Origin of the sequence: Pseudomonas triticicola (assembly GCF_019145375.1) — a bacterium.
GTDB lineage: Bacteria > Pseudomonadota > Gammaproteobacteria > Pseudomonadales > Pseudomonadaceae > Aquipseudomonas > Aquipseudomonas triticicola.
Window position 1 is genome coordinate 4325668 of sequence record NZ_JAHSTX010000001.1, and the last position, 115343, is coordinate 4441010.

The 115343-nt window shown below is 60.7% G+C and carries 98 protein-coding genes, 1 tRNA gene and 1 pseudogene (2 of these 100 only partly in view); 34 read left to right on the top strand and 66 right to left on the bottom strand.

Annotated elements, in window-relative coordinates; all coding sequences use genetic code 11:
* The 4 genes from tauA to tauD form a co-directional block, all read left to right on the top strand.
* Nucleotides 1–2, top strand: a 2-nt sliver of a protein-coding gene (gene tauA / locus KVG85_RS19070) for a taurine ABC transporter substrate-binding protein (protein ID WP_217864654.1). The gene continues 976 nt to the left of window position 1, outside the view; just 2 of its 978 coding nucleotides fall inside the window; its start codon lies off the left edge, out of view; the stop codon is cut by the window's left edge — 2 of its three bases fall inside, at nt 1–2.
* A 15-nt stretch (nt 3–17) separates the two neighbouring features.
* Nucleotides 18–812 (top strand): taurine ABC transporter ATP-binding subunit, encoded by a 795-nt coding sequence (tauB, locus tag KVG85_RS19075; RefSeq protein ID WP_217864655.1) that lies wholly within the window; start codon nt 18–20, stop codon nt 810–812.
* Entirely contained in the window at nt 809–1642 is an 834-nt protein-coding gene (gene tauC / locus KVG85_RS19080) for a taurine ABC transporter permease TauC (protein ID WP_217864656.1), read from the top strand. The genes tauB and tauC overlap by 4 nt, the downstream gene beginning before the upstream one ends.
* Before the next feature lie 141 nt (nt 1643–1783).
* Nucleotides 1784–2626 (top strand): taurine dioxygenase, encoded by an 843-nt coding sequence (tauD, locus tag KVG85_RS19085; protein ID WP_217864657.1) that lies wholly within the window; start codon nt 1784–1786, stop codon nt 2624–2626.
* 209 nt (nt 2627–2835) lie between these two features.
* Here tauD and mgrA read toward each other — a convergent pair whose 3' ends face one another.
* Nucleotides 2836–3873, bottom strand: coding sequence for an L-glyceraldehyde 3-phosphate reductase (gene mgrA, locus KVG85_RS19090; RefSeq protein ID WP_217864658.1), 1038 nt, complete (start codon nt 3871–3873; stop codon nt 2836–2838).
* 363 nt (nt 3874–4236) lie between these two features.
* On the opposite strand from mgrA, the pseudogene KVG85_RS19095 reads away from it, so the two are divergent.
* A pseudogene (locus KVG85_RS19095) lies at nt 4237–4359 on the top strand (LacI family transcriptional regulator); the annotation flags it as partial.
* A 38-nt stretch (nt 4360–4397) separates the two neighbouring features.
* Here the strand turns inward: KVG85_RS19095 and KVG85_RS19100 are convergent.
* The 4 genes from KVG85_RS19100 to epsC all read right to left on the bottom strand — a co-directional run bounded on the left by KVG85_RS19100 (nt 4398) and on the right by epsC (nt 8568).
* Nucleotides 4398–4799 carry a type II toxin-antitoxin system HicB family antitoxin gene (locus KVG85_RS19100; RefSeq protein WP_039756416.1) on the bottom strand — a complete coding sequence of 134 codons (402 nt, stop codon included), beginning with the start codon at nt 4797–4799 and terminating at the stop codon, nt 4398–4400.
* 59 nt (nt 4800–4858) lie between these two features.
* Nucleotides 4859–5041, bottom strand: a complete 183-nt coding sequence (locus tag KVG85_RS19105; RefSeq protein WP_125925828.1) for a type II toxin-antitoxin system HicA family toxin — start codon at nt 5039–5041, stop codon at nt 4859–4861.
* 238 nt (nt 5042–5279) lie between these two features.
* Nucleotides 5280–7241 carry a choline transporter BetT gene (gene betT, locus KVG85_RS19110; protein ID WP_160768576.1) on the bottom strand — a complete coding sequence of 654 codons (1962 nt, stop codon included), beginning with the start codon at nt 7239–7241 and terminating at the stop codon, nt 5280–5282.
* Between the two features lie 400 nt (nt 7242–7641).
* On the bottom strand, nt 7642–8568 hold the full coding sequence (gene epsC, locus KVG85_RS19115; RefSeq protein WP_217864659.1) for a serine O-acetyltransferase EpsC: 927 nt from the start codon (nt 8566–8568) through the stop codon (nt 7642–7644).
* Between the two features lie 190 nt (nt 8569–8758).
* Between epsC and KVG85_RS19120 the strand changes: the two genes are divergently transcribed.
* The 11 genes from KVG85_RS19120 (at nt 8759) to KVG85_RS19170 (ending at nt 20320) form a co-directional block, all read left to right on the top strand.
* The gene (locus KVG85_RS19120; protein ID WP_217864660.1) at nt 8759–9757 is read left to right on the top strand and encodes a D-cysteine desulfhydrase; all 999 of its coding nucleotides are present in this window, start codon (nt 8759–8761) and stop codon (nt 9755–9757) included.
* A 346-nt stretch (nt 9758–10103) separates the two neighbouring features.
* On the top strand, nt 10104–10904 hold the full coding sequence (gene tcyJ / locus KVG85_RS19125; RefSeq protein WP_016772199.1) for a cystine ABC transporter substrate-binding protein: 801 nt from the start codon (nt 10104–10106) through the stop codon (nt 10902–10904).
* A complete protein-coding gene (tcyL, locus tag KVG85_RS19130) occupies nt 10904–11569 on the top strand; it encodes a cystine ABC transporter permease (protein ID WP_016772200.1) in 666 nt (221 codons plus the stop codon). Before tcyJ ends, tcyL begins: the two co-directional genes overlap by 1 nt.
* 4 nt (nt 11570–11573) lie before the next feature.
* Nucleotides 11574–12323 carry an L-cystine ABC transporter ATP-binding protein TcyN gene (tcyN, locus tag KVG85_RS19135; RefSeq protein WP_217864661.1) on the top strand — a complete coding sequence of 250 codons (750 nt, stop codon included), beginning with the start codon at nt 11574–11576 and terminating at the stop codon, nt 12321–12323.
* A gap of 461 nt (nt 12324–12784) precedes the next feature.
* Nucleotides 12785–13549, top strand: coding sequence for a hypothetical protein (locus KVG85_RS19140; protein ID WP_217864662.1), 765 nt, complete (start codon nt 12785–12787; stop codon nt 13547–13549).
* A gap of 263 nt (nt 13550–13812) precedes the next feature.
* Complete coding sequence (locus tag KVG85_RS19145; protein WP_217864663.1) at nt 13813–15054, top strand: SfnB family sulfur acquisition oxidoreductase; 1242 nt, start codon at nt 13813–13815, stop codon at nt 15052–15054.
* Between the two features lie 27 nt (nt 15055–15081).
* A complete protein-coding gene (locus KVG85_RS19150; protein ID WP_217864664.1) occupies nt 15082–16275 on the top strand; it encodes an SfnB family sulfur acquisition oxidoreductase in 1194 nt (397 codons plus the stop codon).
* Complete coding sequence (locus KVG85_RS19155; protein WP_217864665.1) at nt 16275–17666, top strand: LLM class flavin-dependent oxidoreductase; 1392 nt, start codon at nt 16275–16277, stop codon at nt 17664–17666. The genes KVG85_RS19150 and KVG85_RS19155 overlap by 1 nt, the downstream gene beginning before the upstream one ends.
* An 86-nt stretch (nt 17667–17752) precedes the next feature.
* Entirely contained in the window at nt 17753–18562 is an 810-nt protein-coding gene (locus tag KVG85_RS19160; RefSeq protein WP_217864666.1) for a MetQ/NlpA family ABC transporter substrate-binding protein, read from the top strand.
* A gap of 2 nt (nt 18563–18564) precedes the next feature.
* Nucleotides 18565–19686: a methionine ABC transporter ATP-binding protein gene (locus KVG85_RS19165; protein WP_217864667.1), complete on the top strand. Its 1122-nt coding sequence runs from the start codon at nt 18565–18567 to the stop codon at nt 19684–19686.
* The gene (locus KVG85_RS19170; RefSeq protein WP_039756400.1) at nt 19676–20320 is read left to right on the top strand and encodes a methionine ABC transporter permease; all 645 of its coding nucleotides are present in this window, start codon (nt 19676–19678) and stop codon (nt 20318–20320) included. Before KVG85_RS19165 ends, KVG85_RS19170 begins: the two co-directional genes overlap by 11 nt.
* 54 nt (nt 20321–20374) lie before the next feature.
* On the opposite strand, the gene KVG85_RS19175 is transcribed toward KVG85_RS19170, so the two are convergent.
* The gene (locus KVG85_RS19175) at nt 20375–23152 is read right to left on the bottom strand and encodes an RHS repeat domain-containing protein (protein WP_217864668.1); all 2778 of its coding nucleotides are present in this window, start codon (nt 23150–23152) and stop codon (nt 20375–20377) included.
* 456 nt (nt 23153–23608) lie between these two features.
* Here KVG85_RS19175 and KVG85_RS19180 point away from each other — a divergent pair, with 456 nt between their 5' ends.
* Together KVG85_RS19180 and KVG85_RS19185 are read left to right on the top strand one after the other, a co-directional pair.
* Nucleotides 23609–23965 (top strand): DUF6124 family protein, encoded by a 357-nt coding sequence (locus tag KVG85_RS19180; RefSeq protein WP_016772210.1) that lies wholly within the window; start codon nt 23609–23611, stop codon nt 23963–23965.
* A 105-nt stretch (nt 23966–24070) separates the two neighbouring features.
* Complete coding sequence (locus KVG85_RS19185; RefSeq protein WP_217864669.1) at nt 24071–24697, top strand: class I SAM-dependent methyltransferase; 627 nt, start codon at nt 24071–24073, stop codon at nt 24695–24697.
* A gap of 1 nt (nt 24698) precedes the next feature.
* Here KVG85_RS19185 and KVG85_RS19190 read toward each other — a convergent pair whose 3' ends face one another.
* From KVG85_RS19190 to KVG85_RS19205, 4 genes are all read right to left on the bottom strand, one after another.
* Nucleotides 24699–26951, bottom strand: a complete 2253-nt coding sequence (locus KVG85_RS19190) for a glycoside hydrolase (protein ID WP_217864670.1) — start codon at nt 26949–26951, stop codon at nt 24699–24701.
* Nucleotides 26952–27040: 89 nt separating this feature from the next.
* The gene (locus KVG85_RS19195; RefSeq protein ID WP_024011164.1) at nt 27041–30103 is read right to left on the bottom strand and encodes an efflux RND transporter permease subunit; all 3063 of its coding nucleotides are present in this window, start codon (nt 30101–30103) and stop codon (nt 27041–27043) included.
* Nucleotides 30100–31164: an efflux RND transporter periplasmic adaptor subunit gene (locus KVG85_RS19200; protein ID WP_024011163.1), complete on the bottom strand. Its 1065-nt coding sequence runs from the start codon at nt 31162–31164 to the stop codon at nt 30100–30102. The genes KVG85_RS19195 and KVG85_RS19200 overlap by 4 nt, the downstream gene beginning before the upstream one ends.
* A complete protein-coding gene (locus KVG85_RS19205; RefSeq protein ID WP_217864671.1) occupies nt 31161–32264 on the bottom strand; it encodes an efflux RND transporter periplasmic adaptor subunit in 1104 nt (367 codons plus the stop codon). The genes KVG85_RS19200 and KVG85_RS19205 overlap by 4 nt, the downstream gene beginning before the upstream one ends.
* 146 nt (nt 32265–32410) lie before the next feature.
* Here KVG85_RS19205 and KVG85_RS19210 point away from each other — a divergent pair, with 146 nt between their 5' ends.
* Entirely contained in the window at nt 32411–33571 is a 1161-nt protein-coding gene (locus tag KVG85_RS19210; RefSeq protein ID WP_217864672.1) for an AAA family ATPase, read from the top strand.
* A gap of 221 nt (nt 33572–33792) precedes the next feature.
* Here KVG85_RS19210 and KVG85_RS19215 read toward each other — a convergent pair whose 3' ends face one another.
* The 13 genes from KVG85_RS19215 to KVG85_RS19275 all read right to left on the bottom strand — a co-directional run bounded on the left by KVG85_RS19215 (nt 33793) and on the right by KVG85_RS19275 (nt 46917).
* Entirely contained in the window at nt 33793–34665 is an 873-nt protein-coding gene (locus KVG85_RS19215) for a transporter substrate-binding domain-containing protein (RefSeq protein WP_217864673.1), read from the bottom strand.
* Nucleotides 34662–35444, bottom strand: coding sequence for an amino acid ABC transporter ATP-binding protein (locus KVG85_RS19220; protein ID WP_217864674.1), 783 nt, complete (start codon nt 35442–35444; stop codon nt 34662–34664). Before KVG85_RS19220 ends, KVG85_RS19215 begins: the two co-directional genes overlap by 4 nt.
* Nucleotides 35441–36100: an amino acid ABC transporter permease gene (locus tag KVG85_RS19225; protein WP_217864675.1), complete on the bottom strand. Its 660-nt coding sequence runs from the start codon at nt 36098–36100 to the stop codon at nt 35441–35443. Before KVG85_RS19225 ends, KVG85_RS19220 begins: the two co-directional genes overlap by 4 nt.
* Complete coding sequence (locus tag KVG85_RS19230) at nt 36081–36746, bottom strand: amino acid ABC transporter permease (protein WP_217864676.1); 666 nt, start codon at nt 36744–36746, stop codon at nt 36081–36083. The genes KVG85_RS19225 and KVG85_RS19230 overlap by 20 nt, the downstream gene beginning before the upstream one ends.
* A 664-nt stretch (nt 36747–37410) precedes the next feature.
* Complete coding sequence (locus KVG85_RS19235; protein WP_016772222.1) at nt 37411–38208, bottom strand: MetQ/NlpA family ABC transporter substrate-binding protein; 798 nt, start codon at nt 38206–38208, stop codon at nt 37411–37413.
* 167 nt (nt 38209–38375) lie between these two features.
* Nucleotides 38376–39308 carry a sigma 54-interacting transcriptional regulator gene (locus KVG85_RS19240; RefSeq protein ID WP_217864677.1) on the bottom strand — a complete coding sequence of 311 codons (933 nt, stop codon included), beginning with the start codon at nt 39306–39308 and terminating at the stop codon, nt 38376–38378.
* A 51-nt stretch (nt 39309–39359) separates the two neighbouring features.
* The gene (locus KVG85_RS19245) at nt 39360–39941 is read right to left on the bottom strand and encodes an alpha/beta hydrolase (RefSeq protein ID WP_122611161.1); all 582 of its coding nucleotides are present in this window, start codon (nt 39939–39941) and stop codon (nt 39360–39362) included.
* Between the two features lie 367 nt (nt 39942–40308).
* Nucleotides 40309–40710, bottom strand: coding sequence for an ExbD/TolR family protein (locus KVG85_RS19250; RefSeq protein ID WP_024011153.1), 402 nt, complete (start codon nt 40708–40710; stop codon nt 40309–40311).
* Nucleotide 40711: 1 nt separating this feature from the next.
* Complete coding sequence (locus tag KVG85_RS19255; RefSeq protein WP_041477454.1) at nt 40712–41437, bottom strand: MotA/TolQ/ExbB proton channel family protein; 726 nt, start codon at nt 41435–41437, stop codon at nt 40712–40714.
* 45 nt (nt 41438–41482) lie between these two features.
* Nucleotides 41483–42292, bottom strand: a complete 810-nt coding sequence (locus KVG85_RS19260; protein WP_217864678.1) for an energy transducer TonB — start codon at nt 42290–42292, stop codon at nt 41483–41485.
* A 381-nt stretch (nt 42293–42673) separates the two neighbouring features.
* Entirely contained in the window at nt 42674–43000 is a 327-nt protein-coding gene (locus tag KVG85_RS19265) for a hypothetical protein (RefSeq protein ID WP_122605710.1), read from the bottom strand.
* A 189-nt stretch (nt 43001–43189) separates the two neighbouring features.
* Nucleotides 43190–44533: an aryl-sulfate sulfotransferase gene (locus tag KVG85_RS19270; protein ID WP_217864679.1), complete on the bottom strand. Its 1344-nt coding sequence runs from the start codon at nt 44531–44533 to the stop codon at nt 43190–43192.
* Nucleotides 44534–44556: 23 nt separating this feature from the next.
* On the bottom strand, nt 44557–46917 hold the full coding sequence (locus KVG85_RS19275) for a TonB-dependent receptor (RefSeq protein WP_217864680.1): 2361 nt from the start codon (nt 46915–46917) through the stop codon (nt 44557–44559).
* Between the two features lie 165 nt (nt 46918–47082).
* Here KVG85_RS19275 and KVG85_RS19280 point away from each other — a divergent pair, with 165 nt between their 5' ends.
* Entirely contained in the window at nt 47083–48027 is a 945-nt protein-coding gene (locus tag KVG85_RS19280) for a LysR family transcriptional regulator (protein ID WP_217864681.1), read from the top strand.
* Nucleotides 48028–48205: 178 nt separating this feature from the next.
* Complete coding sequence (locus tag KVG85_RS19285; protein ID WP_217864682.1) at nt 48206–49822, top strand: alkaline phosphatase family protein; 1617 nt, start codon at nt 48206–48208, stop codon at nt 49820–49822.
* 105 nt (nt 49823–49927) lie between these two features.
* Here KVG85_RS19285 and KVG85_RS19290 read toward each other — a convergent pair whose 3' ends face one another.
* Nucleotides 49928–50848, bottom strand: coding sequence for a TauD/TfdA dioxygenase family protein (locus tag KVG85_RS19290; RefSeq protein ID WP_122508386.1), 921 nt, complete (start codon nt 50846–50848; stop codon nt 49928–49930).
* Nucleotides 50849–51030: 182 nt separating this feature from the next.
* On the opposite strand from KVG85_RS19290, the gene KVG85_RS19295 reads away from it, so the two are divergent.
* Nucleotides 51031–51951 carry a LysR family transcriptional regulator gene (locus tag KVG85_RS19295; RefSeq protein WP_217864683.1) on the top strand — a complete coding sequence of 307 codons (921 nt, stop codon included), beginning with the start codon at nt 51031–51033 and terminating at the stop codon, nt 51949–51951.
* Nucleotides 51952–52037: 86 nt separating this feature from the next.
* Here the strand turns inward: KVG85_RS19295 and KVG85_RS19300 are convergent, their stop codons facing one another.
* Nucleotides 52038–53051 (bottom strand): ABC transporter substrate-binding protein, encoded by a 1014-nt coding sequence (locus KVG85_RS19300; protein ID WP_217864684.1) that lies wholly within the window; start codon nt 53049–53051, stop codon nt 52038–52040.
* A 397-nt stretch (nt 53052–53448) separates the two neighbouring features.
* Between KVG85_RS19300 and KVG85_RS19305 the strand changes: the two genes are divergently transcribed.
* Genes KVG85_RS19305 through KVG85_RS19315 form a run of 3 tightly spaced genes read left to right on the top strand, consistent with a single transcriptional unit; the run spans nt 53449 to nt 57487 of the window.
* Nucleotides 53449–55047: an ABC transporter permease gene (locus KVG85_RS19305; RefSeq protein WP_122601366.1), complete on the top strand. Its 1599-nt coding sequence runs from the start codon at nt 53449–53451 to the stop codon at nt 55045–55047.
* Entirely contained in the window at nt 55044–55859 is an 816-nt protein-coding gene (locus tag KVG85_RS19310) for an ABC transporter ATP-binding protein (protein WP_071174032.1), read from the top strand. The genes KVG85_RS19305 and KVG85_RS19310 overlap by 4 nt, the downstream gene beginning before the upstream one ends.
* Nucleotides 55860–55873: 14 nt before the next feature.
* On the top strand, nt 55874–57487 hold the full coding sequence (locus tag KVG85_RS19315) for an arylsulfatase (protein WP_217864685.1): 1614 nt from the start codon (nt 55874–55876) through the stop codon (nt 57485–57487).
* Between the two features lie 102 nt (nt 57488–57589).
* Here KVG85_RS19315 and KVG85_RS19320 read toward each other — a convergent pair whose 3' ends face one another.
* Nucleotides 57590–58663 (bottom strand): fatty acid desaturase, encoded by a 1074-nt coding sequence (locus tag KVG85_RS19320; protein WP_217864686.1) that lies wholly within the window; start codon nt 58661–58663, stop codon nt 57590–57592.
* A gap of 100 nt (nt 58664–58763) precedes the next feature.
* Here KVG85_RS19320 and KVG85_RS19325 point away from each other — a divergent pair, with 100 nt between their 5' ends.
* On the top strand, nt 58764–59768 hold the full coding sequence (locus KVG85_RS19325; protein ID WP_217864687.1) for an AraC family transcriptional regulator: 1005 nt from the start codon (nt 58764–58766) through the stop codon (nt 59766–59768).
* 102 nt (nt 59769–59870) lie between these two features.
* Here the strand turns inward: KVG85_RS19325 and KVG85_RS19330 are convergent, their stop codons facing one another.
* Nucleotides 59871–61256 carry a heavy metal sensor histidine kinase gene (locus KVG85_RS19330; RefSeq protein ID WP_217864688.1) on the bottom strand — a complete coding sequence of 462 codons (1386 nt, stop codon included), beginning with the start codon at nt 61254–61256 and terminating at the stop codon, nt 59871–59873.
* Nucleotides 61246–61926: a heavy metal response regulator transcription factor gene (locus KVG85_RS19335; RefSeq protein ID WP_041477440.1), complete on the bottom strand. Its 681-nt coding sequence runs from the start codon at nt 61924–61926 to the stop codon at nt 61246–61248. Before KVG85_RS19335 ends, KVG85_RS19330 begins: the two co-directional genes overlap by 11 nt.
* A gap of 136 nt (nt 61927–62062) precedes the next feature.
* Here KVG85_RS19335 and KVG85_RS19340 point away from each other — a divergent pair, with 136 nt between their 5' ends.
* The gene (locus tag KVG85_RS19340) at nt 62063–62548 is read left to right on the top strand and encodes a GlcG/HbpS family heme-binding protein (RefSeq protein WP_217864689.1); all 486 of its coding nucleotides are present in this window, start codon (nt 62063–62065) and stop codon (nt 62546–62548) included.
* Between the two features lie 11 nt (nt 62549–62559).
* Nucleotides 62560–62970, top strand: a complete 411-nt coding sequence (uraH, locus tag KVG85_RS19345) for a hydroxyisourate hydrolase (protein ID WP_042610175.1) — start codon at nt 62560–62562, stop codon at nt 62968–62970.
* Between the two features lie 160 nt (nt 62971–63130).
* Here the strand turns inward: uraH and KVG85_RS19350 are convergent, their stop codons facing one another.
* A complete protein-coding gene (locus KVG85_RS19350) occupies nt 63131–63808 on the bottom strand; it encodes a Crp/Fnr family transcriptional regulator (RefSeq protein WP_217864690.1) in 678 nt (225 codons plus the stop codon).
* Between the two features lie 84 nt (nt 63809–63892).
* On the opposite strand from KVG85_RS19350, the gene KVG85_RS19355 reads away from it, so the two are divergent.
* Nucleotides 63893–64417 carry an Mpo1 family 2-hydroxy fatty acid dioxygenase gene (locus KVG85_RS19355; RefSeq protein WP_217864691.1) on the top strand — a complete coding sequence of 175 codons (525 nt, stop codon included), beginning with the start codon at nt 63893–63895 and terminating at the stop codon, nt 64415–64417.
* Nucleotides 64418–64499: 82 nt separating this feature from the next.
* On the opposite strand, the gene KVG85_RS19360 is transcribed toward KVG85_RS19355, so the two are convergent.
* From KVG85_RS19360 to dibA, 6 genes are all read right to left on the bottom strand, one after another.
* Nucleotides 64500–65489, bottom strand: a complete 990-nt coding sequence (locus KVG85_RS19360; RefSeq protein ID WP_217864692.1) for a sulfate/molybdate ABC transporter ATP-binding protein — start codon at nt 65487–65489, stop codon at nt 64500–64502.
* 3 nt (nt 65490–65492) lie between these two features.
* A complete protein-coding gene (cysW, locus tag KVG85_RS19365; protein ID WP_041477435.1) occupies nt 65493–66365 on the bottom strand; it encodes a sulfate ABC transporter permease subunit CysW in 873 nt (290 codons plus the stop codon).
* Between the two features lie 12 nt (nt 66366–66377).
* On the bottom strand, nt 66378–67196 hold the full coding sequence (cysT, locus tag KVG85_RS19370; protein ID WP_016772245.1) for a sulfate ABC transporter permease subunit CysT: 819 nt from the start codon (nt 67194–67196) through the stop codon (nt 66378–66380).
* Nucleotides 67197–67322: 126 nt separating this feature from the next.
* Entirely contained in the window at nt 67323–68336 is a 1014-nt protein-coding gene (locus tag KVG85_RS19375; RefSeq protein WP_024011134.1) for a sulfate ABC transporter substrate-binding protein, read from the bottom strand.
* Between the two features lie 138 nt (nt 68337–68474).
* Entirely contained in the window at nt 68475–68657 is a 183-nt protein-coding gene (oscA, locus tag KVG85_RS19380; protein WP_007917682.1) for a sulfur starvation response protein OscA, read from the bottom strand.
* A 298-nt stretch (nt 68658–68955) separates the two neighbouring features.
* Complete coding sequence (gene dibA / locus KVG85_RS19385) at nt 68956–70875, bottom strand: phosphodiesterase DibA (protein ID WP_217864693.1); 1920 nt, start codon at nt 70873–70875, stop codon at nt 68956–68958.
* 147 nt (nt 70876–71022) lie between these two features.
* Here dibA and desA point away from each other — a divergent pair, with 147 nt between their 5' ends.
* Together desA and KVG85_RS19395 are read left to right on the top strand one after the other, a co-directional pair.
* Nucleotides 71023–72207 carry a delta-9 fatty acid desaturase DesA gene (desA, locus tag KVG85_RS19390; protein WP_217864694.1) on the top strand — a complete coding sequence of 395 codons (1185 nt, stop codon included), beginning with the start codon at nt 71023–71025 and terminating at the stop codon, nt 72205–72207.
* Nucleotides 72208–72417: 210 nt separating this feature from the next.
* Nucleotides 72418–73407 carry a GGDEF domain-containing protein gene (locus KVG85_RS19395; protein ID WP_217865003.1) on the top strand — a complete coding sequence of 330 codons (990 nt, stop codon included), beginning with the start codon at nt 72418–72420 and terminating at the stop codon, nt 73405–73407.
* A 134-nt stretch (nt 73408–73541) separates the two neighbouring features.
* Here the strand turns inward: KVG85_RS19395 and KVG85_RS19400 are convergent, their stop codons facing one another.
* From KVG85_RS19400 to gabD, 3 genes are all read right to left on the bottom strand, one after another.
* Nucleotides 73542–74753: a response regulator gene (locus KVG85_RS19400; RefSeq protein ID WP_217864695.1), complete on the bottom strand. Its 1212-nt coding sequence runs from the start codon at nt 74751–74753 to the stop codon at nt 73542–73544.
* A gap of 135 nt (nt 74754–74888) precedes the next feature.
* The gene (gene gabT, locus KVG85_RS19405) at nt 74889–76166 is read right to left on the bottom strand and encodes a 4-aminobutyrate--2-oxoglutarate transaminase (protein WP_003220503.1); all 1278 of its coding nucleotides are present in this window, start codon (nt 76164–76166) and stop codon (nt 74889–74891) included.
* Between the two features lie 184 nt (nt 76167–76350).
* Nucleotides 76351–77793 (bottom strand): NADP-dependent succinate-semialdehyde dehydrogenase, encoded by a 1443-nt coding sequence (gene gabD / locus KVG85_RS19410; RefSeq protein WP_024011131.1) that lies wholly within the window; start codon nt 77791–77793, stop codon nt 76351–76353.
* A 432-nt stretch (nt 77794–78225) separates the two neighbouring features.
* Between gabD and KVG85_RS19415 the strand changes: the two genes are divergently transcribed.
* Nucleotides 78226–78302, top strand: a tRNA-Arg gene (locus KVG85_RS19415).
* Between the two features lie 68 nt (nt 78303–78370).
* Here KVG85_RS19415 and KVG85_RS19420 read toward each other — a convergent pair.
* The 4 genes from KVG85_RS19420 to KVG85_RS19435 all read right to left on the bottom strand — a co-directional run bounded on the left by KVG85_RS19420 (nt 78371) and on the right by KVG85_RS19435 (nt 80009).
* Nucleotides 78371–78685: a type II toxin-antitoxin system RelE/ParE family toxin gene (locus KVG85_RS19420; RefSeq protein ID WP_217864696.1), complete on the bottom strand. Its 315-nt coding sequence runs from the start codon at nt 78683–78685 to the stop codon at nt 78371–78373.
* Nucleotides 78682–78981, bottom strand: coding sequence for a type II toxin-antitoxin system Phd/YefM family antitoxin (locus KVG85_RS19425; protein ID WP_133337568.1), 300 nt, complete (start codon nt 78979–78981; stop codon nt 78682–78684). Before KVG85_RS19425 ends, KVG85_RS19420 begins: the two co-directional genes overlap by 4 nt.
* A 154-nt stretch (nt 78982–79135) precedes the next feature.
* Entirely contained in the window at nt 79136–79402 is a 267-nt protein-coding gene (locus tag KVG85_RS19430; RefSeq protein WP_217864697.1) for a hypothetical protein, read from the bottom strand.
* Nucleotides 79403–79448: 46 nt separating this feature from the next.
* On the bottom strand, nt 79449–80009 hold the full coding sequence (locus tag KVG85_RS19435; RefSeq protein ID WP_217864698.1) for a YbhB/YbcL family Raf kinase inhibitor-like protein: 561 nt from the start codon (nt 80007–80009) through the stop codon (nt 79449–79451).
* Between the two features lie 139 nt (nt 80010–80148).
* On the opposite strand from KVG85_RS19435, the gene KVG85_RS19440 reads away from it, so the two are divergent.
* Nucleotides 80149–81672, top strand: coding sequence for an FAD-dependent oxidoreductase (locus KVG85_RS19440; RefSeq protein ID WP_217864699.1), 1524 nt, complete (start codon nt 80149–80151; stop codon nt 81670–81672).
* A 39-nt stretch (nt 81673–81711) separates the two neighbouring features.
* On the opposite strand, the gene pgaD is transcribed toward KVG85_RS19440, so the two are convergent.
* From pgaD to KVG85_RS19560, 24 genes are all read right to left on the bottom strand, one after another.
* Nucleotides 81712–82242 (bottom strand): poly-beta-1,6-N-acetyl-D-glucosamine biosynthesis protein PgaD, encoded by a 531-nt coding sequence (gene pgaD / locus KVG85_RS19445; RefSeq protein ID WP_016772255.1) that lies wholly within the window; start codon nt 82240–82242, stop codon nt 81712–81714.
* Entirely contained in the window at nt 82239–83594 is a 1356-nt protein-coding gene (pgaC, locus tag KVG85_RS19450; RefSeq protein WP_122698860.1) for a poly-beta-1,6-N-acetyl-D-glucosamine synthase, read from the bottom strand. The genes pgaD and pgaC overlap by 4 nt, the downstream gene beginning before the upstream one ends.
* Nucleotide 83595: 1 nt before the next feature.
* Nucleotides 83596–85593 (bottom strand): poly-beta-1,6-N-acetyl-D-glucosamine N-deacetylase PgaB, encoded by a 1998-nt coding sequence (pgaB, locus tag KVG85_RS19455; protein ID WP_217864700.1) that lies wholly within the window; start codon nt 85591–85593, stop codon nt 83596–83598.
* A gap of 12 nt (nt 85594–85605) precedes the next feature.
* A complete protein-coding gene (gene pgaA / locus KVG85_RS19460) occupies nt 85606–88086 on the bottom strand; it encodes a poly-beta-1,6 N-acetyl-D-glucosamine export porin PgaA (RefSeq protein WP_217864701.1) in 2481 nt (826 codons plus the stop codon).
* Nucleotides 88087–88322: 236 nt separating this feature from the next.
* Entirely contained in the window at nt 88323–89828 is a 1506-nt protein-coding gene (locus KVG85_RS19465) for a YdgA family protein (RefSeq protein ID WP_217864702.1), read from the bottom strand.
* Between the two features lie 291 nt (nt 89829–90119).
* Nucleotides 90120–90755, bottom strand: a complete 636-nt coding sequence (locus KVG85_RS19470) for an NADH:ubiquinone oxidoreductase subunit N (protein WP_071174014.1) — start codon at nt 90753–90755, stop codon at nt 90120–90122.
* 93 nt (nt 90756–90848) lie between these two features.
* The gene (locus KVG85_RS19475) at nt 90849–92291 is read right to left on the bottom strand and encodes an efflux transporter outer membrane subunit (RefSeq protein ID WP_217864703.1); all 1443 of its coding nucleotides are present in this window, start codon (nt 92289–92291) and stop codon (nt 90849–90851) included.
* Nucleotides 92288–93175, bottom strand: a complete 888-nt coding sequence (locus KVG85_RS19480) for an efflux RND transporter periplasmic adaptor subunit (RefSeq protein WP_217864704.1) — start codon at nt 93173–93175, stop codon at nt 92288–92290. The genes KVG85_RS19475 and KVG85_RS19480 overlap by 4 nt, the downstream gene beginning before the upstream one ends.
* Nucleotides 93172–93381: a DUF1656 domain-containing protein gene (locus KVG85_RS19485; RefSeq protein ID WP_016772264.1), complete on the bottom strand. Its 210-nt coding sequence runs from the start codon at nt 93379–93381 to the stop codon at nt 93172–93174. The genes KVG85_RS19480 and KVG85_RS19485 overlap by 4 nt, the downstream gene beginning before the upstream one ends.
* Complete coding sequence (locus KVG85_RS19490) at nt 93378–95441, bottom strand: FUSC family protein (protein WP_122508368.1); 2064 nt, start codon at nt 95439–95441, stop codon at nt 93378–93380. The genes KVG85_RS19485 and KVG85_RS19490 overlap by 4 nt, the downstream gene beginning before the upstream one ends.
* Nucleotides 95438–95866, bottom strand: coding sequence for a MarR family winged helix-turn-helix transcriptional regulator (locus tag KVG85_RS19495; RefSeq protein ID WP_016772266.1), 429 nt, complete (start codon nt 95864–95866; stop codon nt 95438–95440). Before KVG85_RS19495 ends, KVG85_RS19490 begins: the two co-directional genes overlap by 4 nt.
* Before the next feature lie 363 nt (nt 95867–96229).
* A complete protein-coding gene (locus tag KVG85_RS19500; protein WP_130912319.1) occupies nt 96230–96511 on the bottom strand; it encodes a type II toxin-antitoxin system RelE family toxin in 282 nt (93 codons plus the stop codon).
* On the bottom strand, nt 96501–96746 hold the full coding sequence (locus tag KVG85_RS19505) for a type II toxin-antitoxin system Phd/YefM family antitoxin (RefSeq protein ID WP_041477418.1): 246 nt from the start codon (nt 96744–96746) through the stop codon (nt 96501–96503). The genes KVG85_RS19500 and KVG85_RS19505 overlap by 11 nt, the downstream gene beginning before the upstream one ends.
* A gap of 89 nt (nt 96747–96835) precedes the next feature.
* Nucleotides 96836–97081, bottom strand: coding sequence for a DUF2789 domain-containing protein (locus KVG85_RS19510; RefSeq protein WP_130912318.1), 246 nt, complete (start codon nt 97079–97081; stop codon nt 96836–96838).
* A 78-nt stretch (nt 97082–97159) separates the two neighbouring features.
* Nucleotides 97160–98728, bottom strand: coding sequence for an efflux transporter outer membrane subunit (locus tag KVG85_RS19515; protein WP_217864705.1), 1569 nt, complete (start codon nt 98726–98728; stop codon nt 97160–97162).
* Entirely contained in the window at nt 98725–99792 is a 1068-nt protein-coding gene (locus tag KVG85_RS19520; protein ID WP_186568443.1) for an HlyD family secretion protein, read from the bottom strand. Before KVG85_RS19520 ends, KVG85_RS19515 begins: the two co-directional genes overlap by 4 nt.
* 27 nt (nt 99793–99819) lie before the next feature.
* The gene (locus KVG85_RS19525) at nt 99820–101358 is read right to left on the bottom strand and encodes an MFS transporter (RefSeq protein WP_217864706.1); all 1539 of its coding nucleotides are present in this window, start codon (nt 101356–101358) and stop codon (nt 99820–99822) included.
* A gap of 223 nt (nt 101359–101581) precedes the next feature.
* Nucleotides 101582–102499 carry a LysR family transcriptional regulator gene (locus KVG85_RS19530; RefSeq protein ID WP_016772273.1) on the bottom strand — a complete coding sequence of 306 codons (918 nt, stop codon included), beginning with the start codon at nt 102497–102499 and terminating at the stop codon, nt 101582–101584.
* 92 nt (nt 102500–102591) lie between these two features.
* Nucleotides 102592–103458 (bottom strand): ABC transporter permease, encoded by an 867-nt coding sequence (locus tag KVG85_RS19535; protein WP_122698867.1) that lies wholly within the window; start codon nt 103456–103458, stop codon nt 102592–102594.
* Nucleotides 103459–103478: 20 nt separating this feature from the next.
* Entirely contained in the window at nt 103479–104339 is an 861-nt protein-coding gene (locus KVG85_RS19540; protein WP_217864707.1) for an ABC transporter ATP-binding protein, read from the bottom strand.
* Between the two features lie 17 nt (nt 104340–104356).
* On the bottom strand, nt 104357–105253 hold the full coding sequence (locus tag KVG85_RS19545; RefSeq protein WP_217864708.1) for a TauD/TfdA dioxygenase family protein: 897 nt from the start codon (nt 105251–105253) through the stop codon (nt 104357–104359).
* 334 nt (nt 105254–105587) lie between these two features.
* Nucleotides 105588–106955 (bottom strand): HlyD family type I secretion periplasmic adaptor subunit, encoded by a 1368-nt coding sequence (locus KVG85_RS19550; RefSeq protein ID WP_024011116.1) that lies wholly within the window; start codon nt 106953–106955, stop codon nt 105588–105590.
* Nucleotides 106945–109101, bottom strand: coding sequence for a type I secretion system permease/ATPase (locus tag KVG85_RS19555; RefSeq protein ID WP_217864709.1), 2157 nt, complete (start codon nt 109099–109101; stop codon nt 106945–106947). The genes KVG85_RS19550 and KVG85_RS19555 overlap by 11 nt, the downstream gene beginning before the upstream one ends.
* A 33-nt stretch (nt 109102–109134) precedes the next feature.
* Nucleotides 109135–110487, bottom strand: a complete 1353-nt coding sequence (locus tag KVG85_RS19560) for a TolC family outer membrane protein (protein ID WP_217864710.1) — start codon at nt 110485–110487, stop codon at nt 109135–109137.
* 361 nt (nt 110488–110848) lie between these two features.
* On the opposite strand from KVG85_RS19560, the gene KVG85_RS19565 reads away from it, so the two are divergent.
* Nucleotides 110849–115343: the start of a LapA family giant adhesin gene (locus tag KVG85_RS19565; RefSeq protein ID WP_217864711.1), read on the top strand. Its footprint extends 11744 nt past the window's final position; the window shows 4495 of its 16239 coding nt (coding positions 1–4495); its start codon is at nt 110849–110851; the stop codon falls past the right edge of the window.

The following is a 115343-nucleotide window of genomic DNA, read 5'->3' on the forward strand; positions in this document are numbered from 1 at the left end:
GATCGGGAGATACAGCGATGGCCTTGCTACAGCTGGAGCGCATCAGCGCACAGTACCCGGGCAGCCCGGAGCCGGTGCTGGCGGATATTTCTCTGACCTTGGGGCCGCAGCAATTGCTGGTCGCCCTCGGCCCGTCCGGCAGTGGCAAGACTTCGCTGTTGAACCTGATTGCCGGCTTCGTCGAGCCGAGTGCCGGGCGCATCACCCTTGACGGCGTGCCGGTCAAAGGCCCGAGCGCCGAACGTGGCGTGGTGTTTCAGGACGACGCCTTGCTGCCTTGGCAGGATGTGTTGGCCAACGTCGCCTTCGGCCTCGAACTGGCCGGTGTCGGCAAGGACAAACGCGAACAACGCGCCCGGGAAATGCTCGCACTGGTCGATCTCGCCGGTTTCGAAGACCGACGCATCTGGCAATTGTCCGGTGGCCAGAAACAACGCGTCGGCCTCGCTCGCGCCCTCGCCGCCGACCCGCGCGTGTTGCTGATGGACGAGCCGTTCGGTGCGCTTGATGCATTCACTCGCGAGCAGATGCAGGAACTGTTGCTGCAAGTCTGGCAACGCACCGCCAAGCCGGTTTTTCTGATTACCCACGACATTGAAGAAGCGGTGTTCCTCGCCACGGACCTGATTCTGCTGGCGCCGAATCCAGGGCAGATCGTCGAGCGCCTGCCATTGGATTTTGGTCAGCGTTATGCCGCTGGCGAGTCGGCCCGCGCGATCAAATCCGATCCGCGTTTTATCGAAACCCGCGAGCACGTGCTGAGCAAAGTCTTCTCGCAACGCAGCGCCGTACCCCGGCAGGAGCGCGCATGAGCAGTTACGACGTTTCCGCTGCGGCGGTGAAAACACCTTCGGTGAGCATCCCGGTGCGTCGCAGCCTCAGCACTCGCTGGATCAGCCTGCTGACCCTGTTCGGCCTGCTGGCGATCTGGTGGGCGGTGACCGCTACCGGCCTGATCGAGCCGCTGTTCCTGCCGCCACCCTCCGCCGTCCTGCAAAAGGGCTGGTTGCTGGCGACATCCGGATACATGGATTCGACTTTGTGGCAGCACCTCGGTGCCAGCCTCAGCCGCATCGGTCTGGGTCTCGCTTTTGCCATTCTGACCGCCGTGCCGGTGGGCATTGCCATTGGTGCAAACCGCATCGCCCGTGGTGTGCTCGATCCGCTGATCGAGTTCTACCGCCCGATCCCGCCGCTGGCGTATCTGCCGCTGATCGTGATCTGGTGCGGCATCGGCGAGTTGTCGAAAGTGCTGCTGATCTATCTGGCGATTTTTGCGCCGATTGCCATCGCCACCGCGACGGGTGTGCGCACGGTTGATCCAGCAAAACTGCGCGCGGCGCAGTCATTGGGCGCGACGCGCGCGCAGTTGATTCGCCATGTGATTCTGCCCAGCGCCCTGCCGGACATTCTCACTGGCGTGCGCATTGGCCTGGGGGTTGGCTGGTCGACGTTGGTCGCCGCTGAACTGATCGCGGCCACCAGTGGCCTCGGCTTCATGGTGCAGTCGGCCGCGCAATTCCTGGTCACCGATGTGGTGGTGCTGGGGATTCTGGTCATCGCCCTGATCGCCTTTGCCATGGAAATGGGCCTGCGCGCATTGCAGCGCAGAATAGTGCCGTGGCACGGCCAGGCGCACTGACAGATTTTTGAATCACCCATGTAGGAGCTGCCGAAGGCTGCGATCTTTTGATCTTGATCTTCTTAAAAAGCAAGATCAAAAGATCGCAGCCTTCGGCAGCTCCTACAAAGGGTGGTCTCACCGAATTCGAAGAGAAAGACCATGAGCACCCTCGACATCACCCCGTTAAGCTCGGCCCTCGGTGCGCAGATCAGCGGCGTCGACATCAGCCAGCCGCTGAGCCTGGAACACCGCGACGCCATCGAACAGGCGCTGCTCAAGTATCAGGTGCTGTTCTTCCGCAACCAGCCGATCGAGCCGGCACAGCAGGCACGTTTCGCGCATTATTTCGGCGACCTGCACATTCATCCGATCTACCCGAACGTGCCGGAACAACCGGAAGTGCTGATTCTTGATACCGCCGTCACCGACGTGCGCGATAACGCGATTTGGCACACCGACGTGACCTTCCTGCCGACGCCGGCGATGGGCGCAGTGCTCAGCGCCAAGTTGCTGCCGGAGTTCGGTGGCGACACGTTGTGGGCCAGCGGCATCGCGGCATATGAAGCGTTGTCGGCGCCGATCAAAACCCTGCTCGAAGGCCTGACCGCGACTCACGATTTCACCCGTTCGTTCCCACTCGAGCGCTACGGCAACACGCCTGAAGCGCTGGCGCAGTGGGAAGAAGCACGGCGCAAGAATCCCCCGCTGTCGCACCCGGTGATTCGCACCCATCCGGTCAGTGGGCGGCGCTCGCTGTTCGTCAATGAAGGGTTCACTTCGAAGATCAACGAACTGACGGAAACCGAGAGCGAGGCGATTCTGAAGTTTCTGTTCGCCCACGCGACACGGCCGGAATTCACCATTCGCTGGCGCTGGCAGAAAGACGACATCGCCTTCTGGGATAACCGCGTGACGCAGCATTACGCGGTGGATGATTACCGACCGGCGCGGCGGGTGATGCAGCGGGCGACGGTGTTGGGGGATGTGCCGTTTTTTCGCTGAGCCTGATCAAGATCAAAAGCCCCTCACCCTAGCCCTCTCCCAGAGGGAGAGGGGACTGACCGAGCTGATTGCGCGAACTATATCGACCTGAAATATCGGGTTGAACTCAATTCTTGAAAAGCACGAAGATCGGCTCCCTTTCCCCCTCGCCCCTTGGGGAGAGGGCTGGGGTGAGGGGGTTGGATCTTGCAGACCCAACCTAATCGCCATTACTCCGCCGTAGAAGGCTTCTCCCAAAGATTGATCCCGCCCTCCTGGGCAAACCGATCAATCTCCGCCAGCTCTTCAGCACTGAAATTCAGATTCTTCAGCGCCCCGACGTTCTCGATGATCTGCTCCGGCCGGCTCGCGCCGATCAGTGCCGAGGTCACTCGTGGATCACGCAAAGTCCACGCAAGTGCCAGTTGCGCCAGGCTCTGCCCGCGACGCTGGGCGATTTCGTTCAACGCTCGCACGTGGGCGATGTTGGCCTCGGACAAGTGCGAAGCCTGCAGCGAACCACCGCCCGGACGATTGACCCGCGCATCCGCCGGCACGCCGTTGAGGTATTTGTCGGTGAGCAAGCCCTGCGCCAGCGGCGTAAACGCGATGACGCCCGTGCCGAGTTCATCGGTGGTATCGAGCAGGTCCTTTTCCACCCAGCGATTGAGCAGGTTGTACGCCGGCTGATGAATCAGCAGCGGCACTTTCCACTCTTTCAGCAGCGCGGCCATCTCGCGGGTTTTCACCCCGGAATAGGACGAGATGCCGATGTACAAAGCCTTGCCCTGCTGCACGGCGGTGGCGAGGGCGCTGGCGGTTTCTTCCAGTGGAGTGTCCGGGTCGAAGCGGTGCGAGTAGAAGATGTCCACATAGTCCAGGCCGAGGCGTTGCAGGCTCTGGTCGAGGCTGGCCAGTACGTATTTGCGCGAACCGCCGCCCTGGCCGTACGGGCCGGGCCACATGTCCCAACCGGCCTTGCTGGAGATGATCAACTCGTCGCGATATTGCTTGAAGTCTTCGCGCAGCAGGCGACCGAAATTGATCTCGGCGCTGCCGTATGGCGGGCCGTAGTTGTTGGCCAGATCGAAATGGTTGATGCCCAGATCGAACGCGGTGCGCAGCAAGGCACGCTGGGTTTCGATCGGAGTGCTGTCGCCAAAGTTGTGCCAGAGGCCCAGCGACAATGCCGGCAGCACCAGACCGCTGCGGCCGACGCGGCGGTAAGGAATGGAGTCGTAGCGGTGTTCGGCAGCGGTGTAAGTCATCGAATCCTCTCTTGTTTGATTAACAGCAGATTGAGGGTGAAACCAAACTCTGTGGCGAGGGGATTTATCCCCGATGGGTGGCGAAGCCGCCCCAAAACCTGAAACCTCGGCGAATCAGGTGTACCGAGTGCGCTGGTTTTACGACTGCTTCGCAGCCGAACGGGGATAAATCCCCTCACCACAAAAGCTCTACCAATCATGCGAAGCGGTTTACAGGTCGGGCGAGCCCCAGGTTCTGCCGCAACGTCCGGCCTTCATATCCAGTTCTGAACAACCCGTCCAGCATACGCCCAAGCGGCGCGACGCCGACCTCGGGTTCGACCAATTGCTGAAACGTTTCACATTTTTTCCTGCGCTTCAGCCTCGCTGGAGATTGGCGTGCTGGCGGCAACGCGGGTGCTGGAAAGCCCTGAGGTAATGCCGAGCGACGAAGTGCAACGACTGAACCTGCTGCGATACCAAGTGATCGAACGCGAAAGCACCTGACTGCGGGAGCGAGCAGGCTCGTTCCCGCAGAATCTGCGTCATACCGACAATTCGCGCAGCGCAGCGGCCGCCAGAAATCCGGACCGGGAACGGTAGCGCCGGTCTCGACGGACAGTCTGGTCAATACGTTCCAGCAACTGCTCGGGCAATGTGGCATTGAAGCGCACTGATTTGCCGAAGTATGGCGTGATGTCAAAGTCGACCACGCCCCAGATACCGCCCGCGTAATCCGGGTTATCAAGATGAGCATCAATGTCGCGCACTTGCGGCAGTGGCGCGCCATCGGCGACCAGCCCCTCGTAGTGCAGCGCCAGCGCTTCCTGCGTGTTTTCGAAAGCTTCGGCTACCGTGGCGCCTGCGGAATAGCACCCCGGTACGTCCGGAATGATCACGCCGTAGTCCGAGTCGGCATCCTTGTGCAGAACGACCGGGAATTTCATAAAGGTGAACCCTTCCTCTGGCAAGTCCATGATGGGCGTTTCGTCTTCGAATACGGGCCTCATTTCAAACCCGCCTGTTTCAAAATGCTGTTGATCGTACCCTTGGGCAGATCCGAATCAGGGTGTTTGATCGTCACCCTTCCCTGCTTGGACGAATGCTTGTACTGGTGGTGACTGCCTTTTACCGCGACCAGGTACCAACCATCGTCCTCGATCATCCTGATCATTTCCCGACTGCGCATGTCCTTCGCCCTTATCTACAGCAACAGCTACAACTCTAGGGCACAAAGCGCGCAGCGATACACACCATACACACTTGGATAAATAATAGTCTGTTTCGTGATGATCACAGATGGACGGATCAACGGCGGGGCCCAAGATTGCGATGGGCAGTGCGATATTCGGTGTGCCGGCGGCGGCGGTGCTGTTCATAGTGCTGAGCGCCGAGGCGTAAAAAACTCTCGGCGCTCAGCCGTTGGATCAACGCACCAGATGCAGGAACTGCATGTGCCGTTCGTACTGGTCGAGGATGTCGTTGATGATCTGCTCTTTGGTGTAGCCGACCAGATCGTAGTCCTGACTGCCCTCGCTCAAATGCACTTCGGCGCGGTAGTAGCGGCGATTGTTGAGTTGCTTGGAACCCATGCCGCCGCGCGCGAACGATGGCGTGAAGTAGCCGCGCATCTGCACCTGATAGATGAACGGATGCTGCTCGCCATGGCCGATTTCCAGGCTGACGTTGTCATGCGCCGGATCCGGCTGGGTGACCACGTGCAGGCCTTTTTCGACGAACACGGCGGTCACTTCCTCGATCGCCGGGCGCACCGTGCTTTCCATGAAGCGGTATACCTCGTCGCGGGACGGGAAGTGCACGGCCTGGCTCAGGCGCTGACGCCAGCCACCGGTGCCACGCCGCGAACCGGAGACCGGCGCCAGCGAATGCAGCTGCGCGATCTGCTTCTGCGATTCCAGATAGAACGCCTTGTGCAGGCCCCACATCATCAGCAGCAGAATCAACGAGAACGGCAATGAGGTCAGCACCACCGCTGACTTCAACGCATCGATGCTGCCGGAAAACAGCAGTGCGCTGGTGATCAGCGCGGTCATCGCGCCCCAGAACACCCGCAGCCATTTCGGCCCGTCTTCATCCGGGTTGCCACCCTTGGCCGACAGGGTCGAGAGGACCACGGTGCCAGAGTCCGCCGAGGTCACGAAGAACACGAAGCTGATGAACACCGTCACGGCGATGACGGTCTTGCTCCACGGGTAGGTTTCCAGCAGCAGATAAATGCTCATCGACGGGTTGTCGATGGCCGACATGCCCAGCGCACTCATGCCGTGATTGAGCACCTGATCCAGGGCGCTGTTGCCGAAAATCGACATCCAAGCGAGGGTGAACCCGAGCGGGATCAACAGCACGCCGAAGACGAATTCACGGATGGTGCGGCCACGGGAAATCCGCGCGATGAACAGGCCCACGAACGGCGACCAGGCGATCCACCAGGCCCAGTAGAACACGGTCCAGCCACCCAGCCAGTCACTTGGTTTGTCGTAAGCGTAGAGATCGAAACTCTTCATCGGCAACGCGCCGAGGTAGTCGCCGACGTTCTGGATCAGCGTGTTAAGCAGGTGCTGCGTCGGTCCAGCGAACAGCACGAACAGCAGCAGTCCGCAGGCAAGCAGCATGTTGATGTCGGACATTACCCGCACGCCTTTGTCGACGCCGGAGACCGCAACGATGATCGCCGCGCCCATCATCAGCGTGATCAGGCCGACCTGAATCCACTGGGTATGGGCGATGCCGAACAGATAATCCAGGCCCGAGTTGAGGTGCAGCACACCGAAGCCCATGTCGGCACCGAGGCCGAATACCGTAGCGATGATGCCGAAGCCGTCCACTGCGTAACCGATGGGGCCGTTGATGCGTTTACCAATCAGCGGATACAGCGCCGAACGCAGGGCCAGCGGCAGATTGTGGCGGTAAGCGAAATAGGCCAGCGCCATGCCGACGAAAGCGAACACGCCCCAGCCATGCAGGCCCCAGTGCAGAAACAGAATTTGCATCGCCTGGCGAGCCGCATCGGCGGTACCGGCCTCGCCTTGCGGCGGCTGGAGCATGTGCGTCAGCGGTTCGGAGACACAGAAGAAGAACAGCGTGATGCTGATCCCGGCGGCGAACAGCATGCCCGCCCAGGACAGGTAACTGAATTCGGGCTCGTCGTGGTCGGCACCGAGTTTTATCTTGCCGTAGCCGGATAACGCGGTGACCACCACGAAGACCAGATACAGGGTCATCGCGAGCATGTAGTACCAGCCGACCGTATTGGCCGCCCAGTTTTGCGCTTCCAGCAACCAGGCGCCGGCCTGCTCGGGGATGGCGATGACGACAAGACCAAACAGCAGAATGACCGTCGCGGCGAAGTAGAACACCGGCGGATTCATGCGTACCAGACCGCTGGCGGGGGTAGACGATGCACTCATGAAACGTGCACCTCGAAGGGTTGAAACGTGGCTGAAATGATCGGACTCAGCAAAGGCAAGCCTCCTGTTGTGAGCGGGCAGCGAACCACCGGTTTAACTTGAATGAACGTTCAAGTTAAACATGAATGGGGTGGTAAGGACTAATCGCAGGGCTGGGCGGTAGGTTTCCTACAGCGCCCAAAGAGGGGTATGACGCGGGTTGGGAGGGATTCGTTCACTGATGAATGGGCTGAAGGCCAGTATCTTGATCCGGCCTGGAAATCTTTCGCGAGCAGGCTCGCTCCCACATTTGCAACGCATTCCAATTGTGGGAGCGAGCCTGCTCGCGAAGAGGCCCGATACAACAACACAGATTCAAGACCTACTTCTGCGTCCCGTCATCATGCTGCAGATTCGCCTGCGTCAGATTCGCCCCCGCCGGCACACTGCGCGTCAGCCAGACGTTGCCGCCAATGGTCGAACCCTTGCCGATGGTGATCCGCCCGAGAATCGTCGCCCCGGCATAAATCACAACGTCATCCTCAACGATCGGGTGACGCGGATGGCCCTTCTGCAACTGGCCGTCCTCATCCGCCGGAAAGCGCTTGGCGCCCAAAGTGACTGCCTGATAAATGCGCACACGCTCGCCGATGATCGCGGTCTCGCCAATCACCACGCCTGTGCCGTGATCGATAAAGAAGCTGCGGCCGATCTGCGCGCCCGGGTGGATATCGATGCCCGTCGCCGAATGCGCGATCTCCGCGCTGATCCGCGCCAGCAGCGGCAGCCCGGCACGGTATAAATGGTGCGCGAGGCGATGGTGAATCACCGCAAGAATGCCCGGATAGCACAGCAGCACTTCATCAACGCTGCGTGCCGCCGGGTCGCCGTGATAGGCCGCCAGCACATCGGTGTCGAGCAGCGTGCGCAGGCCCGGCAACGCGAGAGCAAAATCCTGCACGATCTGAATCGCCCGAGCCTCGACTTCACTGTCATCCTGCGCGCTGTGACGGGCGACGTAACGCAACTCCAGCCGTGTCTGTGCCAGCAATGCATTCAGCGCTACATCAAGCGTGTGGCCGACGTAGAAATCTTCACTTTCTTCACGTAGATCGACCGGCCCCAGACGCATCGGGAACAGCGCGCCACATAGCGCCTCGAGGATTTCCGCCATCGCCGCTCGCGATGGCAATTCGCGGCCGCCCTGCTCCCCTGAAGCCCGGCCATTCTTTGCGCGCCACTGATCCCGCGCGCTGCGCAGCTGGCTGACGATGGTGTGCAATTGCCAATGGCTGGAACGCTCGCTCACGGTAAAGACTCCTCACGGGCGGCCGGACTGTCTGGCCGCGTCATCGGCGCCTACTTTACGGCATGCCTTTGCCGACGAATTAAGAACCGATAGTGCTGCCATCAGTCCATTTGGCTATAAGCGATTGGCGGTTGCCCGGGCAAAAACGGGTGCCTATAGTCCATCCATTCTTCTGCGCCAGTACGGACCCATGATCAAACAACAGCTGCAACGCTTCCCCCGTCTCGAACTGCTGAGCCACCCCACGCCGCTGGAAAAACTCGAACGCCTGTCCACCTGGCTCGGTCGCGAGGTGTATATCAAGCGCGATGACCTGACGCCGCTGGCAATGGGTGGCAACAAGCTGCGCAAACTCGAATACCTCGCCGCCGACGCGCTCGCGCAAGGTGCTGACACGCTGATCACGGCCGGTGCGCTGCAATCGAACCACGTGCGCCAGACCGCCGCACTGGCGGCGAAACTCGGCCTCGGTTGTGTGGCGCTGCTGGAAAATCCGCTGGGCACTGATGAGGGCAATTACACCGGCAACGGCAACCGCTTGCTGCTCGATCTGTTCGACACCAGGGTCGAGCTGGTCGACAACCTCGACAATGCCGACGAACAACTCGCCGCCCTCGCCGTGCGCCTGCGCAGCAACGGCAAGAAGCCGTATCTGGTGCCAATCGGCGGCTCCAACGCCCTTGGTGCTCTGGGTTACGTGCGCGCCGGGCTGGAACTGGCCGAGCAGATCAAGGACAGCGGCCTGGATTTCGCCGCAGTGGTGCTGGCCTCCGGCAGTGCCGGTACTCACAGTGGTCTCGGATTGGCGCTGAGTGAGGCGCTGCCGCAATTGCCGGTGATTGGCGTGACCGTTTCGCGCAGTGAAGAAGATCAGCGCCCGAAGGTTCAGGGTTTGGCCGAACGCACCGCTGAGCTGCTGGGCGTCGAGTTGCCGACCAGCTTCAAGGTCGAGCTGTGGGACGAATATTTCGGCCCGCGTTACGGCGAACCGAATGCCGGTACTTTGGCGGCGGTGAAACTGTTGGCGGCTCAGGAAGGTCTGTTGCTTGACCCGGTCTACACCGGCAAGGCCATGGCCGGTCTGCTCGACGGGATTGGCCGGCAGCGCTTCGATGACGGCCCGATCATCTTCCTGCACACCGGCGGCGCGCCGGCGTTGTTTGCCTACAAGGATTTTCTGACAAGATGATCACTGCAGATTGCAGATACCTGTGGCGAGGGGATTTATCCCCGTTGGGTCGCGGAGCGGCCCCTTGCCTTCGCAAGTGAGTACACGTCGCAGGACTTGCAACTGTTGCGCAGCAGAACGGGGATAAATTCCCTCGCCACAACTGAATTGGCACATATTCCAAAAAACTCTAAAAGAAACACAATCTAGTATTTTCAAGTCTAAAACAGACATCTTATAGTCTCGCCGCAGGCGAATTTCGGGCGAGACGCTTAAGCTGCTTTAAGGCAGGATAGCGCTGTCGTTCAAATCACCCATTTGCCTACATTCCTTAAGCGTCTTCCATAAGAAAACACAGGGGCTTGTCATGAATTTTTCCGCACTACGTCGCACTCTGCTGGTCGGTTCGCTGGGTCTTGCGCTCAGCGCTGGCCTGATCGGTCAGGCAGTGGCCGGTGAGCAGTTGCAACAGATCAAGGACAAAGGCGTTCTCAACGTCGGCCTGGAAGGCACTTACCCACCGTTCAGCTACGTCGACGAGAACGGCAAGCTGTCCGGTTTCGAAGTCGAGCTGTCCGAAGCCCTGGCGCAAAAGCTCGGCGTCAAGGCCAAGATTCAGCCGACCAAATGGGACGGCATCCTCGCCGCACTGGAATCCAAGCGTCTGGATCTGGTGGTCAACCAAGTGACCATCTCCGACGAGCGCAAAAAGAAGTATGACTTCTCCGAACCCTACACCGTGTCCGGCATCCAGGCCCTCGTGCTGAAAAGCAAAGAGTCGGCGCTGAACATCAAGACTGCCGCTGACCTGTCCGGCAAGAAAGTCGGTGTCGGCCTGGGCACCAACTACGAGCAGTGGGTTCGCGCCAACGTGCCGGGTGCTGACGTGCGCACCTACGATGATGATCCGACCAAGTTCGCCGACCTCAACAACGGTCGTACCGATGCCATCCTGATCGACCGTCTGGCTGCCCTCGAATACGCCAAGAAAGCCCCGAAAACCGTCGCAGCCGGTGAGGCCTTCTCGCGTCAGGAATCCGGTATCGCCCTGCGCAAAGGCGAGCCTGAACTGCTGGCTGCGGTGAACAAAGCGCTCGACGAACTGCGTGCTGACGGCACTCTCGAGAAACTGTCGAAGAAATACTTCAACGCAGACGTCACTAAATAATGGAAGAGGCTTTCCAACTCGCGCTGGATTCCGCGCCCTTTCTGTTGAAGGGCGCGTACTACACGGTAGTCCTCAGCCTCGGCGGGATGTTCTTCGGTCTGCTGCTGGGCTTCGGCCTCGCGCTGATGCGCCTGTCGCGCTTCAAATCGGTCAGTTGGCTGGCCCGCATCTACGTGTCGTTCTTTCGCGGCACGCCGTTGCTGGTGCAGCTGTTTGTGATCTATTACGGCTTGCCGCAACTGGGCATGGAGCTTGATCCGCTGCCGGCAGCGCTGATCGGTTTCTCGCTGAACATGGCCGCCTACGCCTGTGAAATCCTCCGTGCCGCGATCGGTTCGATCGAACGCGGTCAGTGGGAAGCTGCTGCGAGTATCGGCATGACCCGCGCGCAGACCCTGCGCCGGGCCATCCTGCCGCAAGCGATGCGCACGGCCTTGCCGCCGCTGGGCAATAGCTTCATTTCGCTGGTCAAGGACACGGCGCTGGCCGCGACCATTCAGGTGCCGGAGCTGTTCCGTCAGGCGCAGCTGATTACCGCCCGGACTTTCGAAGTCTTCACCATGTATCTTGCCGCCGCGCTGATCTACTGGATTCTGGCCACGGTGCTTTCGCACTTGCAGAACAAGTTGGAAGAGCGGGTCAATCGGCACGACCAGGAGTCCTGACGCGATGATTGTCGTGGAAAAACTGACCAAGCAATTCAAGGGTCAGGTCGTGCTCAACGGCATCGACCTTGAGGTAAAGGAAGGCGAAGTCGTCGCGATCATCGGCCCCAGTGGCTCGGGGAAAACGACGTTCCTGCGTTGCCTGAATTTCCTCGAAGAACCCACCAGCGGCCGGATCAAGGTCGGCGATATCGAAATCGATACCAGCCGCCCGCTGAACCAGCAGCAAAGTCTGGTGCGCAACCTGCGCCAGCACGTCGGCTTCGTGTTCCAGAACTTCAACCTGTTCCCCCATCGCACCGCCTTGGAAAACGTCATCGAAGGCCCGATCGTGGTCAAGAAAATGCCGCGCGACCAAGCGATTGCCCTGGGTAAAAAGCTGCTGACCAAAGTGGGGCTTGCCGGCAAGGAGGACGCTTATCCGCGCCGACTCTCCGGTGGCCAGCAACAGCGCGTCGCGATTGCCCGGGCGCTGGCGATGGAACCGGAAGTGATTCTGTTCGACGAACCGACCTCGGCGCTCGATCCGGAACTGGTCGGCGAAGTACTGGCGACCATTCGCGGTCTTGCCGAAGAAAATCGCACCATGGTGATTGTCACCCATGAAATGGGCTTCGCCCGTGACGTGGCCAATCGCGTGGTGTTTTTCGACAAGGGCGTAATTGTTGAACAGGGTGAAGCCAAGGCACTGTTTGCCAACCCGAAAGAAGAACGCACCAAACAGTTTCTCAGCAAGTTTCTGAATCACGCCTGAGAACTTTCTCAGCAATACCCCTCCACTTCCACGGATGGAAGTTACCTCTCCCCCGGCATTTCAATCTTTTCTACATTTGTTACTAGCGAGCGCAGATATATATTGCGCAACGGTTACGCGCACCTCCGAATCGTCATATTTTCATACGTTTGCCTGCGAACAAACCCGCACAAAACCCTGCGCAATTGCCGTTTATCTGTAGCTGGTTTCGCGCGTACCACTAGGCATATTGCCTAGGTGACGTAGGAGCTTTCTGATTAACTTGTAATTCACGCATTAACTAAGCCGCTCTATTGACACCCCTCTCCGCAGACTTTTATCTAGTCGGCAACCGGCGCCAATTAGTTCAAACAACTCGCGCTAAAACCGAACAAATAGTTTTTGCTTTATTGCCAGTTGATTCGCGCCTTTTTTGTTTCCCAGAAACGGATTTCGCTGCAAGACTTCAAGGAGAGAAACCGATGACCCGCACTTCGCACAGCCCCGAACTTGCAGCGCCAACGCTGGCATGCGCACAAAAAACCGGCATTAACCTGGCAACAGCAGCGCACCTGCTGGTCAATGTACCGCCCTACTGCGGCATGGACGATGGCGATCTGATCGAACTGTTCTGGAACAAATGCTATGTCGCGTCAAAAGTCCTCAGCGCAGACGATGTGGGTGAGTCAGTGGGCCTGCGGGTGCCGGAGAGTTTCATCACCAATGGCTCCGCGCGCATTCACTACCGCGTGATGCAGGTCGGCCAGGGCCCGGCGCTGTCTGCGGCGACCCGGGTACAGGTCAAACTCGATTGCCCCGGTGGCCAGCCCACTGGGCAGTGCGATGACGAAAACCAGCAACTGGCAGCGGTAATCATCCCTGAAGCGATTCGCCGTCAGGGCGTGAACCCCAGCCAGATCAAACGCGGCGTGCCGCTGACTATCGAGCCTTACCTGAACATGGCCGAAGACGACGCCATCACCCTGCGCTGGGGCGACGTGCGCATGGACCTGGCGCCTGTCACGGCGGCCGACGTCGGGCTGCCGATTCAGGTCTGGGTGCCACCGGCGGTGATTGTCGAAGCGGGCGAAGACCTGCGACTGGACGTGACGTACTGCATCCTCGACCGGGTCGGTAACAACTCGCGCTGGGCACCGCCGCGCACGTTGAAAATCGGTTGCGTAAATCCGTACGTGAAAGTCCCGTTGAAACCCGAATTCAAGGCCGCCGAATCACGCACTAAGTGAGACCTGCCCAAGGTGGGAGGTCAGTGACCTCCCACCTGAAAGTCGTTAACCAAGCCGAACATCCCCCCTTCTATGCATATTCCTAAAAGTTAGTTTATTTAATTTTTATACGCGCTTAGGGTATATGCACCGGACCACCGGACATTCTTTCAATCGTCGCACTTCGCGGCGTTTTTCATGAGATGTGAGGTAGGTATGGTCCGGAACACAATCACCCCAGTGCAGATCGCCAGGGCATTGCGTGCAGCCAGGGAGCGGCACTGATGTCCAGTCTTGCAGATGCCAACGTGCAGTCCGATCTGGACATCGCCCCGCTGTTGTTGCCCGCGCAAGTACTGCGCAACGACGCTCAAGCCATCAAGGCCGCACACGAACTGGCGCAAGCCGCCCGAGTGCAGGCGGCCAAACGCGACCGTCAGCGTAAGCTGCCGTGGTCGGAAATCGAACAGTTCACCCGCAGCGGTCTGGGCAGCATTGCCATCCCGCGCGAATATGGTGGCCCGCAGGTTTCCTTCGTCACATTGGCTGAAGTCTTTGCGATCATTTCCGCCTCCGACCCGGCGCTCGGACAGATCCCGCAGAACCAGTTCGGCATCATCCATCTGCTGCTCGGCACCGCTACCCAAGCGCAGAAAAAGCAGCTGTTCCAGAGTGTTCTGGAAGGCTGGCGCATCGGCAACGCCGGCCCGGAACGCGGCACGAAAAACACCCTGGAACTGAAGGCGCGAATCAGCGCCGATGGCGACGATTACGTGATCAACGGCCAGAAGTTCTACTCCACCGGCGCGCTGTTTGCGCATTGGGTCGCGGTGAAAGCGCTCAACGATGACGGTAAACAGGTGCTGGCCTTCGTCCGGCGCGGCACGCCGGGTCTGCGCATCGTCGATGACTGGTCGGGCTTCGGCCAGCGCACCACGGCGAGCGGCACGATTCTGCTGAACAACGTGCGCGTCGAGTCGAGCCTGGTCATCGACAACTGGAAGATCAACGACAAGCCGAACACCCAAGGCGCAGTGTCGCAGCTGATTCAAGCAGCCATTGACGCCGGCATCGCCCGTGGCGCCATCGACGACGCCATCGACTTCGTCAAAACCCGCGCACGGCCATGGATCGACGCCAAGGTCGAGCGCGCCAGCGATGACCTCTACGTGATCGCCGATATCGGCAAACTGAAAATCGAACTGCACGCCGCCGAAGCGCTGCTGCGCAAGGCCGGCAAAGTGCTCGATGACGTCCACGCCGCGCCGCTGACTGCCGAATCCGCCGCACGCGCTTCGATCGCCGTGGCCGAAGCAAAAGTGCTGACCACCGAGATTTCGCTGCTGGCCAGCGAAAAGCTGTTCGAACTGGCCGGCAGCCGCGCGACCCTTGCCGAATTCAATCTCGACCGCCACTGGCGCAACGCCCGCGTGCACACCCTGCACGACCCGGTGCGCTGGAAATATCACGCGGTCGGCGCCTATCGCCTGAACGGCACTTTGCCGGCTCGCCATTCCTGGATCTGAGACGACCAGTCATCTGGAGAACCCCCTATGACGCTTTCCCATCACGTCGCGCTCATCACCAGCGATGAGCAAGCCCTGATCGTCGCCAGCGACCTGGCCGAAGATTTCAAACGCGACAGCGCCCTGCGCGACCGCGAACGCCGCCTGCCATTGGCCGAGCTGGAAGTGTTTTCCCGCTCCGGCCTGTGGGGCATCAGCGTGCCGAAAGAATATGGCGGCGCGGGCGTATCCAACGTCACCCTGGCCAAAGTCATCGCACTCATCGCTCAGGCCGACGGCTCGCTCGGGCAGATTCCGCAGAACCATTTCTACGCACTGGAAGTGCTGCGCGTGAATGGCAGCGATGAACAGAAACAGCGCCTGTACGCCGAGGTCCTCGCCGGCCAGCGCTTTGGCAATGCTTTGGCGGAACTGGGCACCAGAACCGCTCACGACCGTATCACCAGTCTCAAACGCGACGGCGCTGGTTATCGCATCAACGGTCGCAAGTTCTACTCGACCGGGGCGATTTACGCGCAGCGCATCCCGACGTCGGTGGTCGATGAAAACGGCGTACAGCAACTGGCCTTCGTCCCGCGCGAGAGCAAAGGCCTGACGGTGATCGACGACTGGAGCGGCTTCGGCCAGCGCACCACCGGCAGCGGTTCGGTGGTGTTCGAAGATGTGTATGTGGCGGCTGAAGACGTGCTGCCGTTCCAGAGCGCTTTCGAACGGCCGACCACGGTTGGGCCGCTGGCGCAGATTCTCCACGCCGCCATCGACACCGGCATTGCCCGCGCCGCTTACGAAGATGCCTTGCACTTCGTGCGCAGCAAGACCCGTCCGTGGATCGATTCCGGCAACGACAAGGCCACCGAAGATCCGCTGACGCTGAAGAGCTTCGGCCACTTGAGCATTCGTCTGCACGCCACCGAAGCCTTGCTCGAACGCGCCGGCGAATTCCTTGATGCCGCGCAAGCTGAAACCAATGCTGACACTGTCGCTGCCGCATCGATCGCGGTGGCCGAAGCACGCGCAATCAGCACGGAAATTTCCCTCGCCGCTGGCAGTACGTTGTTCGAACTCGCCGGCAGTCAGGCGACGCTGAGTGAGCACGGCCTCGACCGGCACTGGCGCAACGCTCGCGTGCACACTCTGCATGACCCCGTGCGCTGGAAATATCACGCGGTGGGCAACTACTACCTCAACGATGAAAAGCCGCCGCTGCGGGGGACCATCTGATGGTCGCCGCGAAAAAGAAGATCCTGCTCAACGCGTTCAACATGAACTGCATCGGCCATATCAATCACGGCCTGTGGACGCATCCGCGCGACAACTCGACCCGCTACAACACGATTGAATACTGGACCGAACTGGCGCAGTTGCTTGAGCGTGGATTGTTCGATGGCTTGTTCATCGCTGACATCGTCGGCGTCTACGACGTCTACCAGAACTCGGTGGACGTCACGCTGAAAGAGTCGATCCAGTTGCCGGTCAACGATCCGCTGCTACTGGTTTCAGCGATGGCTGCTGTAACCAGAAACCTCGGCTTCGGCCTGACCGCCAATCTCACTTACGAGCCGCCGTATCTGTTCGCCCGGCGCATGTCGACGCTCGATCATCTGAGTCGCGGCCGGGTCGGCTGGAACATCGTCACCGGTTACCTGGACAGCGCGGCCAAAGCCATGGGTCTGCGCGAACAGGTCGAACATGACCGGCGCTACGACCAGGCCGAAGAGTATCTGCAGGTTTTGTACAAGCTCTGGGAAGGCAGCTGGGAGAACGGCGCGGTGCTCAACGACCGCGAAGAGCGCATCTACGCCAATCCGGAAAAAGTGCACAAGGTCGAGCACCAGGGCGAGTTCTATCAGGTCGAGGGTTATCACCTCTGCGAGCCGTCACCGCAGCGCACGCCGGTACTGTTTCAGGCCGGCAGCTCCGATCGCGGCTTGCTGTTTGCCGGGCGTCACGCCGAGTGCGTGTTCATCAGCGGCCAGAACAAACCGTCGACCAAGGTGCAGGTCGACAAAGTCCTCGCCAGTGCCGTCGAAGCCGGGCGCAATCCTGAAGACATCAAGGTGTTCATGGGCCTCAATGTGATCGTTGGCGCCACCGAAGAAGCGGCGTGGGCCAAGCATGCCGAGTACCTCAGCTATGCCAGCGCCGAGGCCGGCGTGGCGCACTTTTCCGCGTCTACCGGCATCGACTTTGCCCAGTACGAAATCGACGAACCGATCCAGTACGTGAAGAGCAACGCGATTCAGTCGGCGACAAAAAACCTGCAGAACAACGATTGGACGCGACGCAAATTGCTCGACCAGCACGCCCTCGGTGGTCGTTACATCACCGTGGTCGGTTCGCCCGAGCAAGTGGCGGATGAACTCGAATCGTGGATCGCCGAGACCGGTCTGGACGGCTTCAACCTGACCCGTATCGTCACCCCGGAAAGCTATGTCGACTTCATCGAACTGGTGATTCCCGAGTTGCAGCGGCGCGGCTCGTACAAGACTGCGTATGACAGCGGCAGCTTGCGCGAGAAATTGTTTCACGGCGAGGCGCAGTTGCCTGAGCAACATACCGGCTCTTCGTACCGGCATCAGAAGCTTCGCGAGCAGGCTCGCTCCCACAGTTGAAACGCGTAGCCCCTGTGGGAGCGAGCCTGCTCGCGAAGAGGCCCTCCCCGGCACAACAAATTCATGCACAGACTGGAAAAACCACCATGACCAAAAAAACCCTGTCCCACCCAGTCAAAGCACTGGCCCTGGCCTTCGGCCTGTTCAGCTCGGCTATCTTCGCCGCCGACGCCCCGTTGAAAATCGGCACCACCGCCGCTTTCGCCATTCCGCTGGAAGCCGCCGTCGAAGAAGCTTCCAAACAAGGCCTGAAAGTCGAGCTGGTGGAATTCACCGACTGGATCGCGCCCAACGTCAGCCTCGCCGCTGGCGACATCGAAGTGAACTACTTCCAGCACATCCCGTTCCTGGAAAACGCCAAAGCCGCATCCGGTTTCGATCTGGTGCCATTCGCACCGGGAATCATCAACAACGTCGGTCTGTATTCGAAGAAATACAAAAGCTTCGATGAACTGCCCGAAGGCGCCAGCGTGGCCATTGCCAACGACCCGATCAACAGCGGTCGCGGTCTGCAACTGCTGGCCAAGGCCGGGTTGATCACGCTGAAACCGGGCGTCGGCTACAAGGCCACCGAGGACGACATCGTCGCCAATCCGAAGAAGATCAGGATCCTTCAGGTCGAAGCCGTGCAACTGGTGCGCGCGTATGACGACGCTGATCTGGTCCAGGGTTATCCAGCCTACATCCGTCTGGCGAAGACCTTCGATGCCGGCTCGGCGCTGCTGTTCGACGGTCTCGATCACAAGGAATACGTGATCCAGTTCGTCATCCAGCCGAAGAGCAAAACCGACCCGCGCCTGATCAAGTTCGTCGACATCTATCAGCATTCACCGGCCGTTCGCGCGGCACTGGACAAGGCCCACGGCAAGCTCTATCAGGCCGGTTGGGAAAGCTGAACATGACCGCAGCGATCCAACGGCGACTGGAGCTTCCAGAGCCACACAATGCTGAAAAAACCGAGCTGCATCCCGAGTTGAATCGCGCCCACGTACGCTTTATTGGCGTGGGCAAAACCTACAACGGCCGACAAGGTCCGGTCGCGGCCTTGCAGGGCATCGACCTGGCGATTCAGCGTGGTGAAGTGTTCGGCATCATCGGCCGTAGCGGCGCCGGCAAGTCGTCGCTGATTCGCACGATCAATCGCCTGGAGCAGCCAACGTCGGGGCGGGTGCTGATAGATCAGGTCGATATAGGCGAGTTCGATGAAGACCGCCTCGTCGCCCTGCGCCGGCGCATCGGCATGATCTTCCAGCACTTCAATCTGATGTCGGCCAAGACCGTCTGGCAGAACGTCGAGTTGCCACTGAAAGTCGCCGGCGTGCCGAAGGAACAACGTGAGAAAAAGGTCCGTGAACTTCTCGAACTGGTCGGCCTGCAAAGCAAGCACAAGGCGTACCCGGCGCAGCTTTCCGGCGGGCAGAAACAACGCGTCGGCATTGCCCGCGCGCTGGTGCATGACCCGGACATTCTGCTCTGCGATGAAGCGACATCGGCGCTCGACCCGGAAACCACGCAGTCGATCCTCGGCCTGTTGCGCGAGATCAACAAACGCCTGGGCCTGACCATTGTGCTGATCACTCACGAAATGGCAGTGATCCGCGAGATCTGCGATCGCGTCGTCGTGCTCGAGCACGGCCATGTGGTCGAGCAAGGGCCGGTGTGGCAAGTGTTCGGCAATCCGCAGCACGAGGTCAGCCAGACCTTGCTCGCGCCACTGCAACACGCCTTGCCGGAAGAACTGCAAAGCCGTTTGCTGACGCAATCAACGGCTTCAAATGCAGCGGTGGTGTTGCGTTTGCAGTTCACCGGCAGTGCCGCTGATGAGCCGGATCTGGCCGCGTTGTTTGCGGCGTTGGGTGGCCGAGTGAAGCTGCTTCAGGGCGGCGTGGAACGGATTCAGGGTCATGCGCTGGGGCAGCTTTTACTGGCCGTCAGCGGCTCGGCGTTCAGCGCCGAACAATTGCGCGAGCGCGCCGGGCAATGGGCGCAACGAGTGGAGGTATTGGGCTATGTGGTTTGATCGCTTGCTGCAGGGTTTTATCGACACCTTCCTGATGGTTGGCGTGTCCTCGTTGATCGCGCTGCTGGTGGGGATTCCCATGGCGGTGATTCTGGTCACCAGCGACAAGGGCGGGATCTATGAGGCGCCGCTGTTGAACCGTGCGCTGGGCGCCTTCGTCAATCTGTTCCGCTCGATCCCGTTCCTGATTCTGATGGTCGCGCTGATTCCGTTCACTCGCCTTATCGTCGGCACAACTTACGGTGTATGGGCCGCTGTGGTGCCCCTGACGATTGCTGCGACGCCGTTCTTTGCACGTATTGCCGAAGTGAGTCTGCGCGAGGTCGATCATGGTCTGATCGAAGCCGCGCAGGCCATGGGTTGCCGACGCTGGCATATCGTCTGGCATGTGCTGTTGCCCGAGGCGCTGCCGGGGATTGTCGGGGGGTTCACCATCACGCTGGTGACGATGATCAATTCGTCGGCCATGGCTGGGGCAATTGGTGCTGGTGGGCTGGGGGATATCGCTTACCGCTACGGCTATCAGCGCTTCGATAGTCAGATCATGTTGACGGTGATCGTCTTGCTGGTGGCGCTGGTGGCGGTGATTCAGTTGGGTGGGGATCGGTTGGCTCGGGGGTTGAACAAGCGTTGAGACCTATACGTCATCAACGCAAAGAACGACCCATGCCCATTACGCTGTCAGCAATCAGCGCTGCGAAGATTGGCGAGAAAACAAACGCTGGAATAAAGACGATTTGCTGGTTGTGAGATTGCTGGATGGCCTTGGATTGCGCGCGGGGGATGAGGATGGCCTCGGCGCCGATACGGGTTCGGCCACGGCAGAACGTTTCGTATAGATTTCTTGAGCGCTCAGTCCTGTTGCATCCATCTCGAAGATGAGGCCAAGCGCTTCGCTATTTTTCCATAGCTCCCTGGCGGCCTCCCACACTCCATGCTTTTTCAGATAGCCGATAAGACCTGGGAAGTCGTTTTTGAATCGATTGACAAGCGTCGAATACTGCTCAGGGGAATCAATCGAATCCATTCGCAGCGTCGACATGAAATTCAGGCTCTCAGGAACCATGGCAAATCTGACCGACTGGTCCGGTGCAACTTCACGAATCAGCGTTTCATGGCCAATGGAAGGTTCCGGTTTGTAATGACCAGAACCGTTGTCGATAGAAAATCCTGCGTTGTTCAGCGGATCACTTTTCAAGATGCCTGCGAATTCTGGCAGTCCCATACCCGGCTGAATGCCCATGTGCTGCTGATACATATTGGCAAAAAGACGAAGCTTCCCCGTTGGATCGCGGAAAAGGGCAACTGCGTCACCGACTGCCGTGGGTATCCAGACTGAGGGTTCTCCTTCGTAAGCTTCCATCCCCCGCCCATAAACCACACCAGTGCTCGCGAACGATTTTGCTTCGTCGTTCCAGATGAGCTCTTCAAACCATCCTGTCCCAATGCTCTTGGCCATGGGATTGACGATATCGCTGATGAAAACATCTACAGGGATTTTTATCGTGCCTTGCCAATCGTAAAAGCTGGCAGGGTTGTTACCCACCATCGTATAGCGGTTCAGACCATCAACCTTTCCTGCCGGGTCCGGACATATCCAGCGCTGCAACCATGGCCCGTAGTAACGATATCCATAATAATAAAGTCCGGTAGCGTCCAATTGACGACCCGAATAACGAGTTGTCTTGTGCTTTGCAACCAATGCATTTTTACCTGCCCAGCACGCCGTACCGCCAAACGGGTAATAGTGCTCCTGACTGAGAAGCCCTGCGCACTCGTCCAACTCCAGAGTGCATGAGCCCAGATGATCGCAAAGGCTATAACGCTGCTGATCGATTTCATCGTCATCAGGCCAACGGAGTACGCGCACCTGATTACGCCCGGCCGCGACACTGATCACATGCCGTTCTCGACCATCCGCCCCGCGGTGGACCTCAAGGTTCGGCAAATAGCGCACATCCGATGCAAGGATCTTCCCGGCAGCTTGAATGACGAGAGTCTTGCGCAGCCGATGGCCTGGTTCGTCGTAGCCATAGCATTCATGGTCATTGGCCTCATCCCCGCGATCTACCAGCGCAACCCGCGTTAGCTCATTGCGTACATTCCACGTCATGGCCTGTCCGCGCTGCAGCTCAAGCTGATTACCCGCCGCATCAAATCCCAGCGCTATGTCCGCTTCCCTGGGCAAAGAACCATCGTCACGCTGCGCCAGGCTTCGGTTGCTGCGCTGGGAGGTGTACATCGAAAAACCTGGCGCACCGCTGTGGTGCCGAGTGATCAGGTTGCCCGCTGCGTCGTAGTCGAATTTCTGCGTGTAGTTGCGCCGTTGATTGGGATCCAGCGGTGTTGGCAGCAGATCCGGCAAGGCCGGACCATGACTGGGCTGGCTGACTTCCCAACCGCTGGCCTCGACCAGTTGATAAAGGCTGTCGTAGCGATACCGACTGACCGGATCGATGCGCTGATTGCTGAGCCAGGACACGACTTGAGTCTTGTCTTCCAGGCTGATGATGTTGCCCACCGGATCGTAGACGTAATTCAAATCCTGCAACGGAGGGTGCGTGCCGGCGCTGGCGAGCAGTCTGAGCAACCGGCCGTCATCGCGGCTGTATTCGGCGCGGGCGATGACGCCGTTGCCGGCCGTTTCGCTTTCGACCTGGCCCTGCGCGTTGTAGCGAATGGCGCTGACCAGGCACTTCGGCTGCCTGCCCTCGCCGGCCTGCAACAGCCAGGTCGCGCAGGATTGCCCGGCGACGTTGTAATGCTGCGTTCTGAAGTTGCCCACCGCGTCGGTGTGATGCTGCAAGTCGCCGGTTGGAGTGAAAGTCTGCCGGGTGACGTAGGTGGTTTCCTCAAGATAGTCATCCCGGCGGTCGGGATCGAGTGGCCAGTCAGGTGTCTCGAGTTCGATCAAAAAACGTCGCGACTCCACCACCACTGTACCGCCGAGGCCGTAATCATCGAAATGCCGATTGCCGGCCGGGTCGTCGTGGCGGATTGGTCTACCGCACTGGTTGTGCTGCGCGTGATCATCGGTGGCTTTTGCATAGGTCCAGCGCTCGACCACGTGAGGCTGCCCTTCGTGCGCCTGCTCGGTGAGGGCTAGCGGTCGCAGCAGATCATCGTATTGGCGGTGACTCTGACTGCCCCGCGCATCCCAGCCAGAACACATCGAGCCCGCTTCATTCAACAGCCGCACCCGCCAACCGGCGTCGACGCTTTCTGCGAGTAACGCTTGACCGCTCAACGCGTAGATCGTGGCCAGATTCGGCTTGGGCGCAACGCCGTACAAACGCGGATCCCAAGACGCTACCTGACGCCCCGCCTCATCAAAAATCTGCCGGGTGATGCGCGATTCGATGTCGGCTTTATCCGGGTGTCGGCAATAGGCAACGCTGCGAACCACCAGTGCGCGCGGGTCAATGACCGACAAGTTCGGAGTGGCGGTGTCATGGTGGGTATTCACGGCTACGCGAGTCCCTGATGTCTATACACCGAGACTGAACCAGTTTCCCCTGTTCCGATACTGTAAGAACTACCAGTTGCATTCAGGTTTGCGCGCCCATGCGGTCATCAGATGGGCTGGCGCGAGAACTGAATAAACGCTAAGGTCGATGGCGGCAGGTGGCCATCAATCAGGCCCATCTGATCGCGATATCTTGGGCAACGCCCTTCGCAAAAATCAGACACTTCCTACGAAGAATTTATCGTTTCGCCAGCCCCAACCACGCGGGTTTGCAGGACGATTCCTAGAATAATTTGCCCGCTTGTACCAGAAATATCCTGTAGCTAATCTCCGGTCGTCACTGTTTTGCGGTGACTGGATTCAGTTGTCCGGCCGGCAACTGATCCGCGTGCAGCCGCCGTCCTGCTCGTTTAGTCGCGAAATGGTTGGCTCCCACTTGAAGTCAGGAGTTTACCCATGGAAAAGAAACTTGCCGATCCGCCACTCAGCCTTACCTCAAGCAAGCGGTTCACCGAGGATTTGCTCAAGGATCGCTCTGCACTGTGCCGCGCCGTCGACTCACATCTGGCCGGCAATCAGGTCACGTTGGCTGGACAGAAACGCGTCTACAGCATCAGCGAAGATGTGACGCTGGAGGACGCCCAACTGTATGTTGCCGATCTGCTGCGCTGCGCTTCGGTGACCGTCCATCAATGCGGTGACCAGCTCGGGGGCGCGGATCGGGCCATGGTGTTCTCGGTCTGGCATCTGCTGGAAATGGCCAAAGCGATGATGGACCGCTCGATCGATTGTCTGGGAGCCAAGCAGCACTGAAACCTGGCACCCATCGCCGCCTGCACTGGCCCCAGCGCAGGCGGCGTTTTTTTGCCGGTGAAAAAGCTTATAGTCCGCCCTCACACCGCCAATACAGCGCCGATCATGAAGCAAACCCCCAGCGACCTCGAACAGATCACCGCCACTACCCTTGGTCACTACAACTCGGTGGCCGAGGATTTCCGTGAAGGCACGCGCGACCACGATGTCAGCCAGAACATCGAGGCCTTGCTGCGCCACATTCAGGCTGAGTCGCCGTTGACAATTCTCGATTTCGGCTGCGGTCCGGGCCGGGATTTGCAAACCTTCACGCGCATGGGCCACGTCGCGATCGGCCTCGATGGCTCGCAGGAATTCGCGCGCATGGCACGTGAGGACAGCGGTTGCGAAGTCTGGCAGCAGGACTTTCTCAAGCTTGATCTGCCGGCCGAGCGCTTCGACGGCATTTTCGCCAATGCCGTGCTGTTTCATGTGCCGTTGCAGGTGTTGCCGCAAGTGCTACGGCAATTGCACGACACCTTGAAACCGGGTGGCGTGCTGTTCAGCTCCAATCCGCGCGGGGACAACCGGGAAGGCTGGAACGGCCCGCGCTACGGCTCTTATCACGATCTGGAAGCCTGGCGCGGGTTGCTGACGGCGGCGGGTTTTGTCGAGCTTGAGCATTACTATCGCCCCGCCGGGTTGCCGCGTGAGCAGCAGCCGTGGCTGGCGAGCGTATGGCGCAAACTCTGAGTCAGGGCGCCGCCTGGACCTGATACTGGCTGTCGCTGCCGTCCGCTAACAGCGCAATCAGGCTGTGTCCCGGTAACGTCCGGCCCTGCCAATTGCGGGGAGCGGCGGCGAAATTTGCCAGCAGTCGCGTGCCGTCGGCAAACGTCGTCTGTTGGACCAGGCGATCCTCGCTCAACCAGTCAAAAGCCGTCAGCGCTTGCGTCGCCAGACGTTCGTGCAGCGGACGAAAGAATTGGTTCTGACGCACGATCAACGGCAAGCGCTGATCAAGGCTGGCCACACTCAGGTGGTACAGCGGCGGTACGTTGTAGAGCAACTGGGTGAGCTCGTTTTCCACCCGCACGTCGCTCAATTTCAGGTTATCGAACAACCAGTGATGACTGGTGATGACAGAGCCGTGGAATACCGCCTGATACAGCGGTAAACGGCTGGCGGGAGCGAAATGCACGCGTCGGTAGTCAGCCTTCAATCGGGTCGGTTTGAAGAACACCCCAGGCTGCTCCGGTGGGTACCATTGGCCGACGAAAAAGTCCGCGGTGTCCGGCTGATGCATGTCGCGATCGCCCCAACCGATCACTGGCGTCTGCATGCCATGGGCGAACAGGACTCCCTGGGCGGTGGCGGCATTGCCATCCTCGGAGCCGCTCGCCAGTTGCATCACCTCGTTGATCCAGCGTGATGCAGCGATGTTACCCACGGCATTCTGCGCCTGGGTCATCGGCGCGCCGGGACGATAACTGTCGAAGAGCATGCCAGCGGCATAAGCATCGAGAAACCAGCTGTTGAAGCCGGTGACCTTCTGGATTGTATCGATGCGCCGCTCAAGCAACGGTCGTACACATCGCGGATCGGTATAGTGACCGGACTGCTGAAACCCGCTTTTCAGCGCACCGTTTTCCTCCACGATCGCACACTCGGTATTGGCCTGATCGCCGAGGTGCGCGGTGGTCCAGTCCGGATTTTCGTCCTCGCGCAACGCGGTTTCGTATGAGTCATAGGGGGCAATCAAATATCCCGCAGAGACGGCGGCGCGCACCGCCTCCGGATGCCAGAGTCCACCTTCCCAGCCCTCGCCGAGCCCAAGCCATAAACGCGAAAGTCCAGCGCTCTGCAATCGTTCAATGCTTCGCCGCGACAAGGTGCGCCCCCAGCGCGAAGGATCAGGCGCCAGCGTACCCTTCAGAACATCGGCCAACTGCTCGCGCACCTCAGCGTACCCGTTGACCAGCGCCTGCATGTCCGGCATCGCACGCGCCTGCCAGGTTTTGCGCGCCTGAACGTTCAGCGCGCGATTGAGACTGCGCAGCATCACAGTCTGTTGATAGCGATTGAGTACGGTCTCGCTGGCGAGCAACCGCAGCGCTTCAGCATCCATTGCTGCCCGAAGTTCACTGACCAGCACACCCGAGCCGCGCAACCGGGCAATCAGCAGCGGCCAGTTGCGCACATCGTCAGGGCCGAGCAGGTCGTTGCCCCATAGATAGACATGCGCGGCACCGATCAGCTTGGCGGCTTGCGGGGTCTTGATCAGCTTGTTCGCCAAGGTTTCATATTGATCGCTTTCAATGAGCCACTGCTTGTAGCGCTTGGCCCCGGCCAAGGGGTCGACATCGCCGAGAAACAGGCTGAAGGTCAGCGGTTTTGAGGGTTCAAGCGATGTGAATCGATGCCGGGCCGACAGCCCCAGTGCATCACCATTGGTCTTGAAGCGCAGTTGATTGTTGTAAGGATTGGTCAGCAGCCAGTGCAGGCTGAAATTCTCGTACTCCATCCCCCAAAGCGGCAGGCTCAAGTCCTGGGTGGTATCGAGCGCGCCCTGCGCGAGCAGGAACTTCTGCCACACCCGGTCACCGCGCGGCACGTAGCGCCCTTCGGCAAGCGGCCAGATCAGCGCCTGGCCCATTGCACTGGCGGGCTGATGAATAAACTCGATCTGCGAGGGCGAGCTAGCCGTAATCGAAAACGTCAGGTCACGCTGATTCAGGTCAACACTGAGCAACCAGCGCCCATCGTCCCATTGCCAATCGATGCGATTGCCGCGCCTGACCATGTCGCTGACCTTGTGGCGCAGCACACCGGCCGAGGCCTGCACCGGCGCAGCGCCGGCGGGTTCGACACGCACCGCCAGCGTCGCAAGGTCAACCTGCACCCGCCACAGCTGGTTTTCCAGCAGCACTTCGGCCAGTACTGCCGGCGACAGGCTCAAGCCAGCGAGCAGTAACCATCCGCGTAACCAGCCGGAAACAGTCGACATGGCACGTCCCTCCTCGAATGAAGAAGGGACGTTAGCGCAGTCCGCTCAACCTGTAAGTCAGACCTTTCCCAAAGATCGCAGGCGCTAGCTCACTGCGCCGGCTTCTCATCCTTCTGCGGCTCGCGAATCTTGTACCAGGCCACATACAGCGCCGGCAGAAACAGCAGCGTCAGCAGGGTCGCCACGACGATCCCGCCAATCATCGCGTAGGCCATCGGCCCCCAGAACACTTCGCGGGCGATCGGGATCATGCCCATGCTCGCTGCCGCTGCGGTCAGCAGGATCGGCCGGCGCCGGTGTTCGGTGGCTTCGACCACCGCATCCCACGGCGCATAGCCTTTCTGCTCGAACTCATCGATCTGCGTCACCAGAATCACCGAGTTGCGGATGATGATGCCGATCAGCGCGAGGATCCCGAGGATCGCCACAAAGCCCATCGGCGTGCCGGTCGGCACCAGCGCCAGCACCACACCAATCAACCCGAGCGGCGCGACACTGGCGACCAGGAACATCTTCTGCACGCTGTGCAACTGGATCATCAGGAACGTCGCCATGAGGAACAGCATCAGCGGCAGCACCTTGGCAATCGGCCCCTGGGCCTTGCCGCTTTCCTCGACCGTACCGCCGGTGGCGACCTTGTAGCCGACCGGCAGCTTCGAGGCAAAAGCGTCGATCGACGGCTTGAGCAATTTCACCAGATCGGTCGGCTGAATCTCGTCGCGCACCGAGGCCTTGATGGTGATGGTCGGCAAGCGGTCACGACGCCAGACCAGCGGCTGCTCCAGTTCATAGCGCACGGTGGCGAACGCCAGCAGCGGAATCGAGGTGCCGCTGGGCGTGACGATCTGCAGGTTTTGCAGGGTTTCCGGGGTACCGCGTTCGGAATCCACCGCGCGACCGACCACGTTGATCAGGTAGATGTCGTCATCGACCTGGGTCAACGGCGAGCCGCTGACGATGCTGTTCATCAGGTTGGCCACGTCCTCGGACGACAGCCCGAGCTGCCGCGCCTTGTCCTGAGCGATGTCGATGCGCAGGACTTTGCCCGGCTCGTTCCAGTCGTAAATAATCTCGCCGATATGCGGGTTCTTGTCCAGTTCGGTGGCCAGGTCGATGGCGTGTTTGCGCACCTGATCGACATCTTTGCCGCTGACTCGATACTGAATCGGACGCCCCACCGGCGGGCCCATTTCCAGGGCCTGCACGTAACTGCCGATGCCGACGAAGTCCTTGTGCAGGCGCTCGCGCAAGCGCTGGCTGAGGGCCTCGCGGGCTTCGAAGTCCTTGCTGACGATCACCAGCTGCGCGTAGTACGGGTTCTGCAATTGCTGATCCAGCGGCAGGTAGAAACGAATCGCGCCCTGACCGATGTAAGTGCTCCAGCGCACGATGTCCGGGTCGCCCTTGAGCGTCGCTTCGAGCTTGTCCACCGCTTTGCGGGTTTCGTCGATCGAGGCGTTTTGCGGCAGGTTCAGGTCGACCAGAATTTCCGGGCGGTCGGAAGCGGGGAAGAACTGGTTCTGCACGAAACGCATGCAGAACACCGCCAGTACGAACAGCAGCACGGTGACGCCGATCGCCCACCAGCGATTACGCATGGCCCACAACAGACCGCCATTGAACGCCCGGCCAACGCGACCCGGCTCGGCATCGTGAGCTTTCACTTTGTCGCTGAGGATGTGCACGCCGATCACCGGCGCGAAGAACACCGCCACCACCCACGAGACGATCATGGCCACGGCAATCACCGCGAACAGCGTGAAGGTATATTCACCCGCCGAACTGGCATTGAGGCCAATGGGCACGAAACCGGCGACGGTCACCAGCGTACCGGTGAGCATCGGGAATGCGGTCGAGGTGTAGGCGAACGTCGCCGCCTGCTCCTTGCTCTCGCCCATTTCCAGGCGCGTGACCATCATCTCCACGGTGATCATCGCGTCGTCCACCAGCAGGCCGAGGGCGATGATCAGCGCGCCGAGGGAAATCCGCTGCATGGTGATGCCGCTGTATTCCATGAACACGAAGACCATCGCCAGCACCAGCGGAATCGAGCAGGCCACCACCAGACCGGCGCGCACGCCGAGGCTGATGAAGCTCACCACCAGCACGATGATGACCGCTTCGAACAGCGCGCTGGTGAAACCGCCAACGGCCTCTTCCACCACCACCGCCTGATCAGACACCGTGTGCACACCGACGCCGACTGGCAAGTCAGCGGTGAGCTGGTCGATGCGCTCGTGCAGCGCCTTACCGAATTCCTGAACGTTGCCGCCCTTCTGCATGGCGATCGCCAGGCCGATCGCCGGTTTGCCGTCGAAGCGGAATTCCGGCGTCGCCGGGTCGACGTAGCCACGGCTGATCTCGGCGATGTCGGCCAGACGATAGAAGCGATCGTTGAGTTTGAGATTGACCTCGGCCAGATCCTTCTCCGACTCGAACTGGCCCGAGGTGCGCACGGAGATCCGCTCCGGCCCCGCCTCGATCACCCCGGCCGGAGTCACTGCGTTCTGCGATTGCAGGCTCTGCACCACTTGGCGCTGGTCGATACCCAGTGCGGCGAGTTTGCGCGTGGAGAAGTTCAGGTAGATCGTTTCGTCCTGCTGGCCGACCATTTCGATCTTGCCCAGCCCCGGCACGCTGCGTATTTCGGCGCGCGCCTGTTCCACGTAATCGCGCAACTGACGCATGGTCAGGCCATCGGCGGTGAAGGCGTAGACCGAGCCGTACACGTCACCGAACTCGTCGTTGAATCCCGGCCCCTGAATGCCCTGGGGAAACTGGCCGCGAATATCGTCGATCTTCTTGCGCACTTGGTACCAGATTTGCGGAATGTCCTCAGCGCTGGTGGTGTCGCGCAGGTACACGTACACCGTCGATTCGCCGGGGCGGGTGTAGCTTTTCACATAGTCGAGAGAATCGAGCTCTTCGAGTTTTTTCTCGATGCGGTCGGTGACCTGCTTGAGGGTTTCTTCCTGGGTCGCGCCGGGCCATTTGGTCTGGATCACCATGGTCTTGATGGTGAAGGACGGGTCTTCTTCGCGGCCGAGATTGAAGTACGAGAACACCCCCATCAGCAGCCCGACGAACATCAGGTACCACACGAAAGACTGGTGCTTGAGGGCCCATTCGGAGAGGTTGAAAGAGCCTTTCATTGACTGTCCTCGTCAAGTTTTACCGATTGTCCGGGTTTGAGACTGTTGACGCCGGCGCTGACCACGCGCTCGCCATTCTGCACGCCACCGGCCAGCACCACACTGTTGTCGCCACGGCTGACTACGCTGACGTCGCGCGGGTTGACGGTTTTGTTCTGCGTGTCGATCACCCAGATGCGGGTTTTGCCGTCGATTTCCTGCAACGCCGTCAGCGGCAGTTCGATGCGCGGTTTGATCGCAGAGCTGAGGGTCACGCTGATCGCGGTGCCGAGGCGGAAACCGTCCGGCGTTTCCGACAGGGTCAGGCGCGCGCGACGGGTGCGTGTGGCGCTTTGTGCCTGGGGTTCGATCTCGCGGATGATCGCCGTGGTGTTGATGCTCGGGTCGAGTTGCGCAGCAACCGAGAACACCACGTCGCTGGGCAACTGATCGACCAGCGTATCAGGCAGGTCGATCACCGCTTCCTTGATGTCCGGTTGTGCCAGCGTCACCACTTGTTGCCCAGCGGTCACCACTTGCCCGGCTTCGGCGTTCCACGCGGTGACCACAGCTTTGTGATCGGAGCGCAGCTCGGTGTAGCTCAGTTGATCCTTGCTCTGGCTGACCGCCGCGCGTGCCTGATCAAGCGAGGCCTGAGTGGTTTTCAGATCGGTGTTGGCGACGTCCAGTTGCGCCTGCGCACCGACGCCGCGATCGAACAGCGCTTGCTGACGACGTGCATTGGCCTGGGCGTTGATCAGTTGCGCCTGGATTCTCGCCAGATCGCCCTGCGCCGAACGCAACTGGTTCTGCTGGTCGGACGGATCGAGGGTGGCAAGCAACGTGCCCTTCTGCACCTCGGCGCCGACATCGACGTTGCGACTGGCGATGCGTCCACCGACGCGGAAACCGGTGTTGCTCTCGTAACGCGCCTGAATGCTGCCGGCAAAGCGTCCGAGGCTTTCTTCGTTGAGCGCTTTGACCGTGACCGACAGCACCGGACGTACCGGTTCCGGCGGGGTTTCCTTTTCCGAGCAGGCGCCCAGCAGCAGCGCCATGCACAACAGGCCGAGGCGCTTCATGGCTGCGCTCCCGGTTGCAGATCCTTGTAGGTGTTTTCGGCAATCTCGACTTTCATGCCGGGGTGCAACAGTTGCCCGCCGGCGACAATGACTTTCTCGCCGCCCTTGAGGCCTTCGCTGATGATCACTTTGCCGGTCAGGTAGCGACCGACCGTGACCGTGTGCAACTGCGCTTCACCCTTGTCATCGACCAGCCATACCGCCGGGTCGCTGATGTTTTTCGTCAGCGCCGACCAGGGCAGTTCCACCGCCGATTTGCCGGTGCCCTTGGCGGTGGCACTGACCACCGAACCGAGCTGCATGCCCGGCGGCAATTTGTCGAGGCTGACCTTGACCTGCACGGTGCCCGATTGCGCCGACACCGATGGCGTGATCTCACGCACGGTGCCGGTGATTTTGATTTCGGGATTGTCGAGCAGGCTGACCACGATCGAGCGATCGGACGGCCGCTCGGCCAGCAGCGATTCGTAGACATTGAACACCGCGTCGCGGTCGCCATCGCGGGCGAGGCTGAAAATCGGCGCGGTGGCCTGCACTACTTGGCCGACTTCGGCCTGGCGCTCGGTGATCACCCCGGGTGCATCGGCGATCAGCGCGGTGTAGCTGAGCTGGTCCTTGGCGTTGGCCAGCTGCGCCTGCGCCGCGCTCAATGCGCTCTGGCTGCTGCGCAGCGCGGCTTGCGCCGAATCGTACTCGCTCTGGCTGGTGTAACCCTTGGGCAGGAGTTTTTGCTGACGCACGAAAGCGGCCGCCGCTTGCTTCACCCGGGCCTGTTCGGCGACGACTTGGGCTTGAGCGGAATCGACGTTGGTCTGCAGATCTTTCGGATCGAGTTTGGCCAGCACCTGTTTGGCGGTGACGCGGTCGCCGACATCGACCATGCGCTGGATGATTTTGCCACCGACGCGGAATGACAACTGGGTCTGCACACGCGCCTGCACATCACCGGTGAGGGTCACCGCGGCGGCGTAGTTGGCCGGTTCGACCTCTTGCACAAAGACCCGTGGCAAATATTCCTGAGCTGGTTTCTTGTCGCCGCATGCGGTGAGCAACGCCATGGCGCTCACGGCCATCAGCACTTTCAATCCGGGACCCGCCATGCACACTCCTTGGCCTTAAATGCTGCTGTCGAGACGATACGACTTCAGAGCTTAGAACAGGGTTCCACGGTTGCGGGCGCCAACACCAGATTTATCTCATTAAAGGTATGCTGCCCGCGTATCGCAGTAACCCGGAGAAGGATTTCATGCTCAACACCCTGGCCGTGGCCAATTACCGCTCGATCAACAAACTGGTGATTCCGCTCGGGCGCCTGAACCTGATTACCGGGCCCAACGGCAGCGGCAAGTCCAACCTCTACCGCGCCTTGCGCCTGCTGGCGGAAACCGCACAGGGCGGCGTGGTCAATGCGCTGGCGCGTGAAGGCGGGCTGGACTCGACGTTCTGGGCCGGACCGGAAACCATCAGTCGACGCATGCGCAACGGTGAAGTGGCCATCGAGCCGACGGTGCGCCACGGCGCCAAGCGCTTGCGACTGGGATTCGCCGGCGAGGATTTCAGCTACGCCATCGGCCTGGGCCTGCCGGAGCCGAGCACTTCGTGCTTTGCCCTCGACCCGGAGATCAAGCGTGAGTGCATCTGGGCCGGCCCGGTGTTTCGCCCGGCGAGCCTGCTGGTCGATCGCAACGGTCCGATGATCCGCGCCCGCGAAGGTCGCGCCTGGGATGTGCTGGCGCAACACACGCCGAATTTCGACAGCCTGTTCGATCAGGTCGGCAATCTGCGCAGCTCGCCGGAAGTGTTCCAGATGCGCGAATTCATCCGCCGCTGGCGCTTTTATGATCACTTTCGCAGCGATGCCGACGCCCCGGTGCGGCAGCCGCAACTGGGCACGCGCACGCCGGTGCTGCATCACGACGGTCGCGATCTGGCGGCAGCCTTGCAGACAATCATCGAGATTGGCGATCCGCAGGCGTTAACAGCGGCGATCAGCGATGCGTTTCCCGGCGCGCGGCTGAACATCGCGCCGTTAGCCGGTGGACGCTTCGCTATCGAGTTTTATCAGGAAGGCTTGTTGCGACCGCTGTCAGCGGCGGAGCTGTCGGACGGCACCTTGCGTTATCTGCTGCTGGTTGCGGCATTGCTGACTCCGCGGCCGCCATCGCTGATGGTGCTCAACGAACCGGAAACCAGCCTGCACCCAGACCTGCTGCCGGCCCTGGCGCGCTTGATCATTCGCGCTTCGGAGCAGTCTCAGGTGTGGGTGGTGTCACATGCGCGGCGATTGATCTCGGCGTTGCAGCAAGACCCGGAATGCAATTGCATCGTGCTGGAGAAGACGCTGGGGCAGACCGGGATTGTCGGGCAGCGGGTGCTGGATGAGCCGGCGTGGCATTGGCCGGATTGAGGGTGCCAGCGAAAAGCCCCTCACCCTAGCCCTCTCCCAGAGGGAGAGGGGACTGACCGGGGGATGTTCAGGAATTACGCCGACCTGAAATTGCTTCTGTAAATTCATAATCGACTCGGTTTGTCAGGTCGATGTCTGATACAAGACAACTCGGTCGGCTCCCTCTCCCAGGGGAGAGGGCTGGGGTGAGGGGCAAGCCTCACCGCCGATCCAACAGGCAATCACCCCTGCCACTTGCCCCCTTCAACAATCACACTCTCAGGCCGGGTGTCATCGCTCAGTTCTTTGCGCACATATTGGTCATAGAGCTTGAGCAGGTATTTCTCCTCGCCCAGTTTGGCCAGCTCGCTGTTGACCCAGTCACGTAACTCCAGGTTGCCCTTCTTCACGGCCGGCGCGATCGGCGCCTCCGCGCCCAGTTTTTCCTCGAGCACGCGATAGCCCGGGTTCTGCTTGGCCCAGCTGAACAGCACCAGATTGTCCTGTGCATAGGCATCGCCACGGCCATTGGCCAAGGCTTGCAGCGATTCGGAGTTCTTCTCGAACTTGAGCAGTTTCCAGTCCGGGTGGTTCTTGGTCAGCCAGATATCCGCGGTGGTGCCGGTGGTGACAATCGTGGTGCGCGTCGCCAGATCATCCAGTTTTTTCACTGAACTGCCCTGCGGCACCAGCGCCTGCACGGCCACCTTGAGGTTCGGGTTGGTGAAATCCACCGCTTCCTTGCGCTCCGGGGTGACGGTCATGTTGGCGAGGATCAGGTCGACCTTGTCGCTCTGCAAAAACGGAATGCGACTGGCCGGCTCGACGGCGACGAACTCGACCTTGTTTTCGTCGCCGAGCAGATCTTTGGCGAAGCGCCGGCCAATGTCGGTGTCGAAGCCAACGTAGCGCCCGGCCTCATCGACGAAACCGAACGGGGGCTTGTCAGTGAAGACGCCGACGATCAGTTTGTCGCGGGCCTTGATCTTGTCCAGATAACCGGCCGGCGCGGCGCTTTCGCTGGCGACTTTCGGCTTTGGCGGCTCTTCGGTTTTACCGCAACCGGCAAGCAAGGCGAGGCTGAGCAGAGGCATTAACAAAGCTGCAGTTTTCATAGCGGTTCCAGTTCCTTTGTCGGATTCGTTTCTGGCAGTGTGGCAACGAAGGAGAACTTCTCCAGAAACTGCTGCGCGCGTGCGGTTTGCGGGTTCGTAAAGAAAATCTCGGGTGGGGACTGTTCAAGGATGCGCCCGGCATCCATGAACACGATGCGGTCGGCCACCGCGCGGGCGAAGGCCATTTCGTGGGTGACGATCAACAGGGTCATGCCTTCGCGGGCCAGACCTTGAATGACTTGAAGTACTTCCTTGACCATTTCCGGATCGAGGGCGGCGGTGACTTCGTCGAAGAGCATGACCCGCGGGTTCATGCACAGCGAGCGGACAATGGCGATGCGTTGCTGCTGGCCGCCGGAGAGCTGACGCGGGAAAGCATCGCGCTTGTCCAGCAGGCCGACACGCTCAAGCAAGGCTTCGGCCTGCTGCTGCGCTTCGCGGCGCTGACGCTTCTGCACCTTGAGCGGGCCGAGCAGCAGATTGTCCAGAACGCTCATGTGCGGGAACAGGTGATAGCTCTGGAAGACCATGCCGATCTGCTGACGGATTTCGCGCCAGTCAGTGGCCTTGTCCAACAGCTCTCGGTCGAGGAATTTCAGACTGCCGCTGTGGGCCTCTTCCAGACCATTGAGGCAACGCAGCAAGGTGCTTTTGCCGCAACCGCTGGGACCAAGAATGACGAGTACTTCGCCGCTCTGCACTTGCAGGTCGATGCCATCGAGCACCTGCTGCGCGCCATAGAATTTGTTGAACCCGTGAAACTCGATCAGTGCGCTCATGCTTGCGTCCAGCGCCGCTCCAGCACGCGCGAAGCGGCCGAGAGCGGGTAGCAGATGAAAAAGAAAAACAGGAACAGCGCACCGTAAATCAGTACCGATTCGTAGGTGCGCTCGATGATCTGCTGACCGACCTTGATCACATCGACCACGCCAATCAGCACCGCCAGCGAACTGGTCTTGATGATCCGTGTGTAGACGTTGATGGTCGGCGGCGTCATGCGCTTGAGCGCTTGCGGCAGCAGCACGTAGCCATAGAGTTGGGCCGCATTGAGGCCGATCGACAGCCCCGCTTCACGCTGTCCGCGCGGCAACGAATGCAGCGCACCGCGCGCTACCTCGCCAACTTCGCTGGCGCCCCACAGCGACAGCACCAGCACCGCGCACCAGAAGCTCGGCAGGCTCAGACCGAAGAAAATCGGCAGACCGAAGAACAGCAGATACAACCAGACCAGCACCGGAATTGCCCGGAACAGCTCCAGATAGACACGCAAAATCGCGTTCAGCCACGTTACGTTCAACGTGCGCAAAACACCGTAAAGCACGCCGCCGACCGTGCTGATGGCGATGCTCAGAAACGAGATCGACAAGGTTTGCCCGGCGCCTTTGGCCAGTTGCGGCAACGATATCCACAGCAACTCAAGACCCGAACTGGCCATGCTGGAGCCTCCTTTCCAGACGGCTGAGCAACAGCGACAGCGGCAGGAACAGCAGCACGCAGATCAGCGTCAGCACGGCGAGCATTTCGTAGGTTTTGTAATAGAGCGCGATGTAGCTTTTGGTGGTGTAGAGGATTTCCGGCACCGCTACCGCCGAGACCACGGTGGTTTCCTTGAGCAGGAAAATGAAATTGGCGAACAGCGACGGCAAACTGAGAATCCCCGCCTGCGGCAGGATCACGTAACGCAGTAATTGCCCGTGAGACAGGCCGATCGACCGCCCGGATTCCAGTTGTGCCTGGGGCACCGCATCGACGCCGGCGCGCAGCACTTCGGTGAGGTAGGCACCGCCAAGGAAGGTCATGGTGATGATTGCTGCAGTGAAACCGGAAACCTGTATGCCCACCGCCGGCAGAGCGAAATAAACGAAGAACAGCTGAATCAGCAACGGCGTGTTGCGCGCCAGCTCTACATAGAGGCCGACCAGCTTGCGCAGGTACGGAGTACGAAAAACCAGAATCGTCGCGTTGAGCAGCGCCACCAGCAGCGAAGTGCCGATCGCAATCAAACCGACCTGCAGAGTCACGCCGACGGCTTTGAGAAAGGCCGGCAAGGTGCTGAGAATAAAGGCGTAGTCGAAAGTCATGAAGCGTCCTGACGCCGCTCGGTAAGCAGCGGTGATGCAATCTATGGACGGCGTGTGGCTGTCCGGCAGGCACTGACTTTATAGGTATAAAAACAAGAATTTAAATACCGTTAAAGCATATTGATATCACCCAAAAAACTATCCTGTGGGTTTGCCGGGAAGGAATAAGACGGCTATTTTTCTTTGCGCTGTAGGACGGATCTTTTTTTCACGAAAGGCCTCCAAGGAACCACAGCTTTTGGCCAGACTCTCCGGCCCATTCACCACAAGGAAGAAAGACATGGACGTAAAAGTACCGCAGCGGCTGGATCCGCAGGACATTGTGAAATTGCTGGTGGCGTTGAGACGGGCGTTGAAGACCACAGCGTAAATCAAAAGCCCCTCACCCCAGCCCTCTCCCGAAGGGAGAGGGCTGGGGTGAGGTGTCTCGCGTTGTACATCGACCTGGAAGATCTTGGCGATTATGGCTTGGCTGGGCTTCAGCGATGCTGGATTCAGAGCGATACGTTCAGGTCGGCGTATCTCTCGAATATCCCCGTATCGGTTCCCTCTCCCTCTGGGAGAGGGTCAGGATGAGGGGCTTTTTAACGCACACACAAAAACGCCGATGACCATCACAGGCCATCGGCGTTTTTGCATCTGAAGCAGATTCACTCAAGTCAGATCAGAACGCCGGCAGTACCGCGCCACTGTACTTCTTCTCGATGAACGCTTTGACTTCCGGGCTGGTCAGGGCCTTGGCCAGTTTCTGGATCGCGTCGCTGTTCTTGTTGTCCTCACGGGCCACCAGGAAGTTCACGTACGGCGAGTCGGCACCTTCGATCACCAGCGCATCTTTCTGCGGATTCAGCTTGGCTTCCAGCGCGTAGTTGGTGTTGATCATGTCCAGATCAACTTCCTTCAGCACACGCGGCAGCAGAGCCGATTCCAGTTCCTTGAACTTGAAGTTGTGCGGGTTCTTGGCGATGTCTTTCGGCGTTGCCAAAGCATTCTTCGGGTCTTTCAGTTCGATCAGACCAGCCTTCTGCAGCAGGATCAGCGCACGGCCGCTGTTGCTGCCTTCGTTGGGGATGGCGATGGTCGCGCCGTCCGGCAATTCAGCCAGAGTCTTGTACTTGCTCGAGTAACCACCGAACGGTTCAACGTGGACGCCCTGCACGGTCACCAGGTACTTGGATTTGTCATCCTTGTATTTACCCTGGTTGAAGCTGTTCAGGTACGGCAGGGTCTGGAAGTAGTTGGCGTCCAGACGCTTCTCGCCGACCTGTACGTTCGGTTGCACGTAGTCGGTGAAAACCTTGATTTCCAGATCCACGCCTTCTTTGGCCAGGGTCGGTTTGATCAGCTCAAGGATTTCAGCGTGGGGCACCGGCGTTGCGGCAACTACCAGTTTCTCGCCGGCGTTGGCGAAAGAAGCCGTCAGAGCAGCCGCCAATGCGGTAAACAACAGAACCTTTTTCATGCAGTGTCCTTATCGAAAATCACGGTCGTCATCGACGACGGCATTTAATACGTGTGCCAGTGAAGTGATATCGCTGGCGTGAGGCGGACAATACCCGGATTTTTTATTCCCGGACAATAACGTTTATTCAGCTTCATATTCCATTTTGTTCATGTTGAAGAAAATGTTCACACCGCCTCGCTCAAGCGAATCAGCCAGTCTTTCAAGGCCTTACGCTCTGCACTGCTACCACCTATATGGGTCTGCCTGACCAGACGTTCGATCTGAACCTGCGGCGCAGACGCGTCAGGCAGGTTCAGATGTTCCGGCAGGATCTCGTCGCCGGTGCTGACCAGCAGAGCGAAGTGAATGACGTTTTCCAGCTCGCGGGTGTTGCCCGGCCAGCTGTGTTGTTCGAGCACATGCTGCGCCGCTTCGCTGATCAGCGGCACAGGCAGGTCGAGACGCTGGCTGTAGATGCCGAGGAAATACTCCGCGAGGGAGAGGATATCGCCGGTGCGCGCGCGCAACGCCGGCAGCTCCAGATGACCCTCGCTGAGGTAGTGATAGAGCCGCTCGTGGAATTTCCCCGCATCTACGGCTTGGGCCAGATCAATACTGGTCGCGGCGACCAGGCGCACATCCACCGGACTCGGCTGATGCGCACCGACGCGGGTGACTTCGTGGTTTTCCAGGGCCGCGAGCAACTTGATCTGGATTGGCAGCGGCAGATCGCCGATTTCATCCAGGTACAAGGTGCCGCCGTTGGCCGAACCGAACCAGCCGGCGCGGCTGCTGGCCGAACCACTGTAGCTGCCGGCGGCGTAGCCGAACAGTTCGGCGTCGGCGTAGGTCGGGCTGATCGCGCCGCAGTTCACCGAAACGAACAGACCGCTGCGGTCACTGGCGCGATGGATATGCCGGGCGAGCAGCTCTTTACCGGTGCCAGTCTCACCGCGAATCAACACTGAAATCGAACGGGTCGCCAACTGCTCCAATTCCTCGCGCAATTGCCGCGAGCGTGGGTCGACGAACACCAGCGCCTTGGCGCGAATGCTCAGGGGACTTTTTTCTGCATCGGGAAAGGTCAGCAAGGGCTGACCGAAGGTTTCGAGACTCATGGCAGGCTCCCGCCCAAAACCGCCAGCCGACGGGGGCGTTGAATAGTAAGGTCAGGCGCGACGGCGGGCGTGATGTTCCAGGCGGTTTTGCAGGCGATAGAGGTAGGCAAACCCCTGCTCCCAACGCTGATGCCCGGACTTGACGTTGATGTGCCCGGCCCCGGCGAGAATCCCCGCCTCCGCGCCCCAGTTGCGCGCCATTTCCAATGCGCGCGGCGCACTGACGGCGGCGTCGTTGTCGGAGCTGACGACCTGACTGGGGAATGGCAACAGATCCGTCGGAATCGGCGCGAAATTGCGCAGTGCCGGCGCGCACGCAGGACGCTCGACATCGGCCGGCGCAACCAGCAACGCCCCGCGCACCTGACGCAGGTATTGCAACGGCGCAGTCGCCGCCCAGTGGGCAACGGTGATGCAGCCGAGGCTGTGAGCGATGAGAATCACTGGCGTGCTATCGGCGGCGATCGCTTCGGCCAGCGCGGCGACCCAGTCTTCACGACGCGGCGTCAGCCAATCGGCCTGTTCCACCCGCGCGCTGTTCGGCAGGCTGTTCTGCCAATGGCTTTGCCAATGATCTTCTGGCGATCCTTGCCAGCCCGGCACAATCAGGTAGCGGATTGATTCGTTGCGCATGGGGAAGCTCTCCTGCGGCGTGTCTGTTCCGGGTCGAGTATAGGGACGGGAGTTATATTCGTTAAGGAATAAGAAGCTATTTATTAAGACCTGTATCGAATATGTGATTTGTGTAGGGCATAAGATTCCTCCCCCTCACCCCAACCCTCTCCCCCAAGGGGGCGAGGGGGGAAAGGGAGCCGATCTTCAGGTTCTTCAAATCTTGAGTTCGACTGGATTTCTCATATCGGTGTATAGCCGCCAGACACCCCGGTCAGTCCCCTCTCCCTCCGGGAGAGGGCTAGGGTGAGGGGCTTTTTCAAAAACCGAACGCAAAAAAAGGGCCGCACCCTGCCAAGGAGACGGCCCCGGAAAAACGTTGTATCTGTCACCGCGCGGTGATCACCGACAACTTGGTAATCCCCGCCCGTTCGATCGAAGCCATGGCTCGCGCCACTTCGCCGTAGTTCACCCCGTCATCGGCCTGCAATTGCACGCGCACTTCCGGGTCCTTGGCCTTGGCCGACTTGAGGTTGAATTCCAGCAAGTCGGGCTGAATCTGGTCCTTGTTGATAAACAGCTTGCCGGCGCCGTCGATGCTCACCACCAGCGGATCCTTCTGCTCGACCGGTGCCACCGCTTCGGTCTTCGGCAGGTTGATCGGGATCGCGTTGGTCAGCAGCGGCGCGGTGACGATAAACACCACCAGCAGCACCAGCATCACGTCTACCAGCGGCGTCACGTTGATTTCGCTGAGCACCTCATCCGTGTCTTGCGTGGAAAAGGCCATATCAGGACGCCTCCTTGACTTTTGCCGCGTTGCCCGACGTTGCAACCTTGTGTGCGGTCGGGTGGATCAGCACGCGGAACGCACTCTTCTGCGCCAGGCTGTAGAAGTCGTGGGCGAAGTCATCGAGATCCGCTGCGGTCAGTTTCAGCCTTCGCAAAAAATAGTTGTAAACCAGCACCGCCGGCACCGCGACGGCGATACCCACGCCGGTCGCAACAAGCGCCGCACCGATCGGCCCGGCCACCGTTTCCAGGCTCGCCGAACCGGCGGCGCTGATGCCTTTCAAGGCCTCCATGATTCCCCACACCGTGCCAAACAGACCAATGAACGGCGAGGTGCTGCCGATACTCGCGACAACCGCCAGACCGGTTTCCAGCGAGCGCCGTTCACGGACGATCTGCTGGCGCAGGGCGCGCTCCAGGCGATCCTGATGATTGATCGCCTGGCTCAGATCATTCGCCTGCGGCGCCTCGCCCACCTGGATCGCTGCATAGCCCGCCTGCGCAACTCGCGCTGCGGCGCCGGGCTGGGTTTCGCTCAGCTCGGCGGCGGCATCCAGACTCGACGCCGCCCAGAAACGTTTATGAAAGCGCCGATCCTGCGCTTTCAGACGACCGAACTGCACAGCCTTGAGCAACGCCAGGCCCCAAGTGGCGACGGAAAAAACCACCAGCAGCCAGATCACCGCGCTTTCGATGGATTCCAGTGGAGATGCCAGTAACGTCATGATGTGTTCCCTCGTGTAAACATTTCGCGCGAATTTGGTTTCGGTTTAATGAATCTTGAAATCGATGGGCACGCTGACCCAGCCATCCTGGGCGACGTCACCCTGCTTGGCCGGTACGAAACTCCAGCGCTTCACAGCGTTGAGCGCGGCGTCGTCGAACTGCTGGCGGCCGCTGCTTTTGGCAATCTGGATCTCGCCCGGTTTGCCGCTGGCCAACACATGCACGCGTAACAACACCGTGCCTTCCCAACCGCGACGCTGGGCCAGCGACGGATATTCCGGCGCCGGGTTTTTCAGATACGCAGCGTTGGCTGACGCCGGGGTAACGGGCGCCGGTGCCGGTGGCGCAGCCGGCGCTGGTGCGGCGACGGGCGCTATCGGTTTCGCTGGCGCTGACGGTTGCTCTACTGCCTTTGGCACCGGTTTGGGCGGCGGTTTCACCATCGGTTTGGGTTTGGGAATCGGCTTGGGCGGCGGCGGTTTCACCGCCAACTCGTCCTCCACTGGCGGTGGCGGCTCGACCACGGGCGCCGGTGGTGGCGGCGCAACAACCGGCGGCGCGGGCGGAGCCGGGCGTGAAAACTCGATGGTCATCGGCGGAATTTCCGGCGGTACCACCGGCAGCACCGGCGTCGGTTTCTGGCTGACCCAATAAATCACTGCACCGTGCACGATCAACGCGAGCACACCGAGCAGAAGGGTTTCGCGCCGACTCAAAATGCCCTTGGGCGCACGCTGCAAACGCAACTGTCCCAACGGCACACGGTGCGGCCGGCCAAGATCGACCAGTTCGCCACTCGGCGTGTGCCGCCACAACAATTCCCCTGCGCTGGCGGCGGTCTGGACATTGCCCATTGATTCACTCCCTGCGGTCTTTTTGCGTTCTCTACAAAAACTGCCGATCAACCGTTTGTTGAATCCCCCACGGTGGATCGATGGGTGAATCATTGGGCTTGCCGCTTATCTCCGAAAGTAATCTTTAACGTTAGACATAGGCTTTTATGGAATATCTAAATTGACCACTTCCGCCAAAGCCACGTGCCACGCGGGCTGCAGCGACAGGTGAGAATGTGCATGCTTTTCAGGCATCGAAAGTATTCATGCAACGCATCAAATTCGCCTGCCCCGGTTTTGCAGGACGACTAATACCAAGTAGATAGTTGATAATGATTTTTTCTGAATAACAAAAAAACCGGAGCACTTTCGTGCGCCGACCTTTTAATTTTTTAAGCAAGACTACTGTTTTACGAATTCCCCGCCCAAGGTCACCACATCACCATCGAAGTTTGTACGGGAGCCGGCAGCGCGCAATTTTGCGTAGTTATGATCCGGCGAAAACAGTGTCCATGTCTGATAACCGCTATTACCATTCTGAGCAAGTACTGCAATGGTGGTCGGGTTACCGGTACTGTTTTGGAAATGGTAGTTTCCATAACGGATGTCGTAATTCACGCCACCCTGACTCAACGTTCCGCTGAACGAGCCGTTGGAATCATTACCATCGGTAATCACCAGCTTGGCGCCAGAGTTGGAATTTACATAAGTGCCATTAATGCTCGACATAACGAGATTTCCTTTATCGTTGGATAAGTGTCTTCCGATGAGAGCAAGTTTCCTCCTGGAAACTCACGACAGTCAGAATGGTCGGACATTCACTTATTGTCCACGTGACTTACTAACGAATTAGCAATAAGCGCTATTCATCCGCCTCATAACTTATCGCCGTTCGTTCGCGCATTAATTCCAATTCAACTAACGGCTGGCATTGGTTTGCTGCACGCCGACAACGGGTGCAATATCCGCTGTCTCGGAGCGTGGCGTGCCCGTTGGCACCCAGTCATAACTCACAGGGAGCGCCCGATACACCCAGTTGCTGATCGCATCGCTGCCCGGTGCCTTGCCGAGATACGGGCTGATGTATTCCCAGACGTTTTCACCGTTGGCCGTCAGCTGGAAAAACCGTCCGTTCATGCCCTCGTCGATCAGCGTGTTGCCATTGGGCAAGCGCCGCGCACTGCCGATGAAAGAACTGTAGAACGCCCACCCAGGCTGCTTGGAATTTGCCGCACTGTACTGCCAGACGATCTGGTTTTTCTGCGGATCGATTTCCAATACCCGCGAACCGGAAATCAGCCCGAGGGTGACGTTCGGATAACCCGCCGCCCCCTGGTTGTCGAACACCAGCAAATTGCCCGCGCCAGGCAATCCAGCCGGAATGATGTGCGCATCATGCTGACCGACAAACTGATCCACCGGGCGCGGCAGTTTCTGCGCGGTTTTCGGGTTGATCAGCGGCAGGTTCGGGCCGAGGCGCCAGACCACTTTGCCGCTGCTCTTGTCGATGATCGCGATGAAGTTGGCGTTGCGTGAATCGATCAGCAGGTTGTCCGGATTGAAGCGCTTGTCACCGGCATCGAACCACTTGTTCGGCCCTACCAGGCTGAGGTTGTTGATATGCAGGTAGTCCGGATTTCCACTGGCACGCACCAGTTTCAACTGCTCGGCAGTGAAGCCGAATTCATTGAGATGTTCGGAGGCCAGCCACTGCCATTTCACCGCACCGTCGGGACTGACTTCATAGATCGCATCGTCGATCACCTCGGGCACTTTGAAGCCTTTGACCTTGTGCACCTTGTTCGCAAGCACCACGGTGTTGCCGTTGCTCAAACGGCGCTGATCATGGTGCTGTTGCGCCGCGCCACCAGGTGCCTTGTCGCCCCATTGCCAGACGACTTTGCCGCTCCAGTCCAGCTCGCCGACGCTCTGATTGCCCAGACCGTTGCCGGCCGAACCGAGCTTGCCGGGATCCTTTTCACTCAGTTGCAGCAGCACATGCCCACGCTCGCCGCCGACCAGTTTCGGATCGATAATCGCCGACGGGAAGCCCGCCTGCGGCCAGGTTCTCACCTCGTTGCCGTTCATGTCGATCAGGTGCGTCTGTTTGTCGGCGCCGCTGAAAATCACGTACTGGTTGAACGCCTTGTTCGGGTCGTAACGAGTGACGCCCGTCGGGTAAACACTCGGTGCGGCGAGGGCGCCGGCACTGAGCACTGCGCCGGACAGCAACACCGGCAAAGCCGTTTTGATACGCAACATGATGCAGCTCCTTGAATGACGAATCAGAAGTCGTAGCGACCGGTGACGCCCAACGTGCGCGGTGTGCCGAGCAGGCCTTCATAGCCGCCGTTGCCGCCGGTCCACAGGGTTGTGTAGTAGGTTTTGTCGAAAGCGTTTTTCAGCCACAGCGACACGTCCCACTGGCCCTGATTGAAGTCGCCACGCAGGCCGGTGGAAAAGTTGACCACCGCATAACTCGGGATCTGGCCGTAGTCGGAATCCTCGACCGTACCGACGGCTTTCGAACGGAATGCGTAGCTCGCGGTGACGTAAGGTTCGAAGCCGTTATCCAGATTCCATTTGTATTCACCGTTGGCGTTGCCGATCCATTTCGAGGCGCCGACCACTTGATGCCCGCTGAGATCGCAAGACGCTGGAGCGCCCGGCGCCTGACTGACTTCCGGCGGGCACGGGGCATCTTTGTAAGAGAGATAGCTGACGTCGTTGTAGGAGCCGTTGATGTTCAGGGTCAGACCGCGCAACGGGATCACCGTACTTTCGAACTCGACGCCGCGCGAGCGCACGGAACCGGCGTTGGTCAGGTACTGCACGCGATTTTCCGCGTCGTAGGCGTTGGTCTGGTAAGCGTTGACCTGCGTCCAGAACACGTTGGCATTGAGTTGCAGACGGTGATCCCACAGCGTGCTCTTGAAGCCGAGTTCGGCGTTGTTCGCGCGTTCGGTGCCGATCAGCAGCGAATCGGCGCCGACCACCGGAGCGGAACCGACGGCGAGATTAACCCCGCCGGATTTCTCGCCGTGGGACACCGTGGCATAACCCAATACATCATCGGTGATGCGATAGCTGAGGTTGAGCAGCCCGGAAGGACTGGAGCTGTACTGATTCAAATCGCCAGAGTCGTAAGCGCCGGTACGACCACGTCGTGCGGTGGCCGCCGCTCCCGTGATCGCCGCGCCGCCGACCGGGGCATCGCGCGTGACCCAAGCGGATTTTTCTTCATAAGTGCCACGCACCCCGGCGGTGAAATCCAGGCGCTCGGTGAGGTGCCATGTGCCTTGGGCGAACAGCGCAAAACTGTCGGTCTTGATATGGCCGTTGCCAACACTGGTGACGTTGGCCAGCGCACCGGGCGCCGTACCATTCCAGATATCAGCTTGCGGGCCGTAATAGGCGAAGGATTTGTTGTCCAGATCCGAGCCGAAATAGTAGGCGCCGACCACATAATCGAAGAACTCACCCTTGGGCGACGCCAGGCGCAATTCCTGCGAATACTGTTTGTCTTCCACCGACACGCCGGCGTTGTAACTGGCCGGCACGTTGAGGCCATCGTCGTTGCGCGGGGTGAAATTCCAGAAACGATAAGAGCTGACCGACGTCAGGGTGAAGTCGCTCGGCAACGTCCAGTTGGCTTCCACCGACGTGCCGCCCTGATGCACGGTGACGTGCTGGTCGTTATCGAGATTGACCTTGCGATGCCGGCCGTTGACCAGCGTCGCCCCGGCCGCACTGGCCCGCGCTTCATACAGGTTGACGCCGTTGATGGTCGGCCCGGTGTTGTACAACACCCGGGTGCCGGCGCTGGAATCTTCTTCGTTGTAATCGCCGATCCAGCGCAGATTGAAATCTTCATTGGGCTTGAACAACAGCTGCGCGCGGAAGCCCTCGCGCGAACCACCGTTGAGGTCGTGGCCGTCGTATTCGTTCTTGATGTCACCGTCGCTGCGCGTGCGATACGCCGAGAAGCGCCCGGCCAGTTGATCGTTGAGCGGCCCGGAAATCGTGCCCTTGGTCTGGAAGTAACCGTCCTCGCCGACCGAGGTTTCGATACTGCGTTCCGGTGTGAAACTGGGGGCGCGGGTGCTGATGTTGATGACCCCGGCGGTGGTGTTCTTGCCGAACAGCGTGCCTTGCGGACCGCGCAAGACCTCGAGCTGTTCGATGTCCATCAGGTCGAACACCGCCATCCCCGGACGGCCCAGATAAACGTTGTCGATGTACAGGCCAACGCTGCCTTCCAGGCCATCACTGGCCGGGTTGTTACCCAGGCCACGGATCGACACGCTGGACTGGCGCGCATGCATGTAAGCGACGTTGACGCTGGGCACCAGTTGCTGCAAGTCCTGAATCCGGTAAACCCGTTGCGTCTCCAGATTCTGCCCACTGACCACGCTCATTGGCGTCGGCACGTCTTGCGAACTTTCTTCGCGGCGGCGGGTGGTGACGGTCACGGTTTCCAGCTGCGAACCGTTGGCCGCCGCTGTGCCTGCGGGGACGGGCGGAGGGGTTTCGGCTTCGGCGGCATAGCCGTGAGTCCAGCTGGCGCTGCCTGCCAGCAACAGCGCCAAAGCCAGGCGTTTGAGCCGTCGGGGTGATGGGGGTAACGCGAGATTCAACGGACTCATGGCGCGGCTCCTGGTCAAAAAACACACAGACATCTTCAGTGCTGCATATTCTTTTAAGTTATTTATTTATGGATTTCGAAATATTTACTGCATAAGAGATTGCCTTTATAAGGAGTCGACCTAATGCATATCCAATGCATTTCCCGGATATTTTTTATGTGAAAAATGCATATCGAGTTGCGCCAATTGCGTCACTTCATCGCTCTGGTTGAGCAACGCAGCTTCGTCGCTGGCGCGCAGGCGGTGAACCTGTCGCAGTCGGCATTCAGCCGCAGCATCCAAGCACTGGAACACAGCGTCGGCTGCCAGTTGGTCGACCGTGGGCGCAAGGAATTGCCGCCTACCAAACAGGGCCATGTGCTGCTCGAACATGCGCGGCGACTGGTCAGCGGTGCGCAGCAGATGGCCAATGAGATCAGCCAGTTCAATGGCCTCGAGGCCGGGGAATTGCGCTTTGGCTGCGGGCCGGCGCCAGCCGCTGGATTGATCCCACGCGCGATCGGCGCGCTCATCGGCCGCTACCCGAAAGCGCGAGTGCAATTTCAAGTCGATGACTGGCAGAGCCTGAGCAAACGCCTGCTCAGCGAAGAGTTCGAATTCTTCGTCGCCGATACCCGGCAATTCGAGGCCGATCCGGATTACCAGACCTACCGCTTGCGGGCACGCAAATGGCATTTCTGCTGCCGCGCCGGGCATCCACTGACGGCGTTTGAACGCATCACTGCCGAGCAATTGCTGAGTTATCCACTGGCGGTCAGCATCCGCCCGCCGAACCTGCGCAAGGTCATCGTCGACCTCAGCGGTCGTCCGGATTTCGCCCCGAATGTGGAATGCGAAAACGGCTCGAGTCTATTGAGTGTGGTGTTGCGCTCGGAGGCGATCGGAATTGTCGGCGCGTATTCCGATGCGCTGCATCTGGCCAAGGGTGAGCTGGTCTGTTTGAAGATCGAAGGCCTGGCCGATGATCTGGAGGAGCTGTACACCCGCTATGGCATCGTCAGCCGCGCCGGGTATCGGTTGTCACCGTTGGCCGAAGCGATGATTGAGCAGATCAAAGTGGTTGATGCGGAGGATCAGGAAGTGTGTTCGCTGGAGAATTTTGCTGTCTGAGCTGGCCCCTTCGCGAGCAGGCTCGCTCCCACAGGAATACGCATTTCAAATGTGGGAGCGAGCCTGCTCGCGAAGAGGCTGATGCAATCGCTGCATAAAAACCATTCCCCAAATGCACTTGCCGAAAACCCCCACCGACAGCAAAAACCCTCACCTGTCCCACTGACCGGTGAACTCCATGCCCACTCCTCCCAACCCCGTGCGCAACGTGCTGTACATCATGTGCGATCAACTGCGCCGCGATTACCTGTCCTGCTACGGCCACCCGCATCTGCACACACCGAACATCGATCGCCTCGCCGCCGAAGGCGTTCGTTTCAGCCGTGCCTACACCCAAGGCACGATCTGCGGCCCGTCGCGGATGTCGGCCTACACCGGGCGCTATGTCAGCAGCCATCAAGTGGCCTGGAACGCGGTGCCGTTGCCGCTGGATGAATTGACGATCGGCGATTACCTGCGACCTCACGGCATCCGCACCGCGCTGGTCGGCAAGACCCATGCGACGGCCAATGTCGACGCCTTGCAGCGCCTGGCGATCAACCCGGACAGCGCGCAAGCCGAGTTGCTCAATGAGGTCGGCTTCGAACCGTACCTGCGCCACGACGGTATCTACCCCGACGATCCGTCATTCGACGACAAGCGCGAATCCGCGCCCTATACCCAATACCTGCGCGCGCAGGGCTTCGATGGCAAGAATCCCTGGCACAACTGGGCGAATGCCGCCGAAGGCGAGAACGGTGAAATCCTCAGCGGCTGGAAAATGCGTCATGCGAATTTGCCAGCACGAATTCCCGAGCAGCACTCAGAGACTGTCTACACTACAAATCGCGCCATCGACTTCATCACCGAGCAAGGCGAGAAATCCTGGTGTTTACACCTCTCGTACATCAAACCGCATTGGCCCTACATCGTACCGGAACCGTACCACGCCTTGTACAGTACGAAATCGATTCTCGAAGCGGTCCGCGCGACGCCCTCCGCAGCCAGCAAACACCCCGTATACACTGCCTTTCGCCAGCATGAGGAAAGCCTCAACTTCTCCCGCGATTCAGTACGATTGAATGTAATCCCGACCTACATGGGCCTGATCAAGCAAGTGGATGATCAGTTGGGGCGGCTGTTCGATTTTCTGCAGAGCAACGGGCGTTGGGATGACACGTTGATCGTGTTCACCAGCGATCACGGCGATTTCCTTGGCGATCATTGGCTCGGTGAGAAGGAGTTTTTGCTCGAGCAGGCGGTGGGCGTGCCGTTGATCGTGCGCGACCCTCGGGCGGCGGCGGATGTCACTCGCGGCACTGTCGATGAGCGGCTGGCGGAAACCATCGATGCGCTGCCGACGTTTCTTCAAGCGTTGGGATTAGCGGGCGCGGAACACCGGCTGGAAGGGCGTTCCTTGATCCCGCTGCTGCACGGGGAAAATCCCGATTGGCGCCGCTATGCGATCAGCGAATACGACTACGCCTTCCAGGCCCCGGCGCGGGAACGCCTCGGCCAGCCGATCGACCGGTGCCGCATGACCATGGTGCGCAGCGAGCGCTGGAAATACCTGGCGTACGACGGGTTTAGACCGCAGTTGTTTGATCTGTTGAATGATCCGCAGGAGCTGAATGATCTGGGTGAGGACCCGGCGTACGCGGCGGTGCGCGAGGAGCATGCGGGGTATCTGTTTGAATGGGTACGCGCACTGAAGCGGCGGACGACGATCAGCCATCCGGAGATCGATTTGCGCGGGCAGTGGTTTCGTTATGGCGAACCGGACACCGACAAGGTTGTTCAGATCGGAATGTGGTGAAAGCCCTTCGCGAGCAGGCTCGCTCCCACAGGGATTGGCGTCGATCACGTCCTAGTGTTCGGCACTAAACCATTGTGGGAGCGAGCCTGCTCGCGAAGAGGCCAATCAGACGCCGACGATATCCGCGCCCTTAATGGTCAGACTCCGCTGCCCACTCACCCCCACTGGCACCTCGCCCTTGAGCGTCACCCGGCGCACCACGCGATCCTGGGTGCCGTAATCATCAATCGCGTAATGCTGCGTCGAGCGGTTGTCCCAGATCGCCACATCTGCAGCCTGCCAGCGCCAGCGCACGGTGTTTTCCTGGCGGATCACATGGCTCTGCAGCAAGCCGAACAGGTGTGCCGAATCGGCCTGTGAATAACCTTTGATGCGTTTGACGAAATGCCCCAGCAGCAAGCTCTTCTCGCCGCTGATCGGGTGCACGCGCACCACCGGGTGCTCGGTTTCGTAGACGGTCGAGGTGAAGACTTTGCGATAGCGCTCCAGCTTCTCTGCCGAGACATCCGGCTTCGCACCGGCGTAATCGTACTCGTTGCTGTGCACAGCGGTCAGTTTATCGGCCAGCTCACGCAGCTCGCTCGGCAAGCCGCGGTAAGCGGTCGCGGTGTTGGCCCACAGCGTATCGCCGCCGAAGGCCGGGGCGACCACCGAGCGCAGGATCGAGGCTTTCGGGTAAGCGTCGACGAAAGTCACGTCGGTGTGCCAGGAGTTGGCGCGCTGACCTTCGGCGCCGTCCAGCTCGAGCAGGTAACGGGTGCCTTCGCGCGATGGCACGGTCGGGTGCGCCACCGGTTCGCCAAGCAGATGGGCGAAGGCTTCCTGACGCTGATCGTCGAGTTGCGTCTGCTCGCGGAAGAACAGCACTTTGTATTCGACCAAGGCTTGCTGGATGGCTTCGACAGTGGCGGCGTCCAGCTCACCGGACAGATGCACGCCACGAATTTCGGCACCGATACGACCGGCTACCGGGTGAATTTCCAGCGCGTGAGAAACGGGTTTTACGGCGAGTGCGGCATTGCTCATGGGAAGACCCTCATCGACGGTTTGCGGTTTTGGCGGCAGCGAAACAACGCTCTATCTATATTCCAATTACATCTAATAGATATTCATATGCTTCGTTGACGGAATAAGAGCTTGCATTTAAAACCTCAAGCAACCCTCGTCGCAAATGCCTTCGAGCTATTTTTAGGATGCCGGAAAAGCATATGGATCTTCGCCAGTTGCGCTACTTCATCGCCCTCAACGAACACCGCAGTTTTGTCCGTGCGGCAGACGCCATGGGCATCACTCAACCGGCGTTCAGCCGCAGCATTCAGGGATTGGAGCAGGAGTTCGGTTGCGTGCTGGTCGATCGCGGCAACAAGGATCTGCGTCCGACGCCCGAGGGCCAGGTGGTGCTGCAACATGCCTTGAGCCTGGTGCAGGGCGCAGCGTTGCTCAGCGCTGAAGTGACGCAAATGACCAAGCTCGACGCCGGCGAAGTGCATTTTGGTTGCGGGCCGGCGCCAGCGGTGAAACTGGTGCCCGATGCGGTGGCGCAGTTCATCAATGCGCATCCGAAAGTGCGCACCTGTTTTCAGGTGGATAACTGGGAAAAACTCAGCCGCGCGCTGATCCGCGAAGAGATCGAATTCTTCATCGCCGATATCCGCCATTTCGAGTCCGACCCTAATTTCCAGACGCAACCGCTGACGCCCAAGCGCGGGGTGTTTTTCTGCCGGCCGGGGCATCCGTTGCTGGCCAAGGAAAGCCTGTCGACCAACGACATGTTCGACTTTCCCCTGGCCGCCACCCTGATCCCGCCAGGCATTCGCAAGCTGCTGGCGAACCTCAGCGGGCGCATCGATTTCTCACCGACCATCGAGACCGAGCACTTTCCGGCGCTGGTCAAAGTGGTACTGCAATCCAACGCGATCGGCGTCGGCACGGAGGAGGCGTTTATTGAGGATGTCGCCAAGGGTTCGCTGGTGCTGCTGCATTGGCGCAACCTGCCGCAGAACCTCGAAAGCATGAACGCCCGCTGCGGCATCGTCAGCCGCACCGGATTTCGGTTGTCGCCGGCGGCGAGGGCAATGATCGAGACGTTGGTCGCTGTGGATCGGCAGGACGTCAGCGTAGCTGTCTGAAACCCATAAAGATCGCAGCCTTCGGCAGCTCCTACAGGGGAATGCGTTTTCCTGTAGGAGCTGCCGAAGGCTGCGATCTTTTGCTTCTAGAGCCTGGCGGCTGAGAGCTCAGGCGCCACCCAATCGCTGACCTTGAACGGCTTGCGAATCAGCTTCTGCTGCGCCGCCAGGTCAACCTTGCCCTGCAGGCCGCTCAAGAACACCGGATCCAGTGTCGACGGGAAAATCTCGCTGAGATTCTGATCCTTCAGATCCTGAGCCAGAATCACCGGCGGATAACTGGCCAGCCCTGATACCAGCTGCACATAGGCGTCCTTGTTGCTGTCCTGCGTCAGCCACTCGACCGCTTGCTGCTGCGCCTTGAGCAGTTTCGCAATGACCTCTGGATGGGCGTCGACAAACTTGCCATTACCCAGCAACACCGCCTGCACGCTGCCAGCGCCGCCAAGATCCTTGGTGTTGAGCGGCAATTCCGCCAGGCCTTTGGCTTGCAACGCACTCAGCGCGGAGCTGCCCCACGAGGCATCGATCTGCTTGGCCGCGAGCGCCGAGACCGCCGCGTTGAAATCCAGATTGATCACCTTCAGATCCTTCTCGCTCAGGCCCTGACTGGCCAGCGCCGCATCGAACGACAGCTGCGTCGCCGTCCCGCGAAAGATCGCCACGCGTTTGCCTTTGAGATCCTGCAGGGTCTTGATTCCCGAGCCGGGCACCACGCCGAGGTATTGCTTGACCCCACGTGCCGTGGCGCTGAGCAGGCGCGTGTCCAGGCCATTGGATTTTCCGATGATCGCGGCCAGATCGCCAAGATAGGCCAGATCGACCTGGCCATTGGCAAACGCCTCATTGATCACCGGCCCGGCGCCCTTGAAAAAACTCCACTGGATCTTGATGCCCTGCTCGGCGAAGGCCTTTTCGAAGATCTGCTGATCGCGCAGCACATCGACGATGCCGCCGCCGCTGTGTTGAGTGCCGGCGCTGAGGTCGGGCACGGCGATGCGGATTTCCTTGAGTTCTCCGGCTTGGGCGCCAAGCGCAAGAAAGCCTGCAAGCGCCGGGGCGGCCAGCAGGCTGATGATTCGTTTGAAGGGAAGGTTCATGGGTGCGGCTCCTTGATCGCTGAGGAGCTGAAAGTAGGCTGGATGCATACCTCCACTTAAATACTATAAATGCACATTTTTATATCCATATGACCTAAGCGAGGGCGTGTGCGGTTTGCAGCGCGATATGCATTAACAGCATCGAAAATATTCTTCGAATGCATTGGATGCGCGTAAGCAGGCAAGCCTTAAATGGATTCGCTTATCTCCCGATAGCATCTAACGCAACGCTGTTAGATCAGTTTCATATATGACGAAACCCAAAGTGGGAGCGAGCCTGCTCGCGAAGAGGCCAATGCCAGCCGCCATCAATGCTGCCTTAAACAGCCATTTCGCGAGCAGGCTCGCTCCCACATGAAAAGCGGTTCGCCATGCAACCCGACAACGGAGGTCACCCATGGCCCGTCAATCTCTGCTCAGCCTGCCGCTGGCCGCGCCGCCGCTGAAAAGCCGTCGCACCTGGCCGAGCCTGAATCAACGCCTGTTGCCCTGGCTGTTGCCCGTCAGCCTGTTCGTCCTGTGGTGGCTGGCCGCCCGCAATCAGTGGATGAGCGAGCAGATCCTGCCGGCGCCATCGCTGGTGTGGAGCAGCGCTGTGGAACTGGCCCAAGGCGAGTTGTGGAGTCATTTGTGGATCAGCCTGCAACGGTTGTTCTGGGGTTTGTTGGCAGGCGTTTCGGCCGGCGCGGTGCTTGGCGCCGCACTGGGTTTCAGTCGACGTCTGGAGCGCCTGGTTTTTCCGACATTCGCTGGATTGGCGCAGGTGCCGACGCTGGCGTGGATTCCGCTGTTCATGGTGTTTTTTGGCATCGGCGAACTGCTGAAACTGGTGGTGCTGATCAAGGCCATTGTGGTGCCGGTGACCTTGCACACACTGGTTGGCGTACGCGATGCACAACCGAAACTGCGCGAAGCCGCCGCCGTGTTGCGCCTGCCGGCGCATCTGCTGATTCGTCGTCTGGTGCTTCCCGCTGCGCTGCCCGCGTTCATGGCTGGCGTGCGCCTGGCACTCGCCGCCGGCTGGACCTCGTTGCTGGCGGTCGAGCTGCTGGCCTCCAGCGAAGGCATCGGCTATCTGATGGTCTGGGCGCGGCAGTTGTTCATGCTCGACATCGTGTTCGTGTGCATCGTGGTCATCGGTCTGATCGGCGTGGCCATGGATCGCGGCATCGGTCTGCTCGACCGCAGACTGGTGCACTGGCCGCACCCGGCCACCGCGCACATCACACGCGGCCCGCGCTATCAGGGCTGGCAGCGCCTGCAGCCGTGGCTGTTGCCGCTGGGCTTGTTGGCGCTTTGGCAACTGGCCAACGAGCAACAGTGGGTCGATGCAAATATTCTGGTCAGCCCTTTGGCGGTGCTGAGCACGGCATGGAATGGACTGCTCGACGGCACGCTGGTCAACGGCATGGCGCTGAGCCTGAGCCGCACCCTCGGCGGCTTGCTGATCGGTGGCGGCCTCGGCTTCGCCCTGGGCTTGCTCCTCGGCCTGTCGCGTTTCAGCGAACGCCTGCTTGGCCCGACACTCGCCGCACTGCGGCAGATTGCGATTTTCGCCTGGGTGCCGCTGCTCACCGCGTGGTTCGGTCTCGGCGAACTGGCCAAGTGGGTGTTCGTCGCTCTCGCCGCCTTCTTCCCGCTGTTCGTCGCCACCCAGCGCAGCGTCGCCAACCTCTCGCCGCAACTCAACGAAGCCGCGCAAGTGCTGCGCCTGAGCCTCGGCCAGCGCCTGCGTCGACTGGTCCTGCCCGGTGCTGCGCCGGGGATCTTCGCAGGGCTCAGATTGAGCCTGATCTACGCCTGGCTCGGCACCATCGGCGCTGAATACTTCATGCCGTCCAATGGCGGCATCGGCAGCCAGATGATCGGCGCGCAGCAGCTGCTGCGCATGGATCTGATCATGGCCGGCATGCTGCTGGTCGGCCTCACCGGCGCCCTGCTCAACCTGATCGGCCAACGCCTGGAAATTCGCGCGACCCGCTGGAGACACGCATGAACGCACCGATTGTCAGCTTCAACCACGTAGGCAAATCCTTCGCCGTCAACGGTTTCGAACTGGAGGCGATTCGCGAATTCAACCTGGACATTGCCGAGGGCGAATTCGTCGCCATCGTCGGCTCCAGCGGCTGCGGCAAATCCACTTTGCTGCGTTTGCTGGTCGGCCTCGACACCGAGTTTCGCGGACAGATCAGTGTCGATGGCAAAGCCGTCAGCGGCATCGGCGGCGAGCGCGGCATCGTTTTTCAGGAACATCGCCTGTTTCCGTGGCTAACGGTCGCCGACAACATCGGCCTCGGTCTGGTCAATGAACCGCTGAGCGGGGCGCAGAAACAACAACGTATCAAGGATTTCATCGAGCTGGTCGGCCTCAGCGATTTCACCGCGGCCTATCCGCATCAACTCTCCGGCGGCATGGCGCAACGCGTGGCGATCGCGCGCGGCCTCGTCGCCAGCCCACGCATCCTGCTACTCGATGAACCCTTCGGCGCCCTTGACGCACTGACCCGCCAGCAAATGCAGGACGAGCTGCTGGCGATCCGCGAGCGGGCACAGATCACCACGATTCTGGTGACCCACGATGTCGAGGAAGCGATTTTTCTGGCCGACCGCGTGGTGGTGATGGAGCCGCGTCCGGGGCGGATCAAGCAAGTGGTCGACATCGCCCTGCCGCACCCACGCCAGCGCAGCAGTTACGACTTTCATCAGCTGCGCGAAGAACTGCTGCACGAGCTGACCAGTGATGACCATTACCAACCGAGCGCAGCGGTGCAGATCCGCGATCTGCCGCTGACGTTCATTGCCTGCTGAACAGGAGTTTCGCGATGCCGCAACGTCCCAACTTTCTAGTGATTCTGGCCGACGATCTGGGCTTTTCCGACATCGGTGCGTTCGGCGGCGAAATCGCTACGCCGAACCTCGATGCGCTGGCCCACAACGGTCTGCGTCTGACCGATTTTCACACCGCACCAACCTGCTCGCCGACGCGTTCGATGCTACTGACCGGCACCGATCACCACATCGCCGGCATCGGCACCATGGCCGAAGCGTTGACCCCGGAACTGATCGGCAAACCTGGTTACGAAGGCTACCTGAATGACCGCGTCGTCGCCCTGCCCGAGCTGCTGCGCGAGGCCGGCTATCAAACCTTGATGAGCGGCAAATGGCACTTGGGGCTGAAGGCTGAACTGGCGCCCCATGCGCGTGGTTTCGAGCGTTCGTTTTCACTGTTGCCGGGCGCTGCCAACCACTATGGGTTCGAGCCGACCTACGATGAGCAAACGCCGGGCCTGCTGAAATCCACCCCGGCGCTGTACATCGAGGACGATCAGTTTGTTGACGAGTTGCCGAAGGATTTCTATTCCTCCGATGCCTTCGGCGACAAGCTGCTGCAGTACCTCAAGGAGCGCGATCAGACCCGGCCGTTCTTCGCTTACCTGCCCTTCTCCGCGCCGCACTGGCCGCTGCAGGCACCGGCCGAGATCGTCGAGAAATACCGTGGCCGCTACGACGCTGGCCCGCAAGTGCTGCGCCTCGAACGCCTGGAAAAACTCAAGGCACTGGGTCTGATCGAGGCAGACGTCGAACCGCACCCGCTGATTCAGCTCAGCGCGCAGTGGGACGCGTTGAGCGATGAACAAAAGCAGATTTCCGCACGAGCCATGGAGGTCTACGCGGCGATGGTCGAGCGCATGGACTGGAACATCGGCCGGGTCGTCGATTACCTGCGCCAGCAGGGACAGCTCGACAACACCTTCATCCTGTTCATGTCCGACAACGGTGCCGAAGGCGCGCTGCTGGAAGCGTTCCCCAAGTTCGGCCCGGAGCTGATGACCTACCTCAACCAGCATTACGACAACAGCCTCGACAACATCGGCCGGGCCAATTCCTACGTCTGGTACGGGCCGAACTGGGCGCAAGTGGCAACCGCGCCGTCACGCTTGTTCAAGGCTTTCACCACCGAGGGCGGGATCCGCGTGCCGGCGCTGCTGCACTATCCACAATTGCCGCTGAAAGGGCAGATCAGCCATGGTTTCGGCACGGTGATGGACATCACCCCGACCATTCTCGATCTGGCTGGCGTGCGGCATCCGGGCAAACAGTGGAAAGGCAAAGCCGTGGCGCCACTGCGCGGCAAGTCGTGGCTGGGCTTCCTGTCCGGCGAGACCGCGCAGGTGCATGACGAGCATACGGTCACCGGTTGGGAATTGTTCGGACGCCGGGCGATTCGCCAAGGGTCGTGGAAGGCGGTGTGGATTCCCGGACCGGTCGGGCCAGCGACCTGGCAGCTTTATGATCTGGCGAGCGATCCAGGGGAGATTCATGATCTGGCGTTGAGTCAGCCGCAGAAACTCACTGACTTGATCGGGCATTGGCAGCGGTATGTGGAAGAGACCGGAGTGATCCTCAGTGCTTCGCCGTTTCAGCCGGATTGCTAGGGTCTGACAGATCGTATTCGCGAGCAGGCTCGCTCCCACAGGAAACCGGATTCCAACTGTGGGAGCGAGCCTGCTCGCGAAGGGGCCTTTGAGCACAACCCATCAAGCCCGGGCTGAACTCACCTCTTCATTGACCATCTCAGCCGGACGCACAAACCGGTTCGCCCGGCCAAACGTGCCGAAATCATTAAAGCGCACACCCATCTCGCGCATCACCTTGTGCGCCACCGGCACGGTCATCTGGCGAATGTAAAACGGCTCCTTGACCACGAAGTGATGAATCCCGTGACTGCTGCCGAAGTTGAAGCAGAACGCTTGCAACGGCCACAGCCACCAAGGGTTCAGCACCTGGCATTGCTGCAGCACATTGCCCGGTTCGACGTCGCCGTAGTAATGCATGTTCGAGCTGATGAAGTGCAGGCAAAAAGTGCGCAACACATTCGGGCCGATGATCACCACGGCGGCGATATCGATCACCTGCATCACCGAAAGCGTGGTGGCCGACCACTCGATGGGCGAGCCGAGCAAATGCGCAATGCCATTGGCCGCGTGAAAGCCGAGAAACACATACCACGCGCCCCAATGCAGCAGCGCCAGCGGTGCGTAGACCTTGAGCACGCGTTTGCCGATGCTCCACTTGTGTGCCCAGGTCCTGGCGCGGAGCAGGCGGATAAACGCCGACATCAGGTTGTCGCCAACCATCAGCAGACGGGCAACACCCCACGGCTCGCCGTTGGTGATTGCGCGCTCTTCCATGTCGGCTTCAGTGCCGGAAACCTTGTGATGGTTGAGGTGCAGATGACGACGGATCCACGGGTTGATTGTGCTCGGCCGCGCCAGCCAGACCAGGCCCATCATCAGGTTGTGCGGTACGCGCTGTTTGCGGAAGTACATGCTGTGGATCAGGTCGTGTTCCAGCTCATGGGTCAGCGAGGCGAAAAAAGCATTGAACAGCAGGCACACCCACCAAGCCATATGGCCAGTGATGTACAGCGCCGCCGAGCCGATCATCCCGGCCAGCGCGAACGCCAGAATCCCCGCACCAAGGGCATCCTGATGCTGAAGAATCGGGTAGCGCTCACGCAATTGCGCACCTTTGGCCAACACCACCTGGCGAATATGTGCCGAGCGCTGCGCCGCATTCAGTCGTTCAGGGCTTGCAGAAGTACCGTCCATGCTTCCATCCTCGGGTCTAAGATGAATGCATCGTGCCTTGCCGGGGTTCGATCCGCGCTAGCCAAGAACGCCAACCTGTTGACCGGACGCGCCAATTCGCATGAAGGAACCGACCTCCCTTGCCAGCTGGACCCGCGCCTTGCGCAAACAACTCGACGCGCTCGGGCTGGACAGCCTTGCCTTGTGCCAACAGGCCGGGCTCGACCCAGCGCTGATGGACGACCCCAATGCGCGCTATCCGCTGTCCGGTACCACGCGCCTGTGGGCACTCGCCGTGCAGGCCAGCGGCGACCCGGCGCTGGGCTTGCGCGTGTCGCGTTTCGTCAGCCCGACCACCTTCCACGCGCTCGGTTATGCACTGGTGGCCAGCGGCAGCTTGCGCGAGGTGTTCGAGCGCATCGTGCGCTATCACCCGGTGGTCAGCGATGCGCTGGAACTGGAGCTGAGCCGCAGCGAAGACCGCTATCAATTCCGCCTGAAAATCCCGCCCGGCAACCCGGCACCGGCCGTCGAAGCCATTGACGCCTTCGCGGCGATCTACGTGCGCACCTGCCGCAATCGCCTCGGCCGTGACTACGCACCATTGGCGGTGTACTTGCGCCGCCCCGAACCGAGCGATGCCCAGCAATGGCACAAAGTCTTCCGCGCGCCGGTGCATTTTTGCGCCATCGAAGACCGCCTGGAATTCGCCCTCAGCGACTTCGACAGCCACCTCGACGACGCCAACCCGGAACTGGCCGAACACAACGAAGCCGTACTCAAACGCACCCTCGCCCAGCTCAAACCGCTGACCTGGGAGCGCAAGGTGCGCGATGCCATTGAAGAACAACTGCCCGAAGGCGAACCGAGCGCCGAACGCATCGCCCAGGCCTTGCACCTGAGCCTGCGCAGCCTGCAACGGCATCTGGCGGATGAGGGCTGTCGCTTCGATACTCTGCTCAACGAAAGCCGCGAGAATCTGGCGTTGCTGCACCTGCGTGACCCGCAGTGTTCCTTGAGTGAAGTCAGCTATCTGCTGGGATTCGCCGACACCAGCAGCTTCAGCCGCGCGTTCAAGCGCTGGACCGGGATGACGCCGGGGCAGTTTCGGGATCAGTTGCGCTGATCCGAAATCATCACTGTGTGATCCAGCGCCTTCGCGAGCAGGCTCGCTCCCACAGTTGGAATGCGTTTCCTTGTGGGAGCGAGCCTGCTCGCGAAGAGGCCGTCAGACCACCACAAACCCCAGCTCAAAAACAGTGCCGTCGGCGTCACTCCTCACCCGCACCCGCCCGCCATGCAACTGCATGATCGACTGCACAATCGCCAACCCCAGCCCACCCGAATCCCCCGGTTCCGCCCTTGAGGGGTCGACGCGGTAGAACCGATCGAACAGTTTGCCCAGATGCTCAGGCGCGATGACCGGGCCGTGGTTGTGCACTTGCAGCCAGCACATACCCGGTTCATCGAAGCGTTGCAGGCTGATCAGGGTGCCGGGGTCGGCGTGGCGTACGGCGTTGGCCAGCAGGTTGCCGAGGGCGCGTTGCAGCAGTTGCTGGTCGGCGAGCAATTCGCCGTGCATGCGGTTTTGCAGTTGCAGGTCGCGGTCATCGGCCAGGGCTTCGAAGTAATCGCAGAGTTCGTCGCCGACGTTGCGCAAGTCCAGCGTGTGCAGATTGAGCGCACGTTCGGCCTGTTCGGCGCGGGCGAGGAACATCAGGTTCTCGGCCATGCGCTTGAGCCGTTCGAACTCTTCCATGTTCGAGGCCAGCACTTCCTGATATTCGGCCGTGCTGCGCGGATGGTTCAGCGCCTGGCCGTTGCTGGCGAGCAAGGTGTGCAGCGGCGTGCGGATTTCGTGGGCGAGGTCGGCGGAGAATTGCGACAGGCGCTGCACGCTGTCGTCCAGCCGCGCCAGCATGGAGTTGAGTGCGTGCACCGGCTCGCGCAGTTCGCTCGGCGTGCCCTCGGTGGGCAGGCGTCGATCGAGGCTGCGCAGATCGATACTGCGCACCGCTTCGCTCAACTGATGCAAGGGCTGCAAGCCACGCCGCAGCAACAGCAGGCCCAGAGCAAACGCGAGCACCGCGCCGAGGCCGACGGACAGATACAGACGCAGGCGATAACTGCCGAGCATCTGCTCGCGCTCGCTGAGCACTTTGCCGGCGATCACCGTCAGGGTTTCACCGTTGGGGCCTTGGGCCTGGCCGGACAGCAAGGCCAGCTCGGCGCCGTCACTGGCCTGCCAGGTGAGCACGTCACGGCGCTGCGGCATTTGCTCTCGCGGTAATGCATTGAGCGCCGGCAATTCACGTTGGCGCGGGTTGATCGCGATCACGCTGGAACCGTCGGCCCGGCGCACCAGCAGCAGACTGTCGAGATTGCCGAGCATGTTCTGATACAACCGTGGTCGCGCCTGCAAAGCGTCGAGGCTGTCGCTGTCGGCGAGCAAGGCGCGCACTTGCTCCAGGCGACCGAGCAGGGCCATGTCGTCACGAAAGGCCAATTCCGAGGCCAGCGAGCGGTAGAGAAACACGCCGATTGCGCTCAGCACCAGCGCGCAGACCATGGCGAAGGCCAGCGCCAATCGCCAGGCGATCGACTTACTCCACATCGTCCGGCGCTTCCAGTTGATAACCGACGCCGCGCACGGTGTGGATAAGTTTCGGCATGTACGGATCGTCAACCTTGGCACGCAGGCGACGCACGGCGACCTCGACCATGTTGGTGTCGCTGTCGAAATTCAGGTTCCACACCTGCGAGGCGATCAGCGTGCGCGAGAGCACTTCGCCCTGGCGGCTGGCGAGCAACTGCAACAGGGCGAATTCCTTGTTGGTCAGGGCAATGCGCTGGCCGCCGCGACTGACCCGGCGGCGCAATACGTCGATTTCCAGGTCGGCAATGCTGTACGACTCGGCTTCGCGCATCGGCCCGCGTCGCAGCAGCGTGCGCACGCGCGCGAGCAGTTCGGCGAAGGCGAAGGGTTTGAGCAGGTAGTCATCGGCTCCCAGCTCAAGACCACGGACGCGGTCTTCGATGGCGTCCTTGGCGGTGAGAAACAGCACCGGTGTAGCGCCGCGCTGGCGGATCAGTTGCAACAATTGCCAGCCGTTGAGGCCGGGCAGCATCACGTCGAGGATGATCAGGTCATATTCCTGCTGCTCGATAAAATAGCGGCCGTCGAGGCCATTGAGCGCCACATCCACGGCGAAACCCGACTCGCCCAGGCCCTTGGCGAGGAAATTCGCGGTTTTGGCTTCATCTTCTACGACCAGCAAACGCATGGCACACCTCGATTGATCAGGTACACAGGCTAGGCGTGTTCGCCGCCGTTGCCCATTACAAACTTGTAATCCGCCTGACGGGGTTCTGACGAAGTGCGCCGGTTAAGGTGCAGACCTTCTCAATCGGAGCCTGCACATGACCGTCAAATACCTTGTCGCCAGCCTGATCCTCGGCCTCAGCGGCGCCGCGAGCGCCACGCCAGAACTGCCGCGCCACGCCGATCTCGACCTGAAAACCGCACGCTGGCTGGCGGACAAGGCGATGAGCAGTTGCACCGGCACGGTGTCGGTGCTCGACCGTGGCGGCAACCTGCTGGTGACTCTGCGTGGTGACGGGGTTGGCCCGCACAACACCGCCGCCAGCCAGCGCAAGGCCTACACCGCGCTGTCGACCAAGACGCCGACGCGGCTGTTCGCCGAGCGCGCCCGCAGCAATCCGGAAACCGCCAACCTCAACACCCTCGATGAATTGCTCTTGCTCGGCGGCGGCATTCCGCTGTTCGCTGGCAGCGAACTGGTCGGCGCCATGGGCGTGGCCGGTTCCGGCGGCGGTGAGCAAGACGAAAACTGCGCCCGCGCCGCCGCCGACAAAGCCGGCCTGAGCATCACCAGTTCCCACTAAGGAGATCCACCATGACCACCTTGCGCATGACCCTCGCCGCGCTCGGCCTGAGCGCTGTTTCCAGCCTGGCGCTGGCCGCCGGCAATCCGCTGAGCGTGCACGTGCTCAACCTGGAAAACGGCCTGCCGTCACCGGGCATCAACGTCACTCTGGAAAAACACGTCGGCGAAAACTGGCAGCCACTGGCCCAAGGCACCACCAACGAACAAGGGCGGATTGCCGAACTGTTCCCGGCCAAACAGCCTTTTGAAGCCGGTGAATACCGCGTGGTGTTCAAGACTGGCGAGTACTACCAGAAGATCAAGCACGAGACGTTCTTCCCGGAAATTCCGGTGATCTTCCAGGTCAAGCAGACAGATCAGCACTACCACATCCCGCTGCTGCTGAGCCCGTACGGTTTCTCGACCTATCGCGGTTCGTAAGATAAACACAGATCCTTTGTTGGAACTGGTCTATGTGGCGAGGGGATTTATCCCCGTTGGACTGCGCAGCGGTGCCATTTTTCAGGGCCGCTTCGCGCCCCAGCGGGGATAAATCCCCTCGCCACAGGTGCCAGTTCCGACATTGGATCGGTTTCAGTTTTCAGATCGTGGCCAAGGCACGCAATCTCACCGCATCGAGAATTTCGATTTCGCCGTATGCGAGCCCGATAATCCCCTGCCCCTGCAGATCCTTGAGGATCTGATTGGTGGTCTGCCGCGACAGCGACAGCATCGCCGCCAATTGCTCCTGCGGCAGTTGCAGCACCCGACGCGGTGCGTCGAGTTCGCCGTAGCCTTCGGCGATCATCAGCAAGCGATGCGCCAGACGCGCTGGTGCCGGCAGCAAACTCAACTGCTCCAGATTGATGAACGCCAGGCGCAATTTGTGGCTCATCAACAGCGCCAGATGCCGCCAGTACTGCGGCTGTTCGTCGAGCAATTTGAGCATCGTCGCCTGCGGGATATTCAGCAAGGTACACGGCCCGACCGCATAGGCGTCATGGGTGCGTGGCTGACCGTCAAACAGGCAGATTTCGCCGAACCAGTGCGGCGCCTCCACCAGACTCAACAACGCCTCCTTGCCCTGCTCGCTGACCGCCCCGATGCGTACGGCGCCATCGAGCACTGCATACAGACCGCACGGCGCATCGCCACGCTGGAACAGCCGTTGCCCCGCCGTCAGCCGCCGCTCCCGGGCCAACGCCAGCAGGCTATCCTGAAAAGACCCAGGCAGATGACTGAACCACTGGCCGCTGAGCAACCGTGCACGAATTTGCATAACCACTCCTGGAGTGTCGCCTGCCCGACAGAACGAACGCGGATCCCGAGGGATGATGCATTCAACCCCACTGGAGGAACAACAATGAAAAGCCTCGTCGACCACCTCAGTCAATACGCCGCCTACCACCGCGACCCGCGCAACATCGCCAGCCACTTTATCGGCATTCCGCTGATCGTGGTGGCGGTGGCTGTTCTGCTGTCACGGCCGCAATGGGCGCTGGGCGGGTTGTGGATATCTCCCGCCGTTGTGGTGGCCCTTGCCTCGGCGTGGTTTTACCTGCGCCTGGAGTTGAAGCTCGGCGTGTTGATGACCGTACTGATGGGCCTGTCGGTGTGGGCCGGGCATGCACTGGCGCAGCAGAGCACCATGGTCTGGCTGAGCAGCGGCCTGGCGATGTTTGTGGTGGGCTGGGTGATCCAGTTTGTCGGGCATCACTATGAAGGGCGCAAACCGGCGTTTGTCGATGACGTCAGTGGGCTGATTGTCGGGCCGTTGTTTGTCGTGGCCGAACTGGCGTTTTTGCTCGGGCTGCGGCAGGAATTGAAAGAGCAGATAGAGGCGCGGGCGGGGGTGGTGCGGGTCAATCCGAATCGCGCTGCTGTCTAGATCGTATTCGCGAGCAGGCTCGCTCCCACATTTGAAATGAGTTTTCCCTGTGGGAGCGAGCCTGCTCGCGAAGCTTTTGCCTTTAAATATTGCCGACTTTCTGCCAGACCTTCGGCTTGAAGAACAAGGTCTCACCCTTGGCCAACCCGATCAGGCTGTCGTGGTCTTTCACCACCTCGGCCTCGATCAAATCCGTCTGCCCCTCAACCTTCAGCGTCACCCGCGTCGTCGCACCCAATGAGCGGATATCGCGCACTTCAGCGGCATGGTGATCTTCCAGCTCATGCCTGGACAACGACACTTCGTGTGGGCGGAACAGCACATGGTTGTCATCGCTCAGCAGCAAGCGGTTCGAGTCGCCGAGGAAGTGATAAACGAAGTCGCTGGCCGGGTTTTCGTAGACGTCGCCCGGTGAGCCGATCTGCTCGATCACGCCCTTGTTCATCACCACGATACGGTCGGCGACTTCCATCGCCTCTTCCTGGTCGTGGGTCACGAACACCGAAGTCAGGTTGATGTCTTCGTGCAGCCGCGCCAGCCAGCGCCGCAGTTCCTTGCGCACCTTGGCATCGAGGGCGCCGAAAGGCTCGTCGAGCAGCAACACTTTCGGCTCCACCGCCAGGGCTCGGGCCAACGCGATACGCTGACGCTGACCACCGGACAACTGCTCCGGGTAGCGATCCGACAGCCAGTCCAGTTGCACCATGTTCAGCAGTTCATGAACCTTGCTGGCGATCTGGCTTTCGCTCGGGCGCTGGTTCTTCGGTTTCATGCGCAGGCCGAACGCGACGTTGTCGAACACCGTCATGTGGCGGAACAAGGCGTAATGCTGGAACACGAAACCGACGTTGCGATCACGCACATCGTGGCCGGAAACGTCCTCGCCGTGAAAAACGATGTTGCCCTGATCCGGGGTTTCCAGACCGGCAATAATGCGCAGCAAGGTGGTTTTGCCGCAGCCCGACGGACCAAGCAGCGCGACCAGTTCACCGCTGTGGATATCCAGGCTGATGTTGTCCAGCGCCTTGAACGCGTTGAAATTCTTGCTGACGTTACGCACTTCGATCGACATGAATTATTCCTCCGCGGCGCTGGCGCGCAGGCGGTTGATACGGTTTTCGCTCCACTGCTTGAGCAGCAGGATGAAGAGCGCCAGGATCAGCAACAGGCTCGCCACGGCGAACGCGGCAACGTGGTTGTATTCGTTGTAGAGGATCTCGACGTGCAGCGGCAAGGTGTTGGTCACCCCGCGAATGTGCCCGGAAACCACCGACACCGCACCGAATTCACCCATGGCCCGCGCCGTACACAGCACCACGCCGTAAATCAGGCCCCACTTGATGTTCGGCACGGTGACGTGCCAGAACATCTGCCAGCCATTGGCCCCGAGCAGACGCGCGGCTTCCTCCTCCTGGGTGCCTTGTTCCTGCATCAGCGGAATCAGCTCACGAGCCACGAACGGCACGGTGACGAAAATCGTCGCCAGCACGATGCCCGGCAGGGCGAAGACGATCTGGATGTCGTGATCCTGCAACCACGGCCCGAACAGGCCCTGAGCGCCGAACATCAGCACGTAGACCAGACCAGCGATCACCGGCGATACCGAGAACGGCAGGTCGATCAGCGTGACCAGCATGCTCTTGCCACGGAACGAGTATTTGCTCACGCACCACGCCGCGCTGACGCCGAACACCAGGTTCAGCGGCACCGAAATCAGCACCGCGAACACAGTGAGTTTCAATGCCGAAAGCGCGTCCGGTTCAAAAATCGCGGTGAAGAACGCGCCGAGGCCGTTTTTCAGACCTTGCGATACGACGATGAACAACGGCAGCAGCAGAAACAGGAAAAAGATCAGCCAGCCAAGGCCGATCAGGACTCTGCGCGAAGTGGCGCTGCCACGCCGCGCAGCGTTGGCCGAGGACGCGGCCGCAATAGACGATTGGGACATGTTCGCGCCTCCTTATGGGGTTTCGATGCGCCGCTGCAGCAAGTTGATCAGCAGCAACAGGATGAAGGAAACCACCAGCATCAGTACGCCGATGGCGGTAGCGCCGGTGTAATCGTACTGGTCGAGTTTGACCATGATCAGCAGCGGCAGGATCTCGGTTTTCATCGGCATGTTGCCGGCAATGAAAATCACCGAACCGTACTCACCGACGCCACGCGCGAACGCCAGGGCAAATCCGGTCAGCCAGGCGGGCAGCAGTGCCGGAACCAGAATGTGGCGAAATACCTGCCATGGCTTCGCACCCAGGCACGCCGCCGCTTCTTCGACTTCACGGGGAATATCGGCCAGCACCGGTTGCACCGTGCGCACCACGAACGGCAGCGTGACGAAGGTCAGCGCGAGGGTGATGCCCAGCGGGGTGTAGGCGATTTTGAAACCGAGGTCGGCAGCGAACTGGCCGACCAGCCCGGCCGGCGCGTACAGCGCGGTCAGCGCGATACCGGCCACAGCTGTCGGCAGGGCGAACGGCAGATCGATCATCGCGTCGATCACCTTGCGCCCGGGGAAGGTGTAGCGCACCAGCACCCAGGCCAGCAATGTACCGATGATGCCGTTGATGATCGCGGCACACAGCGCGGTGCCGAAGCTCAGCTTCAACGCCGCCAGCACCCGCGGAGCGGAGATGATCGTCCAGAACTGATCCCAGGTCAGCTGGGCGGCGTGGACGAACATCGCCGCCAGCGGGATAAGCACAATCAGGCTGAGGTACACCAAGGTGTAACCCAGCGTCAGCCCGAAGCCGGGTATGACGGGGGAGATACGACGCGACATAAAAGTCCCTGGTTGAAAACGCATCAATGTGGGAGCGTGCCCTGTGGTGAGGGGATTTATCCCCCCACCACAAAAGCTCAGTCCCACATGTCATGTGCCCAGACATCAGGCCGGTTGAAGGCGAGATTACTGCGCCTGATAAATCTGGTCGAACACGCCGCCGTCGTTGAAGAATTTCGGCTGCGCGGATTTCCAGCCGCCGAAGTCCTTGTCGATGGTCACCAGTTCCAGTTTCGGGAACTGCTGGGCGTACTTGGCCGCTACGTCCTTGTCACGTGGACGATAGAAGTTTTTCGCGGCGATTTCCTGGCCGGCCGGGCTGTACAGATGCTTGAGGTAGGCTTCGGCGATCTGCGCGTTGCCCTTCTTCTCGGCGTTCTTGTCGACCACCGCCACTGGCGGTTCGGCGAGGATCGACAGCGACGGCACGACGATATCGAACTTGTCTGCGCCGCCATCTTCTTTCAGCGCCAGGAACGCTTCGTTTTCCCAGGCCAGCAACACGTCGCCCTGACCGTTGTTGACGAAGGTAATGGTCGAACCACGGGCGCCGGTGTCAAGGATCGGCACGTGCTTGAACAGAGTCTGTACGTATTCCTTCGCCTTGGCTTCATCTCCGCCGTTGGCTTTCAGGCCATAGGCCCAGGCTGCGAGGAAGTTCCAGCGCGCGCCACCCGAGGTTTTCGGATTCGGCGTGATCACCGAAACGTCGTTCTTGACCAGATCGCCCCAGTCCTTGATGCCTTTCGGGTTGCCCTTGCGCACCAGGAACACGATGGTCGAGGTGTACGGCGTGCTCGCTTCCGGCAGACGCTTCTGCCAGTCGGCGGGCAGGCTCTTGCCGAGCTTGGCGATTTCATCGATGTCGCCAGCCAGGGCCAGGGTCACCACGTCAGCCCGCAGACCGTCGATCACCGCACGGCCCTGCTTGCCCGAACCGCCATGGGACTGCTGGATTTTCACCGTGTCGCCGGCATGATCCTGCTGCCAGAACTTGATGAATTCGGCGTTGTATTCCTGATACAGCTCGCGCGTCGGGTCATACGACACGTTGAGCAGCTCGTAATCCTTGGCAACGGCGGAACCGGCAAACACGGCACTGGCCAGCGCGGCCAAAGCATAACGGCGAATCGACGACATGGTGAAAGCTCCTGGAATTCCTGGTGGTGGCTCGTTCTTATGTATTGCTGGAATCGGTCCCGTTGAAAGATCGCCGCCTTCGCCAGCTCCTGCACACAGCCCCCTGTAGGAGCCGCCGCAGGCTGCGATCTTTTGATTTCAACCCGGTTGTTTACCGGGTTGCTGCAAACGAAATTTCTCTTTGCGTTCGATCTGTACGACTTGCGCGTTGTGCACAGTGATCTCCACCGCGCCGAACCGCAGATCGCGCAGGGCGCTCTGGATTTCCCGCAAGATGGTGCTTTCGTCCTGACCGTCAACGCTGCGAAGGGATGCGCTCATGGTGCTGCTCCTTTGAAGGGGAATTGCCTGGCAGTGGGCGGCACTGCGTTCGGCGTGGGAGCAATATAAGAGAGGCATGGATATTCTTAAAAAGACTATTTAAGAATGTTTATATAACCAGAAAATAATATGAGAGACGGCAAGGGGTTTGCGCTGATTTGAAATCGTCAAGAGAACTTGTGGCGAGGGGATTTATCCCCGATGGACTGCGTAGCAGTCCCATTTCTTGGGGCCGCTACGCGACCCAACGGGGATAAATCCCCTCACCACAAGGTCGGTGATAGCCATATAGGCCTATTCAGCCAATCAATGGCGTTTTCGCCCAATCAAGCCGATCCGCAGACACCGGCCGCCCAAACCAGTAGCCCTGCCCCAGATCGCATTCCTGCGCCAACAGGAATGTCGCCTGCTCAGCCTGCTCGATCCCCTCGGCATGCACCTGCATACCCATGCTCCGCGCCAGCGCGATGATCACCCGGACAATCGCCACGTCATCCTCATCCCACGGCAACCCGGCGACGAAGCCCTGATCAATCTTGAGTTTCTGCACCGGCAGGCGCTTGAGCCGCAGCAACGACGAATAGCCGGTGCCGAAATCATCGATGGCCAGACGCACACCCAGCTCGCGCAAGCGATGCATCTGTTCCAGCGCCACTTCTGGATCATCCATCACCGCGCTTTCGGTAACTTCCAGTTCCAGATACGCCGGATCCAGCCCCGTGTCGTGCAGCACCTGCGCCACCTGCTGATAAAGCTCACGCCGGGCAAACAGCCGCGAGGAGACATTCACCGCGACGAACGCCAGCACCACACCGCTCTGCTGCCATTGGCACATCTGTCGGCAGGCCTGCAGCATCACCCAGGCATCGATCTCGGCGATCAGCCCGGTGCGCTCGGCAATCGGAATGAATTCCGCCGGCGACACCAGCCCGCGCTGCGGATGCTGCCAGCGCACCAGTGCCTCGACGCCGATCAGACGGCTGCTGTGCAGGTCATGCACCGGTTGGTAGTAGACGCGCAACTCCTCCTGCTCCAGTGCACGGCGCAGCTCGAAGGCGATTTCGACCCGTTGCTGGGCATGGGCGGTCAGTTCTTCGGTGTACAGCGCGTAGCCATTGCGCCCGCTGCTTTTGGCCTTGAACAGCGCGCTGTCGGCATTGCGTAACAACTGCTCGGCGCTGAGGGCATCGCTGGGAAACAGGCTGATGCCGATGCTCGCGTTGATGAACAGTTGATTGCCATCTACCAGCACCGGCTCCTTCAACGCGTCCAGAGTCCGTTGCGCCAGCGCGGCGGCCTGGGCCGGCTGTGGACAACTTTCCGCGAGCACCGCGAACTCGTCACCGCCGAGCCGTGCGAGGGTGATGCCGGGGCCGAACAATGCCTGCAACCGCGTCGCCACCGCTTTGAGCAATCGGTCGCCGACGTTATGGCCAAGGCTGTCGTTGATCATCTTGAAATGATCCAGATCGAGCATCAGCAGCGCGCAGCCACGCTTGTGTGTCTGTGCCGACGCCAGCGCCTGCTCGGCGCGGTCGCTGAACAGCAGGCGATTGGGCAGATCGGTCAACGGATCGTGATGCGCCAGGTGTTTGAGCTCGGACTCGGAATCCTTGATCGCACTGATGTCGGAGAACACCGCCACGTAATGGCTGAGCCGGCCGAAATCATCGTGAATCACCCGAATGGTCTGCCACTGTGGATAAATCTCGCCGGTCTTGCGCCGGTTCCAGATCTCGCCGCTCCATTCACCTTCAGCCTCAAGGGTGGCGAACATCGCCTGATAGAAGCCCGGCGGATGATGGCCGGACTTGAACAGACTCGGCTGCTGGCCAATGACTTCGTCGCGCCGATAACCGGTGATCTCGATAAAGGCGCGATTGACGTGGACGATCAGGCCCCGGTGATCGGTAACCAGCACGCCTTCGCGGGTGCAATCGAACACGGCGGCCGCCTGACGCAGACGTTCACGGTCGCTGTGGCGCTCGCGCAGGCGGGCACCGATGCCGAGAAACCGACACAGCCGCGCCCGTGCAAGAAAAATCAGCCCGGCACTGACGGCTGCCAGCAGATAACCGTTGATCAGTTGCCAATGGGTCAGCTCACGGGTGTCATCGAAGAATCTGTTTAATAAATGATCAGAAACCTGCAGCCATACGGCGGCCAGTACGAGGTAGAGCAGCGCTGCACGCAAGGCATCGCGGTAAGTCGCAGACATTCGGTCGTCCATGTCCCTACAAAAAGGTTGGAATTATAGGTCAAGAAACATTCAGCGACTTCTTATCTGAAAGGGCGACTGGTTTTATCTGTGTGCTTAGTGATAATGCAACGGCTGTTTTTATCTTTATCGAGGGCCCTATAGCCTATGTGGTACGAAGGTTTTCTTGGCTTGTCGGCCTGGTCACTGGTCGCGGTCACCCTGCTGATGACCCATGTGACGATTGTTGCCGTCACGGTCTATCTGCACCGTTACTCGGCCCACCGCTCGCTCGAACTGAATGCGGGTCTGAAGCATTTTTTCCGTTTCTGGCTGTGGCTGACCACGGCGCAGAACACCCGCGAGTGGACCGCCATCCACCGCAAACACCACGCCAAATGCGAAACCGAAGATGACCCGCACAGCCCGGTCATCAAGGGCCTGTCCACGGTGCTGCGCACCGGCGCCGAGCTGTACCGCAGCGAAGCGCAAAACCCGGAAACCCTGCGCATCTACGGCAAGAACTGCCCGGAAGACTGGATCGAACGCAACGTCTACAGCCGCTATCCGCTGCTGGGCGTGGCGATCATGGGCGTGATCGACCTGCTGCTGTTCGGCACCATCGGCATCACCATCTGGGCGATCCAGATGATGTGGATCCCGGTGTGGGCCGCTGGGGTGATCAACGGTCTGGGCCATGCCGTCGGCTATCGCAATTTCGAATGCCGTGACGCGGCAACCAATCTGGTGCCGTGGGGCATCCTGATCGGCGGCGAAGAGCTGCACAACAACCATCACACCTACCCCAACTCCGCCAAGCTGTCGGTCAAGAAGTGGGAATTCGACCTCGGCTGGGCGTGGATCAAAGTGTTCTGCTTCCTGCGCCTGGCCAAGGTGCAGCGGGTCGCACCGATTGCCCACCGCGTCGAAGGCAAGGGCAGCCTGGACATGGACACCGCCATGGCGATCCTCAACAACCGCTTCCAGATCATGGCCCAGTACCGCAAATTGGTGATCGGCCCGCTGGTCAAGCAAGAGCTGGCCAAGGTCGATCATTCGGTGCGCCACCAGTTCCACCGGGCCAAACGCCTGCTTTCGCGGGAAACCAGCCTGCTGGAAGACCGTCATCACGTGCGCATCCAGACCATGCTCGAACACAGCCATGCTTTGAAAGTGATCTACGAGAAGCGCCTGGCTTTGCAGCAGATCTGGGTCAAGACCAGTTCCAATGGCCACGACATGCTCGCTGCCATCAAGGAATGGATTCACGAGGCGGAGGCCAGTGGCATTCAGTCGTTGCGTGACTTTGCTGACCAGCTGAAAACCTACTCGCTGCGTCCTGCAGCTGTCTGACCTGGCACTGGCTGCGATCTTTTGATTCTGAGGATCAAGAGATCGCAGCCTCGTTGCACTCGTCAGCTCCTACACCCCGCCGCCCGGCGGGACTCGGTAATGGCCGGGAACTTCGCCGAAAATCCTCTATCTCAATGACACTTCGCCATCCCGGCGGGTTGTCCTGTGGCCGTTGTCGACATTGCGGCGCGCCCTTTGAGATTTGTGCCGATGGTCAACAACAACCAGAAAGACACAACCTTCACCCAATGGCCTGAGGCCGCGCAAACGCTGATGGCGCTGATGCATGCGCAGGGCGAAGTCGCGCGCCTGAGCGAGCGCGAACAATTGATCAGTTCGTTGCTGGTCAGCGTCAACGCCGTGCTCTGGGCTTTCAACTGGGAAACCCGGCAGGTGCTGTACGTCAGTCCGGCCTATGAGCGGATCTTCGGCCGTTCCGCCGCGCTTGTGCTGGCTGACTACAACCAGTGGCGTGACAGCATTTACCCCGATGATCTGGAGTACGCTGAACAAAGCCTTGCCGAAGTCCTGCACCGAGGTGCGGTGGAAGATCGCGAGTACCGCATCATCGCGGCCGATGGCCAGGTGCGCTGGCTCAGCGACAAATGCTTTATCAATCGCCAGGACGAGCCCGGGCAGCCGGTGATCATCGTCGGCATCGCCGAAGACATCACTGACAAAAAGCACATGGAAACCGAGCTGCAACGCTTGGCCACCACCGATGTGCTGACGCAAAGCAGCAACCGCCGCCACTTCTTCGAATGCGCCCACCGCGAGTTCGCCGAGGCGCGGCGCCAAGGCACACCGCTGGCCTTCCTGCTACTGGACATCGACGATTTCAAAGTGATCAACGACAGCTACGGCCACCCCGAAGGCGACAACGTGCTGCAACGAATCGCCGAATGCGGGCGCGGCTCATTGCGCCGTGGCGACCTGTTCGGGCGGATTGGTGGTGAGGAGTTCGCCGCGGTGTTTCCCGGCTGTGCGCCGGAGATGGCCGTGCAAGTGGCAGAGCGACTGCAGCAGGAAATCCAGCGACTGCGCTTCAACCACGACGGGCAAGCATTCAGCATCACCGTAAGCCAGGGCCTGACCAACCTCACCGACGAAGACAAGAGCCTGGACAGCCTGTTCGCCCGCGCGGATGCCGCGATGTACGAAGCGAAACGGCAGGGCAAGAACCGGATTATTGCGGCCTGACCCTGTTTCCACGCCTGGTGCTGTACCTGTGGGAGCGAGCCTGCTCGCGAAAGCGTTTTGTCAGTGAACTCAGAGCTGAATGACACACCGCCTTCGCGAGCAGGCTCGCTCCCACATTGGAATGTGGTGATCTGTCATTTGCGCATCCGCATCAACTCCGGCAGCCCGATCTTGAGCAACCGCGCCGTCCGGCTCTTCGCCAGCTCCTCGACACCTTCATGCTCGGTCAGCCGCGCCATCTGCGCGGCCATGTGCATCACCAGCGCCTCGCGACTGTAAACGCCACCACCGAGCTGGTAGGCCGAAGCAATCAACTCGCGCAACTCCAGCGGCAGACGCCAGCGGGTGCGCAATGCCGAGCCATAAGAAGCGCCAAACTTCGCCAACGCTTCACCGACCTCCTCCAACTCGTCCAGCTCGCCGCCGGCCTGCTGCCATTCCTGCAGGCAGCGCAGCAGCGCCAGATCACCGAGCCGATGCAGCATCCCGGCGCAATAGCAGCGCTCCTGATCCAGATCGAGCAGGCGCGCCAGCGTGCGGGCGTATTCCGCCGTGTGCAGTGACAGCCCCCAATAGCGCTCGGCGTAATCCGCCAGGCATGGATCGCTGAGCCGCGCGCTGCGTTTGAGCGCCAGGCCGAGAATCAGGTTCATGCTCTGCCCGGTGCCGAGTCGGTGCAGCGCCTGGGCCAGGGTTTGCACCGGCGCGCCGTAGTGTTGCGCGGCACTGTTGGCGGCTGCGATCAGCACGGCGGTAATCTGCGGATCGGTGCGCACCTCTTCCTCCAGCAGCTTGAGGTCGAGCCCCTCGGGATTGAGGCTGCGCTTGACCGCCACTTGCACGTCGGTCATCAGCGGCGCGCCATCGGCCTGCTCGCGACGCCGCTCAAGGAACACCGACAGGGTCATGCCCGGCGCCAGCACCGGCACTTCGCAAACCACCGCTTCGCCAGCGTTGAGCAGCAAGCCCTGCAAGCGCTCGGTCAGGCCTTCCATGTTCAACGGTTTGGTCAGGTACGCCGTCGGCGCGAGCGGAATCGCTTCGCGCACGCTGGCGCTGTCGTTGCGGCTGCTCATCAGAATGAACGGCAACGGCGGATTGCGTTTGCGCTGGCGGACGCTGCGCAGCACATGCAATCCGTCGATGCCAGGCAGCTCCCAATCGACGATGGCCAAGTCATAGGGCACCTCGCTGAGCAACGACAGCGCCTGCTGGCCATCGGCACACAAATCCAGGCGCGCATCGCAGCGCACATTGAGCAGCACTTGTTTGAGCAGGTCACGGGACCAGGGATCAGCCTCGGCAATCAGCACCCGGGGTACGGCGGGTAAATCAACGGCAGTCATGCGCGCTCTCCTTGCAATGCCTGAACCTTAGCCAATACCGGCCATTCGTTACAGCGCAAACACCGCCGTTGTGTTTCAAGGGGCGTAAAAAAACCCGCCGAAGCGGGTTTTTGTCGAGCGGGTCACAGCAATGGATCAGAGTTCAGAGAAGCACTCTTCGATGATCGCCAGGCCTTTGTCCAGTTGCTCGTCTGGCGACGTCAGCGGAACCAGCACGCGCAGCACGTTACCGTAAGTGCCGCAGGACAGCAGGATCAGGCCCTTGTCACGCGCCTTGGCCACCACGGCAGCCACGGCAGTCGGGTTCGGCTTGTGGCTGTCGCCGTTTTCGAACAGCTCGACCGCGATCATTGCGCCCAACGCACGCACTTCACCGATGACCGGGTACTTGGCCTGAATCGCCTTCAAACCGGTGACCAGGCGCTCGCCGACAGCCTTGCAGCGGTCCAGCAGTTGCTCTTCTTCGAACACTTCCATGACTGCCAGGGCAGCGGCGCAAGCGATCGGGCTACCGGCGTAGGTGCCGCCCAGGCCGCCCGGAGCAATGGCGTCCATGTACTCGGCCTTGCCGCACACGCCGGCCAGCGGGAAACCGCCAGCGATGGACTTGGCGAAGGTGGTCAGGTCGGCGGCAACGCCCATCTGTTCCATGGCGAAGAAAGTGCCGGTACGGCCAGCGCCGGTCTGCACTTCGTCAGCGATCAGCAGAATGCCGTGCTGGTCGCACAGCGCGCGCAGACGCTTCATGAACTCTTTCGGCGCGACGTAGAAACCACCCTCACCCTGAACAGGTTCGATGATGATCGCGGCGATGTCTTTCGGCTCGGCATCGTTCTTGAAAATGCGCTCGATGGAAGCGATCGAATCGTCGATGCTCACGCCGTGCAGTTCGTTCGGGTACAACGCGCGGAAGATGCCGCCTGGCATCAGGCCCATGCCCGCCGAGTACGGCACGACTTTACCGGTCAGACCCAAAGTCATCATGGTGCGACCGTGGTAAGCGCCGGTGAACGCGATCACGCCAGCGCGGCCAGTGGCGGCACGGGCGATCTTCACGGCGTTTTCGACGGCTTCGGAACCCGTGGTGACCAGCAGGGTTTTCTTGGCGAAATCACCCGGCACCTTGGCGTTGATTTTTTCGCACAGCTCAACGTACGGCTCGTAGGCCAGTACCTGGAAGCAGGTGTGGGTCAGCTTGTTCAGCTGTTCAGTCACGGCGGCGATGATTTTCGGGTGCACGTGGCCGGTGTTCAGTACAGCGATACCGCCGGCGAAGTCGATGAACTCACGACCTTCAACGTCGGTCACGGTGGCGTTCTTTGCCGACTCGGCGAAGATCGGGTGAATCTGGCCAACACCACGTGGAACAGCTGCGGTACGACGGGCCATCAGTTCAGCGTTAGTCTTGCTCATTACAGTCCTCATTCGCCGCTCATCGGGCGGCGTGGTTCAAGGATGAAGCGGGAGAAATCGGCGGTGGCAGCATGCGATGATCGACTGCCACGGCGTTCCTGGCCGCAGAGAAAATTCCTGTTTAAAACGACGCAAAGGGACAGCGCTCTCGTGCCCTCTGCGTTTGCAGCGATCCCTTTCCGGCTTAGATGCCCAGGCAGAGGTATTTGATTTCCAGGTAATCTTCGATGCCGTACTTGGAGCCTTCACGGCCCAAGCCCGAGGCCTTGATGCCGCCGAACGGCGCGACTTCGTTGGAGATCAGCCCGGTGTTGACGCCGACCATGCCGTACTCCAGCGCTTCGGCGACACGGAACACACGACCCAAGTCACGTGCATAGAAGTATGAGGCCAGACCGAATTCGGTGTCGTTGGACATGGCGATCACTTCGGCTTCGTCTTTGAAGCGGAACAGCGGCGCCAGCGGACCGAAGGTTTCTTCCTTGGCCACGGCCGCGTTTTTCGGCACGTTGGTGAGGATGGTCGGCTCGAAGAAGTTGCCTTCCATCGCCTTGCCGCCAGCCAGTACGGTGGCGCCTTTGCTTACGGCATCAGCGATGTGTTCCTGAACCTTGGCCACGGCTTTTTCGTCGATCAGCGGGCCGGTGGTGGTGCCATCTTCCAGACCGTTGCCGATCTTCAGTTTGGCCACAGCCACTTTCAGCTTCTCGGCGAACGCATCGTAGACCGCGTCCTGAATGTACAGACGGTTGGCGCAGACGCAGGTCTGGCCGTTGTTGCGGTACTTGGAAATGATCGCGCCTTCGACGGCCTTATCCAGATCGGCGTCGTCGAACACGATGAACGGCGCGTTGCCGCCCAGTTCCAGCGAGACTTTCTTGATGTCCTTGGCGCATTCGGCCATCAACTGGCGACCGATTTCGGTCGAGCCGGTGAAGGACAGTTTTCGCACGATCGGGTTGCTGGTCAGCTCGCTGCCGATGTCACCGGCGCTGCCGGACACCACGCTGAACACACCCGCCGGAATGCCCGCGCGCTGTGCCAGTTCGGCCAGAGCGAAAGCGGAGAATGGGGTTTGCGAAGCAGGCTTGAGCACCATGGTGCAACCAGCGGCCAGTGCCGGGCCGGCCTTACGGGTGATCATTGCCGCCGGGAAGTTCCACGGGGTGATCGCGGCAGTGACGCCGATCGGTTGTTTGATGACGATCAGGCGCTTGTCCGGCTGGTGGCCTGGAATCACATCACCGTAGATGCGCTTGGCTTCTTCGGCGAACCACTCGATGAACGATGCGGCGTAAACGATTTCGCCCTTGGCTTCGGCCAGCGGCTTGCCTTGCTCGAGGGTCATCAGGCGCGCGAGGTCGTCCTGGTTCTCGATCATCAGTTCGAACCAGCGACGCAGCTTGCCGGCACGCTCTTTGGCGGTCAGTGCACGCCAGGCCGGCAGCGCTTTGTCAGCGGCTTCAATGGCACGGCGGGTTTCAGCGGCGCCCATCTTTGGCACGGTGCCGAGGATTTCGCCGGTGGCCGGGTTGTTGACCTTGATCGTCTGACCGTTGTCGGCATCGACCCAAGCGCCATCGATGAAGGCTTGCTGGCGGAACAACTGGGTATCTTTAAGCTGCATGTCGGCTTTCCTTAACAGCACCGCGGCCTGCGCGGAGCAAATTATGATTGTAGAAAGGCGCCTCGCAAGGCTGCCGTCAGGGAAATCAGTGAGCGGATTGTGGCGCATCAACAGTGCACGACCGGGCGCACCTGCGCTGCAACATCCCGCCAAAGAGCGTTTGAAATCTCAAACGGATCGTAGGTTCAAAGGGGGTAAAGGACAATAGGTCGTTCGAAAAAAAGAACAAAAATGCCGCTTTTCAGATCAACGTACTGAAAACCCGTGCCGCAGGAAAAACCTTAGATCAACCCCGGCAAAGCGCCAAGCGAGGGTTTTGCAGGACGTTACCGCTTTAAGGAATGCAGCGATTTGCACCGACACGCACACTGACAAAACCCGCCAAACCCGGCATGGACGCCCCGAGCCGACCTAGGTATGATGTCGCCCGCTGCACCAGTAGCTCAGCTGGATAGAGTACTGCCCTCCGAAGGCAGGGGTCGTGGGTTCGAATCCCGCCTGGTGCACCATGAATCAAACGAGAAAGCCCCGGACTGTGATGGTCCGGGGCTTTTTTGTGGGTAACGATATATGAGACTTATTGAGGCTGATCCGTGGTGGGGGTATCAAATAGCCGCGTTATATCCCGCGCGCCATGTAGTACCCGCTCTATCAGCACATCACTTTTCAATATTGAGTAGAAAATGAGGTATCTGCCGTGAGTGATCATTTTCAGACCTTTGGCGCAATCCTCCCGGGCAATTCCTTGATTTTGCAAACTGGTCAATTGAGCACATCGCATACGTAATTCGGCGACGAAAGAACGAGCACGTCCAGGATTGTCACGAGCGATATAGCGGGCAATCTGCAACAGATCATCTCGAGAGATTTCAGAAAATAATAATCGCTTCATCCATGATTTTGCTCAGCTTCGATGCCATCTATAAGCGCATCAAGCTCCGCAAATACCGTATCGGCTGCAACAGGCGGACGAAGATCATTTCGACTTGCAGCAATCGCTTCACGCAATTCAGCCGCTCGAAGACGATCTAATAGTTCTTGATATGTCGCATGGGCTAATAAATAGGCAGCCGGACGATTATGGTTGAGAACGGCGATGGGTTCTGTCCCAGCCTGGTCAATCACCGTACTGGGACTGCGTTTCAATTCGGTAATACTCACCGAGCGATTAGCAAGCAGCTGCTCCATAACGACTCCAAAGGTACGTAAAAAAGTACCTAATAGTGCTCTTTTAAGAAGTCTTGGGTCAATCAGCAAATAGCCAACGGCTTGCAGGCGTCAGCTATTCGCGGTCAAGGGTCAAACGCATCCATCGCCAATGGAGGTAGGATTTCAAAGCACATCACTCCGTCGTCCAGTCAAACTCATCATATTCATCGTCGTCCCCCTCCTCCTCAGCCTCGTCAAATACCTCGTCTTCTTCAACGAGGTCTTCTTCCGGCTGATTCAGCAGAAATTCCTTACGTGTCTCGGTTACTGCACGCCGCATTTGTTCGCCCTTTTCCGGGCAGTTGAGTAGCTGGGCGATGCGGTCGATTTTTGCTGCCACGGTGTCCTCCAGCGCATTGGCAATGGCTCGATAGTGCGCGTTTTCGCGGGGCAATGCCAAATGGCTGGGGAATCAGGGCAGTCAGCCGTCCGTGAGCGGCCGAACCTCAGCGGTGATAACGCCGCACCGCGCTGCTGTTACGCAGCACATGGCCTTTGATTTTTTCCATCACTTCGGCGCGGGTCAAGCCGGCAGGCAGGGCGTCCGGGGCAAGGTCGAGGGCGTAGATCTGGATGATGTAGTGGTGCGCGCTGTCGCCCACTGGCGGGCATGGGCCCATGTAATGGGTGTTGCCTTTGCTGTTGGTGCCGCCGACGCCTTCGAGCGCGGATTTGGCACCGACGCCGGCCGCGATCTGGTGGGTGGTGGGTTTGATGCCGTAGTGAATCCAGTGATCGACGCCCAAGCCTTTCTGGCCATCCGGGTCGTGCATGACGATGGCGTAACTCTGGGTACCGGCCGGGCCGGCGTTCCAGCTCAGCGCCGGCGACTGGTTCTTGCCGCCGCAACCGGGTGCGTCACTTGCCGCTGCCGAGGTGAACAGACGGTTATCCGACACGCCGGGGATGCTCAGGGTGAAGCGCTCCTGGGCCTGTGCCGGGAACTGCACGCAAAGGGTCACGGCGATGGCCGCCAGCCATGGGTTGAGAGAGGTCAATCGGGTCATTCCGGGAGCACCTTGTGCAGTGAGGCCGTCGTCGGCCCGCAAACTATAGCTGTACCGTTCGTGCCTTGGCAGTAGCAAATGGCTGAACCTCGCGCGGCGCCGCCAACTCACAAGAGAAATGCCTGCGAGGAAGCCGAAAATGTCCCTGCACCGTGTCGCCCGTTTCGCCGATGTCCCGCAAGACCGTGGCCTGCAAGTCGAAATCGGCGACTGCAAGATCGTCCTGCTGCGTGCCAACGGCGAGTTGCGGGCGTTTCAGGGCCTGTGTCCACATGCCGGCGCACCGTTGGCCGAGGGGGCGATGTGTCACGGCAGGTTGATCTGCCCCTGGCACAAGGCCGCGTACCGCGCCGAGGACGGTGGCCTGTGCGAGCCGCCATCGCTGGACAGTCTCAAGCGCTATCCACTGGAGTTGCGCGGCGATGAAGTCTGGGTCGATGACCAGTCGTTGCCCGATCCGCACACCCCGCCCGCTGACGACCCAAGAACGTTCGTGGTGGTCGGCGCCGGGGCGGCGGGTACGGCTTGCGCGGCGGCGTTGCGGGAGAAGGGTTTTGGCGGGCGCATCGTGCTGGTCGACGGCGAACCGGATGCCGGCTACGACCGTACGGTGTTGAGCAAATTTGTTCTCGCTGGAGAGATGTCACCGAAAGAAGTGCCGCCGCTACGCGATGAGGCGTTCTATCAAGCGCAACGGATTGAGCGCGTGCAAGGCGAAGTAACTTCACTCGACGCCCCAGGCAAAACGCTGCATCTGAACAACGGCGGCATCCTGCGCTACGACGCCGCTGTACTCGCCACCGGTGGCGCGCCCAATCCGTTGAAGCTGCCTGGTGCCGAGTTGGCCAACGTCTTCGTCCTGCGTTCGAAAGCACAGGCTGAACAGATCATCAACGCCGCTCAACCGGGCCAGCGCGCGGTGATCATCGGCGACAGTTTTATTGCTCTCGAATGCGCCTCAGCCCTGCGCGAGTTCGGCCTCGACGTCACCGTGCTGGCACGCCATGCAATCCCGTTTGCCAAGCAATTCGGCGAGGCCGTGGGCAAGGCGATTCGCGCCCTGCACGAAGAGCACGGGGTGAAGTTCATCAGCGAACACGAGGCTACGGAGATCTTTGGCGAGGACAAGGTCGAGGGCGTGCTGCTCGACAACGGTCTGCGCTTGGCAGCGGATCTGGTTCTCGCCGGCGTCGGCGTTCACCCGGCCACTGAACCTTTCGAATCATTGCCCAAGGAAGAAGACCAATCCTTGCGTGTCGATGACGGCATGCGCGTCAGCGGTGGCCTGTGGGCCATCGGCGATATCGCCACGTTTCCGTTGAACGGCCAGCCAACCCGCATTGAGCATTGGCGCCTGGCCCAGCAACACGCGCGCATCGCTGCGGCCAACATGCTCGGTGGCGAGGAACATTATCTGGATGTGCCGTTTTTCTGGACCTACCACTTTGGCAAGAACTACGACTATCTCGGTCACGCGCAGGAATGGGACGAGGTCGAGTTCAGCGGTGAGCCGGAACAGCCGCCGTTCATTGGCCTGTTTGCAAAAGACGGCATCGTCGTCGCGGCGGTGGCCTGCGACAAGCAACGCGCAATGGCGCTGCTGGCTGAGCGAATGAAGCAACCTCTGCAAATGAAAGAGGCCTGGACGCTGATCCAGGCCTGACAACGACCTTCGGCAGCTCCTACACAGGCCGTGTGGAGTTCAGGTCAGGCGTTTCACCGGCTCGCGACTGTCGTCTTCTTCGGCATGCAGAAAGATCACCCGTGGATGCTCCAAAGGTGCCAGCGGCGCCGGTAGTGCTTGCTGCTGAAGCGGCCACAAATGCGTTTCGACATGGCTGATGTCGCCGTCCTGATCGTTGTGAATGGTCATCACCCCCGGCGTGCGCAGTTTCTGGAAACGCTCATCGCACAGTTTGAAACTCTTGCTCAGACCTTCATCACCAATTACCGGCGACGGCAAACGGCGCTGGGCGAAGCTGCGGCTTTTGCGTTGCTGGTAACGCGCCCAGCCGATCAGGATCACCGCGTTGACCAGCGCCACCCACATATAAACCTGCAGAGTCCCCAAGGCATCGAACGCCGAATGATCGATGCGCGGGCCGCCGCTGGTTTCAATCAATGGCCATAACCCGCGTACCAGCAGGAACAGCAGGCCGACCCAGGCCAGGACGGTGAGGATCACGTCGATCACCACCAGAAAGGGCCGTTGGCGAGTCCGGATAATTTTCATTTGATGACTTCCTCCTGGTCGTCGCCCAGCGGTTTGATACCCCGATCAGGACTGACCCAGCGCGCGCGTTTTTTGTGTTGGCTGAACAACACCTTGGGGAAGCTGACCAGGGTGGTCAGCAGACTGACGAGCCAGAACACCAGCGGATACCAGACCACCCAGAACATGGTCTTGCCCAGACCCGGCTCATAGCGCCGGTCAATGACGATGCTGACAGCGAACTGCACCAGGCAGACGAACGCCAGCAACAGACCGGTGAAGGCCGGCGGCATCAGGTGATCGACGGCGATCGCGTCGGGCATCACCATGAACTTGCCCATGCCCCAGAAAATCACCGACAGCAGGAAAGTGAACGCCCAACCGGTGGACAGGCAGTATTCGAACAGCAGCGGCCACAGGTAGCGATGGCGGTACTGCCAGATGCCGCGAATGTTCTTGAACAGCACTTCGGCGCCACCCTGAGCCCAGCGCAGACGCTGCTTCCACAGGCCACCGAGGGTTTCCGGCATGAGGATCCAGCACAGCGCACGCGGTTCGTAGAAGATGCTCCAGTGATCCAGTTGCAGCTTCCAGCTGATGTCGATGTCTTCGGTGATCATGTCCGGGCTCCAGTAGCCGACCCGGTTCAGCGCAGTACGACGGAACGCGACGATCACGCCGGAGACGGTGAAGATACGCCCGAACACCCGTTGCGTACGTTTGATCAGGCCGATGATCGAGGAGAACTCGCCGACCTGCACCCGCCCGATCAAGGTCGAACGCGTGCGGATCCGCGGGTTACCGGTCACTGCGCCAAGACGTGCGTTATCCAGCATCGGCGCGACCAGATAAGCCGCAGTGTTCGGGGCCAGTAAGGCGTCGCCATCGATGCACACCAGATACTCGCTGCGCGCAGCAATCGCGCCCATGCGCAGGGCTACAGCCTTGCCCTGGTTTTCCGCCAGATGCAGAACCCGCAGTCGCGGATCTTCCTTGGCCAGCGCATCGAGCACAGCGGCAGTGTTGTCCTTGGAGCCGTCGTTGATCGCGATGACTTCGATGTTCGGGTAGTGCTGGGCCAGCGCCGCGTGGATAGTATCGGCAGCGTTATCGCCTTCGTTGTAGCAAGGAATCAGGATCGAAATCAGCGGCTCGCCTTCCAGCGGCGGCGGCAGCGTGTCGTCCTGCCATGGCCAGTGGCGCTCCCAGTGCAGCCAGAAATACAGGCCGCCGGCGATCCACAACCCGGACATGAACAGCGGGTAGAAGAACACGAACGACATCAGGAACTGGCCGGTCACCAGGAAGATCAGTCCCAGCGGAACGCCAAGGACAATCGCCAGAACAAGCAGGGCTAACAGTCTATCCAGCATGTTATGGATTCCATTTGTTGGAGAGTGCAGGCCTTACGGTTTTCAGGTCTGGCAGGTTGTCGAGGAAGTTGTCCGGGTAGTAACCGAAACTGGTCGCGCCCTGGCGCTTGAGCCGGCCCATCCAGTCCGCCAGATGCACGGCGTCGATATCGGCCTGATCCTTCTGGTTCCAGTCACGCGCCTGCAATTCGAACACGGTGCGGTTGAGCGCGCCGGGGCGTTTCTTCACCGTGGCGACCAGTTCTTCCAGCCACGGGCCGGACTCGGCCAGCGTCTGTTTTTCCATCAATGGCATGGCCATCGGCGCCGTCCAGTCGTAGGTGGCGAGGAAGTCATCGAGGTTCTGCGCGAACCACGCTTCGCTTTCAGGATTGAGCATCGGCTCGGCGAAGATGTTGCGTGCGGTCAGCACTTGCGGGCCGCGAATCGCACGGACCTTCGCGGTCAGTTCGTTGGTGAAGTCGATCAGGTAGCGGCTCTTGAAACGCGTCCAGCGTTGCATCGCTGCCGGATCGTCGCGCAGCGCGGCAATCGAACCCGGCAGACCTTGAGCGGCGTACGCCTTCAAGGCATCCGGGCTGGCGTCTTCGAAATCCGAAAGCACCGCATCGTCGTGGTAGAGAATGCCGTCGACCGAGGTCAGCCGCGCCACGTCTTCATAGATTTCACCGATGATCTTGCGCACTTCGGGATTGAACGGTGACAGGCGTTTGTACTGCTTCGGATCGACCGAGGTGATGGCGGTTTTCGGGTCCCAGCGGGTTACACGCGGCAGCTTCGAATCCAGTTCGAAACTCAGCACCGGCATCCATGCAAAGACTTTCACATGGGCACGGGTGCGCAACTGCCAGGCGACGCGGTCGAACAGGTCGGCGCGCATCGGCAGGTGGCGGTTGGGGAAGTACAGCGAATGCACCAGACCATCGCCCTTGGGATCGGCGAAGGCTTGCAGGAACACCGTGCTGGCGCCCAGGTCAGCCATGCGCTGCACCAGTTTGCCCAGGTTGATGTCCTGCTGGGCCGGGTCCGGGTCGTAGACGTTGTCGAGATCGACATGCACCACGCGCATCGGCGCTTCGGCCTGCACCGAGACGATGCTGTTGGCGAAATGCTCGCCATCAGGATCGGACGCGACGAGAAAGCGCGGCCCGCTCATCAGGTTATCGAGGGTGTCGAGGCCGTCGTCCAGGGTCAGGGCCATTTCATAGCCCTCCTCGCCTACCACAGTCAGCGAGGTACCGTCGGCGGTGCCGTACGGCCAGACCCAGACCCGTGGTTTGTAACCGGTGGCCTTGCGGATCTTCTCGGAAATGTTCTTCACGTCGGTACGAATGCGCGCCTGGAAATCGGCTTCGGATTCATAGCGCTTGGTCACCGGGTCATAACGCCGGGTCGCGGCGGCCGGTTGCAGGTTGCCCTGCGGGTTGGCAAGGATGCCTTTGTGGTTGGCATCGGTGTGAGCGGCGATCTCTACCAGACCGGACTTGGAAATTTCGCGGATCTGCTGCCAGGTCAGGAAGTTGTCACGGTTACGCGGCGTGCCGGCGAAATCCACCGGTTGATTGAGCGGCGTGTCGATCCAGGTGCCCACCGGCGCCAGCAAGGCTGGCCAGTTGTAAGCGCGCAGCACCGGCAGCACGCGGGTATAGAAGCTGGCATAACCGTCGTCGAAACTGAGCAGCACCGCTCTCGCCGGCAGCTCCGGGCCGCCCTTGCGTGCGTCCATGATCTGGTCGACGGTCACTGGTTTGTAGCCATTCTCACGCAGCCAGGCGAGCTGCTCGATCATGCGCTCGGTGCGCACCGCCACCACGGCCTGATCGGGATCACGGTCTTCGACGTCGTGATAGGCAATGCCGAGCACATGGTTTTTTGGCCACGGTTGTTCACTGGCCGCGACCGGGCGCTCGGAGGGCGGCGCGAAGGCCGGGGCTTGCTGGGCGCAGGCGCTGATCAGCAGCGCTCCCAGCAGAAGGATGAAACGCGAGATAAAAGGCATCTTCAAACTCTTCTAGAAGCGGAAAGTGAGGTCGACGAGCAGACGCAGATCAGTTTCCCGATCACCGTCGTAAGGCCGGTTGATCACACTGAACATGCCGCCCACATCGAACACGTCGTTCCAGGCGTACCGTTGGCCATAACCGAGCAATGCCATGCCGCCGGTGCCGTGGTCGCGCTGGCTATAGGTGCCCGCGCCGGCCTGGAATTGCTGGCTCCAGGAAGTCTCGTAGCGGTGGTAGAGCACGTGATTGACGTTGACCAGCGGCATCACGCTGAAGTCCGACTTGGGGTTGAAGTACGGCACGTCGTCGGATTTCGAGTTGTGGCTGGTGCCGACTTCCAGGCCGGCGTCGACCTGAATGTTCGGCGCGGTGTAGATGCCCTCGCGCCCGGTCACCAAGGCTTCGACGCGGTTGTTGCCATCGCTGAAGTGCGACGGGCTGACCGACACGCGCCACTCGCGGCTTTCGTTGGCGCGCCAGCGCAGGAACGCACTGCCGCCATTGGCCTTGATGTCGCTGTTGAGCGCGCGCAGCGGGGTTTCCGCCGAGAGGTATTCGAGGCTGCCGCCGTATTGCCAGTGATCGTTGATGTCGCGGGCAATCGCCAGGCGCGCGCCCTGTTTGTCACCGAAGCCGTAATCGTGATTCGACACCTCGGCTTCGAGGGTCATGTCACGGGTGCGCCGTTCCAGGCCGACCCGCTGGAAGCGATGGTGGCCAGTGCCTTCGGCGAAATCACCGGTGGCATAACCGGCGCCGGCGAACACGCGCCAATCTTCGTTGATCGGTGGGCTGTACAACGTGCTCTGGATACCGAAATCACGGCTGCCGCTGACCGCACCGGCATCGCCGCTGCCGCCACCGTTGGCCTTGCCGCCGTAGGCTTCGACGCGCAGTTCGGCCATGTCATGCACTTCCCGTTCGCGGGCCAGGCGCTGCACCTGGCGGTTGTCCGGATAACGCGCGACCACGTCGTCGACCAGTGCATCGTTCTGCCGCCACTCCTGCAACTCCATCGCGGTGCGCGCCTGAGCAACTTCCAGGCCGGCATCGCGCGGGGCCATGCTCTCGGTTTCCTTGAGCTGGCTTTCCGCGCGGCGCGGCATCTGGCGGGCGAGGTAGAGATCGGCCTGGGCCAGACGCAAGCCAAGGTTGCCCGGCGCCTGATCGACCAGCGTCTGCAAGCGCTCATCGCCGTGCGGAAGATCGGAACCGTAGGTGCCGGCCTGGGCCGCGAGTTGCTGGGCGTCCATCCATTCGTCGTTGGGGTTGCCGATCGGCAAGCCCTTGAGCTCGACGCGCGGACGCTGGGCTTTCGCTGCGTCTTCGGCGACCTTGCGGGCTTCGTCGGCGCGGTCACTTTCCAGCAGCGAGTAGTACAGCGCAGTGGTGTCTTCGAGGCGATCACCGACATCGGCGTCCGGCGCCGAAAGCACCTGGCGATACAGATCGGTGGCAATCTCAGGCTCGCGCTGATCCAGATAAGACGCCGCCACCCAGCGCAGCGCGTAGGTCGGAATCACCACGCCTTCGGCTTGCAGTTTCTGGTATTCACTGATGACGTCGGCAGTGCGCGCGCGGGCCTTGAGCGCGCCCATGCGGTCGATGCGCCAGCGCGTCACGTCATCGTGGGCAGTGGCGTCAGGGGTCCAGGTCGCGAGCAATTTGTCGTAATCGGCCAGCGCGCGGTCGGCAATGACGTAGCGTTCCTGTTCGCTGCGCGTGGCCAGTTCGGCGAGGCGCACGCGCTCGGCGGCGAGATCACCTTCGAGGCGGCGCAAGGTCACCGGATCAATCAGGCCGGGACGTTGGCTGGCCAGACGCAGCGCCGGTTCAGGCAGACGGGCCTTTTGCAGGGCGACCACGTACTCGCGGGCCACCTCCGGTTTGTTGCCGGCGCGGATAAATGCCTGATCGAATTCGAACAGCGCATCGTACTGTTTACCGGCGCGGCCGAGGGCATAGCCCAAGGCCAGGCGGCGCGACGGATCGTCGGGTTTGGCGGCGACCAGCGCCTGGGCGCGGGTAACGGCCTGATCGGGTTTGCCGGCATCGGCCTGAGTCAGCGCGAGGCCAAGTTGCAGGTCAGCGTTGTCCGGCTCCAGCGCCAGCGCCTTGTTGTAGACCTGGGTAGCCTGATCCCAGCGCTTGAGGTTGCGATAGGCACGCGCCGCGGCGGTCAGCGCCTGCACCGGCAGGACGCGGTCGCGGCCCTGGGTTTCATAGACCTTGACCACTTCGGCATCGAGCCCGGCCCAACTGGCGATTTGCAGGTGGTCGCTGATCTGGCCGTCGCTGGCCTGGCCCGGCGGCACCTGACGCAAAACCGTCAGCGCAGGCGTGTAATGCCCGGCGCGGGCATCGCGCACCATCTCGTCGTAGGGTGTGTCGGCCAACGCCAGCACTGGCCAGAGCAACTGGCTGCACAGGGCGAATCGGAACAAAGGGCGCAAACCACGATGTAATACAGGGCCATCAATACGCGGCATTTGTCAGCATCCTTACATGGCCAGCCGGGTCGCAATGCCCTCCTTGCCCATTCGTAACGGTGGCCGACGATGACAGCCCTCGGCCAAGCTTGGTGAGGCAGTCTGCACGCAAGCGTAGTCGAATTTTCACAACGCAATAATTGTTCAGATTCCGCCCATCCGTACAAAACCCGTACAGCAAAACGCCCGGCGCCTGTTTACACAGGGGCCGGGCGTCTGGAGGGCACGCGGTTGGGTTATTGCTCTTGGGTGACGCTGGCAAACTTGCTCATCAGGAAGCCGATGAACTGCTCGACGGTCATCTTCTGGCCGTTGAATTCGACCTGATTGGCCGCGTAATGCAGTTTGGTCACCACGTTGGTGCCGTCGGCGACAGCCAATTGCGAGCCGACCGCCATGCCGGCGAACATGTCCGCCGCTTCCTTGGACTGATCGACGATGGCTTTGGCGTCAGTCTGGCCATCGAGTTGCGCCTGCACGCTGAGCAGATCGACGAGCATCGGCTTGGACACCTGAATGTTCAGGTCGAGCAGCGCGATCAGTTGCTTGCCGAGTTGATCCGGCGGCAGGTCCATCGATTGCGGCTTGGTCAGGTCGATCACCAGATTGGCGCGGCTTTCACCGTTGGCGGTGTTGAACGACAGATTCTCCAGCGCCAGTTGCGGACCGGCCGCCAGCAACTTCTGCAGATCGGCTTTGACCTGGGCGTTTTCCGCTTCGGTCAGATTCAGCTCCGGTGCCGGCAACCCCTGCGCAGCGGCCTCGGCGGCGGCTTTTTCATACGGCTGCAATTTGGTCTGGTAGATCTGCATCAGCGACATGGTCGACGGAATGTCGAGGTTCTTCAGGCTCATGGCCATGGCCGCCGAACCGACTTTCTTGTCGTTAAGCGTCACTTCGCCGATTTTGTAGTCGGCACGCCCCGAGGCGTTGCTGCCGCTTTCTTCGGTGCGGTTCTTCATTTCGAAGTTCTTCACGCCCAGCACCATCGGCTTGGCGCCGAAGGTGGTTTTGCTGCTGGTCACTTCCAGGGTGTTTTCCCCGGTGTAGTAGCCGTAGCTGCTCTTGGCGAGGTTGCTGGCCAGGGTCAGACCGTTGAGCTCGACCTGCACCGGCGCCTGGTCTTCCGACACGGTGACCAGTTTCAGGTTGTCCATGTAGCCGTCGGCCTTGACCTTCTGCGCCTGGGCGCTGGCGGCGATGTCCATGCTCAGACCGGAAAACTTCAGGCTCGATTGCTCATCCAGCGCAGTTTCGAACGGCACCAGATTCAGAGTGCTGGTGGTCGATTCGTCGTAACCGATGTTGGTCACGCCCTTGAGCGGCGCGGCGCCGTTGGTGGCGGCGAACCATTTTTCCGTGGACGGGCTCTTTTCCAGCTCATAGTTGCTGGTGGCCATGACCGGCAGCCACTTCAGCGAAACCAGACGCGAGAACGGCAGCGGGCCGTGTTCGATGTGGTCGACGAACAGCAGCTCGACCGGCGCATCACCGAACATTTCGCCTTCACCCTTGAGGCGATAGTGCGCGGTGCTGGTGAAGGTGTGGCGCTCCAGCGACACCAGTTCCAGCGACGCGGTGCCGTTGGAGCCGGCCATGGCGGTCTGCAACTCTTTGTTGGCGTTGGTCACGGCGTTGTTCAGTACGCCTTCGATCTTGGTCCCGGTGTACCAGGCCCCGCCTGCGCTGATCGCGCCAATGGCAACAACAATTCCGAGAAGCACGCCTGCTGATTTATTCATGAATGACCTGATCGGTTTCCGTGGCTGTGGGTGAAGTCGTCTTCCTTGAACCCGGGATCGGGTCGCGGCTCGACTGTGCGCAATTAAGCGGTGGAGATTAGCACCGGGCGCGGACGCCGGCCCAATGTTTAAAGGTTAAAGAGTGTCTATGGGGGGAATGGACAGTCGGCAGGAGCGAAGAGTTTCGGTGTTTTTGCGGGCCTCTTCGCGAGCAGGCTCGCTCCCACCAGGACAGTGCTGTACCTGTGGAAGCGAGCCTGCTCGCGAAGAGGTCGGTGGATTCACAGCAAATCAGGAGTACTGAACCTCGATTTCATCCAACTGATGATCAAAGCTCTTCAGCCGCGCGGTCCAGGTATACACCAGCACTTCAAAGTCGCGATCGATCACCGCTCCGCCGGTGGTATCCGCCCGCACATCGCAGAAATCCAGCTGATAGCGTTCACGAGCCATGGCCGTGGCGACGTCGGACAGCTCGCGGGCGTTGTTCAGCCAGTGCCAGCCGTCATCGGCGATCTGCTTGTCGAGTTCCAGGCATTGCTTCTTCAGGGCTTCGAGGCTTTTTTCCAGCGGCGTGCCGGTGAGCTCGCCCATGACTTCGGCGAAGGTTCGCCCGGGCTGCCAGTAGCTGCCCCAGAAGTAGCGGTCGAACACCGTTTCGACCCGGCGCAGGGCGACTTTGGTGTCCCAGATCAGCACGAGCATCCGGCCCCGTTCGAGCTGGCGCTTCTTGACCCGTTGCAGCTGAATCGAGGTCCACGCGACGACGACGATCGCCATCACCGCGATCAGCGCAACGGCGCTGTCGAGAAAGATCATCGCCGTGTCGATCTGGTGGGCCAGCATGATCCCGTAGAAATACGTGGCCGAGAGCAGCACCAGTGCGACCAGAGCGCACCAGAAGCCGAGAGCGTAAGGGTTTTTCATTATTGGTTTCCCCTGGGCCAGCACGAGCAATGTGCATTGCAGGAGCGCTTGGCATGGGGCGCCCCTCCAACACTTCAAAGCATAGCAACGGCCTCAGGGTTTGCTGGCGCTCGAGGTGTTCGTTCGTCCGCTTTCCCAGCCACCGCCCAGGGCGAGGAACAAATCGATCTGGCTCATCGCGACCTGGGTGTTGGCGGCGGCCAGTTGCGCGGTGACATCGGTGTAGGTGCGGGTTGCTTGCAGGTCGGCAAGGAACGACTCGCGGCCGGCCTGGAAGAAGCGGTGCGTCTGCTCGGCGGCGAGCTTGGCCGACTGCTCGGCTTCGGCCAGCGCATCGCGGCGTTGCAGCAGCGCGCTGTACTGGGCCAGACCGGTCTGCGTTTCGCGGATGGCGTTGAGCACCACGCCGTCGAAATGCGCCAGCGCGCCTTGAGTGTTGGCCTCGGCTTCACGAATGCGCGCACGGGCGCCGTTGGTCGGTACTTTCCAGCTCAGCGACGGGCCAAAGCCCCAGCGGTTGGTCGACGGGTCGCCAAGGTCATCAATGATGCCGACGGTGCCGATGGTCGCGCCGATGCTGATGTCCGGGTACAGCTCGCCGGTGGCAATGCCGATGCCGGCGGTTGCCGCCGCGAGGCGCCGTTCAGCCTGACGAATGTCGGGACGGCGCTTGAGCAGCGCAGCGCCGTCACCGACCGGCACCAGTTGCGCGATCTTCGGCAACTCGGCGCAACTGGCGGTACCTGCCGGCAACTGTTCGACCGGTTTGGCCAGCAGCATCGACAGACGGAACAGCCCGGCCTGACGCGCTGCTTCATAGCGCGGCAAGTCGGCGCGCAGGGATTTGAATTGGGTCTGCGAACGGGTGACCTGAGTCTCGTCGCCCCGCCCGGCATCGCGCAGGCGCTGGATCAGCGTGGTGCTCTGCGATTGCAGATCGAGAGAGTGCTCGGCGATTTCCCGCTCTTCGTTGGCTGCGCAGACCTGGGTGTAAGCACGAACCACGTCCGCCACCAAGGTGATACGCGCCGTGTCGGCTGCGGCCTGAGTCGCATCGGCATTGGCTTTGGCCGCTTCGATGCCGCGTTGCAAGGTGCCCCACAGGTCGAACTGGTACGAAGCGCTGATGCCGATATCGGCAATGTTGGCCACCGGGACTTTCTCCGGCAGCAGGAACGCCTGACCGGATTCCTGCAAACGTTGCGCGCCCATTTTCACCCCGCCGCTCCAGCCGCCAGCGGCCTCGGCTTCATCCACCTGAGCACGTGCCCGCGACAGGTTCGCCGCCGCTACACGCAAATCGGTGTTGGACGCCATGGCCTGCTGCACCAGTTGATCGAGGCGCGGGTCTTTATACAGCCGCCACCAGTCCGCCGGCACCGGCGCCGAGATTACCGGTTTGCCGGCGACTGCCAGCTCGCCCTGAATATCCTTGCGCTGCACCGCCGCGTCGGTGGGCACCTGATAATCCGGGCCGACCATCTGACAGGCCGAGAGCATCACGCCCAACCCGGCGATCAACCAGCCCCTGCTCATGGCTGCGGCTCCTCATGCTGGTCGTCGATGATCGACACGGTGGCGGTACGCCCGGCGATCATGCGGAAGTCGGCCGGCACCTCATCAAAAGCGATGCGCACCGGAATCCGCTGCGCCAGGCGTACCCAACTGAACGCCGGGTTGACGTTGGGCAGCAGGTTGCTGCCGCTGGTGCGGTCGCGGTCTTCGATGCCGGCGACGATGCTTTCGACATGCCCGCGCAACCTGGCGCGGTCACCGATCACGCGAATATCCACCGATTGCCCGACGTGGATGCCGTCGAGTTTGGTTTCTTCAAAATAGCCGTCGATGTGGAAGGAGTTGCTGTCGACCACCGACAACACCGGGCGCCCGGCGGTGACGAATTCCTGCGGACGCGGCGCGCGGTCGTTGACGTAACCGTCGACCGGGCTGCGGATCACCGAGCGATCGAGGTTGAGCTGCGCACTATCGACCGCCACCAAGGCCTCGGCCAATGCCGACTGTGCACGGGCGACGCGCGACAGGCTTTCTTCCAGCTGTTCGGCCGGCACCAGATTGCCGAGGCCACGGTTACGCTTGGCTTCACGCTGGGCCTGGGCGAGGGTTTCCTGGCGATCGGCAACGGCGGCCTTGGCCTGGCGCAGGGCCAGTTTGAAGCGATCCTGGTCGATGCTGAACAGCACCTGGCCACGCTTGATCAACTGGTTGTCCTTTACCTCGACCTGCTGGATCAGCCCGGAAACGTCAGGGGCGATCTGGATGATGTCGGCGCGAATGTGGCCGTCTCGCGTCCACGGCGCGAACATGTAATACATCACCATGCGCCAGACGAGGACAACGGCAAAAGTCACGATCAGCAGGGTCAGGACCACGCGACCGATGGTCAGAAACGGTTTTTTCATGTCATCAGGTATCGACTGAGTGAGTCCACGCCGTACAGCAGCACGGCGTAGAGCGCCACGTTGAACAATGCCCGGTGCCAGACCAGACGGTAAAAGTGCAGGCGTTGCAGCACGCCATGCACCAACAAAAACAGCACATAAGTGATGCCCATCAGCACCAGCAGGGTCGGCAGGAAGATGCCGCTGATATCCAGATCACCGATCATAGGGGCGCTCCATCGGGCAGCGGTTCTTCGGGCTCGGCGCTGGAGACGAACTCGACGCCGGGCAGCAAGGCCAGACGCAGACCGCTCAAAGCGTGCAACAGGTGTCGACGGGTTTCATCGTCGCCCTGGCCGTTCAGCGCTCGGCGGGTACGATCGAGTGTCATCAGCAGACCGCTCGGTGCCGGCAGGCGTTCGTCGGCTTTGAGGCAGGCGCGAAAATACTCGCCGACCTCGCCCACCACTTGTCGCAGCAGGGCGTTTGGCACGCCAGTGACGCGCGGGGTGTAGGCAAGCAGATCGAGCATATTCAGACCGACACGCACTTCGCGCATGGCGATGCCGGTGTCCTGACCGGTCAGGGCCAGACGCGGCAGGTGCTGCATCAGCCGATCGAGCAGTTGCACGCCCAAATGCCGATGCTCGGCCAGACTGGCCGGCTCGGTCATGCTGACGATGTCTTTCCAGCTGAACCGGGTCAGACGCTTGGCCGCCAGCTCGGCGCCGAACGGTCGCGCCACCAGCGTCCAGATAAAAGCGAACAACAGCCCCAGCGGCCCGGCGAGGTTGGAGTTGGCAAAGGCGAAAAAGTCAGCGTCGTAAGCACCCTGAATACTGATGAACGACGAGGTATTGACCAGCGTCAGCAGCATGCCGAGGTAGAATCGCGGCTGCACGGTCAGCGTGCCGACGCAAATGAACGGCACGGCAAACGCCAGCACCAGCATCGGGAAATCATGCAGGTTGGGCAGAATCAGAAACAGATAAAGGCTGGCGAACAGCACCGACATCCCGGTCCAGAAAAAGAACCGGTAAATCTGCGGCGCCGGGTCGTCCATCGAGGCAAAGAAGCTGCAAGCCACCGCCGCCAGGATCACCGCGCTGCCGCCGTCCGGCCAGCCAAGCAGGATCCACAGCACCGAAGCAACGATGATCGCCAGAATGGTCGAGGTCACCGAGTACAGCATCAGCCCGCGATCGATGAACGGCGTCAACCGGCCCAGGCGCCAATGCCGGTACACCGCGCGCCAGCTGTCCTGGCGCTCGCACAGAATCGCATCCTGCAGGCTGCGGCAGTCCTGCCACAGATCGATGAACTCACCGAGGCGGTAGATCGCATTGGAGAACAGCAACTGTTTGCGCTCCTCCAGCGCTTCGGCGCTCGGTTGCAACGCGTCGAGTTGATCTCTGAGTGCTTGCCAGCGCTCGAGACTGGCGTCCGCGTAGCCCAGCCATTCCCGGGTCGCGGTCAGCAACGGCTGGAATTTCTCCACCAGTTCCGGGGTGCGGCGTTCGAGGGCGTACAGCGAATCCTCAAGGGCATCGATCACCGGCAACAGATGGATCATGCGCCCGCGCAATTCCTTGGTGTTGCGCACGGTTTGTGGCCGCGCGCCTTCGTGGGGCAACTGGCCGATCATCAACTCGAGGCTGTTGAAATTGGCGACCATGGCCATGCGCAGCGCGGTGACTTCTTCCGGCTGCACATCGCGGCTGAGAAACTTCAGGCTGTAGCTCGTCGCATCGGCGAACCACTTGCTCACGGCATCGTTGAACACCGGCGCCAGCCGACGCGGCCAGAACATCGCACCGACCACCGCAGCGACGGCGATGCCAAGGAAAATCTCTTCGGTACGCGCCTCGGCCACGTCCCACACCGCCAGCGGATTATCCACCACCGGCAGGGCAATCAGCGGCAAGGTGTAACCGGCCAGCATCAGTGCATAGCTGTTGGCGGTGCGCAGATGCAGGGACATGAACAGCAGAATGCCGGTCCACAACGCGATCACCACCACCAGCACATACGGGCTCTGCACGAACATCGGCACGAACAGCACCGCCGCCGCCGCGCCCAGGAAAGTGCCCGCCGCGCGGTACAGCGCTTTGGAGCTGGTCGGGCCGAGAAACGGGCTGGAGACGATATACACCGTGGCCATCGCCCAATAAGGACGCGGCATTTGCATGAGCAAGGCGATGTACAACGCAATCATCGACGCTGCAAAAGTACGGACCCCGTAAAACCAGTCACGGGCCGGCGGCATGCCAGTGAAAAAACCGTTCAAGAATTGACCACCACAGGCGAACTCGCCGCCTCAAAAGCCCTCAGTACCCGAAGCGTAGCTTCCAGATCGCTGCGCTCGATGCCTTCCAGCACCTCATGACGCAAGCGCACCAGCTCGGCCTCCACCGCCTGCACCAGCTCGCGACCGGTATCGGTCAGGCTCAGGCACTTGGCCCGGCGATCCTGGGCATCTTCGGTGCGACAGACGTAACCGGCGTGGCACAGCTGATCGAGCAAGCGCACCAGCGAAGGACTCTCCATCCCCGCAGCCTGGGCGACTTGCACCTGGCGCACGCCCTCGCCCAAACGCCCGATCATCAACAAAGGCACGGCGCAGGCTTCGGAAATTCCGTAGTTGACCAGCGTGGTCTGGCAGATCTTCCGCCAATGCCGGGCGGCCACCACCATGGCGCTGCTGATGTTCATCTGGAGACTGTCGAGGGAATCGGACACGGGATAACGGACACTGTTAGTTTGCTAACTATCAATATCGCATTGGAGGGGAATTTCAGTCAAGTTTTGAAACAAATCTCCCCACGCTTGGCCGAGGCGTACCACGAGTTGGATTTGTAATTTTTCGAAGAAAAAATCTAATGCGACGGACAGAACCAAATTTTTTTTACAGTAAGAAGGTTTTTTTTACATCTGAGCCTTTTCGCGCAATTTTTTTTACATGCTGCGCCTCATGCCAGACGATACATCAACTGATCCCACACGTTGGCGGCCCAGTCCGGTCACTCAAGAATCTCATCGACAAACATCGGCCATTTGAATAAAGCGGGGGCTCGTTCAACGGTTCTTGGCAGTATCGTAAACACTGCTGCGTTCGCGCTTGCCAACCGCTAGCACGGAAACCACGACTCGTTCGTCGATGACTTGGTAAACCAATCGATACCCCGAGGCTTTGAGTTTGATTTTGTAGCAGTCGGGCATGCCGTGGAGTGCGTCAGCCGGGATTCTGGGAAGCTTCAGCCTCTCACCCAGCTTCTTTTTGAATTGCTCACGCAATGTATGACCCAGCTTGTTCCACTCTTTGTGCGCAGACGGCAGAAACTCAAGCTTATAAGTCATCCAGGCTTACCGAAATGGGCGTTTCGTGGAGGCGCGAACGAACAATGTCAGCCAGCTCAAGATCATCAAGCCGCTCCATCATTGCTTCATAAACTTCGGCCGGCACCATATAGCCCATGACGCGATTGTGGTTGAGGACAGCGACGGCCCCCCCATGTGCACCGTTCAACACGGCAGTAGGATTTTTCTTTAATTCAGAGACACTGACAGCCATATCGGCGAGAACGCTTTGCATAATAAGAACCTCAAATTAGGACGTGATTTTGGTCTATTTATGCCATGCGGACAACTGTGGCGTTCAACGAGGATACAACTTCGCGATGATCACCCCACCCGCCCCTTACGCAACATCACATTCAACTGATCCACCACCTCCGCCCAATCCGCATCGTCGAGAATCTCCTCGCGCAGAAACTGCGCCTGACCTGCCGTCCAGAAAAACGCGTCAGCCAGATGCAGATCCGGCTTGAGCGGCGAATGGGTAGCGATGAATTGGTCGATGCCGGTCGGATCGTCGGCGAGGCCGAGTTGTTTGAACAGGGCCGGGAGGCTGTGCTGCGGATTTTCCATGATGCAACTCCTCTGCAATTCAGGTCCGGCGTCACGCCGTTTGCTGCAGTGGAGTTGAGCATAGCTGTCGCCGTGGGTTCAGGGTCTGGCGACGTCCGGCGAGCCTGCGGCCAGTTGCGCTGCCGGATAGACCGATTGCCATCCGCCGCCCAACGCCTTGTACAAACCGACCATCGCCAGGGAGACGCCGGTCGAGCTTTCCACCCATTGTTCCTGCGTGGCGAGCAAGGCGCTCTGCACGGTGAGGACGTTGACGAAATCGACCACGCCTTCGACGTATTGCTGTTGCGCGGTGCGCAGGGCGATCTGGTTCTGGCGCACGGCTTCGGCGAGGCTGTCGCGCCGGCGCTGGCTGGCGTTGTAGGCGGTCAGTTGGTCGTCGATTTCATGCCAGGCACGCAGCACGGTCTGCTGGTAGGCGATTGCCGCTTCCTGTTGTTGGGCTTCGCGCAGCTGCAGCATGCCGCGCAGACGTCCGCCGTCGAACAGCGGCAAGCTGAATTGCGGGCCGATGGCAAAGGCGCGCGAGCCCCATGAACCGAAATCGCTCAGTTGCATCGCTTGCGAACCGAGGTTGCCCGATAGGGTGATGCGCGGATAGAAATCGCCTTGGGCCACGCCGATATTGGCGGTGGCGGCGTGCAGCCGCGCTTCGGCCTGGCGGATATCCGGGCGGCGCTCGGCCAGTTCCGACGGCAGGCCGATGGCGACTTGCAGTGGCGACTGCGGCACTGCCGCGTCTGTGGATAACGCTTGAGCGAGGGCCTGCGGCGGTTCGCCCATCAGCAGACTGATCGCGTTGATCAGTTGCGCCTGACGCTGCTCGAGCGCCGGCAGCCGTGCCTCGATGGCGGCGACTTGCGCGGCGGCTTCGGCGACGTCCAGGTCGGTCGCCACACCATCGGCCAGCCGCAGCTGCGAGAGTTTCAGGCTGTGCCGGGCGACGTCGAGGTTCTGCTCGGTGACGGCGCGAGTGTTCTGCACGCCGCGGAGCTGAATGTAGTTTTGCGCGGTGTCGGCGAGCACAGTCAGCAGCACACCGCGACGATCATTTTCCGCCACTTCGAGATTGGCATCAGCGGCTTCGGTTTCCCGGCGCACGCGGCCCCAGAAGTCCAGTTCCCATGACGCCGAGAAACCGGCATCCCACAGGTTGAAGGCCTCGTCGCCGTTATTTCCCGATGGATCGTTCAAGCCTTTGCCACTGTTGCGTTTGCGCCCGTAGCTGCCGCTGGCGGTGCTGTGCGGATAGCGCTCGGCGGTGATCACCTGGCGCGCGGCGCGGCTTTGTTGCAGGCGGCTGCTGGCCAGCTGCAGGTCGAGGTTGCTGTTCAGCGCGCGCTGGGTAAGCGCGGACAGCTGCGGGTCGTGGAAGGTTTCCCACCAGCGTTCGTTCAAGGGTGCGCTGACGGCCTGGCTTGGCGCGGATTGACTCGGTTTGGCCCAGTCGGCAGGCTGAGGGGCTTCGGGTTTCTGGAAGTCTGGGCCGACGGTGCAGGCGGCGAGACTCGTTGTGAGCAAGGCACTGAAGGTTAGCTGCTGCCACTGGCGTTTTCGCGAGCAGGCTCGCTCCCACATTCTGGAGTGCGTTGCCCCAGTGGGAGCGAGCCTGCTCGCGAACGCGACAGCCGATTCAACACCGATCATCGCTGCGTCACCTCGCGCCCGGACGCCTTTGAGCTGGCGGTATCAATACTCGCCTCGACCGACATCCCCACCCGCAACCGCTCGGCCAGTGGCTGGCCCGGCTCCAGCACGATCTTCACCGGAATCCGCTGTACCACTTTGGTGAAATTACCCGTCGCGTTATCCGGTTTCACCGCCGCAAAGGTCACGCCCGTTGCCGGCGCAATGCTCTCGACGCGGCCAGTCAGGGCTTCGCCGCCGAGGCTGTCGACCCGCACTTGCACATCCTGCCCGGGCTGCACGTCGGTCAACTGGGTTTCCTGAAAATTGGCCACCACATAGGCCTGCTGCAACGGCACCACCGCCAACAGCTTGCTGCCCGGCGTGACGTAGGCGCCGACGCGCACCGCACGCTCGCCGATCATGCCGTCCTGCGGCGCAGTGATGCGCGTGTAAGAGAGGTTGAAACTGGCAATCTCCAGCGCAGCCTGCGCATGTTTCAGATTGCCGTCGGCGGCGTTGCGCTGGGCGGTGAGAATCTCGACCTGCTTGCGTTCGGCCGCCAGCTTCGCGGTCGCGGTGTCGAGGCGCGCCGAGGCCTGATCAATGCGCGTGCGCGCCTGCTGCGCGTTCTGCACGGTGCCAGCGCCGACACCGGCGAGATGGTTGTAGCGGTTCAGTTCCTGCTGCGCAAAAGCCATTTGCGCTTTGGCCGAGACCACGGTGGCCTGCGCCTGAGCAATCAGCGACGCCTGCCGCTCCAGGGTCGCGTTGGCGTTCTGCAACTGCGCCCGCGCGACCAGGGTTTGCGCATCCGCCGCTTCCGCCGCTGCGCGCAGATCACGGTCATCGATCAGCGCCAGCAACTGCCCGGCCTTGACCTGCTGGTTGTCTTCGACCAGCACCTGCTTGATGAACCCGGCCACGCGCGGCACCACCAGCGTGTAGTCGGCGGAGACGAAGGCGTCGTTGGTGGTTTGCTCGGTGCGTTGACCGAACAGCCCGGGCATCGCCAGGTACACCAGCACGCCCACCGCCAGCGCGGCAGCCACGGCCACCGCGAGTTTTTGCTTGGATTGAGTCATAAAAAACCTTCAGTTTCAGTACAGCGATCAGGTCGGCGCGCGCGGCGGATAAATCCGCGTCGGCAGCCAGAAAATCAGCAGAATCAACGCCACGGCGACGCCGGCCATGCACAGGTACAAATCGGACGAAGTCAGCACCACCGCCTGCTCATGCACGCGGTGAGCGAGGCCCGGATCGCTGTGATCGGCCAGCGGCGAATTGCCGAGGCTGTCGACCAACATGGTCGAATGAAAATGCAGGCGCGCGGTGGTCAGCGCTTCGATGACGCCGGTGGCGACCACGGCGGCAAGGCCTTTGACGGTGTTGAACCACGCCGACGCGAACGGTCCTTCCATCGGCGTGATACTGCCGGTCGACAACATCAACAGCGGCAACACCGCCATCGGCTGGCCGAAAATCTGTAGCCATTGCAGGACGTAGAAATCATCGCGAATCCACGCCGAAGTCAGGTGCGAACCGCCCAGGCAGGACAGCGCGAGCATGCCCAGCCCAATGCCGAGCACCCAGCGGCAATCGACCCAGCGCAAGTTGCACAACGCGGCCACCAGCGGCAGCGCGATCAATTGCGGCAGCGCCGCGATGAGCATGATCGGCGCGGTTTGCGCCGGCCGATAACCCTGGACCTGCGCCAGATAACTCGACGGAATCAACACCACCGCCAGCAGCACGATCAGCACCCCGGCGAGGGTGATCAACGCAAACAACAGGTTGCGGATGCCGAGCATCTGCAGCTTGAAAAACGGAATCGGCTGCGACCATTCGTTGATCAGAAATGCCACCAGCAGCAGCGAACCGGCACCGAGTAATCCACAGATCAGGTTCGACTCGAACCAGTCCAGTCGATTGCCCTGCAACAGACCGATCACCAGCATGCAGATCGCCGGAAAGCCCAGCAGCAGGCCTTTCCAGTTGAACGACTTGAGGCGCTCCAAGCGCAGCGGATCCTGGGGCAATCCGTAAGCCACTGCGGCCATGGCGATCAGGCACGGCACGATGATCTGCCAGAAGGTCCATTGCCAGCCGACGTATTCAGTCCACAGACCGGCCAGCGGCGTGCCGAGCCCCGGGCCGAAAGTCGCGGTCAGTGCGTAGCCGGCCAGTCCGTACAGTTTGATGTTCGCCGGGAGAAAGCGCAGCGCGACGGTCATCAGCATCGGCGGCAATGCACCGCCGGCGAGACCTTGGAGGATGCGCATCAGCAGCAGACTTTCGTAGTTCGGGGCGAACGGGCACAGCACGCCGAGCAGGGTAAACAGACCGATGGCGCAGAGGGTGAAGCGGCGCAGCGAGAAGGTCACCGAGCACCACGGCGCGAAGGCCATGGCCGCGACCGACGTGGCCGTGTAGCTGGCGACCAGCCAAGTGCCTTCGTCGTAGCCGATGTGCAGCGCGCCGCGAATATCGGCGAGTGCGACTTTGGTGACCATCTCGTTGAGGCCCGAGACCAGCACGGCCAACAGCACGCCGACCAGACCAATGATGATCCGCGCCCCGAACACCGCAGGCGCAGCCGCCGTCGCCGGGCTGGTCGCGGCGAGAGGCGCCGGGACCGTCAGGGATGTCATGAATGAAAACTCCGGGGGTGAAATACCGGAGCATTTTAGTGGGGCTTGATGCTGACGAAAATTGACTTATTGGCAGGTTATAAGTGCATCAAACACAACGGTGAATGCCTATGTGGGAGCGAGCCTGCTCGCGAAAGCGGTGGACCAGTCGCCATTGAGGTGACTGACTCGACGCCTTCGCGAGCAGGCTCGCTCCCACAGGAATTCGATGGTGCCTGATGATTTACGGCTGTGCCGCCAGCCACGTTTCATCGCAGCAGGTCTTGAGGGTTTCGCGCAGCCAGCGGTGGGCCGGGTCCTTGTCGAAGCGCGGGTGCCAGGCCTGGGTCAGCATGAGCATGGGCAGCGGAATCGGCAGGTCGAATGAACGCAGTTTCAGCCCCAGCCGCCGCACGCTGAGTAACGCTTCTTTGGGCACCGGCAGGATCAGGTCCGAGTCGGGCAAGGCAAACATCGCCGCATGAAAACTCGGCGCGATCACCGCCACCCGGCGCTCCAGCCCCAACGCATTCAACGCCGTGTCGATCGGGCCGCGAGCGATACCACGCCGCGACATGCTGATGTGGGAAAAACCGGCGTAGCGCTCGGCAGTGATTTCGCCATCGAGCAACGGATGATTTTCGCGCACCAGGCCGACGAAATGGGTGGAAAACAGGTTCTGCACCTTCACTTCTGGCGTGAGCGGACGGGTGTTGCTGACGCTCAGATCGATGCGTCCTTCGCGCAGCGCCTCATCGTCGCCATCGCCTTCCGGGACGAAGCGCAATTCGCAATGCGGGGCGAGTTGGTCGAGGGTGTCGAACAGCTTGCCGCCGTAAACGCCGACGAAGAAATCATTGGCGCGAATGCTGAAGCGTCGACGCAAGGTACCCAGCTCGACGCTGTCGGCGGAGCGAAACAGCAGCGCCGCCTGCTCGACCACATCGCGCACCTGCTCGCGCAGCTCAAGCGCTTTGGGTGTCGGCACCAGCCCCCGCCCGGCGCGCACCAGAATCGGATCGCCGATGGCTTCGCGAATCCGCGTCAGCGTGCGACTCATGGCCGCCGGGCTGAGGTTCATCCGCCGCGCCGCACCGACCACACTGCCCTCGTCGAGCAAGGCATCGAGGGCGACCAGAAGGTTCATATCCGGGAGTTGCATGCTGAGCACTCTTGGCTGATCTGGATTGATCCGGGCGCAATGCTAACAAACATCCCTCAAGGGTGACGAGGCCGGCCCAGCCAACGAAGATCTCAGCGCTGCATACCCCAGCGCTTGACGGTCACCCGCTCAAGGGTGGCAAAAACCAGATTCTCCACCAGCAAACCAATCAGGATCACCACCGCCAGCCCGGCGAACACCTTGTCGGTGTACAGCTCATTGCGATTCTGGAAGATGTACCAGCCCAGCCCGCCCTTGCCGCTGGTCGCGCCAAACACCAATTCGGCGGCGATCAAGGTGCGCCAGGCAAACGCCCAGCCAATCTTCAAACCGGCGAGAATCGACGGCAGTGCCGCCGGGATCAGGATGAACAAGACCAGGCGCAAACCCTTGAGGCCATAGTTACGCCCGGCCATGCGCAGCGTCTCGGACACACCGAGGAATCCGGCATAGGTGTTCAGCGCCAACGCCCACAACACCGAGTGCACCAGCACGAAAATCAGGCTGTTCTGGCCCAAGCCAAACCAGAGCAGCGCCAGCGGCAGCAGGGCAATCGCCGGCAACGGGTTGAACATTGAAGTCATGGTGCTGAGCAGATCACGTCCCAACTGGGTCGAGACCGCCAATGTCGTCAGAGCGAACGCGAGGACGATGCCGATCAGGTAGCCCTTGATCAGCACCACCAGCGAGATCCACACCTTGGCCAGCAACTCGCCACTGAGCAGCCCGTCGAACAAGGCATGTGCGGTTTGCAGAAAACTCGGCAGCATCAAGTCGTTGTTTTGAATCCGCGCGACCACTTCCCAAATGATCGCCAGCACGATCAGGATCAGGCTTTTACGCAGCCAGCCCTGTTGCCACAGGCGCGTGCCAAGCGGCAATTCGCGCTCGACCGGCACTGCGGTCAGCGGCTCGAGCACGGTTTCAAATTCTTCACGCACGGATGATGAATGGCTCATCGGGTAGTCCTCCTGGCCGCTCAATAGGCGATGCGAATGTCGTTGAAGTGGTGATCACGTTCGGTCTCCGGCGCCTGGCCCTCATCGAACAGCAGACGATGAATGCGCCGCGCCGACTCCTGAAACGCCACACCACCGAGGCTGTGCAGATCGTATTGATGGCTGTGCACTTCGGCGCGCACCCGCCCCGGATGCGGCGACAGCAAGAGGATGCGATTGCCGACCACCAAGGCTTCTTCGATCGAATGGGTGACGAACAGCAGGGTGAAGCGCACCTCTTCCCAGAGCAGCAGCAATTCCTCCTGCATCTTGCGGCGAGTCAACGCATCGAGTGCAGCGAAGGGTTCGTCCATCAAGAGGATTTTCGGTTGCATGGCCAAGGCCCGGGCGATCGCCACCCGCGCTTTCATGCCGCCGGACAAGGTGTGCGGATAGGCGTCGGCGAACGCAGCGAGGCCGACCTTTTCCAGATAGTGCAGTGCGCGTTCTTCGGCGTCTTTCTTGTTCAAGGTGCGCGAGGCGAGCAGCGGGAACATCACGTTCTGCTTCACGGTTTTCCACGGCGGCAACTGGTCGAATTCCTGAAACACCACAATGCGGTCCGGCCCCGGCGCATCGACGCGCTGGCCTTGCAGGCGGATCTCGCCTTCGCAAGGCTGGATGAATCCGGCGACAGCCTTGAGCAAGGTCGATTTCCCGCAACCGGACGGGCCAAGCAGGACGAACCGGTCAGCCGGGTCGACGGCGAAACTGACTTGATGGGTGGCGCGCACCACGCGCTGCGGCGTGCGGTATTCGAGGCTGACCTGATCGACGGCCAACAACGCTTCGCTGTGGGCGATCGGGTTGCTGGCCGCGTGGCCTGGCAATGGGGCGTTCATGGTCAATCTCCGGCAAATCAGAAAGGCGCGTCGCCCTGGATGGTCGTGCGATACAGCTTGCGGCGCAGATGCGCGGGGCAGCCGGCGGCGAGGTGGATCAGCGAGCGGTTGTCCCAGAACACCAGATCATGCGGTTCCCACTGATGGCGGTAGATGTTTTGCGGCAGCACGCTGTGGGCGAAGAGTTCGCCGAGCAACTGACGACTTTCGTCTTCCGGCAGACCGACAATTCGCGTGGTGAAGCCTTCGCTGACGAACAAGGCCTTGCGGCCGTTTTCCGGATGAGTGCGCACTACCGGGTGCACCACTTCGGCGACCTGAGCCAACTGTTCAGGAGTCAGGGTCGGGCGCCAGTTACCCTCGAACTTGGTTTCGCTGTAGCGCGCGGTATAGGAATGCGCAGCGCAACGTCCTTCGACCGCGGTGCGCAACGCAGCGGGCAAGTCGTCCCAGGCTTTGTGCATGTCGGCAAACAGCGTGTCGCCGCCCTCGGCCGGCAGCTCTTGGGCGTGCAGCATCGAGCCGAGACTCGGCAGCTCTTTATAGGAGAGATCGGAATGCCAGAACTTGCCGGCGTCTCCGAGACCGATGTTCTGGCCGTTCTCGATAATGTTGGAAACGATGAGGATTTCCGGGTGATTGGCCAGCAGGAATTGCTTGAGCACGTGGATCTGCAACACGCCGAAGCGGCGGCTGAAATCGATTTGCTGTTGCGGGGTGATCTGCTGATCGCGGAAGACCACGACGTGGTGATCCAAGTGCGCGCGATGAATCCGCGCGAAGTCCTGATCATTGACCGGCCGGCGCAGGTCGAGGCCAACGATCTCGGCGCCGACGGCACCGCTGAAGGGGCGAATTTCAAAAACTGGTGGCGCGGCAGTTGCGGCGCTTTCGGTGGCAGTAGCGGCGGACATCAATCATCTCCCACGCACGGCGCGTTCACGGACGCGCTCGTCGATCAGACACTCACGCTGGATTGCGTGTCGGTTCAGGTCGTGCGGCGCGCCGATTGGTCGGCAGGTACGCAGGTGGGTGACTTTATCGCTATAAGAATTTTAAATTAAATACCGTTAATGAATAACGATATGGCGAATGGTGAGGGGGTGGAGTGACGATTTGTGTCACTTACCGACAGCTTCGTAGCGCCTCAGCGGGCGCCTTCGCGAGCAGGCTCGCTCCCACAGTTGGAATGCAATCTCCTGTGGGAGCGAGCCTGCTCGCGAATGGGCCGTCAACAGCGCTGAAGACCTAGCGCTCGTGCAACGCCTCAGCCCGCGCCCGGATAATCGGCTTGAGCAAATAGCTCAACACCGACTTCTTGCCAGTGATGATATCCACCGAAGCGACCATCCCCGGGATGATCAGCAGTGGCTTTTCATCCGTGCCCAGATGGCTGCGCTCGGTGCGCACTTTGATCACGTAGTAAGTGGTTTTCTTGTCTTCGTCGGTGATGGTATCCGCACCGATCTGCTCCAGCTGCGCCTTCAGACCGCCGTAAATGGTGTAGTCATAGGCGGTGAATTTGACGATCGCTTCCTGTCCCGGATGCAGGAACGCAATGTCCTGCGGGCGGATCTTGGCTTCGACCAGCAGGGTGTCGTCCAGCGGCACGATTTCGACCATATCGCTGCCCGGCTGGATCACACCGCCGATAGTGTTGACCAGCAACTTGTTGACGATACCCCGCACGGGTGAGGTAACCAGCGTACGGCTGACGCGGTCTTCCAGCGCCTTGCCGGTGGCCTGGGCCTTGTTCAGATCGGTGCGCGCTTCGTTGAGTTGGGTCAGCGCTTCGCTGCGGAATTTGCCGCGGGTTTCGTCGATCTTGCGCTGCACTTCCTTTATCGCCGATTCCGCGCGCGGGATGGCCAGCGTGGTCGCGTCGAGCTGACCACGGGTTTCCACTTCAGCACGCTTGAGACGCAACACTTCCACCGGCGAGACCGCGCCCTGCGCCACCAGCGGCTCGGACATGTTGATTTCCTGACGCTGCAAGCCGAGTTGCTGACGGTACTGCGCCTGCTTGGAGCTGAACTCACGCAGCTCTTGCTGGCGCTGGATCAACTGCTCCTGCAAGCCGCCGATTTCATCGTGCAACTGCTGACGGCGGCTGATGTACAGCGACTCTTCGCTTTTCGCCTGGCCCGGCACGGCTTTGAGCACGTCCTCGGGGAAATTCAGCGGACGATCATCGACTTCCGCGCTCAGACGCTCGACCCGCAGCAGCATCGACAGGCGATCAGCCTCGGTTTCGCCGACGTTGGAGGCAAAACGTGTGTCGTCGAGACGAATCAGCGGCGCGCCGGCCTCGACGATCTGGCCTTCCTTGACGAACAGCTCGGAGACGATACCGCCCTCCAGGTTCTGGATTTTCTGGATCTTGGAAGACGGAATCGCCTTGCCGTCGCCCTTGGTCACTTCGTCGATTACGGCAAAGTTGGCCCAGAGCATGAGGAACACGAAGAAGCCGATGATCGCCCAGATGGTCAGGCGCACGACGCGCGGGGCGTCTTCGATCAGCGCCTTGTTGACCTCTGGCAGCGGCTGGCCCTGCAGCGAGGCAGAGCCCTTGAAGTAGCGACGGATCGACTCCTTGACACCGGATTTAAGCAACACTGATCTGCCCCTTCTTCAACGCTTCCATCACGGCGGCTTTCGGGCCGTCGGCGAGAATCTGCCCGCGATCGATCACCAGCAGGCGATCGACCAGCGACAACAGCGATGCCCGGTGCGTCACCAGCACCACGGTCTTGTTTTCAATCACTGCTGCGAGGCGTTGCTTGAGGCGTTCTTCGCCGGTGTTGTCCATCGCACTGGTTGGCTCATCCATCAGCAGAATCGGCGGATTGAGCAACAGCGACCGGGCCAGGGCGACGTTCTGCCGCTGGCCGCCGGAAAGGTTCTGCCCACGCTCGCCGACTTGCAGCTCGTAGCCTTGCGGGTGCAGACGGGCGAATTCGTGGACGCCGGCCAGTTCGGCGGCTTGCAGCACCAGCTCGTCTTCGACGTAACGCGCGCCGGACACCAGGTTGTCACGCAGGGTGCCGGACAGCAGCTGAATGTCCTGCGGCACGTAGCCGATGTTGTAGCGCAGTTCGCTGACATCGATCTGGCGGATGTCCACGCCGTCGACCAGCAAGGCACCGTCGTCCGGTTGGTACAGGCCCACCAGCAGTTTCGCCAGCGAACTCTTGCCCGAACCGCTGCGGCCGATGATGCCGATCTTCTCGCCGGGACGGATCACCAGGTTGATGTTCTTCAGCGCCGGGTTCTGCTGGTCCGGGTAGGTGAAGCTGAGCTGACGGCATTCGATCGCACCCTGCAGCACCTTGCGGCTCAGCGGGCGCTCCTCGAAGTTGCGTTCCTGGGGCAGCTCCATCATCTGGTCGACCGAGGTCATGGTCACCCGCGCCTGTTGATAGCGCGTGAGCAGGCCGGACAGCGACGCCAGCGGGCTGAGGGCGCGGCCACTGAGCATGTAGCAGGCGATCAGCCCGCCCATGCTCAGGTTGCCGGCGATGATCTGGTACACGCCGAAGACGATCATGATCACCCCGGCCAGTTGCTGGATCAGCAAGGTGATGTTCATCGCCAAGCCAGAAAGCATTTTCACTCGCAGCTCAAGACGGCTGAGGGTGCCGATGGTCTGCTCCCACTGATACTGGCGCTCGCTTTCGGCGTTGTTGACCTTGACCGCGTCCAGCCCGGCGAGGGTTTCGATCAGGCTCGACTGGCGCTCGGCGCCCAGCGCCATGGTGCGCTCCATGGTCGCGATCAGTGGCTTCTGCAAGGCGTAGCCGATCAGCAGGGCAATCGGGAACGCCAGCACCGGAATCCACACCAGATGCCCGCCGAGAATGGCGATGACGATGAAAATCAGAATGGTAAACGGCAGGTCGATCAGGCTGGTCAGGGTCAGCGAGGCGAGAAAGTCGCGCAGGCTTTGAAACTCATGGATGTTCTGGGCAAAACTGCCGACCCGCGCCGGGCGGTATTTCATCGCCATGCCGACAATGCGCTCGAACAGTGTGGCGGAGATGATCAGGTCGGTTTTCTTCCCGGCCAGATCCAGACACAGGCTGCGCAGGCTCTTGAGGATCAAGTCGAAGATGTAAGCGCCGGTGATGCCCAGCGCCAGCACCCACAGGGTTGCTTCGGCCTGGTTCGGTACCACGCGGTCGTAGACGTTCATCACGAACAGCGGCGCGGCCATGGCGATGATGTTGATCAGAAAACTGGCGGCGATCGCATCGGCGTACAGCCAGCGCGAACGCTTGAGGGTGTCACGGAACCACGAGCGTGCGCGCGGGATCAGCGTGCCGTGGTTGACGTCGAATTTGTGCTGCGGCTGGGCGAAGAACACTTTGCCGGTGTAATCGTCGCTCAGCAGTTCGCGGCTGACCACCGACTCGCCGCCGTCGCTTTCGCTGAGCAGTACGCGTGCTTCGTTGTCGCCCTGCCAGCCGAGCAGGACGGCACTGCGGCCATCCTTGAGCAGCAACAGCGCGGGCATGGCGATCGCCGGAATTTCTTCGAGCTTGCGCTGCAACACCCGCCCCTGCAGGCCGGCACGAGCTGCTGCGCGCGGCAGCAACTCGATACTCAAACGTTGTTTGGGCAACGGCAGGCCGGTGGTCAGCATCGCCGCGCTGGCAGGCTTCTGGTGCAGCATGCACAGGGCGAGCAGACCATCCAGCAACGGATCGTCATGCAACGCGCGTGGATCATGGCTGAGTTGAACTCGACTGACTTCTGATTCCACGCTCGACACTCTTTAACAGTTGAAAGGGATAACTCAGTTCATCCCAGGCAGCTGGACCTTGGGCTTCACGTCGTTCTGCACAACGGATGCCAACGGCGCGACCACTCCCTGGCTTTTGAGCAATTGGCCCATGGTCGCCTTGATTCGGTACTGAGTAAATAACTGAATGTTCTTGATTTCCGCCAGACGCCGCGAGGCGGTGAACAGCTCGTTTTCGCTGTCGAGCAAGTCCAGCAGGGTGCGTTCGCCGAGGCTGAATTGACGCTGATAGGCGGTGCGCACTGAAGTGCTGTGATCGACGTATTGCTGGGCAATCGGCACTTGGGCGTTAGCATTGTTCAGCGCGTTCCAGGCCAGGCCGAGCTCTTCGTTCAACTGACGCAGGGCGTTGTTGCGGATGTCCAGCGCCTGGTTGGCCAGGTACGACTTGGATTCCAGATCGGCCTTGTTGCTGCCACCGGAATACAGGTTGAAGCGCATGCGCAGCATGGCCTGCCACTCATTGTTGTGACCGTTCTGGCCGTCGAGATCGTTGTCGGCGGTGCGGCCCAGTTCGGCGTCGAAGCGCGGGTAGAAGGTCGATTTGGCGGTGGCGAACTGCTTTTCGGCAGCGGCGATGTCGGATTCGGCGGAGCGCAGGATAGGGCTGTTTTCCAGCATCTGCGCGCGGGCCTCATTGAGGTTGGCCGGCATCATCGCCATGAACGGCGCCGGGCGCTCGAGCTGGTCGGGCATCTGGCCGACGGCGCTGAGGAAGTTGGTTTCCGCGTCGGCGAGGTTGGTCTGCTCGGTGATCAGATTATTGCGCGCCTGGGCCATACGGGCTTCGGCCTGATCAAGGTCGGCACCGCTGCCGACGCCGCGCTGGGTGCGCAATTGGATCTGATCGTAGATGCGCTGGTGGCTCTTGAGGTTTTCCTCGGCCAGACGGACGAATTCGCGACGGGTCAGCACGTCCAGATACACCTGGGCGACGGTCAGCGCAGTGCGCTCGGAAGTGCCCAGCAACGAGTAAGCACGGGAACTGACGTTGGCTTGTTGACGCGCAACTTCGTTGGACGTCGCGAAACCGTCAAAAACCATTTGCGAGAGACGTAAACTTGACTCGCTGCGGTTCAACGTCTCCCAGTGATTGCTTCCACCGTTCGCTCGAGTGGTCACACTGTCGGTGCCCTCACGGCCGTAACCGCCGAGCAGATCGACCTTGGGCAGGTATCCCCCTTTCGCAGCCTTTAACTGATAATCCGCCGCCAATCGACTGTTGACCCCCGCTTGAATCTCCGGATGGACATCCAGCGCCTGTTGCATGGCTTCTGGTAAGGATTGTGCTTGTACAAAAGAGGCGGCTAAAGCGAAGGGAGCGGCAAGGAGCAAAAGCGAACGCATGGTTGGAATTTTCCCGGAACTTCTTGTCTTGAATCACAGCAGAAACGTGGTGCTGCGTCGGATGATGGCAACCCGAAAGACCGTATGTCGGAAAGTTCAAAACAGGAACTGGATGACACGCTGAAGGACAGGTCGCCGCGGAAATATCAATGTGACATTAGTGGGGCGATTGTTTAGGATGGCTCCCAGAAGGTCAATAGTTTGGCATAAAGTTAATCGCGATAATTTATAGCCAGATTATTGACGGAAATACAGCGTCAATAAGTTATCCATTTATAGAAAGTACGTCCAGACTGAAGTGGCGCCGACGCCCGTCAGGTCCATGGAAGTCAACTGAATGTGACACCCCGGAGAGTCTTCAATGAGCAGTGTTGTTGCCGTCGTCAAAAGCATTGTCGGTCAGGTTTTCGTGGTGTCCCCAGAGGGCGTGCGTCGCGTACTCGTTGAAGGCGATCGCCTGTATGTCGGCGACCAGATCGATACCGGCCTGTCCGGCGCAGTGTCGCTGGAACTGGCCGATGGCCGCATGCTCGATCTGGGTCGCAACACCCAGTGGAGCGCCAGCTCGCCTGACTCCAGCACTGACCTGGCCGAAGCCACCGCGCAGGCCGCGCCTTCTGTAGAAGAACTGCAGCAAGCCATCGCCGCCGGTGTCGACCCAACCACCGCACTCGAATCCACCGCGGCCGGCCCGACCGCCGCAGGTACCGGTGGCGCCGCCGGTGGTGGTCACAGCTTTGTCATGCTCGACGCCACCGCTGGCCGCGTCGATCCGACCATTGGCTTTCCGACGGCGGGCATCAATTCTGCCGGCCAAGTCGCGCAGGACACCACCGGCGGCCTGACCACCGACACCACCACCAACGCGCTGCGTGACTCGACCCTGAGCCTCAGCGCCACGCCGACCATCACCGAAGCCGGCGGCGTGCTGGTGTACACCGCGACCCTGACCCAGGCGCCGCTGACCGACCTGACCATCACCCTGTCCAATGGCGCAGTGATCGTCATCCCGGCCGGCGCCACCACCGGCACCGTCAACGTGCCGCTGGCACCGAACGACACGGTCTACAACGACCCGACCCAGATCGACGTGACCGTCACCGGCACCAGCGGCGGCAACGGCATCACCGTGACCCCGCCGACTATCCCGGCGACCACGCAAGTCACCGACACCGTCGACACCACTACCGTCACGTTGACGGCTGGTTCGAGCGTGACCGAAGGCGGCCAGATTACCTATACGGCGACTTTGACCAACCCGGCGCAAACTCCGGTAACCGTCACTCTGTCGAACGGCTCGACCATTACCATTGGCGCTGGCCAGACTACCGGCACTGTTAACGTGCCGACGCCAGCGAATGACGTCTATAACAACGGCAGCACCGTTACGACGACGATCACCGGGGCTACCGGCGGCAACTTTGAAAACCTGGTGCCAAACACCACGCCAGCCGTTACCACGATCACTGATTCGGTTGATAACACCGGTCTGACGTTGACCGCGACCAACAACATCGTTGAAGGCGGTCAGATCACCTACACCGCGACGTTGACCAACCCGGCGCAAACCCCGGTGACCGTCACTCTGTCGAACGGCTCGACCATCACCATTGCGGCTGGCGAAACCGTTGGTACCGTCAACGTGCCGACTGCGGCCAACGACGTGTACAACAATGGCAGCACCGTCAGCACCACGATCACTGGCGCAACTGGCGGCAATTTCGAAAACCTGGTGCCGAACACCACGCCAGCCGTTACCACGATCACCGATTCGGTCGACAACACCGGCCTGACCCTGACCGCGACCAACAACATCGTTGAAGGCGGCCAGATCACTTACACCGCGACACTGACCAACCCGGCGCAGACGCCGGTTACCGTCACCCTGTCGAACGGTTCGACTATCACCATCGCCGCTGGCGAAACCGTCGGCACCGTCAACGTGCCGACTGCGGCCAATGACGTGTACAACAATGGCAGCACCGTCAGCACCACCATCACCGGCGCAACTGGCGGCAATTTCGAAAACCTGGTGCCGAACACCACGCCAGCCGTTACCACCATCACCGATTCGGTCGACAACACCGGTTTGACTCTGACCGCGACCAATAACATCGTTGAAGGCGGTCAGATCACTTACACCGCGACCCTGACCAACCCGGCGCAGACGCCGGTAACTGTCACTCTTTCCAACGGCTCGACCATCACCATCGCGGCCGGCGAGACCGTGGGCACCGTCAACGTGCCGACAGCGGACAATGACGTGTACAACAACGGCAGCACCGTCAGCACCACGATCACTGGCGCAACCGGTGGCAATTTCGAAAACCTGGTGCCAAACACCACGCCAGCCGTTACCACGATCACTGATTCGGTTGATAACACCGGTCTGACGTTGACCGCGACCAACAACATCGTTGAAGGCGGTCAGATCACCTACACCGCGACACTGACTAATCCGGCGCAAACCCCGGTGACCGTCACCCTGTCGAACGGCTCGACCATCACCATTGCGGCCGGCGAAACCGTCGGCACCGTCAACGTGCCGACTGCGGCCAACGACGTGTACAACAATGGCAGCACCGTCAGCACCACCATCACCAGTGCAACCGGTGGCAACTTCGAAAACCTGGTGCCAAGCAACACGCCAGCGGTGACCACCATCACCGACTCGGTCGATGACACTGGCCTGACCCTGACTGCGACCAATAACATCGTTGAAGGCGGTCAGATCACTTACACCGCGACACTGACCAACCCGGCGCAGACCCCGGTAACCGTCACCCTGTCCAACGGTTCGACCATCACCATTGCTGCTGGCGAAACCGTGGGCACCGTCAACGTGCCGACTGCGACCAACGACGTCTACAACAATGGCGGCACCGTCAGCACCACCATCACTGGCGCTACCGGTGGCAATTTCGAAAACCTAGTGCCAAGCAACACGCCTGCGGTCACCACCATCACCGACTCGGTCGATGACACTGGCCTGACCCTGACCGCGACCAACAACATTGTTGAAGGCGGTCAGATCACTTACACCGCGACACTGACCAACCCGGCGCAGACCCCGGTAACCGTCACCCTGTCCAACGGTTCGACCATCACCATTGCGGCTGGCGAAACCGTTGGTACCGTCAACGTGCCGACTGCGGCCAACGACGTGTACAGCAATGGCAGCACCGTCAGCACCACCATCACCGGCGCTACCGGCGGCAACTTCGAAAATCTGGTGCCAAGCAACACGCCAGCGGTGACCACCATCACCGACTCGGTGGATGACACTGGCCTGAGCCTTAGCGCCACCGGTTCCGTGGCCGAGGGTGGCCAGATCACCTACACCGCCACGCTGACGAATCCGGCCGGCACCCCGGTAACCGTGACCCTGAGCAACGGCTCGGTGATCACCATTGATGCCGGCAAAACCACCGGCACCATTACCGTTCCAGCGCCGGCCGATGACGTCTACAAAGACGCCGGCCAGGTCGAAGTCAGCATCAAGGACGCCACCGGCGGCAACTTCGAAAATCTGGTGCCGAACACTACGCCAGCAGTGACCGAAATCACTGACACCGTCGATACCTCGACGGTGAAGCTGAGCGCAGACACCTCGGTTGCCGAAGGCGGCACCGTAACTTACACCGCCACCGTCGGCGCGCCAGTCACCGGCTCGCCTGTGGTAGTGACGTTGGCCAACGGTCAGAACATCACCATCGCCGTCGGCCAGACCACCGGCTCCGTCACTTACACCGCACCGAACGATGCCTTGACCGGCAACGCTCCGCTGACCAACTCGATCACTGGCGTAACCGGTGGCAACTTCGAAAATCTGGTGGCGGACAAAACCCCAGTTTCGACCACCGTCACCGACGTGGCCGACACCACCAATCTGTCGCTGAGCGCGACCGCTTCCGTGGCTGAAGGCGGCCAGATCACTTACACCGCGACCTTGACCAATGCAGCTGGCTCGCCAGTAACCGTGACCTTGTCGAACGGCGCCGTCATCACCATCAATGCAGGCGAAACCAGCGGTAATGTGACCTTCCCGGCTCCGTCCGACGACGTCTACAAAGACGCCGGTTCCGTGCAGGCCACAATCACCAGCGCCACCGGCGGCAACTTCGAGAACCTCGTTCCGAGCACCACGCCAGCGGTCACTCAAGTCACCGACACCATCGATACCTCGACGGTCAAATTGACCGCCGACACTTCGGTAGCCGAAGGCGGAACCGTCACCTACACCGCCACTGTCGGCGCGCCCGTCACCGGCACGCCTGTTGTCGCGACCCTGGCCAACGGCCAGAGCATCACCATCGCCGTCGGCCAGACCACCGGCAGCGTCACCGCCCCGGTATCGAATGACGTGCAGATCGGTCACGCACCACTGACCAACTCGATCACCAACGTCAGCGGCGGCAACTTCGAAAATCTGGTCGCCGACAAGGCCCCGGTCAGCACCACCGTGACCGACACCGTCGACACCACCAGCGTCGCGCTGACTGCCACCGGCAATGTCAATGAAGGCGGGCAGATCACCTACACCGCGACGCTGAGCAACCCGGCCGGTACGCCGGTCACCGTCAACCTGAGCAACGGTTCGGTCATCACCATTGAAGCCGGCAAGACCACCGGCACCGTGACCGTTCCGGCACCTGCCGATGACGTCTACAAAGACGCCGGCAAAGTCGAAGTCACTATCAAGGACGCCACCGGCGGCAACTTCGAAAACCTGGTGCCGAGCACTACGCCTGCGGTGACCAACGTCGCCGACACGGTCAACACCACGCACCTGACCCTCAGCGCAGAAAGCTATGTGCTCGAAGGCTCTTCGATTACTTACACCGCAACGTTGACCA

What these genes read in the sequence shown, in the direction of transcription:
- tauB (WP_217864655.1), top strand. Translation starts at nt 18, where the DNA reads ATGGCCTTGCTACAGCTGGAGCGCATCAGCGCACAGTACCCGGGCAGC.
- tauC (WP_217864656.1), top strand. Translation starts at nt 809, where the DNA reads ATGAGCAGTTACGACGTTTCCGCTGCGGCGGTGAAAACACCTTCGGTG.
- tauD (WP_217864657.1), top strand. Translation starts at nt 1,784, where the DNA reads ATGAGCACCCTCGACATCACCCCGTTAAGCTCGGCCCTCGGTGCGCAG.
- mgrA (WP_217864658.1), bottom strand. Translation starts at nt 3,873, where the DNA reads ATGACTTACACCGCTGCCGAACACCGCTACGACTCCATTCCTTACCGC.
- KVG85_RS19100 (WP_039756416.1), bottom strand. Translation starts at nt 4,799, where the DNA reads ATGAAATTCCCGGTCGTTCTGCACAAGGATGCCGACTCGGACTACGGC.
- KVG85_RS19105 (WP_125925828.1), bottom strand. Translation starts at nt 5,041, where the DNA reads ATGCGCAGTCGGGAAATGATCAGGATGATCGAGGACGATGGTTGGTAC.
- betT (WP_160768576.1), bottom strand. Translation starts at nt 7,241, where the DNA reads ATGAATCCGCCGGTGTTCTACTTCGCCGCGACGGTCATTCTGCTGTTT.
- KVG85_RS19120 (WP_217864660.1), top strand. Translation starts at nt 8,759, where the DNA reads ATGATCAAACAACAGCTGCAACGCTTCCCCCGTCTCGAACTGCTGAGC.
- tcyJ (WP_016772199.1), top strand. Translation starts at nt 10,104, where the DNA reads ATGAATTTTTCCGCACTACGTCGCACTCTGCTGGTCGGTTCGCTGGGT.
- tcyL (WP_016772200.1), top strand. Translation starts at nt 10,904, where the DNA reads ATGGAAGAGGCTTTCCAACTCGCGCTGGATTCCGCGCCCTTTCTGTTG.
- tcyN (WP_217864661.1), top strand. Translation starts at nt 11,574, where the DNA reads ATGATTGTCGTGGAAAAACTGACCAAGCAATTCAAGGGTCAGGTCGTG.
- KVG85_RS19140 (WP_217864662.1), top strand. Translation starts at nt 12,785, where the DNA reads ATGACCCGCACTTCGCACAGCCCCGAACTTGCAGCGCCAACGCTGGCA.
- KVG85_RS19145 (WP_217864663.1), top strand. Translation starts at nt 13,813, where the DNA reads ATGTCCAGTCTTGCAGATGCCAACGTGCAGTCCGATCTGGACATCGCC.
- KVG85_RS19150 (WP_217864664.1), top strand. Translation starts at nt 15,082, where the DNA reads ATGACGCTTTCCCATCACGTCGCGCTCATCACCAGCGATGAGCAAGCC.
- KVG85_RS19155 (WP_217864665.1), top strand. Translation starts at nt 16,275, where the DNA reads ATGGTCGCCGCGAAAAAGAAGATCCTGCTCAACGCGTTCAACATGAAC.
- KVG85_RS19160 (WP_217864666.1), top strand. Translation starts at nt 17,753, where the DNA reads ATGACCAAAAAAACCCTGTCCCACCCAGTCAAAGCACTGGCCCTGGCC.
- KVG85_RS19165 (WP_217864667.1), top strand. Translation starts at nt 18,565, where the DNA reads ATGACCGCAGCGATCCAACGGCGACTGGAGCTTCCAGAGCCACACAAT.
- KVG85_RS19170 (WP_039756400.1), top strand. Translation starts at nt 19,676, where the DNA reads ATGTGGTTTGATCGCTTGCTGCAGGGTTTTATCGACACCTTCCTGATG.
- KVG85_RS19180 (WP_016772210.1), top strand. Translation starts at nt 23,609, where the DNA reads ATGGAAAAGAAACTTGCCGATCCGCCACTCAGCCTTACCTCAAGCAAG.
- KVG85_RS19185 (WP_217864669.1), top strand. Translation starts at nt 24,071, where the DNA reads ATGAAGCAAACCCCCAGCGACCTCGAACAGATCACCGCCACTACCCTT.
- KVG85_RS19190 (WP_217864670.1), bottom strand. Translation starts at nt 26,951, where the DNA reads ATGTCGACTGTTTCCGGCTGGTTACGCGGATGGTTACTGCTCGCTGGC.
- KVG85_RS19195 (WP_024011164.1), bottom strand. Translation starts at nt 30,103, where the DNA reads ATGAAAGGCTCTTTCAACCTCTCCGAATGGGCCCTCAAGCACCAGTCT.
- KVG85_RS19200 (WP_024011163.1), bottom strand. Translation starts at nt 31,164, where the DNA reads ATGAAGCGCCTCGGCCTGTTGTGCATGGCGCTGCTGCTGGGCGCCTGC.
- KVG85_RS19205 (WP_217864671.1), bottom strand. Translation starts at nt 32,264, where the DNA reads ATGGCGGGTCCCGGATTGAAAGTGCTGATGGCCGTGAGCGCCATGGCG.
- KVG85_RS19210 (WP_217864672.1), top strand. Translation starts at nt 32,411, where the DNA reads ATGCTCAACACCCTGGCCGTGGCCAATTACCGCTCGATCAACAAACTG.
- KVG85_RS19215 (WP_217864673.1), bottom strand. Translation starts at nt 34,665, where the DNA reads ATGAAAACTGCAGCTTTGTTAATGCCTCTGCTCAGCCTCGCCTTGCTT.
- KVG85_RS19220 (WP_217864674.1), bottom strand. Translation starts at nt 35,444, where the DNA reads ATGAGCGCACTGATCGAGTTTCACGGGTTCAACAAATTCTATGGCGCG.
- KVG85_RS19225 (WP_217864675.1), bottom strand. Translation starts at nt 36,100, where the DNA reads ATGGCCAGTTCGGGTCTTGAGTTGCTGTGGATATCGTTGCCGCAACTG.
- KVG85_RS19230 (WP_217864676.1), bottom strand. Translation starts at nt 36,746, where the DNA reads ATGACTTTCGACTACGCCTTTATTCTCAGCACCTTGCCGGCCTTTCTC.
- KVG85_RS19235 (WP_016772222.1), bottom strand. Translation starts at nt 38,208, where the DNA reads ATGAAAAAGGTTCTGTTGTTTACCGCATTGGCGGCTGCTCTGACGGCT.
- KVG85_RS19240 (WP_217864677.1), bottom strand. Translation starts at nt 39,308, where the DNA reads ATGAGTCTCGAAACCTTCGGTCAGCCCTTGCTGACCTTTCCCGATGCA.
- KVG85_RS19245 (WP_122611161.1), bottom strand. Translation starts at nt 39,941, where the DNA reads ATGCGCAACGAATCAATCCGCTACCTGATTGTGCCGGGCTGGCAAGGA.
- KVG85_RS19250 (WP_024011153.1), bottom strand. Translation starts at nt 40,710, where the DNA reads ATGGCCTTTTCCACGCAAGACACGGATGAGGTGCTCAGCGAAATCAAC.
- KVG85_RS19255 (WP_041477454.1), bottom strand. Translation starts at nt 41,437, where the DNA reads ATGACGTTACTGGCATCTCCACTGGAATCCATCGAAAGCGCGGTGATC.
- KVG85_RS19260 (WP_217864678.1), bottom strand. Translation starts at nt 42,292, where the DNA reads ATGGGCAATGTCCAGACCGCCGCCAGCGCAGGGGAATTGTTGTGGCGG.
- KVG85_RS19265 (WP_122605710.1), bottom strand. Translation starts at nt 43,000, where the DNA reads ATGTCGAGCATTAATGGCACTTATGTAAATTCCAACTCTGGCGCCAAG.
- KVG85_RS19270 (WP_217864679.1), bottom strand. Translation starts at nt 44,533, where the DNA reads ATGTTGCGTATCAAAACGGCTTTGCCGGTGTTGCTGTCCGGCGCAGTG.
- KVG85_RS19275 (WP_217864680.1), bottom strand. Translation starts at nt 46,917, where the DNA reads ATGAGTCCGTTGAATCTCGCGTTACCCCCATCACCCCGACGGCTCAAA.
- KVG85_RS19280 (WP_217864681.1), top strand. Translation starts at nt 47,083, where the DNA reads ATGCATATCGAGTTGCGCCAATTGCGTCACTTCATCGCTCTGGTTGAG.
- KVG85_RS19285 (WP_217864682.1), top strand. Translation starts at nt 48,206, where the DNA reads ATGCCCACTCCTCCCAACCCCGTGCGCAACGTGCTGTACATCATGTGC.
- KVG85_RS19290 (WP_122508386.1), bottom strand. Translation starts at nt 50,848, where the DNA reads ATGAGCAATGCCGCACTCGCCGTAAAACCCGTTTCTCACGCGCTGGAA.
- KVG85_RS19295 (WP_217864683.1), top strand. Translation starts at nt 51,031, where the DNA reads ATGGATCTTCGCCAGTTGCGCTACTTCATCGCCCTCAACGAACACCGC.
- KVG85_RS19300 (WP_217864684.1), bottom strand. Translation starts at nt 53,051, where the DNA reads ATGAACCTTCCCTTCAAACGAATCATCAGCCTGCTGGCCGCCCCGGCG.
- KVG85_RS19305 (WP_122601366.1), top strand. Translation starts at nt 53,449, where the DNA reads ATGGCCCGTCAATCTCTGCTCAGCCTGCCGCTGGCCGCGCCGCCGCTG.
- KVG85_RS19310 (WP_071174032.1), top strand. Translation starts at nt 55,044, where the DNA reads ATGAACGCACCGATTGTCAGCTTCAACCACGTAGGCAAATCCTTCGCC.
- KVG85_RS19315 (WP_217864685.1), top strand. Translation starts at nt 55,874, where the DNA reads ATGCCGCAACGTCCCAACTTTCTAGTGATTCTGGCCGACGATCTGGGC.
- KVG85_RS19320 (WP_217864686.1), bottom strand. Translation starts at nt 58,663, where the DNA reads ATGGACGGTACTTCTGCAAGCCCTGAACGACTGAATGCGGCGCAGCGC.
- KVG85_RS19325 (WP_217864687.1), top strand. Translation starts at nt 58,764, where the DNA reads ATGAAGGAACCGACCTCCCTTGCCAGCTGGACCCGCGCCTTGCGCAAA.
- KVG85_RS19330 (WP_217864688.1), bottom strand. Translation starts at nt 61,256, where the DNA reads ATGTGGAGTAAGTCGATCGCCTGGCGATTGGCGCTGGCCTTCGCCATG.
- KVG85_RS19335 (WP_041477440.1), bottom strand. Translation starts at nt 61,926, where the DNA reads ATGCGTTTGCTGGTCGTAGAAGATGAAGCCAAAACCGCGAATTTCCTC.
- KVG85_RS19340 (WP_217864689.1), top strand. Translation starts at nt 62,063, where the DNA reads ATGACCGTCAAATACCTTGTCGCCAGCCTGATCCTCGGCCTCAGCGGC.
- uraH (WP_042610175.1), top strand. Translation starts at nt 62,560, where the DNA reads ATGACCACCTTGCGCATGACCCTCGCCGCGCTCGGCCTGAGCGCTGTT.
- KVG85_RS19350 (WP_217864690.1), bottom strand. Translation starts at nt 63,808, where the DNA reads ATGCAAATTCGTGCACGGTTGCTCAGCGGCCAGTGGTTCAGTCATCTG.
- KVG85_RS19355 (WP_217864691.1), top strand. Translation starts at nt 63,893, where the DNA reads ATGAAAAGCCTCGTCGACCACCTCAGTCAATACGCCGCCTACCACCGC.
- KVG85_RS19360 (WP_217864692.1), bottom strand. Translation starts at nt 65,489, where the DNA reads ATGTCGATCGAAGTGCGTAACGTCAGCAAGAATTTCAACGCGTTCAAG.
- cysW (WP_041477435.1), bottom strand. Translation starts at nt 66,365, where the DNA reads ATGTCCCAATCGTCTATTGCGGCCGCGTCCTCGGCCAACGCTGCGCGG.
- cysT (WP_016772245.1), bottom strand. Translation starts at nt 67,196, where the DNA reads ATGTCGCGTCGTATCTCCCCCGTCATACCCGGCTTCGGGCTGACGCTG.
- KVG85_RS19375 (WP_024011134.1), bottom strand. Translation starts at nt 68,336, where the DNA reads ATGTCGTCGATTCGCCGTTATGCTTTGGCCGCGCTGGCCAGTGCCGTG.
- oscA (WP_007917682.1), bottom strand. Translation starts at nt 68,657, where the DNA reads ATGAGCGCATCCCTTCGCAGCGTTGACGGTCAGGACGAAAGCACCATC.
- dibA (WP_217864693.1), bottom strand. Translation starts at nt 70,875, where the DNA reads ATGTCTGCGACTTACCGCGATGCCTTGCGTGCAGCGCTGCTCTACCTC.
- desA (WP_217864694.1), top strand. Translation starts at nt 71,023, where the DNA reads ATGTGGTACGAAGGTTTTCTTGGCTTGTCGGCCTGGTCACTGGTCGCG.
- KVG85_RS19395 (WP_217865003.1), top strand. Translation starts at nt 72,418, where the DNA reads ATGGTCAACAACAACCAGAAAGACACAACCTTCACCCAATGGCCTGAG.
- KVG85_RS19400 (WP_217864695.1), bottom strand. Translation starts at nt 74,753, where the DNA reads ATGACTGCCGTTGATTTACCCGCCGTACCCCGGGTGCTGATTGCCGAG.
- gabT (WP_003220503.1), bottom strand. Translation starts at nt 76,166, where the DNA reads ATGAGCAAGACTAACGCTGAACTGATGGCCCGTCGTACCGCAGCTGTT.
- gabD (WP_024011131.1), bottom strand. Translation starts at nt 77,793, where the DNA reads ATGCAGCTTAAAGATACCCAGTTGTTCCGCCAGCAAGCCTTCATCGAT.
- KVG85_RS19420 (WP_217864696.1), bottom strand. Translation starts at nt 78,685, where the DNA reads ATGAAGCGATTATTATTTTCTGAAATCTCTCGAGATGATCTGTTGCAG.
- KVG85_RS19425 (WP_133337568.1), bottom strand. Translation starts at nt 78,981, where the DNA reads ATGGAGCAGCTGCTTGCTAATCGCTCGGTGAGTATTACCGAATTGAAA.
- KVG85_RS19435 (WP_217864698.1), bottom strand. Translation starts at nt 80,009, where the DNA reads ATGACCCGATTGACCTCTCTCAACCCATGGCTGGCGGCCATCGCCGTG.
- KVG85_RS19440 (WP_217864699.1), top strand. Translation starts at nt 80,149, where the DNA reads ATGTCCCTGCACCGTGTCGCCCGTTTCGCCGATGTCCCGCAAGACCGT.
- pgaD (WP_016772255.1), bottom strand. Translation starts at nt 82,242, where the DNA reads ATGAAAATTATCCGGACTCGCCAACGGCCCTTTCTGGTGGTGATCGAC.
- pgaC (WP_122698860.1), bottom strand. Translation starts at nt 83,594, where the DNA reads ATGCTGGATAGACTGTTAGCCCTGCTTGTTCTGGCGATTGTCCTTGGC.
- pgaB (WP_217864700.1), bottom strand. Translation starts at nt 85,593, where the DNA reads ATGCCTTTTATCTCGCGTTTCATCCTTCTGCTGGGAGCGCTGCTGATC.
- pgaA (WP_217864701.1), bottom strand. Translation starts at nt 88,086, where the DNA reads ATGCCGCGTATTGATGGCCCTGTATTACATCGTGGTTTGCGCCCTTTG.
- KVG85_RS19465 (WP_217864702.1), bottom strand. Translation starts at nt 89,828, where the DNA reads ATGAATAAATCAGCAGGCGTGCTTCTCGGAATTGTTGTTGCCATTGGC.
- KVG85_RS19470 (WP_071174014.1), bottom strand. Translation starts at nt 90,755, where the DNA reads ATGAAAAACCCTTACGCTCTCGGCTTCTGGTGCGCTCTGGTCGCACTG.
- KVG85_RS19475 (WP_217864703.1), bottom strand. Translation starts at nt 92,291, where the DNA reads ATGAGCAGGGGCTGGTTGATCGCCGGGTTGGGCGTGATGCTCTCGGCC.
- KVG85_RS19480 (WP_217864704.1), bottom strand. Translation starts at nt 93,175, where the DNA reads ATGAAAAAACCGTTTCTGACCATCGGTCGCGTGGTCCTGACCCTGCTG.
- KVG85_RS19485 (WP_016772264.1), bottom strand. Translation starts at nt 93,381, where the DNA reads ATGATCGGTGATCTGGATATCAGCGGCATCTTCCTGCCGACCCTGCTG.
- KVG85_RS19495 (WP_016772266.1), bottom strand. Translation starts at nt 95,866, where the DNA reads ATGAACATCAGCAGCGCCATGGTGGTGGCCGCCCGGCATTGGCGGAAG.
- KVG85_RS19500 (WP_130912319.1), bottom strand. Translation starts at nt 96,511, where the DNA reads ATGACTTATAAGCTTGAGTTTCTGCCGTCTGCGCACAAAGAGTGGAAC.
- KVG85_RS19505 (WP_041477418.1), bottom strand. Translation starts at nt 96,746, where the DNA reads ATGCAAAGCGTTCTCGCCGATATGGCTGTCAGTGTCTCTGAATTAAAG.
- KVG85_RS19510 (WP_130912318.1), bottom strand. Translation starts at nt 97,081, where the DNA reads ATGGAAAATCCGCAGCACAGCCTCCCGGCCCTGTTCAAACAACTCGGC.
- KVG85_RS19515 (WP_217864705.1), bottom strand. Translation starts at nt 98,728, where the DNA reads ATGATCGGTGTTGAATCGGCTGTCGCGTTCGCGAGCAGGCTCGCTCCC.
- KVG85_RS19520 (WP_186568443.1), bottom strand. Translation starts at nt 99,792, where the DNA reads ATGACTCAATCCAAGCAAAAACTCGCGGTGGCCGTGGCTGCCGCGCTG.
- KVG85_RS19525 (WP_217864706.1), bottom strand. Translation starts at nt 101,358, where the DNA reads ATGACATCCCTGACGGTCCCGGCGCCTCTCGCCGCGACCAGCCCGGCG.
- KVG85_RS19530 (WP_016772273.1), bottom strand. Translation starts at nt 102,499, where the DNA reads ATGCAACTCCCGGATATGAACCTTCTGGTCGCCCTCGATGCCTTGCTC.
- KVG85_RS19535 (WP_122698867.1), bottom strand. Translation starts at nt 103,458, where the DNA reads ATGAGCCATTCATCATCCGTGCGTGAAGAATTTGAAACCGTGCTCGAG.
- KVG85_RS19540 (WP_217864707.1), bottom strand. Translation starts at nt 104,339, where the DNA reads ATGAACGCCCCATTGCCAGGCCACGCGGCCAGCAACCCGATCGCCCAC.
- KVG85_RS19545 (WP_217864708.1), bottom strand. Translation starts at nt 105,253, where the DNA reads ATGTCCGCCGCTACTGCCACCGAAAGCGCCGCAACTGCCGCGCCACCA.
- KVG85_RS19560 (WP_217864710.1), bottom strand. Translation starts at nt 110,487, where the DNA reads ATGCGTTCGCTTTTGCTCCTTGCCGCTCCCTTCGCTTTAGCCGCCTCT.